We start from the raw sequence: 115,343 nt of genomic DNA, 5'->3' as shown, positions 1-115,343 counted from the left end.
TGTAAGGCCCCGGAACCTTTCAAATACCCTGCGGACCGGAACATCCGCCCTGTAAACAAAAACGACATTCATATAGGAGAAATCATGAACAAAACTACATTCATGGCTAAACCAGGCCAAGTAGAACGCAAATGGTACGTTGTTGACGCAACTGATGTACCTCTTGGACGCCTTTCAGCAGTTGTTGCTAGCGTACTTCGCGGAAAAAACAAACCAACATTCACACCACACACTGATACAGGTGACTTCGTAATCGTTATCAATGCTGAAAAAGTTAAATTAACTGGTAAAAAAGCAACTGATAAGATCTACTACACTCACTCAAACCACCCAGGTGGATTGAAATCAATCTCTGCTGGTGAACTTCGTTCTAAAAATGCAGTTCGTTTGATCGAGAAATCAGTTAAAGGTATGCTTCCACACAATACTCTTGGACGCGCTCAAGGTATGAAATTGAAAGTATTCGTTGGAGCTGAGCACACTCACGCTGCACAACAACCAGAAGTTCTTGATATTTCAGGACTTATCTAAGGAAAGGAACAATAAAGTATGTCACAAGCACAATATGCAGGTACTGGACGTCGTAAAAACGCTGTTGCACGCGTTCGCCTTGTTCCAGGAACTGGTAAAATCACTGTTAACAAAAAAGATGTTGAAGAGTACATCCCACACGCTGACCTTCGTTTGGTCATCAACCAACCATTCGCAGTTACTTCAACTGTAGGTTCATACGACGTTTTCGTTAACGTTGTAGGTGGTGGATACGCTGGTCAAGCAGGAGCTATCCGTCACGGTATCGCTCGTGCCCTTCTTCAAGTAGACCCAGACTTCCGCGATTCATTGAAACGCGCAGGACTTCTTACACGTGACTCACGTAAAGTTGAGCGTAAGAAACCAGGCTTGAAAAAAGCTCGTAAAGCATCACAATTTAGTAAACGTTAAAACTTATTTAAACTTATTGAAAGTATTTCGTATCAAAAATACGGGATGCTTTTTCTGTTCACCCCAAATTTTTGTAACTAGGTGATACTTGAAATTAATACAAATTTGGTTGTTTTTGATAAATCTAAGCAACACTAAATGATGAAGTGAAAGGGGATGAATCTTTGATAGTATTCATTTATTGTGAAATATGATATATTTATTAATTAGATGGATGAATACTTCTAGAGTTAAATATAGCATAATAGGGACAGACTTTTTGGTTTATTTTTGTTTGTAGTCGGATTATGAAAGAATATCCAATATTATGCGATAAGATAGAATGTTACAAAAAAGAAAGGGGATGCAATCCGATGAAGAAAGACAGATTAATTGTATTGACAGATGCTGTTCTAGCAATTATTATGACCATCTTGATTTTAGAGTTAGAAAAACCAACAACACCAAGTCTTGAAGCTTTTTGGGATTTACGGCAAAATTTCTTTGCTTGTTTTCTTTCCTTTTTCTGGTTGGGATCGTTATGGATGGCACTAAACACATTATGGGAAAAGGTTGAGAAAATTTCCTCAGAAATTATTTGGTGGAATTTGTTTCTACTCTTGGAGCGGCAGGAGTTCTCTTTGGAGAATTTCATGCCATCCAAGATACCAGTCTGAATGATGTGGTGGACCGGATCTATATAAATGTCAAGGATTTACCGTTTCAGTCCTTGGGAGCTTTAGCTAATATCCTGTCTGATGTTAAGAAGGGACTGATTCAAGACAGTCATATCTGGTCTTTCTTCCAGTCATTTTTCAAACAATATCAGTTGATAATCAGCTTAAATCAGATCTATCAGTTTGTCTATCTTTCTCTGATGGAGATCATGTCCTATCTTCACTTTGATTATTGGAAAAAACGGCTCGGTCAGGAGCTAGTATGAATAAGGAGAACAAATGAGACGTTTAAAAATGTTATGGCATATTATACAGGTTACGGGTTTTACTCGGTTTGCTCTGAGTTTTGTGACCTTTGTTTTTGGGTCAGGAGGCGTGCTTTTCCTAGTTGAACCTGCTATCACAAATTACGGAGACGGTCTTTGGTATGCTTTTGTGACTTCGACGACTGTCGGCTACGGGGATCTCCTAGCTGTGACCTTGATTGGAAGGATTACCAGTGTCTTCTTGACGATTTATGGGCTCATATTTTTTGGCTGTTTATCAGCTGTTATTATTAATTATTATACCGATTTAAATAAGGAAAGAGGAGAGGACAAATGACTGCCAATTATTCAACACGGGAATACCGTGAGAAATTATACGATGACCTTCATGTTCGATTGAGAGATACAGCGATTTTGATGTGTGCAATTTTTATTGCCTCTATCGGTCTAAATATGAATTCAACAGCTGTTATTATTGGAGCCATGTTAATTTCACCTCTCATGACACCGATTGTTGGACTGGGATTCGGTTTAGCTATTTTTGATACGCGTTTAATCAAGCAATCTCTAGAGGTTTTATTGACTCAAGTGTTGGTCAGTTTGCTTGTCTCGACTCTGTATTTCTGGATTTCTCCCTTGTCTTATGCAAGTAGCGAGTTGATCGCACGAACCTCTCCAACCATTTGGGATGTTCTCATTGCTATTGCTGGTGGGATTGCTGGTGTGATCGGTTCAAGGAAAAAAGAAGCAAACAATATCGTGCCAGGAGTAGCCATTGCTACAGCTTTGATGCCGCCTATCTGTACTGCTGGCTATGGTTTAGCTAATGGGAATGTACGATTTTTATTGGGGGCTCTCTATCTTTTCTTGATCAACTGTGTCTTTATCATGCTAGCCAACATTGTTGGAACAAGAATTTTGATGAGAAAATCTCCTTTAACTTCATTTAAAGAGCTGAGCATTAAAATGAGAATTGGCTTGATTTCTTTGATTGTATTGTTGATTCTTCCAGCTAGCTATTCGGCAGTTACTCTGACAATAGAACAAGCGCGCAAAGAAGGGATCAAACAGTTTGTAGGAAAAGAGTTCGCCAATTATACGGTTATTAATCAAGTCTACAAGTCAAGTAACAATGAATTGGTCTTGACGGTTGTTGGAGATCCGATTTCAGAAGAAGAATTAGAAACACTCCACCAAAAACAAGCCTCTTACGGTATTCAATCTGTTCAATTGAAAGTGAATCAAGTTCAGAACTCGCCAACATTAGATAGTGAAGCGACCAAGGAATTTTATGAAAACATTGACAAGTATATTGATCAAAAACTCTCTGAAAAAGATTCACAAAACGATCTCGTAAAAGAAAATGAAGCAGACAAGGATTGAGGACAATGAACTGAATCGGTTTTTACGCCGTGTTTTTCTTGTATCTTCCTCTTTCTTACTTATAGCAGGTTGTTTTTGCTTGAATAAGAAATAAATTAGAAGTTCTATCATCTAAGAAAAATGATGAACAAAAAATCATTTAACTAATGGTGTGAACGTTTAGTGTTTATCAGCTCCATTCTCTGTAATTTTGGGGGTAAAATCCACACCATTCGGATAAAATTAGTTGAATTTGATTGGAAAAAAGCTTTTATAAAAGCGGAGAAAAGTCTTGATATTACGCTGTTTTTAGTCCAACTGAAATTCATACTTTCCAAACCAGGCTTGAAAAAGGCCCGTAAAGCATCACAATTTAGTAAACGTTAATTCGTTACTGGACAGCAGAATACAAACGAAAACACTTTGCATCTTGCAAGGTGTTTTTTTCTATGAGAACTGGCGGTGCGCAATTAGGATAGCTCTAGCGACTTTAGTCGCATAGAGATATGCTATGCACAGTTGCCTCAAGAAAACAATGCTTCTTGGTCCACCCTGTTAGACAAGCTTCAAAACCAAGGAATCCAACAGATTTCTCTTGTAGTTACAGATGGCTTTAAGGGGCTTGAGCAGATTATCAGTCAGGCTCACCCATTAGCTAAACAACAATGTTGCTTAATTCATATTAGTCGAAATCTAGCTAGTAAAGTGAAACGAGCAGATAGAGCGGTTATTCTGGGGCAATTTATAATGATTTATCGTGCTGAAAATTTAGAAATGGCAGGACAAGCTTTAGAGGACTTTCTCGCCGAATGGAAACCAAAGTATAGGAAAGTCATGGAAAGTCTGGAGAAGACGGATAATCTTTTAACTTTTTATCAGTTTCCCTACCAGATTTGGCACAGCATGTATTCGACAAACCTCATTGAGTCTCTTAACAAAGAAATCAAACATCAAACGAAAAAGAAGGTTCTTTTTCCTAATGAGGAGGCTCTGGAACGTTACTTAGTTACGTTGTTTGAAGATTATAATTTCAAGCAAAGTCAACGAATCCATAAAGGGTTTGGTCAATGTTCTGATACACTTGAAAGCTTATTTAATTAACACTCCGTAACTCTACTTAAGTGTTTACACATAATTATTGACAGTATCAAAAAATAAAGTATATTGTTTTCATCATAATATAATTAAATATCAGTATAGAGAATTTTATCTATATATCAGATATCAGCAATTGCTTTTGCTGTCATTTTTCGCTACAATAGTTACAAGGAGGAAATAAACATGTTAAAAGAAGTATTAAACGTCGCAAAAGTTGCGAAAAAATCATCTCTCTTCTTAGGAGGGGTAGCATTTGGGACGCTTGGCTTGAAAGTCTTAGCAAGTAAAGAAGCTAAGAAAGGCTATTCTAAGGCCTTGGCTAAAGCTTACAAATTGAAAGATGGACTGGATGCATCTGTTTCTGTTGTAAAACAACACGGTGATGATGTTTTACAAGACGCTAAATATTTATACGAACAGGAAAAGAAAGAAGAACAATTAGATAGCCTGACAGGTGAATAATATGTCTTTTAAAGTGCTACACAGAGGATATCAACATATCCGATTATCGTCCTCGTTTTCACTGACCTTGGATATTCAAGATTATCTTCGTTCCTTGGCTAAAGATGAAAAAGGGATCGACTCTATTCAGTTTTATATGGATCAGCAGCACTTTACTCTACGTATGAAAGAAGGCTTCTCTGTATTAGAAAATGCAGAGGCCTTTTTAAAAAAAATTGACAAGGGGAAAGTTTCGGACTTGATGACTCTTCCCATTCGTAGAGAAGAGAGTGCTTATTCAATTGTATCGGGTGCAGCGATTAAGCGTTTGCTGTTTCGAAGTTTTGTACCCTACCCTATTCGTTATATTTGGACTTGTTATCAGGCTTTGGGTTATGTCAAAGAAGCCTATCAAACTTTAGCGCGCAAGGAACTAACCATGGAGGTCTTGGACTGTTCGGCCATTTTGTTGTCCTTGTTTATGAACCAATCCAAGACAGCTAGCAACATCATGTTTATGCTTGATTTGGGTAATCATCTGGATCAGTGGTCTTTAAAAAAAACAGCAACAGATTTGGAACAAAGCCTTCTTGCTAAAGAAAGTGATGTTTTCTTAGTGCGGGGAGACATGGTCATCAGCATCAAGAGTTCTGATGTTCAAGTAGGTGATGTATTAGTTGTCTCCCAAGGGAATGAAATCTTGTTTGACGGCCAAGTGGTTTCAGGATTAGGCATGGTCAATGAGAGTTCCTTGACTGGAGAGAGCTTCCCTGTTGAAAAGAAAGAGGGAGATTCTGTATGTGCGAATACTGTTTTGGAAACAGGAGAGTTAAGAATTCGTGTGACTGATAATCAGATAAACAGTCGTATTTTGCAACTCATCAATCTGATGAAAAAATCTGAAGAGAGTAAGAAGACAAAACAACGTCATTTTATTAGGATGGCAGACAAGGTTGTAAAATATAACTTCTTAGGTGCTGGTTTGACTTATCTGTTAACAGGTTCGTTTTCAAAAGCCATTTCCTTTTTATTGGTGGATTTTTCATGTGCTCTAAAAATATCCACACCTGTAGCCTACCTTACGGCCATAAAGGAAGGTCTAAATCGAGAAATGGTTATTAAAGATGGTGATGTATTAGAAAAATATCTGGAAGTGGATACTTTCTTGTTTGATAAAACGGGTACCATCACGACGAGTTATCCTTTGGTTGAAAAGGTTCTTCCTTTCGGAGATTATACTGAGAAAGATATTTTAAGAATAAGTGCATGTTTGGAGGAACATATCTATCATCCTATTGCCAATGCAATTGTTAAACAAGCTGAAATTGAAGGCATTGAACACGAAGAAATGCATGGCAAGCTTCAGTATGTTGCAAGCAAAGGGATTAAATCGCAAATTGATGGTCAATCGGTTGTCATTGGAAATTATGTACTAATGCAAGACGAACAGGTAAGAATTAGTTCTGAGCAGCTGGCCTTGATTGAGCAATATAAGACTCATTACAATTTATTGTTTTTGGCTTATAAGAAAGAATTAATTGGGATGTTTTGTATCCACACTCCCTTGAGAAGCGAGGCGAAAGTTGCATTGAAAAAGCTAAAGCGCCAAGGGAAAAAACTGATTCTGGCAACTGGTGATACGTTGGCTAGAACAGAAGAGTTGGTTAAAGATCTGCCATTTGACAACGTTTATACTGATTTAAAACCAGATGGTAAGTTTCAGTTGGTTCAGGAATTACAGAAAGCTGGCCGAACTATTTTGATGGTTGGAGACGGGTTAAACGACTCTGCTGCCTTGACGCTTGCAGATATTGGGGTTGTGATGAATGAAAGTGCTGATATTTCTAAGCAGATGAGTGATATTTTATTATTAGATAATCGTTTAGATTTCTTCGAGGAATTGAATTCTTTATCTGAATCGTTGCAGAAATTAATTCAAAGAAATATTCAAGAAACAGTTGTAATAAATGGAAGTTTAATTGGATTTGGGTTGTTAAATTGGTTAAGCCCATCTAATCTTTCGATATTGCACAATCTGACTACTTTAAGAATCGTCCTTCGTAGTCTTTCTATTAAAAGTAGGTAAGAGACCGAGAAGCTGAGGTTATAAAAACTAAAAGGAGTTGTCTCATTTGAGAATAACGGCTCTTTGTCAACTGTAGTGGGTTGATGGAAAATTATACCCTGGAGAGGACCAAATTGGTTCTCTCCTTTTAAATATTGAAAAAACCATTGGCAGTGGACATACTTTAAGACTATATATTTCTGAAACTAGTTTCACAATACAAATATTGACATGCAATTATTAATTGGTGGATTTTAAGTTGACATCTACAAAGTTTAATGTTAGAATACATTCAAAAATATATTTGAATAAGGTGTTTTATGATTCAAAATATTGTTACTTCAATAATCCTGTATTCTGGGACAGCCGTAGACTTACTTATTATCCTAATGTTATTTTTTGCCAAAAGAAAAAGCAGAAAGGACATCATTAACATCTATTTAGGACAATTTCTAGGCTCTGTTAGTCTAATATTCCTAAGTTTGCTTTTTGCATTTGTCTTAAATTATATTCCTAGTAAAGAGATTTTAGGTTTACTCGGTTTGATTCCAATTTTCCTAGGCCTCAAAGTTTTGCTTTTAGGAGATTCTGATGGAGAAGCTATTGCAAAAGATGGTTTGCGAAAAGACAATAAAAACCTGATTTTTCTAGTCGCTATGATTACTTTTGCAAGTTGTGGCGCTGACAATATTGGTGTCTTTGTCCCATATTTTACCACCTTAAATTTAGCGAATTTGATAGTGACTTTACTTACTTTTCTAGTCATGATTTATCTCTTGGTTTTTTCTGCCCAAAAATTAGCACAAGTCCCTTCTGTTGGAGAAACTTTGGAAAAATATAGCAGATGGTTTATTGCCGTTGTCTATTTAGGATTGGGGATGTATATCCTGATTGAAAACAACAGCTTTGACATGCTAAGGACTGTGTTCGGCTAGGAGAAAAAATTATGAAAAAAGATAGTATCTGCCAAGTGGATGTTATTAATCAACAAAATGTTACAACCGCAACGAACTACCTTGAAAAGGAAAAAGTCCAAAAATCACTTCGTATTTTATCAAAGTTTACCGATAATAAACAGATAAATATCATCTTTTATCTCCTTGCTGTTGAAGAACTCTGTGTCTGTGATATAGCCTGTTTACTAAATCTCAGTATGGCATCTGCCTCCCACCATCTTCGTAAACTAGCCAATCAAAACATCTTGGACACTAGAAGAGAGGGGAAAATTATATATTATTTTATAAAGGATGAGGAAATCAGAGATTTTTTTAATCAACTAGGATAACAACTATTTTTACTACTTTTCCATGATTATAGGGAGATTATATATGAAATTTTTTGATGAAAATTACTCACAAGAAATACCTACTCGTATCAAATGTTTAAGAAAAAAGTATAATTTAAAGCAAAGCGACCTAGGTAATGCAGGTCAAGTTAGCCAAGTTGAAAAGGAAGAAATTTGAAAGAATTTGTATCTTTTATTTTTTGTTTCATTTATGCCCTATGCTACTGGAATAGTTAGTAGTCATTTCATGAATCATACGGCACAGCTCTTTTATGGACTGATCGTTATTGTTTCAACGGTAGCAAACTGGTTTTTACATAAAGTAATTGATAAACCCAATATAGATCAGAAAGAATTACTTGAAGCTACCGCACAATATAGGAAGTTATTGATACCTGACCTAATAATTAAAGGAGTGGGATTGATTCTGTCCTTAATTCTCTATCCTCCGATTATGATGTATAGTGTTTTAATTGCGGCATTTTACATCATAACTTTAAAAACACTATCAGAAAAAAGAGTGAATAACTAAAAAACGGTGACCAAAGTTAGGTGTATTATTTTAATGCTTAGAGACCTAAACTATTCCCCTATTTTAAAAATATTGATTCAGATTTTATGAAATTAAAAAGTAGATATTGTTCAGAAAATCCTTGATATTACGCTGTTTTTAGTCCAACTGAAATCCATACTTTCCAAACCAGGTCTTAAGAAAGCTCGTAAAGCATCACAATTTAGTAAACGTTAAAACTTATTTACATTTATTAAAAGCATTTCGTATCAAAAATACGAGATGCTTTTTTTCTAGCTTAATTTTACAAATTGGATTTTGAAGGACACCATGGACCTATTTTCAAGTTGATAACGACTACAAATTTGTTCTGGAGACCATGAAGATCGTAATCGCTCTTTAATTTCCTACTTCAATTCACAGGAGTCTAACTCGATTTTCTTCCCTTCTGCTTCGCCAATTGTTCATTGTGTGTTTGTGCTGCTTTTGCAGAGTAAGTGTCATTACCACACTTAATTCTCTTGAGAAGGTTGATTTGTGAACGCCTAATTTTCTAGCTATTTGGCAGGGTTTGAGACCTAATTCTAGGTAAGTCTCTATCTTAATTCGCTCAATTATGGTAATATGATGGTAGCTTATAGATTTCTCCCGTGTTCTGTTTAGTGTGGTTACTTACAGTTTACACGAGATTGGGCTCTATGAGTTTTTTGTTGCACTATATTTTACCATTTATCAAATATAAAAAAGTAAGCTCAGAAAATCTCTGATCTTATTCTCATATCTCTCCAAACAACTTCCGTAAAATTTTCGGTGTGATACGTTGTCCTGGCCCTACGTAAGTATAGGCGTGCAGGTACATGGCAGGATTGAAGTTGAGTTCGATACAGGTGCAATTTGGTAGCTCCTTACTAGCAGGCTTGGTGTAGTCTGGGATAATCAAATCGACTCCACAGGCCCAAGCCCCCATAGCAGTCGCCATATCGGCAGCTAGTTGTTTGTAACTCTCGCCCATCTGGTCAGTCATGTCAATGGAGTCGCCTCCAGTTGAGATATTAGAATTACCACGCAGAAAGGTTTGGCTACCTTTAGGCAAGACTGTATCAGGTGTGTAACCCTGCTGTTCCAACATGAGTAATTCAATATCACCCAGATTGATGATTTCAAGAGGTGAGCGATGGTCTCGACCACGCAGAGGGTCTTGGTTTTTCTTTTCGACTAATTCTCGGATGCTTGAGCTTCCGTCGCCTACGACATTGGCCGCAACGCGGAGCACGACAGCCTCGCATTTTCCATCCAAGATAAAGAAACGGTACTCGGTCCCTGCCACAAACTCCTCGACTAGCACATGGCTATCTTCCGAAAAGGCGATGTCTAGGGCTTTTTCATAGCCAGAAAGGCTTGTTGACTCTTGGAAGATGGAAATGCCTAGACCGAAGTTGGTGGATTTGGGTTTGACAACAATAGCAGAGTTGGCTATTTGTCCGTAGTACCGCAAGGCATCGTCCTTGTTAGCAAATTCTGCTCCCGCAGGTACTGGATAACCAGCCTTGTCCAAAATCTTTTTGGTCACAACCTTATTAGCCATGGCCAGTGGAATTACGTAGTTATCTTTGGATGTCATGTTGCTATTTTTAATGTACTCCACATGGTCACCATGCCAGAGTTTGAGAAATTGGTCTTCCTCATCTAAAATTTCTACGTTCAAGCCCAGCTGAATGGCGTCAAAGAGAATCATTTGGGTGGAGAGTTCCATGTTTTCATAGCCTTTGAGGGCATAAGGTGCTGTCCAAGCATAGTCATGAAAGGCTTGTCCTTGTTGTTGGCCAAATTTTTCAAGGGACCCTTCTTCAACCTGCTCTGCTATTTTTCCAGAAAGGGTCAAACGTGGATCAAGAAGAGAGGCCTCCACCTTAGTGATAAGCTGGCTATAATAGTCATCCAGTCCAAAGTGAGCGACGATGTCCTTCATGGCTGTCACGATAGGTTTAGGGTCAGCCTCTTTAGGAAGTGGTGTGTGGGGATGGCTGAGAGCGATTTGGTTGTTGAGAGTAGCAGCTACTGCCAATTCTTCGTCGACTTGCTCCATGTCGTCTAGCCACAAGAGTGCGAGTGCAAAGAGGTGGGTGGTGTCTAGTGTTTCTTGGCTGATTGCCAGTGGCTCAAAGGGGTTGAGGTCAAAGTTGCGGAACTCTAGATAGGAGATGCCCTTAGTCAAAAAGTCCCGGCTAGTCTTAGCACCGCGTAAACGGATGGCAGAGTAAAATTCTTTTTCAGAGGACAGTTGCCCAGATCCAACAGCGTTTTCGATGTCGGTCACGTATTGCTCCAGTGAAGAGAAGGAAATGTGAACATCGGGGGCATTGACATAGCCGTAGTTGGAGTTACGAATCGACCGCACGCAACCAATTTCATCTGTCAAAAACCCTTTTTCTGCTAGCGGGCTTGCTCCGTAAAGGTAGGTCAAGAGCCAGCGATAACACAAGAAGTTCTGAGCTAACTTGAGATAGAGGGCATTCTTGAAGGTCAGTAAATCGTCATAGTCACTGACTTCAAAGAGCTGCTGGGTCAGATCTTTGCCGAGTTCAAAATTATAGTGAATTCCAGATATGGACTGGAGCAATTTGCCGTAGCGTTCTGCCAAACCAACTCGGTATTGATACTCGTAGTCACTTTCCAACTGGGCAATCTGAATCTCTTCTTCTACAATCACAGGTGGCATGGATAAAGGCCAAAGATATTCTGACTTATCCATTGAGCGAATAGCCACATCGGTGATGGCCCCGAGGAAGCGACGAGCTTCCGTGGTCGACTGTGCTACCGGTGTAATGAGCTCTAGTTGAGGTTCGCTATAATCTGTCTGGATATAGGGATGGAAACTGCGAGAACCCAATTTTTCAGGGTGTGGCGTTTGAGCGACACGGCTTTCAGTATTGATTCGTAGAGATTCGCGCTCCAGACCAAAGGTAGCTTGTAAGATGGGAGTATTTGGGGATAATTTTTGAAATACGTTTGATAGGTTCATGATTGGGCCTCGAAATAACTAGTTTCTCTATTATTTTATCAGTTTGTTAAATAAACTCAACTTTCTGCTACGGAGATGGAGAAGGAAATGCTCGGACGAATTGACTATTTACTTGCATTAAATATAAGCAAAAGCATTAGTAGAAGTATTGAAACTACACCTAATAGTTTTTTCCCCACACTCAATCTCTCATTTCTGTCTTTTTTTCGTAGACAGTTATAAAGTCGATCAGAATAAACCTTGTAAGTGTATAAGTTAATTCTTACAGACCTAAACTATTCCCCTATTTAAAAAATAATGATTCATATTTTATGAAATTAATTAGTAGATATAGTTCTGAAAAGCCGTTATATTACGCTGTTTTTAGTCCAACTGAAATCCATACTTTCCAAACCAGGTCTTAAGAAAGCTCGTAAAGCATCACAATTCTCAAAACGTTAATCAATACGATTATATCAACGTTTACAGACATTCAAGAATTTACTCTTGGATGTCTTTTTTGTTTCAAAAAATTAAAGTTCACCCCAAAGTTTACCTTATTTTCACCTTATTGTTTTAGAGACTGTAAGGCAAATTCACCGACGGCCATAGGGACTACATTAGAAGTATTGACATAAATCTGTGTTGTACCTGTGTCGCTATGTGTTAGAGCTTCAGAAATGGCTTCTAAGCTCATTCCTGCTTGTTTAGCGAGAGTAGCACCTGGATGTCGTAATTTATGATAGGTTGCATGTTAAAGATTTTTGGATCAAGGTGTTGTGCGAGATACAGAAACTGCCTCCAAATCATTACTTGCAAAAATCGAGTAACTAGGAGCAAGCTTGGTTGAAGTTAGCGGTTCGTTTTAGAGCTTAGATATAGAAAGAAATGTAGAGTATAAGAATCATATTGAGGATGTATTAGAGGCTCGATATCGGGAGAATAAAAACTATTACAAACAAGTGGAAGAAAGAAAAGTCTAAAATAGTTTGTAATAAAATAAGTTGGTTTTTATTGTTTTTAGTTAGAAACAAAAAGTAAGTATGCAAAGAAAAACTGTCGATCGATAGTTTTTTTGTTTGTTCAAAAATAATTAAAATAAAACAGTATAAAAATGAAGTAAGTGGTAAGAGTTTTTAGAAAATCAAATAATTCAATATTTTTAGGAGAACAGAGAAATCTGTTCTCTTTTTTGTTCGCTTAAAATTCTATTTGAAAGGAGTTAAATGATGATAGGATTAGAGATTGTAATGAATTTAGACACGTTAGAAATCTTTGACGTTATCGATCATGATAAGAATGGAAACAGCGAACAAGCGCCTACAGCCATCCAATTAAGCTTATTTGACTCAATGACGTGCATTTGACAGAAGGAGATATATTGGAATGGACAGAGAAGCGCTATACAATGAATTAATTCAAAGCGAACCATTAGGTTTCATTGATCCGTTTTCTGACCTTGGAGAATTCGATCCTCTTCAGCTGAAATTTAAACAACCCGTAAAGGACTTAGTGAATCGATATTCAGGACAACCTTACAGCTTGGTCTGGCAACATAAAATTATGGAAATGCGGAAGTTGTTTATTGCCTATCAGATAGCATTAAATGAAGAAGATAAGCAGATTAACTTTCAGAGAAGAACAAGAAGCGAAGAGTCCAAAGAACATGCTACAACTATTGTAACAACCTATTTGAAGCTGGGATTTAGTTTTAAAGAAATTGAGAAGCGTGTTTCTTTATCTTACAAACAACTTCGTCGAGGATGGAGAAGAAGTGATCACATCATGACATATAGTCCTGAATTTTATAGCAAAAGGGACTTATCTGAAGGTTACTGTTTACCGAGTAAAAAGCTACCTAAAAGTATGAGAATCAATGAGGAGTAATTATTATGAAAGAAGCAGTATTAAAGAGGAGTGTTTGTACTTGGGAACGTCTTCTAGATGAACTATTACAAAACGAAACAAAGGTGGAGAAGGATGAAATTGATCTAATTCCAATTAAAACATCTTGTAGAAAAAAGTATTTCTGGATAGCAGAGGTAAATGTTGAAAATCAGCACAACACAAGTACTACTGAATTTGGGTATTGCCCATTTTGTGGGTTAAAGAAACAAGAGACTCTTATAGTTGATTTGTAGAAATTAAAAAACATGAAAAAGATTGATTTATTAAAATGTTTATCTATCATCACAAAAGATGGATTAAGAACACAAAAATTTAAGAATAGCCATCTACAGCTCATCTCTTCAGCTGAAGAAGGAAGACGAGGATCGGTATTTGCTTATCGTTCAAAAGCGAATATGGTTAAGGCACGTGGTGTTGTTTTAACCTCTGTCGAATCATTGCTGGAGAACCAGGATCAGTTTACGCACTGGACCCCTAACGTATATTGCTACGGAAGCTATAGCGATGCTGGTCGACGGATTACACGTGGGCACTCTGAAGATAATCTTAGACAGATTAACACATTCTACATTGACTTCGATATTACCTCTGCAGCTGAAGAAATGACGACAGGAGATATTTTAACCGCTTCTCTGGAGTTAGGTTTTATGCCAACGTTGATTCTAAAATCTGATAAGGGATTTCAAGCCTATTTTGTCCTCTCAGGATCAGCTTATGTTACAGCTCATTCTCAATTTCGAGTGGTGAAGGTGGCTAAAGCTATCTCTCAAAATTTGAGAAATTACTTTGCTCAAACTTTACCAGTAGATTTGACTTGTAACCATTTTGGGATTGCTCGTATTCCTCGAACTGATAATGTCGAATTCTTTGAACCTGACTATACCTATTCGTTCCAGGAGTGGTTAGATTGGTCAATGAAGCAATCAGAACTTCCTTTCCCAAGTAAAAAGCCCAATTTGACGGTTATTTCAGGCTCTGAAGGGGTGAAACAGATTGATGAACCCTGGTATCAATTGCTGATGAGAGAGGGGAATATCAAAGGTGGAAAAGCCTTGATGGGAAGAAACAACGTTCTTTTCACGCTAGCTTTAGCCAACTTCTCTTCAGGAATTGATCAGGAAGAGTGTGAGGAGGTTCTTTCTAGTTTTAATGCGAATCTAGACGAGCCACTCTCTTCAGCTGAATATCATAAGATTATCACAAGCGCCTACTCAGGAAAATATGAAGCTGCTAGTCGTGATTATGTGATGACTTTATGTAAAGCATGGGTCAATCAGGAACTCAAGGCTTCAGATCTCTTTGTGAAGCAACGTTGGTACAAATTCAAGAAGAAACGTGCTGACAGGAAGAATAGTCATCTCTATGAATGGAAAACAGACGTAATGGCCTATTTAGAAGGTTTCTATCAATCCGAGGATCCATTTATCCAGACGACGAAAAAAGAGATACGAGAGAAGTTGAACATTCCTGAGCGCTCATTAGACAAAGTATTGAAGGTTCTCAAAACAGAACAAAAGATCTTCTTCACAGTCAAACACGGCCGTGGAGGAGGCATCAGATTAGCCTCTATCAAAGCAATCTTGCTTTCCCTTATCAAGGTGAAGAAAGAACGTCAGGAGGCTTATATGGCCAATATTGCTGCTTTCTTTGAAGAAAGTATAGAGTTCACTCAGAGAGTGATAGAATGGGTTAAAGATGGCTTTAAACAAACACAACAACTATCTTTATTTGAGCTTGATATTGGATAATTTTAAAAACCCGCAATCTGCCTTACATTTATATCTACGATTATTGCTCAGATATAAATGTATATAAAATAATCTATGGAGGAATGATATGATTTTGATTTTAGTTGGATTCTTTAGCCTTATATTTGTAGGAGGACTTTTCTTAGTTCTCTCACTTATAGGGATTCGTCAACAAGTTCGTTTTGAAAACGGATATGATTCTGAATTAGAGACAGATCGATTGGCAATGATTGGCCAAAATAGAAAGTGAGAAGAAGAATGAAGTACGTAATTTTCAGTTTTGAATTAGGTGACTATATTTGTAATGGGGAGAATAAAGTTTTAGTTTTTGATACCTTGGGACTAGCTTTTCAGTATCTTCAAAAACATTACCGTAAACCACTTCCTGAACAAAGAAAAAAGAGATTGATTCACTATCCTGACGTGTATCAAGCTCCGTTTAGACTTTTAAAAGTTTGTTAGGAAGGAGAAAGGTCGATGTCAGAGTTATTCAAAATCATTAGAGGATACTACCTAACAGGGGTTGGTCAGGAACCATTGGCTTATTATTTTAAGCTTTCATCGGATAATTTAAAATTTGAGTCTGTTTCTGCAGGGGATGTGGCTTTAACTTTTTATCAAAACGAGGAGAGTATTTCTAGCATTCCAGCGATCATTAGAGTAGATAGTGTTATCTCGAATGATAAAATGATTTCAGATTACCTGCAGGAGGAGTTGAGAGATCATTATCCAATGTTGCCAATTGTCCGTGTATTGGATTCCGAGGAATTTGATCCTTTACTCTTTCAAGAAGTGATGACAACGTTCACTAACTTGAAATTAGAAATAAAAGAATTGGCCAAGATTGATTATGTTCAAGGTTCCATATTTGATTTTATGGATGAGGAGGAGATAGGATGAAAGAGCTTTTTACGCATGTTAAGTTAGCTCTAGGGACTCTTCTTGTCATTTTACTTGTGAGTCTCGCAGTTTTAGGAGGATATAGGCTGTATAAAGATTATTTTATCTTAGATTATGATCCTCACCTTACTCAGAAGGAATACCAGAATACTGTACTTGATCAAAATGTAAATCTAGTATTTTATAAAAAAGATTGTCCTTACTGTCAGGTTGGAAAAAGTGTGGTTGTAGATGCAGCCAATAAAGGTTCCTATCCTACATTTTACATTGACACTCAGACAGAAGAAGGTCAAAAGTTGGTAGAAAAATACCAGGTTGAAAAAGCTGCAACTATCATTAAGATTCGTAAGGGAAAAATAAAGAAATATCTATATGCTTCAAGAGATTCAGAGGAAAAGATTGTAGCAGATGAGAAAAGTATTCAGGAGGCCATAAATGACTAAAAGGGTAAAGCTAAGTAAATGGGCCGAGACAGCCTTTCAAAATGATTGTGAACTATGGCGTACTAGGACAAATGAAGGAATGGTTGTTTTAGGAAAATTATCAGATGGAACGTTTACCCTACATCGTTTTAATGATGAGGGAGGAAGACTAACACATATTTCTCAAGATGAGGCTCTTTGGCTAACATTGGATTTGGCACCTGAAAAGTTAGGTTGTATTTAAGGAGACAGTATGTATCAAATTTTAAATGCTATTGCGCATGGCGTGGTTGGAACTATCTTGATTGCGATCTGGTTTGTACCGCTCTTCAGGATAACTATATGTGATAACTTTGGAAATGAAATTAAAACGAAAAGGCTGCCATTAGCGTTCTTAATGTTACTAAAAAGTGTTTGGCCGAAAAGTAAGGTTTCATTTATTTGGAAAGGATATAAGAAGCATGGGAATCAGAGATAAGCCATTATTATAAAACCATAAATAGATACTATGTAGAATTAGAAAGGTGAAAATAAGAATATGGAACAAAAATATTACGCTGTTCTTATGCAAATCAATGTTGGAAAAAGTGTCTGGTTAGTCCAACAAAAAAATGGTCAATTAGCTTGGTCAGACGAAATCAGCGGTACAAGAGTTTTTAATAGTTTTGAGGAAGCTAGGGAAGCTGTTGAAAATCATTTTCTAGAGAATTTTAGATTTATTGGTTCATACAAAATTATAGAGTTCACTTATCAAGAATTGTTAGATTTTGAAATATTAACTGATGACTAAATAGTCCAAAATATCTTCATAGCTTACGTCGGGATTAATGTATTTCTTAGAACTATGCTTAACAAACTTTCCAAAGTAAAATAGTTTAAGAGGTTGTTTATCTTTTGATGCTTTTTCTAATATTTTCAGCTTTCCTTTAACTCCATGATGGCTAGCGAGGCTTTTGTTAATCGTTATAGTTGGATAATTAGAGTCTTGTTCAATTGTGCATAAACTATGGAATCTAACTAAAAAATAACTTTTTTCAGGGTTCTCTTTGTTGTCAATAGACTTTACTGTTGCAGTATCATAATAGATATGAACATCTTCTAGGTTTATTCCTCTTTGGTTTGCTTCTTTTAGATTGACAAAGTATCTTTCGAGTTGGATTTCTCTTTTATATTTATCATAGAATGTATACTTCTCTCCAGACTGGTATTCTAAAAAATAATTGACTAAGTCTCTGAGTTGTTTCACATGGCTACGGAAAGTCCTCTTGTCCTCATCAGTACGAGAGGAATGAGAGCTCTGACGATGAATTTCATCTTTATTTGACTCAGAAGAAAAATTGGATTCGTCTTTCTGTCTAGGTTTAGTTATAGTAGCCAAGCTCCCTTTAACAAGGTCTAAGTCAATAATCAGTTTATTTTTCTCACGATAAAAAGAGATATGATTTTCAGACGTTACTTCTTGTTCCCTTTGTTGATAATGTTCAATCATACGTTGACAATTATTAGGGTCATGTTTTTGATTTCTTGCCCCAGGAGTAAAATAGGGAGTTTTATTAAAGTCTGGATTATTGAAGTTAGCTAAGGTTAATTTGAAGGAGCATTTTTCTCCACATTGAAATTTTTTGGCATCAGTTAAATGATTAGGAGTTCCGATTAGAGAACAGGAAAAATCAAAGGCTTCTTTTGGAGTTACGTGTTGTTTTAATTCTAAACTATAAGCAGATTGAAAAGACATAAATAATTACCTCACTAATAATTTTTATTTTATTTTATCATTATTTCACATAGAATAGAAAGGATAAATCTATCATGATAGAGACAGCAAAACGATGGATTGAAAAGATAAAATCTAGCCCAATTTTGAAGCCATTTATTAAGACTAAAGTTTGGTTTCAAGAGAATATTATTAAGAGAAAACTAGTCATTTTCTCAATGTTGTTTGTGACCTGGTTAAGTCTTTTGATGGGAGCGATTTTCTCACCACAAAGACAAACATATACCTCAGAACAGCTCAAAACAAAGCAGATTTTTGCGAATGGCAGTGGTGAGATAAAACTTGTTAGCCAGGAATATTCACCAGATACTGGAATTATTGTTTTACAATTTGAGACGAAAGATGCTACGACTTCGATAGATCGGGGCATCGATGCCAAACGATTGAAATGGAAACTCTATGCGCAACATAAAGACTCAAAAATAGAGATGGATGTTGTACCAATCATTGATAATAAAGTATCAGTCATTATTAAAGGAGTTCCAAAAAATTTTGGTGCATTTGCGATTGATGTGACGAATCAGACAGTCTCTTCTAGCTCAATTGATGTGAATATTTCATCGCCATCCAGTGATTCTAAAAAGGTTTCTCAGAAGAAATCTGAAGAAGATGACACTGTACAATTCTTTGTAACTCCTCAAAATCCTCAGCTTGAAATCAAAGCTATTGAGGTTGTCTCCAGAGAAGAATTTACTCTGCAAGAAATCGAAAAAGAGATCAGTTTCCAGAATGAACAGTCTCAAAAATTGACAACATCAATTTCTCAATTGAAGGAATCTATTGAAGATGATAACTCACGAAAAGCGAGTCTTCAAACAGAAGCAAAATATCTAACAGGTGATGATCTCGAAGCCAATCAAAAGAATATTGCTACGCTGGATACAAATATCGAAACGAAGAACAGAACTATTGAAACAGCTTATAAAAACATTGAGAAGTTAAAGGCTAAATTGGAGTCTTTGGACAAGAAAAAACAGGCAGTCAAAGATGGAACATTTGAATTTTCAAACCCTATTGAAACTGTAGAAATGAATTAAAAAAGTGAAACAAAGAGCGCATTTTCGATGATAAGCGAGTTTGTGTTTACCAACAAATAGCAGTCAAAAATCCCCTTAATTTTTGAATTAAGGGGATTTATTTTTTATGATTGTCCCTTTAAAAAATAATTTGAGATTTTCGGTTACAATTGGATTAATTAAATAAAAAGGAGAAGTAATCATGGCTAAAAATGATTTAACAAAAATTGATAATCAACTAGAAGAGGCAAAGAAAAGAGTTGCCCTTTTAGAAAAGGAACGTAAAGATGCAGAAGAGAATCTTCAAAAACAAATTGGTAAAATCTATGTTCAAATTCAATTGAAGAAAGATAAAAATCAGTCGTATGAATCAATTTTAGAAGAGTTAAAAATGGAATTAAACCTCATCAAAGAAGAGGAAAAAGAACAACGTTTAGCAGCGAAGAAAAATCGTGAAGAAGGTTCTCTTCCAGCTGAAAATCAGTCTTAATTTTTGAGTTTTGAATTTCTAAATAAAGTCAAAAATGGTGTATGTAAAAGTATGTAAAGAATAAAAACAGTGTAAGTATAACACCTATAAAGTGTGTAAAGGTAAGTATAGCATGTGTGTGTAAGTAGGCGAAGCCGAGAAAATTACCGGTACTGGAAACGTTGATACTATCAACATATCACGGTACGTGATATCAGTTTCCCTTATGCTCTTTTCTACCACAACACACCTAAAAAGGACCTTAGTCCCTCTGTGTGTGTTAGTGTGTTGAAAAACCGCAAAAATAGAACCGTAACGGTTCGTGATGTTGCGAGGTTGAAGTTTTCTTTTTTGCTTCTTTTTGCTTTTGCTTCGACAAAAGAAAAAAGAAGGGCGCTGTTTTTTAGAAAGGAAAATTTAAAATAATGGCAAATATAAAACAAAATCGAATTGAGATTAGAGGGCTTACTGATGATGAAATTAATTATCTAAAATCTCTTGCTAAGAAAAATAAAGCCAACTCATTTAACGATTTTCTGCTCTCAATTTGTCGTGAAAAAATTGAGTACGGAAAATTTAATCGTGCTCAAGATTTGTATGTTGCTCATTTAGAAAATATGAAATTAGCTTCTGACCATGTTCTGGAACAAATGAAAAAACAGACAAGGATACTATCAGAATTTGAAGAAAAAATGGATCGCTATGGCGATCATATTTCACGTTGGTTAGAGTATGAAGGGGAGGTGGAAAGTGATGACTAAAAATTTTTTAATTAGAAATGTTCCTGATGATATGTTTGAACAACTTCAGGCCATTTCAAAAAAATATAACTATCCAAGTTTTAATGAGTTTATGTTATCGCAAGTTCAAAATATCGTAATGAATGACGGATTGAATTTGTATGATAATCAATTTGCGGAAACATTGTCCGATATCAAAAACCAACAAAGTCAGATTTTAGAATTGATGTTGAAGAATGACATTTCTCTTTCAGCTTTAAATGTTAAACAAGATATTGTAAATGAACTAACGACAAATTGGTTACATTTTATGGATGATGCATCTGCACTTGAAGCTGAGCGACGGTCAGGTGGTGTTTGAAAATGAAGAAGAATAAATCTCTGTTCCTCATTCTAATTTTTCTTGCGATCTTTATCGTACAACCTAACAATTTTAATGCTATCAAATCTGGCTTGACACAAAATGATATCCCAAATCAATTGAACATAGCCGATTCAGCTGAAGAAAAAAATTCCAACTCAAATTTGAATCCTACTCTGAAAAATGATGATTTGAAATCGAAGGAGTATGATGAAAAAAATCAAGTGATTGTCGTCAATGAAAAATCACAATTTACAAAAGACGAATTGAGTTTAGAAAATGGCAGCTGGGAAAAATATTCTGATCTAGATTTTTTAAACCGTGTAGGAATTGCTGAAGCGATGTTGGGAAAAGATTTGATGCCAACTGAAGATAGAGAATCTATTTCGTCTATTACACCAACAGGATGGAAAAATAAAAAAATAATTTTCAACGGAAAAGAAGATTATTTATATAATCGTTCTCACTTAATCGGTTTTCAATTAAGTGGAGAGAATGCGAATGCTAAAAATTTATTTACAGGTACACGTGCTTTAAATGCAAATTTTGAAGATGAACAATCATCAATGGTTTACTATGAAAATAAGATTGCTAACTACATAAAAAATACGAACCACCATGTCCGCTATCGAGTAACACCTATATTTAGAAATGTGGAATTAGTTGCTAGAGGAGTTCGTATGGAAGCACAGAGTATTGAAGATGATGAGATCTCATTTGATGTATATATCTTTAATATTCAACCAGGATACAAAATCAATTATTTGACAGGATCATCTCAGAAAAATTGAGGAGGGAAAAATGAATCCAAGACTTAGCTTATATTTTAGCGAAGAAACACATGAAAAATTTAAGGAAATAAAATCCTACTTGAAAGAATCGTCTGCTTTGCAGAAACAGTATCGAAATAATTCAGCAACGCTTGTCACTTTGATTGAAGTTTTTTATAAACTTTTTATTGAATTAGGAGAAGGAAAAAATTTCTATGAGCGACTGACTCAGCTGGAAAAAAATTTTGGGGATGCCTTTGATTCTGGAAATGATAACAAGGCAATTCATCGTCAACTTGATCAAATTCTCTATCTAACGCTAACCAACTTTCATGCTATTACGAAAGATGATTTTGATGTTCAAGAATTGGAATCTATTCATTCACGATTGGATCCTACACAGCATGAATTGATGGCAAGAATCAACGATGTCATTCAAGAAGATATTGCACGTGGTCAAACTATCAAACATTCTCATTGAGGTACAGTAAATGGTAGATATTGTTGAAATCTATTTAGAAACAGGAGATTTTCATGAAGCGGTGAAACAGTCAGGGCTGCCTACTCATATAGCTCATTTGAAATTAATAAAGAGTGGCTGCCTTAAAATTCAAGATAAAATTCAGTATGGTTCTAGGACAGCTAAGCTCGGGGGAATGGCCGAGGAGCTTTTTCAAAAATATGTTCCAGATGCAACGGATGCGAATAAGTATTTCAAGAAAAATAATCCAGTATATGATTTTTGGCTAGATGGTCTAACGATTGATGTAAAATACAGCTCATTGTATAAAAGGAAAAACGGGAACTCTCATCACTGGCAATTGAGGACAAAAGGAAATCAAGATTTTATTGTCGCCTTTTTAGAACGAGAAAGTGGTTCAGAGTTAGAAGAACCAAATATCTTATTGATTCCCATGCAATTTATTGAAGAGCAAAAAGAATTACACATTTCTCAATCAGGACGGTGGATCAATGATTTTCAAGTTGAACCTGAAGAATTACAACCGTTATTAAAAGACTATGCTCTTTTAAGAAAAAATGGACTATTTTAATTCAAAGAGAGGAAAATAATGAACGTATCTTCTAGTCCAAGTATTACCTTCATGCTGCAATATACAGAAGCAAATAGTGGGTTTGTAGACTACACCAATAGAGACGAAGCTGTCGAGGTTGATAATGAATTAAATTTAGAAACGCACAGACAAAATATTGAGTCTCTAACTGAAGATGAACTACAAAAAATCCAAGCTGAAGTTCCAGAAACAAAACTTAATTTCCAGGAGTACATCGATTATATGAATCGTTCTTATGCTACTGAAAACCAAAATGAAGAGATGACAGCGATTTTTACAAAAGAGGCCAATTACTTGCAGCGTAGCAAAGTAACTGAATTGAAAAGTAAGTTAGAACAGGCTTATCAAAATGGCTCTCTTCTATGGCAGGGTGTTATCTCTTTTGATAATGATTTTTTAGCCAAAGAAGGATTATATGATTTGGAAACTGGGAAAGTCGATCAGCAAGCTATCAAGTCTGTCATACGTGAAGCATTGCCAAGGTTGATTGAAAAAGAAGGCTTATCTGATTCATCATTTTGGTGGGCCAATATTCACTTGAACACGGACAATATTCATGTGCATTTTGGTTTATCTGAAGTTGAATCTGCAAGAGAAAAAATTTTCTATCGACCTCGTGGACGAATGGAATTTAGAGGAAACTTTTCCCAGAAAACTATTGAGCGTTTTAAAAGTGATGTTTTTCATGGTCTGTTGAATGAACAGACTAGAGGAATGATTGTTCGACGAGAACAAATCTTGGCGAATATCAGAAGTGAATTGATTAATTCTGTATTTAGAGATCAGAAGGTTCGTTCTTCGGCTGAAAAAAATTTTTTGGAGCAGGCTTACAACCATTTGCCAATGGATAAAAAATGGCGTTATGGATCAAATGCAAGAGATTTTGCAGTCAGTAAATTCTTCCTTGACCGCTATCTGGACTCCTATTTAGAAAATGATGGGAAAGAGCTCTATCAAGAATTTCTGAAAGAAACGAAGAACTTTCTAGAAACCTATAGAGGAGCTTATTCAGCTGAAAAAAAATCAACCTACGAGAAGATTCGGAAAGTTGATGGTCGTTTTGAGAAAACACAACAGGAGGCTGCAGGCTATCATCTGCAGCAATTAATAGCGAGTCGAGAGAAGGAATTGAGAGAACGACTAGCAAATAAGATCTTGCACCTATTTCGTGAGAATGCTCCTGAAATAGCTGACGTTCGGCTGGAAAAAAATTTGGCCAATTTCTCAGTAAAGAACCAACAAAGGATTTTAGAACAGGATCCAAATGCAAGTGTTATCAAAACACTAGATTCCTGGAAAAAACTGGGTTATGATTTGAAAGATGGGGCAAAACCCATTGAAATTACAAAACCAGTCTATGCTGCTTATGACAAACACGGAACAGGTTTGGGACGTCCTGAATATGTTACGGAATTAGTTTATGATGTGAGTCAGATGAAAGAAGACTTACTGAAGAAGCAACTTGGTTTACGAGACTTATCGCTATTTTCTTCGGCTGATTTGAAAGATCTTGTAGAAGCAGCTAAAAAGAAAAGTGATCGATCATTAAAAGAGCGCCAGGAGTTAGGAACATTTCGCTATGCTTTAAAATTGAGTTTATTGGAGGAAAAACAAAGTAGTTTATTAGTTCGTAAAACTCTTTTTGATCAAATTCAACCACTTGAAACGGATCAGCCATTTGTTGAATTGAAAAAGAAGGAGATTCTTCAAAGACTGAAGCTGACTGAATTGCAACTGACTCCAAATTATAAACTAGGTGAAGCAGACCAATCTTTAAAACAATCTCTTGCTAACCAATTTGAAGATAGTGTTTCTTTTTCAGTAGAAAAGGCTGATTCATTAACAATTCAAGCACCTATTAAACGTCTGAAGGGAGAATTAGCGGCAGTTCAACCTCTTCAAGATGAAGGAGTGCTGACTATTCTAAAGGGCTATCCTGTTACGAAAGATAGCTATATAGAAGAACTACAGACCCATATCTCAATTTTTCAGCTGAAACATCAGATTTACAGTCGAAACAAGGAAATTTCACAAACGACTGATCAAACGACTATTCAAAAATTAAAACGGGAGAATGCGAAAGGATTTTCTGAACTCAAATCACTCTATCAAAAAATATTGCCAGAGGAAGAAAGCAATCAGAAAAGTCAGTTAGCTCAAGCTGTTTCACATAAAATGCAAGAAAGGAAGAACTTGCAAAGAAAAAACGTCCAACAATCCCAAGGCAAAGCAATCATCAATACAGATTTTATGAGAAATTTGACCAATTCTCTTCAAAGGGCCCAACGTGCAAATAAAAAAGCCCTTATGGAACGTGAGAGAAGTGATGAGAGGCAAGAACTTGAGGAAAAAGGACAAAGTATATAAGAGTCATTGTAAAAGCAATGACTTTTTTGTTGAAAATGGAATTATATTGTCCCTTTAACTGTGATTTTTCGATTATTACATAGAATAGAAGGATAAAAAGAGAAAGGAGAAGAAAAATGGAGCTAGTATTTCCAGATGTAGCAGTTGAAGCCTTTGACTTTTCAGCTGAATGGTTAATTACGGCAATGAATGCCGATAATAAGCAAGTGCATTTTGAGGGTCAAGGAAGAAATTCTGATTTAGAAATGGTTCTAGATTTTAAGGAAAATTCTGAGCTATTTGAATCTTTTTCAGTAGGGGAATTGGTTCACTTAGATCCAGAAACGTTTCTACAAGCAGAGAAAGAGCCGTACAAACCACAGTATGAAGGATTTTAAGGAGATTTTATATGACAGAACAAGAATCAAGACGTGGGAAAAGTCGTAGAGAACGTGTTGAATTTGCACGTTCTAGAGATATTTTGGATGTTGCAAACGAGCTCCAGATGGAGCTGGTTCAATCAGGACGAGACTATCGATGGAAAGAACATGATAGCCTAGTTATTTCACCTGATAAGAATTTATGGAAATGGTTTTCTAGAAATACAGGTGGAGATGCGATTTCTTTGGTTGAGACAATAAAGGAAGTAGATTTTAACCAATCGGTAGATTTTTTAAATGATGGAAATTTTAAAGAGTTTCAAATGGTTGAAAGGCCTCAAGAGGATTTTAAATACTATCTTGAGAAATACGAGCAGCCGTTATCAGCTGGACGAGACTACTTACGAAATCAACGTGGGCTATCCGATGAAACGATTGATTATTTTTTGGAACAGGGCGTTTTAGCCCAAGCTAATGCCAAACTTGACTACTTTGCGGAAGGTAATAGCGGAAATTCAACAAATGCGATTGAGCCAGTCATTGTATTCAAGTCCCTTTCTTCTTCAGGTGAAGTTGTTGGAGCCTCTTTACAAGGAATACAGGAAAATTGGGAGAAGTGGCCAAAACATGGATATGCTAAAGTGATTATGAAAAACTCCGATCCTATGACTGGTATTCATGTTGATATTGGCAGTCCAAAACGATTGATTTTCACTGAGAGTCCAATCGATTTAATGTCCTACTATGAATTGCACAAGGATAGTCTTCAGGACGTCAGATTAGTTTCTATGGATGGTTTGAAAGAATCGACTATTGGGCGTCATCTATCTCAAATTCAAGCTGAAATTTCAGGAAAACCACTAAGATGGACACCTGAACAAATGGCAGACGGGCTTCAAGTAGCTATTGATCATCACTTTTTTGAAGATGGGAAAAATGCGGATTTAATTACCCTAGCTTTAGATAATGATAAAGCAGGTAGAACATTCATTCAAGAATTGGAAGCAAAAGGAGCTGTTATCAATTCGGATCTACCAGAACTAAGACCAGGGCAAGATAAAACAGACTGGAATGATGTTCTAAAGAATAAACAGGAAGAAAAATCTGATAGTCGAGAATCAGAATTTGAAGAAAAGGCTGAAGCAACTTTATCAGAATCAAGTCCCTTTCCTGATACCAGCCACCTTTCTCCTGAAGATGCAACATGGTTGAAGGAAAATTGGAATAATATCTCTTTTTCTGTTCAGTCGACTAGATCCTCTGAAACAGATCTGACTATGGAAGACAAACATATTCCAAGCAATCAAGAATCTATTGCCAATACAGAAAAGAATGCTGAAAGATTGATGAGCTACGAAGAGGTAAAGCAGGAAAACGAAGCATTAACTAAGAGATTAAATAATCGGATTCAATCTGGAGAATTATCAATCGAATTTGCACCAGATTTCTATCTGTATGATGTCTTTGCGAAGTTAGGAAATAGCCATCCTACTAAATACCTCAACGCTAAACGAATGGAAGTATTGTCTCCTATTCATTCACTTTTAACCTCTATTGATGATCGAACGGTTGATTTATACAAGAAAAAAGGGACTTCTGAGCAGGATTCTTTGTATCAAGCATTGAAACCTCATCAGAGAACTTTGGGAGTAGATATTTCAACCCAGTTTATTGGTGAACTTGCAATAGCAGCCTACAATAGTAACAAGCAGATAGAAAGCCTTTCAAGTGACAGTTTTGGCGTCTATTTTGGTGAAAGAACCCTTGATAATCTATCACAATCGATTGAGCGAATGCTGGAGTATCCATTGATTGAATCGGGTAAAAGAGATTTTACCTATGGTTTTGTGGTAACTCCAAATACATTGTTCCACTATCTGGAAGGGCAAGAGGGAGAAGTGGTTTTAAATCATGAATTGTTGAATAACTTGATGTCACGTCTTGAGACTCATCCTATTAAGATAATGGAGACTTCAGAAGAAAAAGCCCCTGAGAAATCTCAAGAGCTAGATGTGATTTTGGAGCAACAAAAAAATGAGAGGACCAGTGGTAGTCTGGGGTCTTTACAGCCCGAAGCTGAAGGCAGTCCCACACCCGTACCAAAAGTTGGCACCTTTGAACGCTCTGTTACCAGTCGTCCTACGACATCCTCTCATTTACTTTATTTTACCATAAATGAAGAGTTTCAGTCAAGTAATGATAGCTACTATCACTCTATTTCCTTGGATGAATTAACTAAATTAAATCGTCCAATCCGTAGACTAGCTTTGCAAAATGCAGCACAATATTATTTGGATGAGTTGGCAAACTCAAAGATTTATTATGTTACCCCTGATAAGACTGTACAAGTGCATTTTGAAGAAAAGCACTTCATGCACCTAACAGGAATTAAGCCAATTGCATTAGGGCAGACACCTGAGAAAACTTTACATGATTTTGCAGAAGGAAATGGGCATTTTGACAATATTTTATTGGCTAATAATGATGCGGCTTTTGACAAACTAAAGGTCTTATCAGATCTTTCAGTCGCAACAGAAAGTACTTCGTTCTATTTTGATGATTTAACTAATCTTAGGCGATATGGTGGACGTTTTGATAGTCTTATAAAGTCTGATGATAAAGATATTATCTTGCTATTCAAAGAGTTAGAGGAAGAAAACTATATTCCAATATCAGTTTTTAAGTCTCGGACAAAAATTACCAAGGAACTAGATACGGTAGATAAAACACCTATTCTTGGTGTGTTCCGTGAACGTGATGGCCAGATTGAACAGCTATCGATTAATGATGAATATGTTAAAGATGGTGGCGAGGAAATGTTATCTATCTTAAAAAATAAGAAGTATGAGGAGGTTTCTGATGAACCTGAACTACCAGCTCCAGAGAACACACTGAATAAAACCTCACTTGATTCAGCTACCTTTACTCAAGTCTTAGATACTGTCTATAATTTAGGTGTGCCAGGTGACATTTCAAAAACTCCAGAAGAATTTCATCAAGCCTGGAATCAGTATCTTGACTATGCGAAACAGTACAATGATAAATTTGATCAGATTGTTGCTGCAGCTGGGAAAGATTATCTCCTAGATACAAATTCAGATTTTTATAAAGAATGGACACAAGATCATATTTATAAGGAGAACTACCATGTACGCCTTCAATGGTCTGAGGATCGCCCAGGTGGCCCGAAATTGCCATTTAAAGAGACAGAGCTGATATCTTATCAAGATTTTGCTAGGGAGCTATATAAGGCCAATCAGGACTTTTATCCAATTCATCAAGAAGGAATAAAACAAATAACAGCAGGCAATACTGAAGGCTATATCCCTCCTACCAAAATTAAGTTTGATGTTTATGCTCCAGGTGGTGAATTGATTAAGGAGGGAATTCGTTATGATATTGGAGATGAGACTACACCAATTTCACAAATGCTAGGGTTAGGATATCGTCGACTCAACGGTCAATCTGAACTAGCATCGATGGATGAAGAAATTCTTTCTCAGCTGGAAAATAGAGTGGTGAATAAGGAAATTTCCCTGGAAGCGAATGAATCAGCTCGATTGATAGAAGAAGGAGAGGGTCAAACTCCTGATACAAGAAAAACGGTAGCTTTTCAATCTTCTAAGCAAGAAACTAAAACTAATTTGCTTCAGCGTGTAGAGGAGATTCTGAAAGAGGAATCTATTTCGGATTTGGAAACCCCTGAAGTAAACTCAAGTAGTATTGATTATGCTACTTTAACGCCTCATGAATTGAGTGAAGTTGCTTTTCAAAAAGTGAGGGAGTACACAGAAACACCAGAACGGTTAGAAGAGTATCTGAATTTTATGAGTAAGTTTCCAGAACTTTCTCCTAGAAATGTAGCTTTGATTCAGGAACAGTGGCCAGGAGCGAGTGCAGTCGCAACCTATAATCAATGGCAATCGATGGGGGAAGTTCTTGGGATTACTTCAGATCAGGTATTTGAAACTAGAAATACCTATACCAATAAAAAAACAGGTCGAACAAGAGAAGTTGTCCATAACAATCTTTCGGTTAAGACAGGAGAAAAATCACATATTACCTTGTTTAGACCTATGATGGTTGAAATGATTCCTGTATTGGATGAAAATGGGAACCAGGTAAAAAATGGAAAAGGCAATCCAAAATATAAAAGACTTTCTGAAGCGACACCTGAAGAAAAGGTTTTAAAGAAAGAAGGAAAATTGAAATCTCGCTTCTTCCAAGAAAGAGATTCAAATACAGGCTTAGCTAAATTCGCTACGTATAAAGTATTTGAGTTGTCCCAAACAACCTTGAAGCCTGAATTTTATCCCAAAGCGATGCCAAATCGTCACTATAACTTTAATATGGATCATATTCGTACAAAAGAGGTGCTTGAAGGACTTTCAGACTATGCTAAGAATATTGGGGTAACAATCTATCAAGACGATGCAAAAGAGTTGAGGAGTGCGAAAGGAGCTTTTTATCCAGATGAACAAAAGATACTTTTGAATCCAGATAATACTCCTGGAGAAGTCGTTGCAACCACTATTCACGAGTTGGCGCATGCTAGTCTACATAATCCTAAATTTGCTAACTCGTATAAGGAAGAAGTCTCAAAAGATCGTAGAGAACTTGAAGCTGAGATGACAAGTTATCTCGTTTCTAACCATTTTGGATTAGATACCTCTGAGAAAGCCATTCGCTATATGGCAATTTGGACTGATAATTTGACCTCTCTTGATGATCAACAACTAGCGCAATCTATGAAACGGATTCATGGAACAGTATCTAAGATTGTAAAAAGTGTTGAACAACATACAAAGCCTTATCAGTTGAATAGACAGGTGGGACAAAATCAAAATTTTATCCAAAGCCCAAAAAAGGGGCTTAAAGTATAGAAAGAGTGCTCTTTATGAGCCTCTTTTTTGTATAAAAAGTTATATAACTTTTTGTGTTGTTCTTTGATATGAACTCGTTCTACTCTGTGTCAATGTCCCTTTACAAAATATTTTTTAATTATAGCTTACAATGACAGAAAATGAAGTAGAAGGAGAATGATATGGTTATAGTTATTCTGGCTGAAAAAGAGAAACAGGCAGAAGCTTACGCTACAGCTTTAGGACAATTTAGTAAAAAGAAAGGTGTCTATGTTATCAGGCAACCACTCTATTTTCCAGCTGAAGTTCATGTGGTGGCTGCTGAAGGGCACCTATTTGAATACAGTGAACCAGACAACTGGTCACTTGATAAATTACCTCTGACAAATGTTTCATTTAAGCAACATCTCAAAGAGGACAAAAATTCAAGAGAAAAATTCAAGAGAATTTATGATGAAGTGGTAGCAGCGGATCAAGTGATTATTGGGACGGATGCTGATAGAGAAGGAGAGCGGATTGCGTACTCTATTTTATCGCATATACCAGGAGGCAAGGAGAAAAATTGGAAACGTCTTTGGGCAAGCTCCATGACAAAGAAAACTCTTCAAAAAGCTTTTCAGGAATTGAAGGAACCTTCAGAAACCTATAATTACTATTTAGAAGCTGAAGCACGTGCACAAAGCGATTGGTTGGTAGGCATGAATTTATCACCTCTTGCAACGATTGATCTTCAAGCAAGAGGGCAACTCCCTCGAACAAAAGGTAGCCATCTATCTGTTGGCCGAGTTCAAACACCAGCGGTCAGACTAGTTTGTGAGAATGATTTAGAGATTCGCAACTTTACTCCAGAAAAATATTGGAAGCTTCAGTTGGAGGATAAGAAAAATGGGGTATTTTTCACCACAAAAGACAAAACTAAGGATAGTGAGGCTATTTTAGCCTCTTCAAGGGGATTATCAACCACCTCTGTTATTTCTTCAGTTGAGGTAGAAAATCATCAGAAATCAGCTCCACAATTATTTACCTTGTCTGCATTACAAAGTTTTGCAGCAAGTGCTTGGAAATTTGACTCAGATAAAACAGAGAGCATTGTTGAGGGACTGTATTTGGAAGGATTTCTATCCTATCCACGACCAGATTCAGAATACATCAATCAATTTGAGTTTAACGATTTAAAAGAAAATCTATCTGCCTATCAAAAAGCTATTAATTGTCATTTTCAGCCAGCGTTTTTGGAGCCTAGAGAAGATTATGTCAATGATGAAAAAGTATCTGGTACAAGCCACTCAGCCTTGATTCCGACTGAAAGAATTCCAAACCTTTCAAATTTAAAAACTGACCAACGACTGATTTATGAAGCAGTTGTGAAGCAGGCAATCTTGATGTTTGCGGATGATTGTTATTATTCAACCAAAACAATTGAAGTAGAAAATAATGGTCTTGTTTTTAAAACAAAGGGTAGAACGCTTCATAAATTAGGATGGGCTGAATGGAGTTCACGAAAGGTACGAGGTCCAGTTGAAGTTCCTGATTATCAAGTGGGAGATAAAATTGATACGCAGGTTCAGATTGTAGGGGGTGAAACGAAACCACCTAAAAGACTAACTGAAAGCCAATTGATTGGCCAAATATTTCCTAAATATGGCTTGGGAACACAAGCCACTAGAGGAGAAATCATTAAAAAAATTCAAAGTAAGGGTTATGTTGTTAAAGATAAAAAAACAGGTCAACTAACTCCCACCAATAAGGCCTATCTACTTATCAATTATCTCTATGACAATGAATTCTCTGATCCAGAGACAACAGGAGGCTGGGAAATGTTTCTATCTCAGATTGGAGAAGGGACAATCAATCCACGAGAATTTGTGGATGCGATAAAAGATAAGCTCACTCTTCAAATCAAGGAAGTAAAAGAAAGAGGTGACTAAGTGTGACTACTGAAGAAAAGAAAAAAACACCCTATTTAGATCGTTATACAGATAATTTGACAGAAAAAGTTTCAAAAAAAGCGGAAGATTATCAGGTGTACGGACGTGATAAAGAAGTAGAAGCTGTTCAGACCACTCTTCTCAGGCGAACTAAGAATAATCCTATTTTGGTAGGAGAAGCTGGAGTTGGAAAAACAGCTATTGTTGAAGGATTTGCTTTAGCCATTTTAAGAAACCAGGTATCTCCAAAATTAAAAAATTTGACCGTGCGTTCTCTGGAACTATCTAGCTTAATGTCAGATGAGGATGGAGGATTTATTGTTAAGTTTAAAAAAATTATTGAGGAGATGGTAGAAACCAAAGGAGAGAATCTTCTCTTTATTGATGAATTTCATACTATTGTTGGTGCTGGTGGTTCAGATAAGGGCGCTTTAGATGCTGGAAATATTGTAAAGCCAGTTTTGTCACGTGGTGAGATGCAATTGATTGGCGCAACTACTTTAGATGAATTTCATGAGTATGTCGAACAGGATCGAGCGCTAGAGCGAAGGATGCAGCCAATTATAGTTGAGGAGCCAACAACTACTCAAGCGATTGAAATTCTTGAACAAGCTAAAACTATTTATGAAAAATTTCACCAGGTGTCTATTAGTTCCGATGCTGTAAAACAAGCTGTACTTCTATCTGTTCGCTACATACCTGATCAATTTTTACCTGATAAAGCCTTCGACTTATTAGATGAAGCAGCGACAATTTGTTCTACAAATGGGTTAGGCCATGTAGGTAAGCAAGAAATTGCAGAGGTGCTGAAAAATAAAACAGGTATTCCTGTCACGACGATTTTAAAAGGTGACAAGGAAAGGCTAGATGGTTTAAAAGAAAAGCTGTCACGACGTGTTAAAGGCCAAGATGAGGCTGTAGAAGCTGTTGTGAACGCTATAACTGTTGCACAAGCTGGCTTACAGGATCAAAGAAAGCCCTTGTCTTCCTTCATGTTTTTAGGAACTTCAGGAGTTGGGAAAACAGAGCTTGCCCTGGCATTGGCAGAGGGGATGTTTGATGATGAGGATGCAATCATTCGCTTTGATATGTCTGAGTATAAACAAAAGGGAGATATCACAAAGCTGATTGGCGATCGTCAAACTAGAACGAAAGGTCAATTGACTGAGAAGATTAAACAGAAACCTTATAGCGTTATTCTGATCGACGAGGTGGAGAAAGCACACTCGGAAGTTGTAGATTTATTTTTGCAGGTGCTTGATGCAGGACGTTTGACTGATTCAACTGGAAGGCAAGTGAGCTTTAAGAATACGATTGTCATTATTACTACGAATATTGGTTCTCAAAAAATTATTAAGCAGTACGAATTGAAAGGGAATTTTAAAAAGCTAACCGATAGGGATAAAATTCAGTTTGAAAAGAGCATGACGTTGGAATTGGAGACTAAATTCCGACCAGAATTTCTCAATCGAATTGAATATAAATTGATTTTTAACATGTTAGACGAGGAAGTGAATAAGGAAATTATTGTCAAACAGCTATCAGAAATTCAAGAAAGAATGAAGAATAAAAAGTTGACTCTCTCTTACGAAGAAAGTTTGGTTACTTATTTATTGGATGTAGGAACAAATATAAAGGACGGTGCACGACCACTTGAAAGAGTGATTAAGCATAAAGTACTTCCTTTAATTTCTAAAGAGTTTCTGAACTTATCTGATCCCAACCAAGAGTATCATTTCCATCTTTGGGTAGAAGGTGATGCACCAGATGAGTATCACCGTGAAGACAAAAGAAAAATATTATTCGAGGTCGAAGCTGAAAATACGTCATTTGGTGAAGCTTTATTTTCTTAAAACTCACCTTGAAAAAAATGATTGTCCCTTTAAAAAATTTTTTTCAATTATCTATTATACTAACGTTGTCAAAAAAACAAAGGAGGATTTCTATGAAAAATTATTTGACAAGACAAATTCAGCAAGTAAAAACAAAATCACAGATGTTTTTATTGAGCCTTTCCCTATTCCTAACAGGATCTACAGTGTATGCGGACGATCCATTTGTTAAGTCGGATAACTTGGCAAAACAAGGAATTACAAAAGTTCAGCTAGTCAGTGTTGCGCTATTTGGTCTAGCTGCCGTTGTCACCTCGCTCATTTATGCGTTTGGTGGACGTGAGTTAAAAACCTCAATGAAAAAACATTGGGTATCAATTGCAATTGCAATTATTGGTGTTTCAGCAGGACCAAGTATCATTGAATGGATTTTTGATTTCGTGAAAAGTTAAGGGGTGGTGATTTATGGCTTTTTCACTCTTTAATAAAGGTCGCTGTACGATTACAGATGATCTATTTCTAGAAATTACCTGGGAAGATGGAAGAGGTCCAGAGGATGATAGTGAGTTACTTGCTATCATCGATGTATTGGATCATAGTTCAGGTTATTCTCAGCGGATTTCAAAAAATTTCCCCTACCTAACATTTCAACAGGCAGAGTTGTTATTTAGAGAGTTGAAACAGATGTATGGTCAGTTTCAGCTGAAAAAAGTTGCCATCGCCCATCTGGAAGGGAAAAGCGTGGTAACAGAAGGAGAGGTTTATGCTAGTCCGTTCCTTATTACTGAAGACTATGAAAACCTCTTGCTTCCCCTCATTCAATCGATACTTACTCGCTCTGAATTTGCAAATTACAGCTATCAAGAAAAAAGGGAGTATTTTGAGAACCAGATTTATCCTGTATATAAACAAAGTATGGGATTGTCTGATTCTTCTCTTCCTATTTTCCCAGCTGAAGGTGAGACGATGGCTGTTTCACAACCTAATCGCTTGCCACCTGTTCCAAATGCAAGGAATCAAACAGATGTTACGGCTCCCGTATCTCAAAAGCGGTCAACTTCTCTGAAGAAATTTTATCTATTTTTAGGTGTTTTGGGAGTGTTGTCAGTAATAAATATCATTTGCGTATTTTTTGCTTTCGCTCAACTATCAAACCAGTCCGAAAAAGTAAATTTCTTATATCAGGAACAAAAAAATACTCAACTTATCATTTCAACAAAAAATGAAGTTGATGTATTTAGCCGTTATTTCTTACCTTCTTATTACTCGGGCAAAAAAGAAAACCTAGTAGATTTTCTTTCTGAAGGTGATGCAAAATTTACCAAACCAAAAGAAGGGATTTTACAGTCCGTTATTTTAGAGAAATTGAATTATGATTCAGAAACTCAAAAATATACGGTTTCCTATATCCTGTCTGTCAAAAGAGGGGATAAATCATCTAGCGTTAGATTAACTTTTGATGTAAAAGCTTCTGATTCTTCAAAATATGGATTTGTTGTAGAAACAGAACCAAAAGAATCAAATTATCTTAAAAATTAGAAAAGGAAAAATTAAAATGAACAAGAAAAATGTATTAGCTGCACTAGCACTTTCAACTATCGCACTTGCACAAGCTGGTTATGTATCAGCAGACGAGCTTGCACCAATTGATTCTTCTGCTCCAGCGACAGAAGTTGTTACGCCAACAACACCTAGCGCTTCAACAGAAACAGAGGCACCAGCAACTCAGCCAACAGAGCCTTCAGTTACTCCAGTTGACCCAACAACACCAAGTGTACAAGACAAAGACAACGCAGGAAGTCTTGACGGGGTACCAACAGACAATCCAGCAACTTCTGATAAGCCACAGGACAAGGATAATGCAGGTAGCCTTGATGGTGTACCAACACCATCAGATAAACCACAAGACAAAGACAACGCAGGAAGTCTTGACGGAGTGCCAACTGATAAACCAGCGCCTTCAGATAAGGCGCAAGATAAAGATAACGCAGGAAGCCTCGATGGTGTTCCAGATGAACAGCCAAAAACTACTGATCAAGCGAACCAACAAGGGAAGTCACAAATTGGAACTACTTCAACTTCAACAGGTCAAGTAGTGCATGACGTGACAAAAGAACCAGTTGAAACGAATACAGGAGCTTCAATTGTTAGCACGCAAAACGGAAACGTAGTCCTTTCAAATGGATCTGTAGTAGCTCCTGAAGAGATCGGTGGTACTGTTAACGAAGATAAGACTATCTCTGTTACTGATAAAGAAGGCAAACTTAAAACACTTCCAAACACTGGAACTGCTGAAAGCATTCTAGGTACTATTGGGGCTATGTTGTTGACGGCAGTAGGTTATTTCTACAAGAAGAAACTATTTTAATTAAGTGAAGGAGAAAGAAAAATGACAGAAAAAACACAAGGACACGGATATTTCCGTAAGAAAAAATGGGCTAAAGGCCTAGTATCAGGAATTGCAGTTGCAGGTATTGTAGCCTTCTCTGCAGGTTCAGCATTTGCGGATGAAGCAGTTCAGCCTGAAAGCAAAAACGACAATAACATTTATGCTACACAAGCTGGTAAAGCAACAGGAAGCCAGTCTGTAACGATTGATAATGGAGCAGTTACAAAGGCTGCTGAAAAAGCAAAAGAAGCAGGGGTGAACGTTTCTGAAACTCAGATTGTTGATAAGGGAACAGATACCACTGCTCCAAAACTTGAACAGTCTAAGTCTGAGATTAAACAAGATCAGGACAAGCAAGTCAAGGAACTTGAAGAAGCGACTACAAAACAAGTTGAAAACAATACAGCCTTCAAGGAAGCGCAAAAAACTATTCAAGCTAACAATCAATTTGTAGCTGATGAAAAAGCCAAGCATGAAGGGGAAACAACTGTCACAGTGACGAATGACAGTTCGACTGCTACAGATGGTTCAGCAGACAAAAACAAGAAAGCTACTCAAACAGCTAAACAGGTTTTGTCAGAGAACCAACAAGCCGTAACAAAATACCAAGATGAAAAATCTAAGTATGATGCTACTGTTGAACAAGCTACTGCTCTAAACAAAGCGGTAGAAAGCGCATCTGAACAGCTGAAGAAAGAAAAGGTTGACGTTAAAGTCGTTACACGTACGGTCTCTTCAGTCGCAGAAGTAGAAGCATTGAAGAAACAAAATGACCAGGCTATTGCGACTGCAAAAGGCAAAGTGGAGCTTAACAAAGCCCTCATGGCTGCCTACACAGAGAAGAAGAATGCTAGTGATCAAGTCAACCAAGATGCTGATCGTAAATCAACAGATTTGAAAAACTCTGGTGTACTTTTAACCTCTAAAACTCAAGAAGTTTCTTCAGCTGATGAAGCTAAGCAAATTGGGAAACAAAACCAAGCAGCTTATAACAAGGCTAAGAAAGCACAAGCAGACTGGCAGAAGAAATACAATGAACTTCAATCTAAAACAAGTACGGAAGGCTACACTAAAGAAGTAGTCTTGCAAGCCCTTAGTGTTGCGACAGCAAATCCTGAAGCAACAGTGAAGTCCTCGGCTTCAGGAGCGCATGTAACTACTAAAGATTACATCGCCTCATCAAATGGTACATCAGGCTATACTCGTGTTCTTGACTCAACTAAAGTCTTGAAATACAAGGATGTTGGCACTGGATGGAAAACAGAAGTTGACTACACTAAACTGAAAGGTTTGACCGTTTCAACTGCAGATGGTAAAAAGCATGATATTTCTCGTATCCATCGAAAATTCGAGATTCTTAATCAAGGGAAGACAGGATTGAATGATGTCTATGTCCTGAACGATCCAACAGAAGGATTTGTAGTAGCTCGTAATGATGGAGCTGGTGGAGCAGCAGACTACATGAATTTCTTGGTTACGGATACCTACTACTACAATGTGGATGGGAAAGAAGTAGCCTTCCAAGCAAGTGAAAAGACTCCTGCAACCCTGACCTATTCCTCACTCAACCATAATATTATTGGTTGGGAAGGTGCGAAAGCCATTAACGGAACTCATGTTGAAATTAACGGCTCAACTGTAACCTATAACAAGAATTATGGTTATGTTTACGCTGAAGACTACAACCGCCAAGAAGATGTAGGGCATCTTTGGGATACATCTGACTCACCTTACCAATACAAGGGCGCTGCACTTGGTGTTTTCAAGAAAGGGACAGCCTTCACAACCGAATTTATCCAATGGGATGGACCAGATAATCCAAATGGTCAAACTTACTGGTTCGCTTTGAATACGAAGGTTGTAACGCCAGTTGTTGAAATTCCAGCTACTGCAACCATTACTAAAACAACCGTGAAGCCAGTTAAGCCTGAACCTGTATCAGCTGAGTTGGTTAAAGCGAAGAATCCAGTTAAGCCAACCTTGGCGCTTAAAACTCTTTCTGAAACCAAAAATCAGAAATTATCAGCAAGTTATCACGGCTACAAATTGCAGTATAAGCCAGTTGTCCGCAAATCTGTAGCAGATACAGATAAGACCAATACAAACGGTCAAACAGTAGCTAAAAATGCTACTCAGCTTTATACATTGCATCATGACAATATTTATGCGAACCTTAAAAAAGGGGATAAGATTACCATCATTGATCCGCTTGAAGCTGGAGCAGTTCCTGATGTTGCTGTTACAAAGGCAGCGGCAGAGAAAGCAGGATGGGGCGTTGCCTATGATGCAGGAAAGAATACGTATACCTTTACTGCAACCTACGAAGGGAAGCGTTTAGCAGCTCCTGTGATTACCTGGAAGCCAATCTATGATAAAGGTTTCTATGACAACACTTATAAAGTGTTAGTGAATAAATACGAAGTGTACTCAAACACTGTTACCACCAAAACACCAAAACCGCCAAAACCAGTCAAAGCTGTTCTGGATCGTTCTGGTAAGGATATCAACGGTGCAACAACATTTGACCGCAACGTGACCTTCCGCTTGATGACAGATTACAGCCCTTACGCTAAAACCATTGCTTCAGAGAAAGCACTTGGCAAGAAGTTTGCTATTTTGGATGATGTCCAAGATGGTGCATTCTCAGTTTATCAAGGTAATATCAAAATGACTGCTGCTGGTAAAGACGTAAAAAGCTTGTTTGACATGCATCACGTGCTTTCAGACAAAGGACGTACCGATGCAATCAATAAAATCCTGAAGGAATTGAACCTGCAACCTAGAGGAGAGTTCTATCTCTGGGTAGCGAAGGATTCTAAGAGTTTTTACCAAAACTACGTGAAACAAAATAAAAACGTGACGATTGATCTCCCAGCTAAACTCCTGGTTAAAGCAGGGGAGAAAGTCAAGAATGACTTTAAACAAATTGACTTTGGTAATAGTTATCAGTCAAATCTTGTAACAGTTGAAGTTCCAAATGTTAAGCCAGAAAAACATGTACTTGATAGAACTGGCAAGAAAGTCCTTGATGGCAAAGAAGTCCAGCTAGGTGATTTTGTTCAGTACCTTCTTGATGGAGTAACTGTTCCAGAAAAACATGATACATTGTACCAATATGACGGTGTGGACAAGCTTGATACTAAGCATGACCGATATACTGGTAATTGGAAGGGTATCATCAAGGGCACAGAATACACAGCAGAAAAAGAGCTTGTGTTACCTTATGATGTGACATTGAAAAATGGTAAGGTTATCAAGGCAGGAGATAAGATTTCCAAAGGTAGCTCTTATGCCTTTACATTTGAGTTCAACCAAGGCACTAATTCAGAGTTTATCAAGAAGCTTGTGACTGTTAAGTGGGATGCCAAAGGTGGTCAATGGTCTTACGTTATCAACCAGGACTTCCTAAACTCTTTAGGAGTCAAAGGTAGCTTCGATGCGGACTTCTACATCGAGGCGGAGCGTATTGAAACTGGTGATAAGATTGAGAATACTTTCATCAATATTGTCAATAAACAAGAAATGACTGCCAAGGTTATTACTCGTACACCAGAGCCACCTAAACCAAAACACCCAGAAAAACATGCGCTTGATAAAACAGGTCAGAAAGTTCTTGATGGCAAAGAAGTCCAGCTAGGTGAATTGATTCAGTACCTTCTTGATGGTGCAACTATTCCAGAAAGACACCATACGTTGTACCAATATGACGGTGTGGACAAGCTTGATACTAAGCATGACCGATATACTGGTAATTGGAAGGGTATCGTTAAGGGAACAGAATATACTGCTGAAAAAGATCTAACGTTGCCTTACGATGTTATCCTTAAGGATGGTAAAGTGATTAAGGCAGGAGATAAGATTTCCAAAGGTAGCTCTTATGCCTTTACATTTGAGTTCAACCAAGATACCAATTCAGAGTTCATCAAGAAACTTGTGACTGTTAAGTGGGATGCCAAAGGTGGGCAATGGTCTTACGTTATCAATCAAGATTTCCTAAATTCTCTGGGAGTTAAAGGTACTTTTGATGCAGACTTCTACATCGAAGTTGAGCGTATTGCGGCTGGAGAAGTTGAGAATACTTTTGTCAATATTGTCAATGGACAAGAAATGACTGCCAAGGTAACAACCCACACTCCACCAAAACCTGAAGAACCTGGAAAACCAAATCCCCAACCATCACTTCCAAATACAGGATCAGCAGCAAGCATGCTTCCAGTTGTGGGAATGATTTTGGGATTATTGAGTCTTGCAGGTCTTCGTAAGTCGAAAGAAAACTAATTTGATGAATTAAAATGAAAGAATGACCACAAGCTGGGGTATAACTCTCTTGTGGTCTTTATTGAAAGGAGAAAAAATGCAAGTATTTATTGCTTCTGGACGTGTTGCATTTATTCCAAATGATGCAGTAGGTCAAACTCAAAATGGTCATGCCAGTTTCAAATTTGAGTTTGTTTGTGACTCTAGTATGACTGATGATACAAATAAACCAATTTCTAGTTTCTTCCATGTGCAAGTATACGGAAAACAAGCAGAATTGATGGCTCAGAGTCTATCAAAAGGCTCTCCAATTCTCTTAAAAGGAGAAATTATCCAACGACCATATAACGATGAACAAGGTCAACGTCGGACGTATCAGTTTATTTCACCAAACCAACAAGGAGGAATTACTTTCCTTGAAAATAGGGAAGCATCGAACCGACGTAAGCAGGAACAACAGGGATTTTCTCAGCCGACACCAAGTTCTATTCCTCCATCCTATCCTGAACCAATGGATGCGGATTCCCCATTCTAAAGGTATTGAAAGCATACAAGAACACTTGTGTGCTTTTTTTGTTGCTTATTTATTGTATAAAAAGTTATATAACTTATGGTACAACAATATCTTTTGTCCCTTTAACAAAGAATTTGATATTATCCTTTAGAATAGAGGGGAACTAAGAAATAATCAGAAAGGAGTGCAATGATGACAAGACAAAAATACAATTATCTGTCTGATGAATTGATTGCGGAATCTCTTCAGGTGACCAATTACTTAGAACAAAGTCGATCCAGTCGATTGAATGTTCTTCAGTTGGATGGAGAGAAATGGTTGGAAAACTATTTTAACCGTTATGAGAAAGCCTCTCCAAGGCTACAGTTTCACATATTTCTCTTTTCGAGCTTCTATACTCGAAAAATGGAATGGTTTTTGGAAGGTGTAAGGGGGTAGTAGTTTGTTTGAGTTATTTGAAGTAGTATTTTATACCCTTATCCAATTGATTCGAGCCAGTTGGATCAATACCTTACTTTTTTTAGGAGTCGCAGGTTATTACCTCTTCAGACTCTTTCAACCTTACTTCTTAAGGCAGTATCAGCGGTTACTAAAAAGCAAGAGTTTTCTTCAGCAGATTTTTAAAAGAAGTTGGAAAGGTCGCAATGCGATTGATTGGGAACAGGTATGGAAGCAATCAGCCAGAGGGCTGTTCAAATGGGTAAAGTTATTGATTCCAAAAATCATTGCGCTTGTCTCCCTCATTCTTTGGAATATTCTCTTTCGAATTCTTTATATGATTCCCTTTGTAAAACGGGAACGGAAACGTTTTGATAAAGAAATGAAACCCATTCTTTATTTTAAAAGTTACCGTAGTTTTGTTTATATGGGATTAGGTTTTAGCTTTATTGCTTTTATCTTAACCAATTACCTGGTTACTGTTTTGAGGGCTACAATCCGCTTTCTCTATTTTAGTATTTGGTCGTTTAAAGATGCTAGTAAGGCCGTAAACTTTGACTTAAACAGCCTCTTATTTCAAAGTTTATTGAACGCTAAAGTCTTCTTGATAGCACCGATTTTAGCATTTCCAATCTTTTTACTGGGATTAGTTATCGCCTGGAAATCTGCCTGGGTGAACTTCGAGCAGTTTCGAGACTATAACAACAATGAAGAAGGAGATGACCGTTTTGTGACGATTGATGAAATTCGTCGTCAATACAAAAAGATCCCCAATAAAGATTTAACTTATCCAGGTGAAGGTGGAGCTCCTGTACTTCATGAACTGACTCATGATTTAGCAGGACAAACACTGAGAACTCAAATGTTATGGCAAAATAGAAAAATGAGCCGATACGTGACAAATGCGGAGCGGATTTTAGGCACGTTAGCTTTTCCTTCTGGATATTATTACATTGAAGATAAGCCGACGAATCTGTTAGGAATTGGGATGACTCGTTCAGGTAAGGGTGAAGGTCATATTACTCCAGCAATTGAAATCAACAGTCGTGCTGAATTGCAGCCATCGATGGTACTAGCAGACCCGAAAGGGGAACATTATCAAGCCTCCTACAAACTCATGAGGCAACGTGACTATGATGTCAATGTTCTTTCTTTCCAAAATATGGATTGGTCTATGTCTTTCAATCCGCTAGCTCTAGCCATCGCTGCCGCAAAGAAGGGCTACTATGAGAAGACTCAAACCTATGTCAATGCAGTCGCAGAATCCATTTATCCGAAACAAAAAGGTGGAGAGAAGGGGAATGCTGAATACTTCCGTAAGTCATCTATATCCCTGTTTAATGCTCTTACAATGGCTTTGATGGATCGAGCTAATGAAACCTATCAAAATGGTGAAGACGATGCCTGGGATACCATTACGATCCCTAACGTTGCGAAATTCTTGGCGACAATGGGGTCTGAAGAAGTCTTTGTAGATGGTGCTGGAGAAATCGTCGAGAATCCAAGCAGAGAACAACAAGTGTCGAAAAAGTCAAAAATCACAGTCTATTTTGATAATTTGAGACAAGTCAATCAACAACAATTCTCGAAATTTAGACAAATGGCTGATATCGAATTTCGTGCTTCAGACTTTGGTGGTGATGAGACTAAAGGGAATGTCTACTCTAGCATGATGACAGGAATCAACCTGTTCTTGCAAGACAACGTGGCCAAACTGACTTCTAAAAACTCTATTGATTTAGAGTCTGTTGGCTTCCCACGTCGATTGTCTGTCAAGTTGAGATCAAGCACCAATAGCCAACTTAAAAATGAGTTCAAGCACAAAACTGCTAAAGTAACGATTACAGGATTGAAGAAGTGGGGGAAAGTCGAAAAGAAAGTCGATTATATAAAGCAAGCGACGGCTTTAGTTGACGGGGAAGGCTATCTGACATATGCCATTGAGCCTAAACTTCCAGATCAGTTTACGGTAACGATTGATTTCAATCATAAGAACAATGGGCATTCCCCTGTTCGAGATCAAATCTTTCAATTTTCAGCTGAAAAAGTCTATCGAAGAAACGGAGATAGTCTGGAACTAGATGAGTATAGCAAGAAGCCGATTTTAGATCATATCGATATAACCGTCCTTAAGAATAAAGAAGATACTAAAAATCTTCTTCAGGAGTCGGATATTGAACTGGTCTATTCAGATAAACCGAAAGTCATCTACCTGGTAACACCGCCAAACCGAACAGAGTATAATGGTATTGTTTCGTTATTTTTAGATCAGCTATTCAATGCTAACTATGAGCTTGCTCTCTCAAGTGGTCGTAAATGTATTAATCGGATTCTCCATATCTTAGATGAGTTTACAAATATCCCTGCGATTCCTCACATGGATACAAAAATATCTATTGGATTGGGACAAAACATTCTCTATTACCTATGGATTCAAAATCTGGAGCAATTGGATGATAAATACGGCCAAAATGTTGCTCGAACCATTATGGACAACTGTTCATTGAAGGTTTATGTTAAAACAACATCTTCAGATACCAATAAGAAATTTAGTGCTGACCTGGGTACACGTACCATCACCAGAAGACGGCGCTCCAGCAATATCTTGGACGAAGCCAATCCAAATGTAGCTGTCGAGAATCCAAAACAAGAGTTGTTGACACCAACACAATTGGCCAAGCTCCAGGAAGGAGAAGCGGTTATCTTACGTGGAGTCAAGGGACGGGATAATGCTGGACGTAAGGTCACAACGGATCCAATCTTCGCACATGATAAGAACAGCTTCCCTTACAAGTACATGTTTTTACAAGAGGAGTTTGATACATCGATGACTCTTGCGGATATTCCAGTCGAAAGTGCGCACCGTGAGCTAGAACTTCAGGAGATCGCAGTTGATGCAGGTACAGCCTTCAACAACATCATAGACTGGAGGCAACGTTTGACTATGCCTCTCCTCAGCAACAATGGGGAAACTCCTAAACTATCAGGTCGTCATAGTAAAGGACAAAAGGTACAATCCCAATCATTTACATCTACAGATGAACTATTCCAGGCGGCTGTAGCTAGTGTCATTCACGGTGACTATGATTATTATGATGATGGAGACGACTTCTTTGCGGATGAAGTTATCTAAAAAGATATACAATAAGTTATATAAACACTTGCAAGAAAAAAAGCTGTTTGCTATAATAAAATAAACAATGGTTAGGAGATAAATGATGAAAGCAAAGTACTTTTTAAGAATTGTTTTAGTAGGTTTAGCCTTGATTATACTTGGAGCTTGTGGTCAAAAATCACCTGATTCTATTGCTAAAAATGTGCTAAAGGATAGCTATACAGGCTTCTCACCAGAACATAGTTCTGATAGTTCTGTTTTTAAGGGTGGAGTAGGAACTACCTTGAAATTTGATAAAGCAGAACGAACCATCTCGAATAACGACGGTAGAAGTGTTAAGTACAGTGTCCTATCAGAGGAACAAGTAAAGACTATTCCAGCCACTTTCAGAGGAACGATTGTAAGTTTAGAAAGTCAGCTGAAAGGAAAGGATAACTTTACAATCGCTGTTGGTGATAATGCAGATAAGCCTGAGGATGCAGGTGCCTATTATCAAGTCGTCTTGACTGAGGGTGGTAAAAAAATCCGAATTATTGAACTCCTTCGTGGCTATAAAGAGGACAATGCTTTCTATGATTTCAACGGAACCGCAGATTAATTTACAAAAGTCTCAATTACTTGAGGCTTTTTTTGTTGTCAGAATTTCATTGTCCCTTTAAAAACGATTTTGCCATTATCGAATATGATAGGGGTATCTTAGAAAGAAAGAAGGTACCTTTAGTGCACTATCAAACCTTTTCAGATTTGGTGAATGAGGTCAAGAATCTCAATGGTGAAATCACAGGCGAGAATGCAAAAAAGCTGGCGGAATTTTATTCCTACTGGGGCAACTATTTAGAACCGACTCCTGCATTTATGGCATTTCTCACTTATTTACCAGGAGGGATTGTCAAGGCTCTTTATCAAATCACTTCCAGCCTAGAACATGTTTTTAATAATATGTTCAAGCTCTTTGGTCTCTTCGGTTATCTGGGCGACCAGAAGACGATTATAGGCCAGTTCTTTTACTGGTTTCAGTTATTGGGGACGTCCTTGTTCACCCTGATTTTGGTCGTGTCGGCTGTCGCTGGAGTTTTTACAAAGCCAGTCAAATACAAAGGGGTCATCACGAATTTCCTTTTGGTAACGGCTGTAACTGCCGTATTGCCACTAGCTTTGACCACCATCTCAACAGCAGTGGCACAGGATGCCATGTCTATCCAGACAGTCTCCAGTGAAGCGCCATCTGGTAGCCAACCGATTTCTTCCTTGGCTCTTCAGCCCATGAAAAATAATGTAGTAGACTTAAAAGTCTTGATCTACAAAGATTTTTCTACGGAGCTGTTTCCAATGGATGATTATGGCTTCATCAAGCCTGTTCAGGAAGGCTCTACTCCTGTCAATAATATCACGGATGACCCTGCACAGCGGGATACAACTGATTTTGCGACCAAGATTGATTTTGGGGCAAACTATGGTACAACAAATCCAGAAATGCTAAAGAGGATGCAGGAAGACGACAAAATAGCAGGAATTAAAGGCTTGTTCCTCCATAAGTTGAATTCTAATAATACAGGAGTTGAAAGCATTACAGAACACCGCCTCATTAATCAATTGAGTGCTTTTGAATCAGTTTACATGCGCTATAAAGTCAACTGGATAGGGATGTTTCTCCAGTACATTATCCTGATTGTTCTATTGGTCAGCATGATCATCAAGCTCGTCAAATCAGTTTTTGATATTCTGATTGAAGCAATGATTTCTCCGATTCTCGGCTATAGTTCTCTATCAAACTCAAAGAAATACAAAGAGTTGTTAAGAACGATTGGCGGTGCCTTGGCAGGAATCTTCTTTGAAGTTATCATTATGCGTGTAACCCTTGAGATTTTCAGAGATTTACCAATCCTTTCTGTCTCAGCTGTATCGAAGCTTTCTGGCGGATTCTTTGACGGACTCAACATGTGGGAACAGTGCCTAGCAGCTGCCTTTGTTTATGTTGGAGTATTCTTCGCAGCTATGCAAGGAGTGGCCATGATTGAGCGCTGGCTTGGAGTTTCAACAGGTCATAGTGAAACAGCTCAACAACTGCTCGGAGCTATGATGATGGGCAATGCCTTTGCGGCTGGAGCAGGCGGTCTCTTTAATGGTGGTATGGCACTTGGTCAATTTGGTATGGATATGGCACAAAAAGCTCCAGATGCCTTGTCTAAAGGAAGTCAGATTCTAGGAAATAGCCTAGCCAGAACTGGAGGTGGTATTCAAGGTGCTTTGAACTCTATAAAAGATCAGGGCTTGATGAATGCGGCCAAAGGTGGTGTAAGTAATATGGTTGATTTGGCAGAATGGAAAGCATTTGAAGCCATGCAAAATGGGAAAGGGGCAGTTGGTAACGTTTTAGATAAGCTGGATGATAAGGCTGTCTCTGCTCAAAATGCGACCTATAACGCATTGAAAAACGATGCAGTTCCTGGTATTAATCAGCCTGGACCAGTTGATATTCCTGAGCCTCCAATTGACCCAGGAACAACGGACGCACCTATTGTCGATCCAACTTCTTCAGCTGAAGGAGTGGAGTCCCCAATTCAAGATCCACCACTTCAAACTGAAGGAGCGGAGCCACCAATTAAAGAGTCAACTCATCCAACTGGAGGAACGGAAGCTCCAATTCAAGATTCACCTCATCTAACTGGAGGAACGGAGCCACCAACCCAAGGTTCATCTCAATCAGTTGTAGAATCGACACAAGCACCGAAACAACCAGACTCTTCTCAACAAAAATTTCAACAGAGTATGAGTCAAATGAATTACATGAACCAACAGATGCAACAAGCAGGACAGCGTATGCAAGGAGGACGTCATATCACAGGTGCTGAAAGTCCTGAAGAGGAGGAATAGGATGAATTATGGATTTAACAGGGAAGAATATTGTTATCACAGGAAGCTTACGTCCTCTAACTCGAGAAGAAGCCATACGATTTTTAGAAAGTAAAGGGGCTGTCGTGCAAAACTATGTGTCTTCTAGGACAGATATATTGGTTGTAGGACACAAGCAGTTGAATCTTTTTGATCCAGATAAAAGTTCTAAGAAGCATGATGCAGCGCTTAGAAGACTATCAGAAGGCCAATTGATTACTTTTCTTTCTGAAGAATCATTCTTTGATTTAGTTAAGAAGTCTCAAGATTGAGGCTTCTTTTATTGTGCAAAAAAGTATATAACTTTTTGTGTATTTACTTCCTGAAAGATAATGGCAAAAATGCTATTGTCCCTTTAAAAGATATTTTCGATTATTCATTATAATGTGAGTGTCAAAACAAATATAAAGGAGAAATTCATGTACGGTGAAAAATACGGTGTACCTAGAGATATCTATGCCAAAATCAAGATTATAGGCCTTCTTATTCTAGATATTGCTTTTGTAGGAATTACTGGAGTAATCGCTTTGAGCGTTGGCTTAAAAATCTTTCCTAAAAGCCAGTGGATACAGATGTTCGCATTCATTTTTTTAACACCAGTTTTGAGTTTGTATCTGGTGTTACCAGCTAACGGTGGCAAAAAGAACTGGCACAGCATGTTTCTTTTCTTCAGACGAAGAAGAAAACGTTATATTAGCTTGAATTATATCAGAAGGAGAAAACCATAATGGCGATTAAACAAATTCAACCCTCAAAAAACGAGAAACGCCCTCTGGGACGTATCCAAGAAACAAAGAAACAAACGCAGGAATATTTTGATTTACATTCTTGCGTTGAGTTGTTAGATGTAAAATCAATCATTCCAAACAGCCAGGCTTATATCCAGTTAGTTGATTATGGCTACTTGCAGCTGATGGAGATACCAGGTAAAGATTTAGGATCGATGTCTTATAACGAGGTTATGAGAACTATTGAAAATTTTGAAACCTGGTTGACTCGATTTGGACCGAATATCCAAGTGGAGACGACAACTTTACCAACAAATACAGATACGCAAATTTCTGACTTGCGCCATCATTTGGATTTAGTGCGACAAGAAATGTCTAAGTTATCAGTAAATGATAGACGTTTTTTACAACTCAAGGATCGTGAAATTTGGCTTCAAAGCCAAATTAAAGTTGAAGAAAGCATCCGACAAGAAGTCTATAATACAGAGTTTATACTGTGGTTATTTGCGCCTACAACAACCGAATTGGACGAATTGGTTCGTAAGGCTAAAACTTATGGAAATAATGATTTTGTTCCACAAGATATCAGCTACAGGAAGAAAATTCAGATTATAAAGCAATACAACAATATGAATGAGAAAGTATAGGAGAGATAGCATGCCTGATTTATCAAAACGTAGACAAAGACAACTAAAAAATGAAGGATATGACCTTGCCTTTCTTAGCCAGATTCAACCGCAAGGAAATATTGATTTTCAAAAGGATGACCGCTCCTGGATAAGTGGAGATGGATACCATACGGTCTTACACTATTATGAATATCCAACTGAAGGAATGGATCGTTTTTGGCTTTCTGAATTGTTGTTGATTCCTGGAACACGTTCCTTCCTATCGCTGTACAAGGAGGATAACAGACAGCTTCAAAAAGAGATTGAGGACTCTATTGAAGAGAAGTCAACACGGATTACAAACAATAGCAAACTAACCAATAATCGGAAAGAACTAGATGAAATTGACAATCTTAATAAACTAAGCCGTGAAATTGATAAGCGGAATATAGCTATGTATGGGATGTATATTCGTGTCTTTGTGTTTGCATCAACCAAAGAAGAATTATTCAAGAAGGTTGAAGAGGTCAAAGACAAAACGTCGAAATTCAAATCCACCATTCTATCAGGAGAATTAGATTTTGAATACCATGCCCCATTTATTCCAGCTGAATATCAGATTGATTTACCCAATCATCGAAGAGGGATACCGACTCCAGCTCACTCAATAGCTGGTGGATATTTCTTTAATCATACGAAGCTAGAAGATGAGAAAGGCTTCTATCTTGGATGGACTCCAACGAACGGAGCGGTAAATTTCAATTTTCTAGAACGTGACGAGAAAAGAACACGGTCCTTTATGATCCTATCTGGAAATCCAAAGATGGGACAACGATCTTTTCTTATGAAACACACAGATGGTCTCTATGCGAAGGGTCATTATATTCGCAACTTTGATGCTACTGGCCAGTTTCTTGATCAGACACGAAAACAACATGGATTGATTCTTGATTTATCAGGTGAGGCTAACCGTATCAATATCTTCCAGGTATTTCCAACAGTAACCAACGAAGCAGGAACTGAAATCGATAAGAAGAAATCTTACAACCTTCATATCGAGAAACTGAAGAGTATCTATAAACTCCTGAATAATGAAGTGACAGGAGACGATTTAATAACATTTGGAACTCTCCTGAATGATTTCTATATTGAGGAAGAGTTGTGGGCTCGAAATCCTTCGTTGAATCCAGAAAAACTGAAAGCGACGGATATTGTGAAGGAAGAGTATCCTATTCTGTCTGATTTTATTTTGTTTGTTGATGCCTACAAACGTCGACTGGAACAAACTAGTGCGGATAAAGCTGAACACAAGGCTGTTAAGCGTATTTACAATACGTTTAACGAACTATTGACAACAAACGCAGAAATTTTCGAGGGAACAACCGAATTTCAAGATATCTCTTCAGAGCAAGTTGTAACATTTGACTTCTCAGGGTTGAAGAACGCCCCTCATTTGTTAAATGTTCAGATATTTTCTGTTCTTTCACTTGTCTCAGCTGATATTGTTAATAACGGAAAACGTTGTAAGCAACTACTGAAGAAACGACCTGACTTAACGGAGATGGATATGCAACACTATATTGTTAATATTAGTGGGGCACAGACACTCATTAATCCAAAGCATGAAAGTAGTGTTAATCTCCTAGCCGATATGATCGATACAATGGGGGAAAACTTTGCTGGTGTTGTATTGTCTGTAAATTCACTACGAGGTATTCTGTTTGAGACAGGTATCGGCACTCATAAGGATCCGTATGTGACTGCTGTTCAGAGAATTTTTGGTCTGATGCAATATAGAGTTTTTGCTCAGACGGATGAAACCAGTGTTCCTCTACTAGCTAACGCCTTATCTGGATCAATGAATCAGTCTGAACTAGAGACTTTGCCCCGTCTGGCGAAAGGACAGTTATTCATGAACATTGCAGGAGTTGGAAATCTAGTATTTAACCAACAGTTGTTAGCTCCTGAAGTTGAACGCTATGGCGGTATTGAATAAGAAAGGAAGATAAACCAGGATGGCCAAAAATAAACTAGGAATGATTGCAAGGACTAAGCAGAGATTTGATCAATATGTGTTGATTCGTAAATATCGCATGAAACAAGAAAGAGATTATTTCGCTTCAGAGGGAGAATCTGATCCAAAGCGCCTAGAAGCGCAAAAGGAACGAGATAAGGAGTTTTTGAACGGTCTCAAAAAAATAGGTATAGGGTTTATTGTATTTTTAATTTTTTATGGAATTTTGCGAACAATATTAGGATTGTGGTAGATAAGCGAGGTATCCATGAAAAAAATATTTAAACTGAAGCTCCTCATCCCTCTTGTAGCTCTTCTATTAATTGTCAATGTTGGAATAACCATGTTAGTTGGGATAATGGGAGCTGTAACCAATAATGGAAGAAATGATTGTGGTGCCGTAGAAACAACATCCTCAACTAGCGACTCAACAGTTTCTTCAGCTGATGGTTCCATCGATGACTTTGTAAAAAAGCATAAGGAAGCCTATATCCTATCTTGGAAGGCAGGAGGCTTCCTACCTTCAGCTTCTATCACTCAAACAATGATAGAGAATGGGTTCAATTTTACGAATCCTAATGGTACTTCCTTCTGGAAAGCTCACAATATGGGAGGTGTTAAAACCTCTAGCAAGAGTAATTTTCCAGTTACTCTTGCGACATATGGTGAAGACAGTGTTGACCTAACAGGAACAAAGCCTGGAGCAAATGTTGGAGACGGCACAGGAGGAGCTTATACTTGGTTTTCTAGCTATGATGCAGGTATTGTAGGGAAAGCTGAGTTTATGGCTCACCAGACGCTTTATAAAGGGGCTATAAACAATACAAATGGTATTGCTAGCCTATCCGCTATAGCAGATGGTGGATGGGCCACAGATGGCACTTATAAGAGCAAACTAACTGATATGTATCAAAAACTGGGTACGAAGTATCAGTGGCTTGATAAGGAAGCTATTGCTGCTCATGGTGAGAAGCCATATGAAGGATCCAGTACACAAGATGTCAGTTCTTCAGATAGTGCGGTGTCTTCTTCAGCTGAAAAAAGTGGATGTGGTGAGTCAGGTAGCAGCACCGATGGAACGGGAACTGTCCCTTCAGATGCGACTGCATGGGGGTATAAACCAGAAGACTTACCAGATAGCTTGAAACCATTCATTATTGATCCTAAGAGCTTAGGCATGGATTATGCTAAGTCTACAGGATGGTATAATCCTGGAAGTGACGAGTATGCTGGACAATGTGTGAATCTTACAATTAGTATTGGAAATCACTTATGGGGGCATTCTGGTTCAGTTCAAGGTAATGGGAAAGATCAGGCAGCAGCATGGGCTGCAATATTTGGAAATTCAGTTAAGGCTACACCCAAAAGAGGCGCTATTTTTTCTACACAGGTAGGAGGTGGAGGATATGGTCATACTGGAATTGTATGTCATGTTTTCGAGAATGGCTCTATCTTATTTGTAGAACAAAATACACCTCTGAGTGGCTGGGATCAGTTCAAAACTCCATATACATGGAATTATCGTATTTGGACTAAATCACAACAACAAGAACAGGTAATCTCTTTTGCTTATCCAGATGACAGAGAAGCTAAATTAAGTTCAAATTAAAAGGAGTATATAAAATGATTGATTGGATAAAGGAGAATATGGTTGTATCGATTGTAGTAGGTGTTCTATTGGTTTTGGCAGGAATAGGGATTGTATCGAGTTTCAGGCCATCTCAACAAACTAAAATAGAAGAAGCTGCACAGGTGAGTTCTTCAGGAACCACTCAAAACGAGCTGCCTTCCAAAGAAGAAACAGCAGACGAGAAGAATTATCGGACAGCTAAGTTAAAACTAGAACGCCCCTACGCAGAGGCAAGCTCAGAAGACAAAAAAGAAGTGTTAAAAGCCTTTGAAGAAGCAGTAGCAGATATAAAAAAGACGAATTTTCTGCCAAATGTCAAGGGAACAATCGAGAATCATTTATCTATGACACAGAATGCGATGGTTCAAACCTTTGCGATGGCTCTTCTGACGAATCAGTATGATTTTCAACCTAAACAATTGGAAGTGATGCCAACTGAATCAGATGATGTGATTCAATTTTTGGTTGTTTTAACTAAGAATGGAGAAGAGAACAGCTATTTCGTTGGAAATTTCAATACTACAGTTCAACAAATCCAGCTAAAAGCCTATGTTGGCGGAAATATAGGTGGTACATACGGATAACAAGTTGCACAAAAAGTTATATAACTTTTTGTGCTTTTATATTGACAAATAAAGTTGTTTTAGGTATAATTAAGTATATAAAAAGTTATATAACAAAATATACAATTATCCAAGGAGGGAATCATGAAGATTCAGACTACAAACTTAGGAAAAGGTGGCGGTGGGAAGACTACAGATACCTTTAATGAAGGAGATTGGTTGGCACGTGTTAAGGGACTTAGAACACTACTCATTGATGGCGCTTGGGAATGTAATTTAACAAGAACATTTGATGTAAAATGTGAGAAAACTGTCTATGATATATTTACAACTGGAGAGTATGAAATTGTTCCAATATCGGAAAATCTCAGTTTGATTTGTGGTGATGAGCGTTTGACAGATGAGCAGTTAGATCTTGCTAGTCGAAACAACAAGTATCTCCAGTTGTTTATGTGGTTTAGCGAACATTACGAAGAGTTAGAAGCGCAATTTGATGTCATTCTAATTGATACGCACAATGATGAGAGTTTAGTTACAGCAAATTTTATAGCTGTATCAGATATTGTCTTGGCTGTTTCTGATGCCTCTCTTAATGGTTTTCGTGCCTGGTTATCTTTGAAAAATTTTGTAGACTTCATTAAGAGCGAGGCTATCGAAGTTATTACTAAGAAAAGCTATGTTAAAGCAGAACCTTATCTTATTGGGAATAAGATTAAGTACGTTGGAAACAATGTAACAGACACCTGCAAACAATTTTTAGAAGTTGTTGAAGAAGATCAGGCTTACCTGGGTTCTATCCAGGAGAAAGAGCTCATGGCCAAGAGTCTTGTGATCAGTCAGAGTGTCTTTGAGCAGTATGAAGAGATGACAGCTAACCAAAAAGAGACACATCAAAAGTTTTATGATAATATAAACTACGTATATGAAAATATTTTGAATGTGTTAGAAGGAGAGGTAGCATGACAGAGAATCGATTCGCACAAGTAAAACAAACATTCCAAAGTACACCAAAGAGAGAAAAGACTCTTTCCTCGAGGAAACAAAATCAGGAGGCTAGAAAGTCTCCTGACAGCTATAATAAAAAGCAACGTTTTCCTTTCTCTCTGCATCATAATGTTCGATATGATATGTTAGATGCTTTAGTAGAGTATCACGGTGAAAAATCAGCTTCATCTTATATTGAGAATCTGATTATAAGAGAATGGGAAAAGATGGAGAGAAAGAAAAAATAGCGTTCTATAGGGTATCTTACCAAAAACTATTTAGCCTCCACATATAAGGAGATAATAAATTTTAAAATATTACTGATGAAGTAGGAGGAATCTATGATGATTTTCATTGATATTAAAAGACTTGTTCAGCTGTTCTTTATTTTTATCGGAGCTATAGCAATCTATGTGTTCTATAAAACATTTGGACTTAGTACGGTGTTTATAATTGTTTTAGGTTTGGCCGTTTTGAAATTCGCTCCAGCTTTCCTTCCAGTTGTATTATTACTGTATTTGGGACTTCACTTTACAGGTGGTTTTTCCTTTATTGCAGATGGAATTGTGACGGTTTTATGGAGTATTATTTTGATTCCTATGGGGATAGCTACTATTGAAATGAGCAAATCCTATTTGAGTAAGAAAGAGAAACCCTGGTATGACAAGTAAGAGTTTATCTGAAAAGATAGGCTCTTTTTTTGTCAGAACAAATGATTATTTGAACATTCAGGTCAAAATTTATTAAAATAAGCGTAATTTTAATAAGGGAGGATTCTGAATGGCTTTCTTTGATGAGAGAGAATTAAAAAATCAATTGCTGTTTCAAAATGCAAAAGAATTTTATAACTTTGTTTCTAGGTATGATGAGGAGATGATTCCAGTCATGAAAGCAAAGGGCTATACCTGTATTCATTCAATGGAGCGAACCGTCGCTTTTACATTTGGTGAGTTTACTTTCAGAAGAAGACGTTGGAAAAAGGGAGATCATTGGGTCATTCCAGTAGATGAAAAGTTAGGGCTTCAAAAGAACGTCCGCTTCTCCTGGGAATTTATGTACCAGGTGGCCAAATTATCTACTTTGATGCCATATGATAAAGTAACTCAGGTGATCCAATTGACTTATCACATCTCTATCACAAAGCCAATTGTAGTAAAAGCTGTAAAAATCTGTGAGAAGTTATTGGAGGAAAGAGAAGGCTATCGATATTATGAAGAGAATAAAGAAGTTAGCAAAAGAAAAGCCCAGGTTATTTATATTGAGGGTGACGGTGTGATGGTCAAAGCACGAGACACACAGAAGGATAATAAACATTATGATTTATCCCATTTTGTAGTCCATACGGGAAGCCATAAAGTTGGCAGCAATCGATTTGAACTCCAGGACAAAAAGGAATTTATTGGCCTTGATAACCGCTTAGTGAGGGAGCAGGTGATCGATTATCTGTTCAATAATTACGAAATTACGAATCAGACTTTATTAATTACGAACTCTGATGGAGGTCATGGATATACACCCTATGTTTTCAAAGAGATTGCGAAGGTTTTGCGAATTAAACGCCACGAACATTTCTGGGATGAGTATCATGTAAATAAGGAGTTGAAGAATTATTTAAAATTTTACTCTGAAGATCTATTAGAGAGAGCTTTCCAGGCGATTAAGCAACATGATAAGCAGTTAATGAGAACTGTCCTAGATACGACCGAAAGTTATATCGAGACAGAAGAAGAACAAGAGTTGTTTGAGAAGTTCAAGAGTAAAATATTGAGAAATTTCCAATATACTAAACCAGCCGAACAGAGAGGATTCAGTCATGCAGGAATCGGTATAATGGAGAGTCAGCATCGTAAGGTCACTTATAGAATGAAAAAAAGAGGAATGTATTGGACTCTTGCTGGAGCTGAAACGATGAGTCGGATAATTGTTTTGAATTATGAGGATTCCTTGAGGGAACTATTCTTTGGCAACTGGAGAGAGGATTATGAAAAATTTATTTCTTTAGAGGAAGTTTCTGCTTATACCATTAAAAAGAGAATGAGTAAAACTGATAAAGAAAACACATCTAGATATCAATGTTACCCTGATAGTAAAAGGTTATCCTACTTCCGAAAACAATAGAAGTACATAATAAAGTGTATAAAAAGTTATATAACAATAACCTTTGCAAAAAAAGGTCTTTTTGTGCTACAATCAAACATAAAATGCTTGCGCGGTATGTAAAAATGTGTTATAATCTACTTAAATTAATCGAATAAAAAAAGACGAAAAGTGCGCTAACACTTCTCGCCTTACCGAGTAAGAAACCGACCTTCTTACTCAGTCTTTAATTAATGATACCTGATAAGTGTATCAATGTCAAGACTGAGCAAGAAATTTGTTCAGTCTTTTTTTAAAACTCGGTGATGTTCTCCTAAAAATTGTATGAATTTAGGCGTTCTAAAAAAATCTACCGCATACTTTCGTTGAATGATGTTCAAGCAGTTAGCGCTCCAGTAGATGTGGCAAATGTGCAAAAAGCTGCGGTTTCTTACGGACAAAAGGTTCAGAAAATAGAGTCTACTTATCAAAAAGTGGACTCACTATTAAAAGCATATAATGCTATTAAAGATTTGCGAAACAGTAATGTTTCTACAGCTTTAACAAATATTTGGTACGAAGCGATTACTTCAAATCTGAAGAAATATGAAGATAGTCTATCTGCTCCTGCCAGTGCTACAGATACGGATGGTGCTAAGGACAAAGTGGATAAGGCCTTAACAAAATTGACTGATTTGAAACCTGTATTAGAGAAAAATGTGCAAGATGTTTTGGATACAAACAAGGAATTGGATACCAAAATCAGGGACCAACTTGAGCACTACAAACAGTTAGAAAATGCGCTAAAAGATTTGAAGGATAAACAAGCAGACGGAAATGATGCTTTTGAGACTACTAATACGCAATTGAAAACTCTAAATACTGATTTTGCAGCTCTTTTAACAGAAACAGCAGGTGTGAAGACTTCTTCTCAAAGCAATGTGAAGGCGGCTGAATCAGTGAATGAGACTTTGAGTAATTTTAATCGTGAATTATCAAATGCGCAAACTAGCACTGAAAAACTTTCGCAGGATGCTGATTCGTTGATGACCCAATTTAACGAGGAATTGACAGCCAATGGCAACTTTGTTGAATCTTTCTTGAAAGTTTTAAATAATGCTTATGAAAATGGAGTGCCAAATGAAGTCCTGCTTAATTTCCTATCAAATCCAGTTGCGCAAAATTCATCTTCTGTAAAAGCAACAGTTAATGTATATCGTCCGTTTACATGGATTCTACTTTTGGAAATTGTGAGTCTCTTTACAGCTTATCTCTTTGCGACTCAAAATATTATTCGTAAGGTTAAAGATAAATTTAAGTTGGATAAACTACATGATACAGACCTTGTGACTGTAATTACCTTATCTGCGCTAAGCCTTGTTGTTGGACTAGTCGTTGGTATCGTTTCAAATATTCAGCTACAAGTTGGTCGTGAGTACCAACCATCATGGGTTTTATTAATTGTTTTAGCGGGATTTGTGCTGATTCAAGGACAATATTTCTTACTTAAACATTTTCGTGTAATTGGTATGGGACTCGCCTTCTTTATGATGATTAGCTTTGTGTACCTATCAAATGCTATCGGCACAACAGCTAGTCTAACAGGCTTCCCAGCATTTATCAAAAACCTTAATGTTTTATCAATATTAGAAGGCTTGCTCTCAGGATATTTTGATGGACATCCAGCCACAATTATAGTTTTTGTCGCAACGATTTTTGTGATAGCAATTCTAATTGTTATGAACGTTTTTATCAAAGCAGGAAGTTTGTGGTTTCAAGTAAATCAAACTGAGAAAGTATAGAAATTAAGAATATGAAAAAAATATTTCTTTTGCTTCTTACCTTGGTAGCGTCTGCAGTAGTTTCAACAGCTACTGCAGATGATATAAAGGATAATAGTCTGCAGCTTGATGATTCTCGACTTGAGAAGAAAGAAGGATTGAAGTTTGGTATTCAGTCCGAACAAGTCAAAGACCTTTTTAATGAAGTGACTCAAAAGAAGTTGCAGGAGATGCAACATTATCAAGAAGAACAGTTGATCACAGAAAGGGGACAACTGTTTTCTGCTATACAGGGACCAGTAAAAAATAATTTGCAAGAACAACTATTTCAACCAAATTCCGGCAAATTATCTAAATTTCAAACAAATTTAGATAAGGGTACTGGAGGGGAATTGAATAATTTTATGCCAGAGATGTTCTATGTAGGAGTCGTTCTATTGCTGATGGGTGTCACTGGTTTGATGAGTTACCGAGTGATGGCAGATAATTTGGATTGATGTTTTAACAGTTCGTCCAAGAAACATAGAAAAAGGATAAATCAGACAGGAGATACAAAAAGTAATGGAGCAACATATCAATATTACCCTGCGCTTGAAAGATAGGGATGTGGATGTTCGAATTCCCCGAAAGATTGAAGTACGTCGTCTAATCCGAGAAATTGATACGATTTTTAATCCAGGAATAGAGCGAAAAAAATACCAATTAAGAATAGTCAATAAAGGTTTGTTGATTGATGAAGGAAAACATCTGTCTGATTATCCAATGACGACAGGAGATTTAGTAGAAATTGAGGAAATATAGGTGACTGAAGAAAAATTTGTATTTGGTGGACAACCATTTATCTATGAAAAAAGTGAAACTACCTGGGAATTAAAACTTAAACGTTCAGATGTAGCTAGTCAAGATCTACGAGAGCTTTTGTTGTTGGATTTACACCATCCATTGTTTTTGGAGCAATCCATGGTATCTGATGAGGACAGTGTGACTTTTTCTTACCAAGTAGAGCCTTATGGATTAAGTTATGATGAAGTGAAGAACCGTACAATCTCAGAGAGAATTCGTTTAGCTCTAAACGTTTTTAGTCTAGAGGGAGCTTTAGAGTTACCGGTAACCTTTCTTTTGCATCCATTGAATCTGTTTATTACGAAAGATGCACAAGCTAAAATTGCTTATCGTGGAATTCCAGATTTGATGGTTCCTCAGGCTATATCTCCAGAAGATTTTCTACGTCAAGCCAAGTGTTTTACAGTAACTTTATTTACCGATTTGGACTTTATGGATCTCTACAACGGTTCTCTGGAACTAGAAACTTTACCAGATTTCCTAAATGATTTGTGCCAAGCTAATGATATTGCATCTGCAGTTTCAATTTTGGAAAAATATTATGTCGAGAAATACACGAAAGAACAGGCTGATTTGGTATTGGTTCCAAGTAGAAAACATCGTGTTTTTAAGTTGGCTACAATCTGGTTGTCAGCTAGTGTAGTTTTGTTGGCCATTCCACTTATTTATTTGATTTTTGTACAAAATCCATTCAAAGAAAAGATGCTACAGGCTGATACTGCCTTTATAAAAGTGGATTATAGTGGGGTTATTACGGAACTGGAGGGCGTTACTCCGTCTAGTTTACCAAATACTCAAAAGTATGAACTGGCATACTCTTATATTCAGGGATTGGAATTTTCTGATGACCAAAAGAAAGTCATTTTGAATAATGTGACTCTCAAGTCAGATGAACTTTATTTGACTTACTGGATCCAAATTGGGCGCAATCGTTTTGAAGAAGCTCTCGATATTGCTAAACGGATTAATGATAGTGACTTGATTCTCTATGCGTTGACTCAAGAAATCAAGCAAGTTCGTGAAGATGATAAGTTGTCAGGAAAAGACCGAGAAAGTAAGTTGAATACATTGGAAAGTGAATACAAAAAGTACTGGGATAGTCGAAGTCAGTTATTGACAAATGAAACTAGTGCTAACAAGTCCACTACTACTACAAATCAACAAGATAAGACTTCTGAAAGTAAACCTTCTTCAGAAAAGAAATCTAGTCCTAGCACTTCCTCTAACAATTAAAGGAGACCAAGAGAGAAATTATGAAAAAACAAATCATTTTCTACAGCCAAGGTCTACGTTATGAAGTAGAATTAGGTGCGGATAAAACTGTCTTGATTGGTGCAACTGAAAAGGCTCAAGTGTATCTTTCGCAACAGGAAATGCCAATTCAACTTAAAGTTGACGGTGACGAGGTGTTTTATCAGTATGGTGACGAAGTAGGCCTACTGAAAAATGCTCTAAGCTTGGGTGAAGTCGTCTTCTATCTCCGAGAAGGAGAAACAAAAATTTATGATCTTTTGGATCTGTCGGAAATTCAGATAGGTTCTCATAAGGGTGCTCTTATCACTCTAGATGCAGAGATTGAGCTATTATTGCAGAAAACTCAAAATCAATGGATTTTGACTCGAATGCGAGGGGAGTTCTATAGAAATAATCATTTGGAGCAAAACGACCAACAACCAATTAGTTTTGGGGATGAGTTGAGCTTAGGAGCAGTGACAATAAAACTCTATCCAGATGAGATTTGGATTCAAGGACCAGCTCAAGTTGGGAAACAATTGACATTGAGAGAGCCATCTCGTTATGCCTTTTATGAAGAGTATCCTGATTATCATCGTTCTCCAAGAATCATCTATCGTGGTAGTGAAGATAAAATTTTGATAAACCCTCCAGGTCAGGAACCAGTTAAACCTAGTGATGAACTATTGAAATTGATCATTCCTCCTCTTATGATGATTGGGGTAACAATCCTGATTACGTTGATTCAGCCTCGAGGAATTTATATTCTTGCGACAGTAGGAATGTCAATCACCACAATGATTTTCTCTATCCGAGGCTTTTTCAAAAATCGTAAAAAGTACAAGGCTGATAAAAAAGAGAGAATTGATCTCTATCGCCTTTATCTAAAGGACAAGGCTATGGAATTGACTCGTCTGGAGCGGGAACAAAAAGAGGGGATGAACTACCATTTTCCAACTGTTTTGGAGTTGACTGACCTCGTTGAGAGTTATAATCACAGGATCTATGAAAAGACCCCCTTGCACTTTGACTTCCTTTATTATCGTCTGGGCTTAGGAAAACTCCCAACTAGCTATGAGTTAAATTATGGGCAACGAGAACGAAGTGGGAAGAAAGATGCTTTAGAGGAAGAGGGATACGCCCTCTATAGTCGACATAAAAAAATCCCGGATATGCCGATTCCAGCCAATCTAAGCCATGGGCCGGTGGGGTATATTGGTCCAAGAATTCTAGTTTTAGAACAACTTCAGTTGTTGGTCATGCAGATAGCTACTTTCCACTCTTATCATGATGTGCAATTTATTACCATCTTGCCTGAAGAGGAAAAAGAACAGTGGTCTTGGATGCGTTGGCTTCCACATGCCAAGCTTCAAGAGCTCAATGTGCGAGGATTTGTATACAATCAACGAACACGTGACCAGGTTCTCAATAGCTTGAACCAAATCTTGAAACTACGTCGTAGTCAAAAGGAAGAAACATCACATAAAGAAAGTACACTTTTCCACCCTCATTACGTAGTTTTAGTGACAGATGAAAAGCTAATATTGGACCATGTCATTATGGAATTCTTTACAGAAGATCCAACAGATTTGGGTTGTTCTCTCGTTTTTGTAGAGGATGTGATGAGTTCCTTGTCTGAAAATATCCAGACAGTGATCAACATCAAGGACCGCAATACAGGACAACTTGTCATGGAAGAAGGAGTTTTGAAAGAGACAGACTTCCGCTTGGATCATTTTCCAGTCGATTATGACAAGGAGCGCATAGCTCGAACCTTGGCACCTCTCAATCACCTTCAAAATCTCAAGAGTTCGATTCCGGACTTGGTTACCTTCATGGAAATGTATGGGGCGGAAACATTTGAAGACTTGCAGGTATCTAGCCGCTGGGAAAAGAACGCGCCTTACAAGAGTTTGGCTGTTCCGATTGGTTTACGAGGTCAGGGAGATCTGGTTCAACTCAATCTTCATGAAAAAGCTCATGGTCCTCATGGTTTGATTGCAGGGACGACTGGTTCAGGGAAGTCAGAGACCATCCAATCCTATATCCTGTCTCTAGCTGTCAATTTCCATCCTCATGATGTAGCTTTCTTGCTGATTGACTATAAGGGTGGTGGGATGGCTAATCTCTTTAAAAACCTACCCCATCTCTTGGGAACTATCACTAACTTAGATGGTGCCCAATCCATGCGTGCACTAGCTTCAATCAATGCAGAGATCCATCGTCGTGAGCGACTCTTTAGGGAATTTGAAGTGAATCATATCAATCAATATCAGAAGAAATTTAAAAACGGAGAAGCCAAAGAACCTCTCCCTCATCTCTTCCTCATCTCGGATGAATTTGCGGAGCTCAAGGTCAACCAACCAGACTTTATCAAGGAGTTGGTATCTATCGCTCGGGTCGGACGTTCTCTAGGGGTCCACTTGATCCTAGCAACTCAAAAGCCATCAGGAGTAGTAGATGATCAGATCTGGTCCAACTCTCGCTTTAAGATTGCCCTCAAAGTGGCGGACCGCTCTGACTCGAATGAAATGCTTCATACACCGGATGCGGCCGAGATTACACAGACTGGACGCGCCTATCTGCAGGTCGGAAATAACGAAGTCTATGAACTCTTCCAGTCGGCATGGTCAGGAGCAGATTACCAGCCAGAAAAAGATGATATGGGAATTGAAGACCATACCATCTACCTGATCAATGAATTGGGACAATATGAAATCTTAAACGAAGACTTATCGGGCTTAGAGGATGCGGATGAAATCAAGGAAGTTCCGACAGAGTTAGATGCGATTGTGCATAATATCCAACTCATGTGTGAAGAGCAGCAGATTCCTCCAGTACCGCAACCATGGTTGCCTCCGCTCAAAGAGCGAATTACGCTTGAGGAGTTAGAAGAAGTGCAACCGACAGTAGCCTGGGAACAAGAGAAACCGCTCTCTGTCCTACTTGGAATGGCAGATATTCCACAGGCGCAGAAACAGGAAGCTGTCTCTATCAATCTCGCCAAGGACGGACATGTCCTTCTCTATGGAAGTCCGGGTACTGGGAAAACGACCTTCCTTCAGTCTGCAGGTATGGACTTGGCTCGTAAGTTCAGTCCTAAGGACCTGACTATCTACTTGATGGACTTTGGAACCAATGGTTTGGCTCCACTATCTAAACTTCCGCAGGTGGCTGATACCATGCTTTTGGACCAAACGGAGAAGATCTCTAAATTTGTACGAATCATGGAGAAAGAACTCAATCGTCGGAAGAAACTTCTCTCTGACTATGGCGTTGGGACATTGGAACTCTACCGTCAGGCCAGTGGTCAGAAAGAACCAGCTATTGTCCTTCTTTTAGATAGCTATGAAGCTATCAAAGAAGAGGCCTATGAGGCAGAACTCTTCAAGCTCCTAGTGAGAATTTCTCGTGAAGGTCTCAGCATCGGTGTGCACCTCTTGATGACAGCCGGTCGTCAGACCAACCTTCGTGCTCAACTCTACTCGAACTTCAAGCACCAGTTGAGCCTGCCACAAAATGAGGCAGGTGAAGTGCGAGCCATCGTGGGCTCTACACCACTTGCTATGACTATGGAAGATATCAAGGGACGTGCCCTTATGAAGCGTGAAGAGGTGGATGTCATCCAGCTGGCACTCCCAGTTTATGGAGCCAATGACACCCAAGTCCTCAACAACCTTCGCCAAACAGTCGCTTCTCTCCAAGAGGCTTGGACAGGCCAACGCCCAAGTGCTATCCCGATGGTGCCAGAGGAGTTGACAGAGAGAGACTTCTATAGTCGAGCAAGCGTGCAGACTGCCTATGAACACGGTCTCGTCCCATTAGGACTTGACTTGGAGACAGTTGAGCCCGTTACTTGGAACCTGGCTAAAGGCAATCTTCTTTACCTAACAGATAAAGAAGAGCAGATGACATCCTTGGTGAAACACATTGCCAAAGGGAAACAGAAAGTCATCGTCTTGGCACCACAATTTTCTAAACTAAATCTTGAGGGATTTGGGGAAGAAGTCATTTACGAGAATGAAATACAAAACATCGAAAATAGGCTAGAGCTTCTTGAATCGGAAATTCATAAGCGAAATCAAGAGGGATTAAAGGAACATGTAGTTACCATTGTTCTTTATAATATCACGGAAATAATTGGGAATTTAACACCTGTGGCACAAAAGAGACTAGAGTTTATCTTTAAACAAGGTTTACTAGCAGGCTATGCTTCACTTGTTATTACGAACCAAAGTATTTCTCGTAATATAGAGGCTCCGTTGCGCTTAGCCAAAGGTTTCAAACAAGCTTTGATTAGCATGAGGCTCAATGACCAAAACGTTGTACCCGTCGCAAAGAAACCTCTAAGAGAGACTATGTTAGAAAATCAAGTTCATTATTTTGTTTGTGAGAGTATATACATTAAGATTAAGGCATTGATGCGCTAGATGCTTGATTAAAGGCGCAATCACAAATCAATAGTGAACATTATAATTGCGGAGTAAAGAAAGATGAAAAAAATAAAAATAATTTTATGGTTAATGATAGGAGGAATTATGCTTATGACAGCAGCATTGTTGAATGGATGTAGTTTGGGAGGTGAAACCATTCCAAAAAACAGGACAAAAGAACAGTACGAATTTGAAAAAACGTTTGAGCCCATGTTTAAATTTTTAGAACAAGAAAAAAAAGATTTTACTGGACTAAAGTCATACACTAGTGATGTTTATATAAAAAATCAAGCTGAAGTCAAAAACTACGAAGTGGACTTAGATATTAATCAAGCTGACATTAAAGGTGATTACACAATAACACTTGGCGAGGATAAAGAAACTGTTCCAGTTACTTATTCTAATGGTAAACTAAATTATGAGTCTGAGATAAATCCTTTATTTGATGAGGAAATTTTAAATTTAATGGTTTCAAGAGATTATTTCGCTTCCTTAGATGTGGAAAAAACATTTAAGAGCGCAGAAACTGAATTGAGTGATATTATCTACGAGCCAGAAAATCAATCTGAGTTATATAAAAAAATAGTGGAAAAGTATAACCTTCCTTCTGACACAAAATTTTCAGTTAGTCTTGGATATGCTTACTATGACAGATACGATATCCTACTAAGTTTAGAATCTAAAGAAAAATTGGTTCAAATCAGTGCTGCATTTTATTTAGTGAAAGGAAAGTGAATTTATGAATTCAATCGAGAAAAGTAATAGGCGAGTCGAAGTGTCCGCTAAAATTTCAGATTATGTTTATGAATATGAAAAAGATTATACTTTTCGGAATCCTCAAAAACCACTTAAAACTACTGAAAAGCTCATAAAAGAATCTTATGGAGATTCTGTAAAAATCGTAGACAAAATGTATGATAAAGATTCGGGTGTTGCGGCTATTGCTGTTTACGATGAACTGACAAAGGAGACCTATATCGCCTACGCTGGAACAAACATGGAAGCTGATGGTCATAAGGATCCTATTGTAGACCTTGCGATCGCTTTAAATGATAGTTTATACCTGAAAGAAAAGAATAAACCTGCCCTTGATTTTTATGATAGAGTGGAGGCGAGTGGACACTATATTAGCACAACTACTGGCCATTCTTATGGAGAATTTCAGGCTGGAAGGACAGCCATGGAGAGACAGGTGCCCTATAATTTTGGCTATCAAGGGGCTCCTCAGTCGGTAAACGGTAAGACTGCTAACGAGATGGTGGCAGCTGGTGACGCTGCTTGGTATGCAGAATTTGTTGGTAAGAGTAACAATTTTGAAGAGTTCAAACAAAAATTAGAGGCGAAAGCTAATGAAACGAATGTCATGATAACTAAGATGACTTTGGGTTTTAAGAAAAATACAGTTAAACTTCCAGACGATGCCGTTCTTAGGCAGTATTGGGATTATCTGTCTCATTTAAAAGATACTTCTCCTGAGACTTTGAAAGCTGCTAAAGAAGAAGCAGAACGAATTGAAGCGTTGAGGAAGAATTACAAGGGTTACTCTGTGACATTTTCTTCAACACGAGATTTATTAACGAATATTGCCTGGGCTCAGGATGGGAAAGAGATTTCATTTGGAGGACAGGCGCTGGATAATAGTACTGCAGAGACACTGCTGGATAACAATACTTGGTTAGTGCTAAAATTTTTTGGAATTACAAGGGAAACCAAGTATCCTGGTAATGTTGTTGCGATTGATTTACCGATTCATCATAGTATGACAGACTACAGAGAAAATGCTGAAGCTATGGAATATACAAAGCAAGTAGTTCTGGAACAGTTATTTGCGGTTGATATAGATGGCGATGGTTTATTAGATTTTGCAGTGACTCCAGAGAATACAACAACTAAAGATTTGTTGAAAAAATATGGTGATTCAAAAGAAATTCGCTTAGACACAACCTCTATGATAATTTTGATTACAAATCTGAATGCCAGTTTAGGACATGCGAAAGAATTGTTAGAAGTAGTCAAGCGTACAAGTCAGGCAAATGAAAATGTTATGAATAATTTGTCGAGTCGTACAAACAATCTAAAAGAAGCCGTCTTCCAGCATCTACAATCAATTAGCTTGATTGAAGCTATACAAAAGATAGATAAAGCTTTTAGTAATTATGATGGCATGAAAGAAACGTTTAAAACACTTAATGAATATAATCCCTATGATTTTTCTAGGAATTTTGACTGGTTCGGCTTTAGTGGCCTAAACGACTATTTTTATAGTAATGGAAAAGACTTTGACCATGGAGCAATTGAATCAAAATTATATAGCGCAAAGTTTAATAGTGACTCTGCTCTTCTCGATATTGAAGTACATAACATGACTTCAAAAGGTAAATCCGGAGGTAACGTTTGGGCTAAATCAGCTACCTCTACTTACTTGGGTGTAAGAGGTGCAGAACTAGTCAATTCGTTTGAAGGAATGATAGAAAAAAGCACGACAGGTTTAGACAAACGTTCCCATTTTGGTGATGGAATACCACAAGCTGTGAATGAAATTTTAAAGGTATTGGAGCAAAATATCCAAACAATCATTTATTGTATCTCCTATACTATCTCTGTAGCCGAAGTTATCAAAACTGCTTTAGAAGAAACAGATAGAGGCTTGGCTAGAAATATAGATACACTAGATTTTAGTTCGGTTCCAGATGTTAATACTAGTGTTTCTCAGGATTATAATACCTACTTAGAAGAGAGCGGGATATTTGATGATCGTGATGTTATTAGTGCTTTCGATGATCAGATAGATGTGAGGGCTGAGGATCTAGCAAATCAGATGTCTACGTCTTTTAGCAGTTATCTAGATAGTGCAAAAGGCTATATTCAAAACACGAATAAAGTCATAAATACCTCAAGAGATAATTTAAAAGATCTTATCAATGATTTTCCTACTGAGATTTATTATAAGAACAAATTTGAGGATAAGGACGATAAAAAGTTTTATGGTATTGTGGAGTCCCAGATTTCAGTATCGGGTACAATTCGAACTGCTGCTTCAGAGATTGATGTTTTGGATATAGACTTGACCACAGCAGCTACAACGATAAATCTAGTTGTGTCGATGTTGGGAGGTTTCAAGCCTGCGTTCAGGAATGGGATGGAGGATGCATTTTATGGAGCAGCTGAATTGAAAGGTGTTGTTCGTGCTCAAAAAGCAGTTGGTGCAGTTGTGAAATCTTTGCAGATTCGGTTTACAAATTTCAAGAGTGATTTAGAGAGTCTGGCATCGGGTGCTGCGGTACAGGCGTTGGGTTATAAGCTTGGAGACATGACAAATCTAATGGGTAATGTCAGTCATGTGATTGATGATTGCTTTGGGGATGGTTAATTAGTCAGATATACGAAAAAAGCATTCACTTCTATAATATTTGAATATCCACCTGGATTAGTTTCAGGTGGTTTTCTTTTTATTATTCCATACTGTATTCAGTTTTCTTATAATATATCTCTTATGGTATAATGAATTAAAGCTTTTTCCTCATCTCGGATGAATTTGCGGAGCTCAAGGCCAACCAGCCAGACTTTATCAAGGAGTTGGTATCTATCGCTCGGGTCGGACGTTCTCTAGGGGTCCACTTGATCCTAGCAACTCAAAAGCCATCAGGAGTAGTAGATGATCAGATCTGGTCCAACTCTCGCTTTAAGATTGCCCTCAAAGTGGCGGACCGCTCTGACTCGAATGAAATGCTTCATACACCGGATGCGGCCGAGATTACACAGACTGGACGCGCCTATCTGCAGGTCGGAAATAACGAAGTCTATGAACTCTTCCAGTCGGCATGGTCAGGAGCAGATTACCAGCCAGAAAAAGATGATATGGGAATTGAAGACCATACCATCTACCTGATCAATGAATTGGGACAATATGAAATCTTAAACGAAGACTTATCGGGCTTAGAGGATGCGGATGAAATCAAGGAAGTTCCGACAGAGTTAGATGCGATTGTGCATAATATCCAACTCATGTGTGAAGAGCAGCAGATTCCTCCAGTACCGCAACCATGGTTGCCTCCGCTCAAAGAGCGAATTACGCTTGAGGAGTTAGAAGAAGTGCAACCGACAGTAGCCTGGGAACAAGAGAAACCGCTCTCTGTCCTACTTGGAATGGCAGATATTCCACAGGCGCAGAAACAGGAAGCTGTCTCTATCAATCTCGCCAAGGACGGACATGTCCTTCTCTATGGAAGTCCGGGTACTGGGAAAACGACCTTCCTTCAGTCTGCAGGTATGGACTTGGCTCGTAAGTTCAGTCCTAAGGACCTGACTATCTACTTGATGGACTTTGGAACCAATGGTTTGGCTCCACTATCTAAACTTCCGCAGGTGGCTGATACCATGCTTTTGGACCAAACGGAGAAGATCTCTAAATTTGTACGAATCATGGAGAAAGAACTCAATCGTCGGAAGAAACTTCTCTCTGACTATGGCGTTGGGACATTGGAACTCTACCGTCAGGCCAGTGGTCAGAAAGAACCAGCTATTGTCCTTCTTTTAGATAGCTATGAAGCTATCAAAGAAGAGGCCTATGAGGCAGAACTCTTCAAGCTCCTAGTGAGAATTTCTCGTGAAGGTCTCAGCATCGGTGTTCACCTCTTGATGACAGCTGGTCGTCAGACCAACCTGCGCGCTCAACTCTACTCGAACTTCAAGCATCAATTGAGCCTACCACAGAATGAAGCAGGCGAAGTGAGAGCAATTGTAGGTGCTACACCACTCGCTATGACCATGGAAGATATCAAGGGACGTGCCCTTATGAAACGTGAGGAAGTCGATGTCATCCAGTTGGCGCTTCCAGTTTCTGGAGCCAATGATACTCAAATTCTCAACAACCTTCGCCAAACAGTCGCTTCTCTCCAAGAAGTCTGGACAGGCCAACGCCCAAGTGCCATTCCGATGGTGCCAGAGGAGTTGACGGAGGCTGACTTCTATAGTCGCGCAAGTGTGCAAGTTGCTTATGAGCAAGGTCTCCTACCTCTAGGACTAGATATGGAGACAGTTGAGCCAATTACTTGGAACCTAGCCAAGGGGAATCTCCTCTACCTAACAGATAAGGAAGAACAGATGGCTACGTTGGTGGAACAAATTGCTAAAGGAAAACAAAAAGTTATCGTCTTGGCGCCGAAGTATCATAATTTGCCTGAAATGGAAGGTGTAACGGTTCTTGCAAGTCCAGAGGAATATCTAGAAGGCTTAGATATGATGGAGTTCAAGATTCAGGAACGACTAGAAGGCAAACAGCGAGAACACGTCGCAACAGTAGTTGTTTACAATTTAACCGAATTGGTGGGAGAATTAAACTCAGAAGCGCTTGAGGCTTTGGCTTATGTCCTAGATAAAGGAATTCGAGCTGGATATGGTTCAATTGTAATGAGTTCACCGTTGATTACTAAACACATTGATGTGGTTTCAAAGGCAGTTCGTGCCTATAAGCAGGCTATTTTAGCACTTCGATTAAGTGATCAATCAGTTCTGACAGTCACAAATAGGCCTGTTCGTGAGCCGCAATTAGAAGAGCAAGAACACTACTATGTTTCCGATGGGTTAGCAAGTAGAATGAAAGTATTAATGATATAGAAAAGGAGGATAGCTATGGCTAAAGATATTGAAACTATTATAGCGTTGACCAATGCCTTGTATAGCGCTACGTCAGTAACAAGCCAAGCGGCTAGTAGGAAAGCAGAATTAGAAGCAGAACGTAATAATGTTCAAAAGCAGTCTACAGATATCTGGACAGTCTCGTCATTGTCATCTTATATTGCTGGTGAGAAGTATGATGATGAAGAAAAACAAGAACGACAAGATTTGGACAAATTAGAGAAAATGCTGTCTGAAAAAAAGAATGAGATTTTGTCTTTGCTGGATAGTAAGATTTCGGAAGCAGAATCAAATTTACAAAGTGCTCAGTTGGCAGAATCAAATGCCCGGTATGCCTTAAATATGGCTTTAAATGGCAACTAGAAAGGATAGGTAGATGTCGATACAAGTGAAAAATATAGCTGGTTTAAACAGCTATGGAACTAGTATTCATACTTTTGGCGGTCGTTTTGACGAAGCGGCGAGTGATACAGTCCGAGAGTTTAATACTAGCCTTGAAGGTGAAAAGGCAGAGGCCATTAATGCATTCTTTGAGAAGTTGAATAAGATACAAACAACGGTATTTAAAGATGCTCCCAAAGATATCATGACCTATGGTCAACAAGTTTTCACCTTTACGGGAGAATTGAAAGGTCTGGGTTTTTCTACCTTAGCTTATACAGATGATGAATCAATAACAACTTTAACGAACTCTTTGGAAGGTCAACAACGTGATGAGATTAATGGAGTGAAAAGTAAAGTGATACAAACACTCCAGCAAGCCGTTGATGTAATGGGAGAAGGGGATGCCACAATTTCTAATTTTGATTCCACAGTTGAAAGCTTGATTTTGGAGGAAGTGAAGTCTAGAAAGGAAACACATAAGGGAATTAAGACTGCTCATGAAAAACTAGAGACTGACATTGCAAAGTCAGCCGAGACCTTTGAGTCTTTAACACTTTTGACTCAAAATGCCAAGGCCATAACTTCTATTCCAGCTTTAAATATTTTGGATGCTATCCAACGAGGTGACTTAAGACAGGATAATATCAACTATCTTGATGCGGCTTATACCTCTGATGATGTTGAAATCATAAAGGTTTTAATTTCTGAATCTAGATATAAGACAAAAAAAGACTATTTTGAAAAATTAGCCAGAGCGAAAGTGAATGATGCTAGTCTCCCAACGACGATGCTAGTTGCCAATCGTCTAGAAAAGGCTGCTGATAAAGGTGAAGTTGATGGATTAGGGGCATTCTTTGAGGTTCTTTCTAATCGAGATGTGAAAGAGGTTCAAGTCTATACAGCGAAATTATCATCTAGTATTGATACTATTGTAGATGGCCTTAATGCTAAGGGGCAATCGTTGAGAAAGCCTATGCCAAAAGACTACAATAGTAAAGAGTATGAAGAATGGTTAAAAGGGGAAGAGGAAGCAAAAGAACGCTTAAAAGCATTAAAGGAAACCTCCGTTCGATATGGTCGTCTAAACAATATTTTAACGTATATGAATACTGAAAAATTTGGAAAGGTTACCATAACAGTTAAAGGAGTCGCCCAAGAAAATGGGAAGACGGGTGATTATACAGTGTCGACTAAACGAAATATTAAAGCAGGAAGTTTTGCCTCTTCGAAGACGAATGGTGAATATACCTTTACAATCCAAGATTTAGGAATAGATCGAAAGAACGGCTCTGAAACGATTAGTGTAAGTAGTTATAAGGAGCAGGATCAGCTTAAAAAATTAGATAAAATGGAAGAACTTAGAAAGCAAAAAGACCGCTTATGGATGGAATCGGCTTATAATATAACTAAGAACATTGTATCTATGAACCCGGTTGCAGGTTTCGTTTGGAATATGGTAGAAGCAGCAGCGACAACCAAAGAGGAGAAGAACCTACTTGATGATGTAGCTAAAAATGGTACAAAGGCACTGAGTGAAACTGATTTCAAAAAATATAAGAATCTAAAAAAATCTAGTTCACATATTGCTGCAGGTTTCTTAGAACATTTTGAGAAAGCTCAAAAGATTCAATCAGAGTTGGAAAAAATTGATAACGATCTTTTACAACAAGAAATGGATACAGGTGCTACAGCAATAAAAGAAGGAAAAGATTATAAGCATATTTCTGGTCAATCTCGTTATGACTTTGAGGCCAATCTTCGGATGGCAGACCTCCAGCAGAATGGTTTGCGAGGCTATTATTTCCGTCGGGTTTTAGAGAAAGAAGGAAATAATGTAAAAACAGCAGTTGAGAAATTAGAAACATTAGAAACGCAATTAGAAGCGATTGAACCATCTGGGGACTATACAGAGGAAGTGAAAGCTCTTTTCAGTGGGGATGGCAGCATTTCTCCTGAACATCTGGGTGGAGAAAAGCTCGTAAATGGATTGAAAGAATTCCAAAATGTAACACAGGATATTGAAGATTATAATTTTAATTATGCTGAGTACGGTAAACAAGAGGATCTTTATTTCAATCACTTAGTTGGAATAGGAGGGAACTAATAGTGAACAAACAGGTATTTAGAAATCGGAAAGTTGTCTGGTCTCTCCTTCTTCTTTTTCTAGTCATAACAGGATCTTGTTTCTTACTTTTCTTGAAGCCCAGTCAACCCCCAAAAGAACTAGAGTATAGAATGCGAACTGCCAGGGAAAAATCAGATTTTCAACTATTTGGAGATAAGAACCAATATGTCCTTGCGCCTAGAAATAAAGGTAGTTTCTTTGTCAGTAAAACATATGCGATCACAGATGAGTACAAGACTTTTATAGTGAAGGAAGAAGGGAAGATACATGAAATTCCTCACCTTCAGATGGAGGGAGAGTATTGGAACTTGATTTTGTATAATTTAGACGAGGAGGGCTTGCCTGAACGAAAGATTGACCTTTTTCAGGCAGTGCGAAACTACAATCCGAAAGGCATTCCTACAAGCCTGATTGGTTCCTATTACGTTGAGGACACTCACTACTTTGGGTTGAAAATTATAGATTTAACGGATGAAGAAAATTGGGTAATCAGAACAGTCTATCTCAATGTGGAGACGGAAGAAGTAGTGGATTTTCCAAAAGATACAAAGTTTGGAAGGAACTCTGATATAATCGCTACCGCAAGAATAACAAACTACGATAAGGTTCTAGACTCTAAGGGTTATATTGGTCCTTTGAATGAGATTGTCACAACTAGGTCTGAAGGGCAGGTCCCAGACCCTAACATCAACCTCTACAGTCTTTATCCAGACATCGAAGATAAACTCATCAATCAGAATTGGTCGCTTTATGTCCGTCCAGATAAGGTTACACCGGATGAGTGCTTTGACACCGTGTTACACTGGTTCGCCCCTAAGGGAGAAGACCTTCTAACCGTTTATGGACGTAATGATGATGGGGAAGCCTCAGATGTTCAGATTCATAACAGCCAAGAGGCAAATGCCTGGTTGGAGCAACATCCTGCCCTTCGAAATATAGACTATTATAGACCAGACGGGAGTGATAAAGAGTGAGTAATAAGAAAATTAATCCGGATAATCTCAGCCGAGTGAATGGGGCATTTAAAGATATGAGTGGCGAGTTAGAACATAACGTTTCGGACCTCATTTCTTCAAGTGCGACGGAAAAAATAGGAGCTGCGACAGATGGTATTAAGAAACTCTCTAAGGAAATGGTGGAGACGATTAGTTCCTTAGATGAGTACCTTGGGGCGGTTGGTGAGGCCTTTCGAAGCGCAGATGCGAGTATGGCTCAGTCCATCGGTCAGAATATGTATACGAAAGCTCCTGAGTCACGTGCAGAACGCAAAGAGCGTTATATCCAAGGTGGAAAAGATTCCAAGGAACGCCACCATCGAAGAAAAATGGTTGATATCGCAGAGAGTCAATACAAAGATTTTCCATAATTATAGGAATCCATCTGAATTCATTTCAGGTGGGTTTCTTTTATTAATGGTGTTGACTTTTTGGTAAAATCTAGCTCAATTTATGTATTTTTAGGGTAAAATTCACACCAATAGTCTTTGTCTTATACAAATTCTTCCTAGTATGAATTTAGTATGATATAATTAAATACGAATAATTTAAAGGAGTTATAAATGAAAATAGGAAAAGGCATCAATTGGATTTTGATTCTGTTTAGTTGCTTAAGTGCTATAGTACTGATAAGTTTTGTGTTCTTCTTTAATCATAAGAAGCAAGATGTAGAAGCAGTAAATGCTACAACAGAACAGGTTTCTACTACTAGTACGACAGCGACTAGTACAACAACCACTAGTTCAACGACTACTCAAGATAGTGTTACGACTACTGAGGAAAAACTCTCGACACAAGAAGAGCAAACGAATGCTAAATCACAAAAAATAGATGAGCAAGCCATTCTAAATGGAGATTTCTCGACTCTAGTTGGAACATGGAGAAATGGACTTGGGCAAGAGTTTACATTCGATAAAAATGGACTAGTAAACAGTGGAACTATTGAAAAAAAGAGCATGGGTAGTCATGGAACGATTGAATTCAGCATTAGAGATGGGATCTCAGGGTATGGAATGAGTATTTACCCTGCTGGACTTATTATGCCTGGGTTAGATACTGACTTAAGTAAAAATAGGCTGATTGCTGGTCAAGCTGCTCCAACGAGTTCGGAACAAGTTTTTTATAAAGTAGACTAAAAGATCAACCATCTCATCAAATTTGAGATGGTTTTCTTCTTTATTTGTAGGTTATGATTATTTTATGAAGATGAAGTAAGTAGGGTTTAAAGTTGGATTTTTCCACTAGACATTCGTCTGCTTTTTTTATATAATAAAACTAAACCAAAATGGTTGAATTTCAAAAATAGAGTCAACCTACGATGAAAACATCACACTAGGAGGTAAATCATGTACCAACCAGAAAAACTCAAGGCTCGGAGAAAAGAGTTAAAGCTAACACAGAAAGAGATTGCAGAGCAGCTTGGCATTAGTTTTCAGGCTTATTCCGCTTGGGAGCGTGGAATCAAAGAGCCTTCTGAAGAAAAGGTTGCTCAGCTAGAGAAAATCTTAAAAGTACCAAAAGGCTATTTCACTCAAATTGAAATTGTCCGCCTCTATAATAGCCTCTCTAACCAAGGGAAAGAAAAGGTAGTAGTCTATGCCCGTAATTTGGCTCAAGAAGAACAAGCCAAGAAGGTGACGGCTGTTTCAGAAAAACTCTATGAGTATCATGTCTATGAAAGCATGTCAGCTGGGATTGGTGCTTCAGTTTATGATGATCGAAACTTTGATACGGTTTATTTCAATGAAGAACTGGCTCATGATTTTGCTTCCTGGGTGTCTGGAGATTCTATGGAACCCAAATATCAAAATGGTTCAGTAGCTCTGATTCGGGAGACCGGATTTGATTATGACGGGGCAGTCTATGCAGTGGTTTGCAATAACCAGACCTATATCAAACGGGTCTATCGAGAAGAGGATGGCTTGCGTCTGGTCTCTATCAATCCTAAATACAAGGATATCCTCATCTCTTACGAAGAAGATCCGCGGATTGTGGGCATTATCGTGGGGAATTTTGTACCCATGGAGGGATAGTCTATGGGCTACTTTGATTACTCCAGAGAGCCCAAAAGTGATATTGCCTTTGTCGATATGAAGTCCTTTTATGCCAGTGTTGAGTGCGTGGAAAGAGGACTCCATCCCCTCAAAACCTCCCTTTGTGTCATGAGTCGAGCGGATAATTCTGTTGGGCTTATTCTTGCCTCCTCGCCTATGTTTAAAAAGGTCTTTGGAAAATCAAATGTTGGTCGTGCCTATGACCTCCCCTTTGATATCAAGACGCGCAAATTTTCCTACTACAATGCCAAAAAACAAGGCTTACGGACAGATCCAGACTATGTGAAATTTATCGAAGACTGGGCTCGGGTGACCGTCATTGTTCCTCCTCGGATGGATAAGTATATCGCAGTCAATCTAGAAATCCAAGGAATCTTTCAGAACTATGGTAGTCCAGATGATATTTATCCTTATTCAATTGATGAGGGATTTATTGACCTAACCAGTTCGCTCAATTATTTTGTCCCAGGCCAGCAGATTTCTCACAAAGATAAGCTGGATATGCTTTCGGCTCGTATCCAGAGGGATATCTGGCGCCAGACGGGGATTTACTCGACGGTCGGCATGTCGAATGCCAATCCTCTGCTTGCTAAGCTAGCCTTGGATAATGAAGCCAAGCGAACACCGACCATGCGAGCCAATTGGTCTTACCAGGACGTGGAAGATAAGGTCTGGTCCATTTCAAAGATGACCGACTTTTGGGGGATTGGGCATCGGATGGAGAAGCGCTTGAATAGCTTGGAAATCTATTCGATTAAGGAATTAGCCAATAGCAATCCGGATTTCCTGAAGAAAGAACTTGGGCAAGCTGGACTTCGCTTGTGGTTTCATGCTAATGGAATTGATGAGAGTAATGTTCACAAGCCCTATAAAGCCAAATCTCACGGCTTAGGCAATTCGCAAATTTTACCGAGAGATTATGTCAAGCAGCGAGACATCGAAATTATCCTTCGAGAGATGGCTGAGCAGGTGGCTATCAGGCTTCGACGGGCTGGGAAAAAGACAACGGTCGTTTCTATACATCTTGGGTTTTCTAAGCAGGAACAAAAACGCTCCATCCATACCCAGATGAAGGTGGAGCCGACCAATAATACCAGTCTTTTAGTCAGTTATGTACTGAAATTATTCCATAGCAAATATACTTCTGGAGCTGTCAGGAGTGTAGCCGTTAGTTATTCAGGATTTGTGGACGAATCCTTTGGGTTGATTTCCCTTTTTGATGATGTTGATAAAGTAGAAAAAGAAGAAAGGCTCCAGACCGCCATTGATTCCATTCGAGAGCAATTCGGCTTTACTTCTCTCTTGAAGGCGACTGCCTTAGAGGATGCATCGAGAAGTATTGCCAGAAGTAAGCTGATCGGAGGGCACTCTGCTGGAGGATTAGATGGACTAAAATGATTGATCGCTCTTATTTGCCCTTCCAATCCGCAAGGGACTATCAGGATCCAGGGATGCAGAAGTGGATGGGCTTCTTTTTATCAGAGCATACGAGCTCGCTCAGTGAAGAAAAAAATCGTGTCGATTTCTCGACAGATTTGACTCCTGTTGAGAAGTTGCTCTTGCTCTCTCAACTCTATATAAATCGACTAAAAGGCTCTTTTGTGGTCAAGGAGAATAATCATAAAAGCACGATAATCGGTGAAGTAAGAGAATTGTCTTCCGAAGAAATCTATGTTAGAACTGATGAGGGTTATAGGCTACTAAGGGTTGATGACATCCTAGAAATTCAACTGTGTCAGGAGGAAGTTTATGACTAGAAAAGAGCTTTATGAAAATAAATTGCAGATGGACTATTTCTCAGATGACTATATTCGTTTCGAGGAAGATTTCCAAAAATACTCTGCCATGAATGTGCCTCTGACTTTTCTGATTGACGACATTCTGCGAACCATGGCCATTAACCACAAAGACTACTTTGTCTTGAACAAGGAAAATGCCAAGGACGGCAGGGAGCATTGGTTTTATTTTAGGGTCAGGATGGAAAAAGATTGTCCACGTACTCGGACTTATGCCTATCTTGGACTTGTGCGAAATCATCAGTAAAGATTCTTGTCTTAGATATATGTTATTGCAACAATAACAATGCAAACAACTATCATTCCTAGCCATTCAAGAGCGATTTCTTGAATGGTTTTTTGTTTGTATCGTAAAAGTAATCGAACTATACCAATTTTTATCCTTGACAAGCGAAAGAAACAAGTATATACTGTTTTTGCTGATTCTGTAAAGCGAGAATTAGACTATACCAATTTAAGGGGAAAGCACAGCAGGTCTGTGTCGTATATACTATGTGTGGAATTGTTGGTGTTGTTGGGAACACAAATGCAACTGATATTTTGATTCAAGGACTTGAAAAACTCGAATACCGTGGTTATGATTCGGCTGGAATTTTTGTTCTAGGTGGTGCTGAAAGCCATTTGGTCAAGGCTGTTGGTCGTATTGCAGAATTGTCTGTTAAGACAGCTGACGTTGAGGGAACAACTGGTATCGGACATACTCGTTGGGCCACTCACGGAAAACCAACGGAAGATAACGCTCACCCACATCGCTCTGAGACAGGACGTTTTGTCTTGGTGCACAATGGGGTGATCGAAAACTATCTAGAAATCAAGGAAGAATACCTTGCAGGACACCACTTCAAGGGACAAACAGATACAGAAATCGCTGTTCACTTGATTGGAAAATTTGTGGAAGAAGACGGCTTGTCAGTTCTTGAAGCCTTCAAAAAAGCTCTTCACATCATCCGTGGTTCTTATGCCTTTGCCTTGATCGACTCTGAAAATCCAGATGTCATCTATGTTGCCAAGAACAAATCACCTCTCTTGATTGGTCTTGGAGAAGGCTATAACATGGTCTGCTCAGACGCCATGGCTATGATTCGTGAGACCAACCAATACATGGAAATCCATGACCAAGAATTGGTAATTGTGAAAGCTGATAGCGTCCAAGTACAAGACTATGATGGAAATAGTCGTGAGCGTGCCAGCTATACAGCTGAGCTTGACTTGTCTGATATCGGTAAGGGAACTTACCCTTACTACATGCTCAAGGAAATTGATGAGCAACCGACAGTTATGCGTAAGTTGATCCAAGCTTACACAGATGAGGCTGGTCAAGTAGTGGTAGACCCAGCTATCATCAAGGCTGTTCAAGAGGCAGACCGTATCTACATCCTTGCAGCTGGAACTTCTTACCATGCAGGATTTGCTTCTAAGAAGATGCTAGAGGAATTAACAGATACGCCAGTTGAACTTGGTATCTCATCTGAGTGGGGCTATGGGATGCCACTTCTCAGCCAGAAACCACTCTTCATCTTTATCAGTCAATCTGGTGAAACAGCTGATAGCCGTCAGGTTTTGGTCAAGGCCAATGAAATGGGAATCCCAAGCTTGACAGTGACAAACGTGCCTGGTTCAACTCTGTCACGTGAAGCCAACCATACCATGTTGCTTCATGCAGGTCCTGAAATTGCCGTAGCTTCAACCAAGGCATATACAGCGCAAATCGCAGCCCTTGCCTTCCTTGCAAAAGCAGTTGGTGAAGCAAATGGCAATGAAAAAGCGCAAGCCTTTGACCTGGTTCACGAGTTGTCTATCGTGGCTCAGTCTATCGAATCAACCCTTTCAGAAAAAGAATTAATTGATAGTAAGGTTCGTGAGCTTCTTGAAACAACACGCAATGCCTTTTACATCGGACGTGGTCAAGATTACTATGTAGCCATGGAAGCCAGTCTCAAACTCAAAGAGATTTCTTATATCCAATGTGAAGGTTTTGCGGCTGGAGAACTCAAGCATGGAACCATTGCCTTGATTGAAGAGGGGACACCAGTTTTAGCTCTCTTGTCAGACCCAGTTCTTGCTAACCACACTCGCGGAAATATCCAGGAAGTGGCAGCTCGTGGTGCTAAGGTCCTCACCATCGCAGAAGAAAATGTTGCTAAAGATACAGACGACATCGTTCTTACGACCGTACACCCTTACCTCTCACCAATCTCAATGGTCGTACCAACGCAACTAGTCGCTTACTTTGCAACCCTTCACCGTGGACTTGATGTGGATAAACCACGGAACCTTGCTAAGTCTGTAACGGTAGAATAAGGAAGTCCTGTTACTGAATTCCAACATTTCTTGTCAACCTAGCAAAATCTTGTTATACTATAGAAAAGTAGTTAACAGTGTAGTATAAGGAGATTGGAGCGGAAATGAAAAAGGGGAAAATTTCAACGATTATAGGACTCTTGTTAGCAAGTTCGTTTTTGATTCGGACTGTCATTATTCATCAAATGAGAGCTTCAAAGAAACAAGAGAGTGAAAAGATTGCTGCAGTTCAGGAATTTATCAAATCCCAGGAACAGGCTGATTCAGAAAAACAAAAGAATTCTCTTAAGGATATTGTTGGCGATGGATCAGGACCTAGCTATGACAAAACCATATTTGTGAATAATCAATACAATATTGGTGTTCGAGACGGGGCTTATTATCTAGTGACCATAAGTAGCAAAAAAGAACTCTTGCTAGAGGGGGTCGACAACGCCTATGCTTTGGCTGTTAAGAATGAAGATAAAAACAAACAAGAAGTTGCTATGGTTGTTCACAAAGATGGAGCTTGGCATATTATAAATGAAGAAGGGGAAGTCACAACAACCCTTGACCGACAATATATAACCGCTCATACCAAGCTTGTGATTAAGAATCAGACAGTTGATTTTGAATAATGTAACTGTTGTATGATTTTTAGAAATAAATAGATTTTAAAAACCTCCTAGATTCTTTCTAGGAGGTTTTTAAAGTTATAAATCTTGCATAGAAATCTTATTGAGTTCATTAACAACTTGCAGAATAGATAGTCGACTGATATTGATGACGAGCATGTCTTCGAGGCCTTTGATATCAAAATTAGTGATAATAGCATCGTAGTCACTATCCATGATTTCTTCGATGTTAAGGGTTTCTTTATCCCAAGTTTCATACTGGATGTTATTTGAAGTATGGAATTCGTAGAGAGAAATCAAGAATTCTGGATGGGCAAAGTCATACTCACTCAGAACTAAGACCTTGACTTTCTTTTTATGTTCAAATAATTGATCTGTAAGCCCCTCAGCGTGGGTAAACAGGGTGTAGATCAGGTGAGAAAGGGCAGGAGTCTTCTCCTTTTGTCCCATAATGTTCTTGTATCGCATCATTTCAAAGACGGTTGCTTCATAAAATTTAGGGAAGAATTTTTTAATTTTTCCAAGCGTATAATCCTTGTTTTGTGAAATGATCGATTCGGAGTTGATTTCTCTTCGCTCTAGCAAGGCGGTGTTGTGCAGGTTCCAAATCAAGGTATCCGTATTTGAAAATTGAACACCAAATCTTCGAGTTAAGTTGTCTAGGATATCTCGCGCAGCATGATAGGAACGATCGACTTGTTCGTAAGACTGACGAGCCTCTAGGAAATCTTCGACTGTAAAGAAAAGACCAGGCTCAGCAAAGGGACTGAAAATCTGATTAAGGTTTTCAGGGGTGACTTCAACATTGAGCCCTTGGGCCAAGTCTTGTAACTGATGCTGAAAATCAGAGAGTTGATCGTAGATAGGGCTCAACCAGGAAGTGGTTTGTTTTGGGAAACGAACAAAATAACCTCTCTTCATTCGGTGCAAATCGACTGTAGCCTGAGTTCTGATTTGATAAAGATTTTGATATTTTGCAGGGAATTTCGCCAAATTGATAAAGAAGGAAACAAAGCTATCAATGTCTGCTTCTTTGATTTCTGTGAAGGGCCATTCTAAAAAGCTATATGCCTCATGGAAATATTGGGAGAAGAAAAATCGAATATCTTTTTCATCACCAATAATAGAGATAGGGGTTACCTTGAGCTTGAAGCGGTAGGTTCCGTCAAGAATCTTATTGATGTCCGCAACCTTCTTACGCAAAGAAGGAAGGGAAATATCCAAAGATTCGGCAAGGTGTTCATAGGTAAAGGGGCTGTTCAAGAGGAAGAAAGCTTTTAAAATTTGGAAATAATCAGATGTCTGTAAAAAATATTGGTAGATTCGCTCAATACCATTATTTTTTACATTCACCATCATAATCCCTGCAGTTGAATGTCTGATATCAAAGTCAGGAAAGACTTCGCGTAAATCCTTTATATCACTCTTGATGATGCGAGCATTGTAGCCAATGATCTTAGATAAATCATCTAGGTAAATCCAGTCAGGATTTTCAAACAAATATTCTAAAACCTTTAATTGCCTTTGCTCTTTTTGGCTGAGTAATTCTCTCATTATAAATAAACTCCCGAAGTAATGTTAGAATAATTAGAAAAGAAGATAACCGAAGATTATCAGAATTCTAGCATAAAAGAAAGCCACCCCTTAAGAGAGATTCGAAATCTATCGAGGAGGGGTGATGCTTGATATGAAGTTCTTACGAGTCTTCAATCTACTTACGATATAAACGATCGTATTGGTAGTATGGATCAAAGGTTACGTTAATTCCCAATTTACGGAGAACGTTCTTGTCTTCATCTGTTAAGATAATCGTAGAATGAGCTTCGCTACCTTTGAGATTTCCGAGTTCTTTCATAGCGCGGTCTGCATCAGGATTCTGCATAGCTGTGATTGCAAGAGCGATAAGAATCTCATTAGAATGAAGACGTGGATTGCGACTACCTAAGTGATTGATTTTCAAACCTTGGATTGGTTTCACCACTTCTGGTTCAATTAACTTGGTTTCAGCATCGATATTCGCTGACTTCTTGATAGCGTTGATCACGGCAGCAGCTGTCGGACCAAAGAGTTCTGAATTCTTACCGGTGACGATTTCACCAGAAGGTAACTCAAGTGCTAGAGCAGGTCCATCTGTTTCTTCTGCTTTTTGTCGAGCGGCAACAGCAACCTTACGGTCAGCTGGCGTGATGCCGAGATCATTCATGAGAAGTTCGATTTTCTTGACAGCAGATTCAGCAACTTTTTCAGCCTTGAAGTCGAGAACTGTTTGGTAGTAGCGACGGATAATCTCTTGTTTCGATGCTTCAATTGCAGCATCGTTATCAGTGATTGCAAAACCAACCATATTTACACCCATGTCAGTTGGAGATGCATAAGGAGATTCACCCAAGATACGTTCGAGCATACGCTTGAGAACAGGGAAAATCTCGATATCACGATTATAGTTGACTGTAGTTTCACCGTAAGTTTGGAGATGGAATGGGTCAATCATATTGACATCATCAAGGTCTGCTGTAGCAGCCTCATAAGCCAGGTTAACTGGATGATGGAGAGGTAGATTCCAAACTGGGAAGGTTTCAAACTTAGCATAACCGGATTTGATGCCATTCAGTTGGTCGTGGTACATGTTGGACATACAAGTTGCCAACTTACCTGATCCAGGTCCAGGAGCAGTCACGACAATTAAATTGCGACTCGTTTTGATATAGTCATTTTTCCCCATACCTTCAGGAGAGATGATATGGTCCATATCTGTCGGATAACCCTTGATTGGGTAGTGGAGATAAGAGTCAATCCCATTTTTTGCTAATTGATTACGGAAGGTATCTGCAGCAGGTTGACCGGCGTATTGTGTGATAACGACAGAGCCAACAAAGATACCAAGTTCGTTAAATTTATCAATCAAACGAAGCACTTCTTGGTCGTAAGAAATACCCAAGTCACCACGAGCCTTTGAGTGCTCGATATTGCTAGCGTTAATAGCAATAACAACCTCGACTTGTTCTTTCAACTCTTGCAAGAGTTTGATTTTGTTATCCGGCTCATAGCCAGGAAGGACACGGGCAGCGTGGAAGTCCTCCAACATCTTGCCTCCAAACTCCAAGTATAGCTTGCCGTCAAACTGGTTAATACGCTCCAAAATATGGTCGCGTTGTAAATTTAGATATTTTTCAGAACTAAAAGCTTGTTTTTTCATTTTTTTACCTCTATTTTCTATTATATAAAAAAAATAGAAGATAAGAAACTACAGAGTAATAAAAGTAAGAAAAAAGATAAAGCAAACGCTTGCATAAATCATAAAAAAAGTCTATGATGGAGTAAAGTGAATTTAAAAGAGGTGAAAATATGCAAGAAAAATGGTGGCATAATGCCGTTGTTTATCAGGTCTATCCAAAAAGTTTCAAGGATAGTAATGGAGATGGGATTGGTGATTTGCCTGGTATTACTAGCAAGTTAGACTATCTAGCTAAGCTAGGAATTACGGCAATTTGGCTTTCACCAGTTTATGACAGTCCAATGGATGATAATGGCTATGATATTGCCAACTACCAAGATATCGCTTCTATCTTTGGAACTATGGAAGATATGGATGAGCTCATTGCCGAAGCCAAAAAAAGAGATATTCGAATCATCATGGACTTGGTTGTCAATCATACATCCGATGAGCATGCTTGGTTTATCGAAGCTTGTGAAAATCCTGATAGTCCTGAGCGAGACTACTATATCTGGCGTGATGAACCTAACGAATTGGAGTCAATTTTCAGTGGTTCTGCCTGGCAATATGATGAAAAATCTGGTCAATACTATCTACACTTTTTCAGTAAGAAACAACCAGACCTCAATTGGGAAAACGAAGAGCTCCGTCATAAAATCTATGAGATGATGAATTTCTGGATTGACAAAGGGATTGGTGGATTCCGTATGGACGTTATTGACATGATTGGGAAGATACCTGACCAGAAGATTGTCAACAATGGTCCCATGCTTCATCCCTACCTCAAGGAAATGAATCAGGCTACTTTCGGCGACAAAGAGCTCTTGACAGTAGGGGAGACATGGGGAGCAAATCCAGAAGAGGCCAAGAAATATTCGAATCCAGAAGGTCAAGAGTTGTCTATGGTCTTCCAGTTTGAACATATCTGTCTTCAGTATCAGGAAGGACAACCTAAGTGGCACTACCAAAAAGAGCTAAATGTAGGGAAATTAAAAGAGATTTTCAACAAATGGCAGACAGAATTAGGAGTTGAGGATGGCTGGAATTCCCTCTTCTGGAACAACCATGACCTTCCACGAATCGTCTCTATCTGGGGAAATGACCGAGAATACCGTGAAAAATCCGCCAAAGCCTTTGCAATCTTGCTTCATCTCATGAGAGGGACTCCTTATATTTACCAAGGGGAGGAGATTGGGATGACCAATTTCCCATTTGAAAGTTTGGAGCAAGTAGAGGATATTGAATCCCTCAACTATGCCAAAGAAGCGCTAGAACAAGGTGTACCGCTAGAGCAAATTATGGATAGCATTCGTGTGATTGGACGCGATAATGCGCGTACGCCAATGCAGTGGGATACTACAGACTTCGCTGGCTTTTCAAGCGCGAAACCATGGTTAGGAGTCAATCCAAACTATGCGAAGATTAATGTAGAAGAGGCTTTAGCAAACCCAGATTCCATCTTCTATACTTATCAAAAATTAGTTCAGATTCGAAAAGAAAACAGCTGGCTGGTTCAAGCTGACTTTGAATTATTAGAAACGGCTGAGAAAGTCTTTGCCTATATTCGCAAGGACGGGGAGCGCCGTTTCCTAGTAGTAGCTAACCTCTCAAATCAAGAACAAGAATTTCACTTTAATGGAGTTCTCAAATCAATCTTAGTTGCTAACACCGAGGTTCAAGAAAATCTCGAGCAACTAACACTAGCTCCTTGGGATGCATTCTGTGTCGAATTGACCAATTAAACCTAAAAAACTCAAGTATCCAAGATGCTTGAGTTTTTTCTAAAATAAGTGTAGAAATTTCTTAAAAAAATATTATTTTGAATTTTCTAAAAAATTGCATGAAAACCCTTGCTTTTATAAAAAAATAGGGTATAATGGTGAAAAATAGTATTTTAAAGGAGAATACCGATGAAATCGAAAAAGTTGCTCGCAGTAGCAGGGATAACGATGAGTGCAGCTCTTCTTTTAGCAGCTTGTGGAAAGACAGAGAAAAAAGCAGATGCTCCTACAACATTTTCATACGTATATGCCATCGATCCGTCAACATTGGACTATAGCGTTACTAGTAAAAGTTCAACATCGGACGTCATCGCTAACTTGGTCGACGGACTCTTGGAAAATGACAAATACGGAAACTTGATTCCATCTCTTGCTGAAGACTGGTCGGTTTCACAAGACGGTTTGACCTATACTTACAAACTACGTAAAGGTGTCAAATGGTATACTTCTGAAGGTGAAGAGTACGCTGAGGTCAAGGCTCAAGACTTTGTGACTGGTTTGAAACATGCTGCTGATGGTAAGTCAGATGGCTTAAGTCTGATCCAAGATTCTATCAAAGGTTTGGCAGAATATGTCAGTGGTGAAAGCAATGACTTCTCAACAGTTGGAGTTAAAGCAATTGACGACTACACTGTTCAATACACCTTGAACCAGCCAGAAAGCTTCTGGAATTCCAAGGTGACAACAGCGACTATGCTCCCTGTTAATGAAGAATTCCTAAATTCTCAAGGTAAAGATTATGGTGCAGCAACACCTTCAGGTATTCTCTATAATGGACCATATATTTTGAAGAACTTCACTTCGAAATCAGTGATCGAGTACGAAAAAAATCCAAATTATTGGGATAAAGACAATGTTAAGATTGACCACGTCAAACTTACTTTCTACGATGGTTCTGACCAAGAATCATTGATTCGTAGTTTCTCATCAGGAGCTTATACAACAGCTCGTCTCTTCCCAACAAGTTCAAACTTTGATTCAACTAAGCAAGAATACGGGGATAAGATTGTCTATAGTCCGCAAGAAGCGACCAGCTATTACTTTACTTTCAACGTGAATCGTCAGTCTTACAATAAAACAGCAAAGACAGATGAAGCACAAAAGACTTCTACAAAAGAAGCGCTTCTCAACAAAAACTTCCGCCAGGCAATCAACTTTGCTCTTGACCGTCATTCTTACTCTGCTCAGATGAATGGTGAAGAAGGAGCGGACAAGATTATCCGTACCAGTCTTGTACCTTATGACTATGTTCAGGTTGGTGAAAAGACCTTCGGTGAATTGGCTCAAGAACAATTAGTAACATACGGAGACCAGTGGAAAGATGTAGCTTTGACAGATGGTAAAGACACTATTTACAATCCAACAAAAGCAAAAGCTGCCTTTGAAAAAGCAAAATCAGAATTGCAAGCTAAAGGTGTAACCTTCCCAATTCATTTGGATATTCCAGTTGAACAAACAGATGTCATTGCTGTTCAACAAACCAACTCCCTCAAACAATCTGTCGAAGCAGCACTTGGGACTGAAAATGTTGTCATCGATGTGCTTCAAATGACAGATAATGAGAAAATGAGTATTACTTCTCAAGCTAAGGTTCCTTCTCAAAAAGACTATGACTTGAATGGAACTGGTTGGGGACCAGACTATCAAGATCCAGCTACTTATCTTAATATCCTGGATGCTAAGAAGGGTTCTGCCCTTAAACACTTGGGTATTACAAAAGGTAAAGATACAGAAGTCATGGCTCAAGTTGGTCTTGATGAGTACAAGAAACTCTTGGATGATGCAGCATCAGAAACAACCGACCTTAACAAACGCTATGAAAAATATGCCAAAGCACAGGCTTGGGTATCTGATAGCTCACTCCTCATCCCTGTAGCGTCTTCAGGAGGTTCTCCTACAGTTAGTCGTACAGTACCATTTTCGAAAGCCTACTCTCAAGTTGGTATCAAGGGAGATCCGTTTGTATTTAAAGGTTTAGAGTTGCAAAATGATATTGTGACCACTAAAGAATACGAAGAAGCTCTCAAAAAATGGCAAAAAGAAAAACTTGAAACAAACGCTAAATATCAAAAAGAGTTAGCAAACCACGTTAAATAGCCTTTGCCAATGAGTAAAGAAATCCAGTTTTTAAGCTGGATTTCTTTTTTTTGTTTTATTGCCGATGAGAGATCGATTAGTATATAACTTTACTTTTAGGGTGAAATTTGATAAAATAGACTTATGTCATAAAACCTAACATTTAAGGAGAAATGAATCATGAAACTCAAAAAACGACTGATTGGAGCGGGGCTGACGCTTGCCGCGGCGGTCTTATTGACAGCGTGTGGGAAGTCGGCATCAGATGTTAAAACCTACTCGTCAACATTTGGTGCCGATCCAACAACCTTCAACTACATTTTGGATTATTCTGGTGACAATACTAATGTTATTACCAACTTGGTAGATGGGTTGCTTGAAAATGACAATTATGGAAATCTCATTCCTGCTCTTGCAGAAGATTGGAGTGTTTCAAAGGATGGTTTGACTTACACTTATAAACTTCGTCAAGATGCAAAATGGTTCACTGCTGACGGGGAAGAATACGCCCCAATTAAAGCACAAGATTTCGTCACAGGTATCAAGTATGCAGCTGATAACAAGAGTCAAGCTCTCGATTTGATTCAGAACTCAATCAAGGGATTAGATGATTATGTGACAGGCGCAAATACTGACTTTTCAAATGTTGGTGTGAAAGCTGTAGATGATTACACTGTCCAATATACTTTGACACGTCCAGAACCATTCTGGAACTCTAAGACTACCAATAGTATCTTGTTCCCAGTCAATGAAGAGTTCTTGACTTCTAAAGGTAAAGAATTTGGAGAATTGAAACCAGATAGCATTCTCTACAGTGGTCCTTATTTGTTAAAAGATTTCACATCAAAATCATCACTCGAGTACATGAAGAACCCTCATTACTATGACCAAGAAAAAGTGACGATTGAAAGAGTTAAACTGGCTTATGTTGATGGTTCTGACCAAGACATGACAATCCGTAACTTTGAAAGTGGTGCTTATTCATCTGCAGGTGTTTATCCAAACAGCTCAAACTTTGCTAAGACAAAGGAAAAATACAAGGACAACATCGTCTATAGCTTGCAGGATGCGACTTCTTGGTACTATAATTTTAACGTTAATCGCCAAACATACAATCATACAGCTAAGACTAGCGATGAGCAAAAACAAGCTACCCAAGCTGCGATTTTAAATAAAAATTTCCGTCAAGCAATCAACTTTGCCATTGACCGTACAGCTTATTCAGCTCAGTCTAATGGAGAAGAAGCAGCTAAAAACACTCTTCGTAACACACTTGTGCCACCAACTTTCGTGCAAGTAGGTGACAAGACTTTTGGTGAGACAGTTTCATCTAAGTTGGGAAACTACGGTACGCAGTGGTCAAATATGAATCTTGAAGACGCCCAGGACGGCTACTTCAATAAAGAAAAAGCACAAGCTCAGTTTGCAGAGGCTAAAAAAGAGCTAGAAGCACAAGGTGTGACATTCCCGATTCATTTGGACTTGCCTGTAGACCAAGTTAATAAAACCTTGCTTCCGAAGATTCATTCGCTGAAACAATCTGTCGAATCAACTCTTGGGGCAGAAAATGTAGTGATTGATGTTGTTCAAATTTCAACAGAAGACTATGCCAATGCGACATTCCAAGCGCCAACCACAGCTGATCATGACTATGATTTAAACTTGGATGGTTGGTCTGCAGACTACCAAGATCCATCGACTTATCTCAATCCTTTCAATGCTGAGGATGGATTCTATCTCAAGATTTTAGGACTTGATCCAAGCAAGGATACTGATAAGATTACAAGTATCGGATTGGACCAATATACTCAAAAATTGAAAGCGGCAGATGCAGAAAATACAGACGTAGCCAAACGCTATGAAAACTATGCAGACGCACAAGCATGGTTGATTGATAGTTCGCTATTGCTCCCTGTAAATTCAAATGGTGGCGGGGCTTCAGTAACACGTGTTACTCCATTCACACGAGCATACTCACTTGTCGGTATCAAAGGAACTGGAAGTAACTACAAGTACATGAGATTGCAGACAGATGTCGTTACAAGCTCTCAATTTGCTGAAGCGAAGGCTAAATGGGAACAAGAACGTAAAAATTCTGTCGAAAAGAGTCAAAAAGAATTTGAAAGCCACGTTAAATAATAAAAAAATAGAGCTTTTTAAGAGCTCTATTTTTATTTTAGTTGTTTTTTGAAAACATAAAATGTAGTAAAGGCGCTAATAAATATACACTCACTAAATACATTTTTAAAATAAAACGTTTCCTTGACTAATGTAGATAGCCTTTAGAGATACTTTGTGATATAATTAAATTAAAATGTTTTGAAGAGGTGTTCCATGAAAAGTAGACGCATAAAAAAAAGTAAATCTAGTAAATTTCAGCTGAGTTTAAACATAGGTTTGTTGCTAATCTATGCTGTTCTAGCTTCTTTTTTATTGTTTTTGATTTTTAAATACCAGATTTTAGCGGTCAGCTATCTTAATATTATCTTGGCAGTAGTTTTAGTGCTCATAGCATTATTATCCCTCTTGTTGATCGTTAAGCGCAAAGCCAAGGTGTTCACTTTGATAGTCCTATTGCTCTCAGTTTTATTTAGCTCTGTAGCTTTGGTAGCTGTAAATCGATTTGTTGGACTCGCTAATCAATTTAATGCAACTTCAAATTATTCAAGCTACTCTATGAGTGTGGCAGTGCTAGCAGATAGTGAGATCGATAGCGTTTCTCAACTTTCTAGTGTAACTGCTCCAACAGGAACAGATGCTGAGAATATTCAAAAATTGATAGATGACATTAAAACAACTCAAAGCAAGGAATTGACAGTTGAGGAAGCTTCTTCTTACCTAGCAGCCTATAAGAGTTTGTTAGATGGAGAAACCAAAGCAATCGTCTTAAACGGTGTTTTTGAAAATCTGATTGAGCAGGAATATCCCGACCACGCTAAGAAGATCAAGAAAATCTATACCAAGGACTTGACTAAGAAAGTGGAAGCGCCTAAGGTGGCTACAGGAAATTCTTTCAATGTCTACATCAGCGGGATTGATACCTATGGTCCTATCAGTTCTGTTTCGCGCTCAGATGTCAATATCATCATGACAGTGAATCAAGATACTAAGAAGATTCTCTTGACGACAACTCCTCGAGATGCCTATGTCCCTATTGCAGATGGTGGAAACAACCAAAACGATAAGTTGACGCATGCGGGTATCTATGGCGTAGATGCTTCTATCCATACCTTAGAAAATCTTTATGGTATCGACTTGAACTATTATGCCCGTCTCAATTTCACTTCTTTCTTGAAGTTGATTGACCTTCTTGGAGGCGTTGACGTATATAATGACCAAGAGTTTACTGCTCATACAAACGGCAAACACTACCCGGTTGGAAATATTCACCTTGATTCAGAAATGGCTTTAGGTTTTGTCCGTGAACGTTACTCTTTGACAAATGGTGATGGAGATCGCGGTCGTAACCAACAAAAAGTCATTACAGCCATCATTCAGAAGATGACTTCGGCAGAAGCCTTGAAAAACTACGATGGCATTATTCAAGGTTTACAGGAATCAGTTCAGACCAATATGCCACCAGAAACAATGGTAAGTCTTGTCAATGCTCAGTTGGCAAGTGGAGGGAAATATACAGTAACCAATCAAGATCTGAAAGGAACTGGTCGTATGGGTCTCCCGTCTTACGCTATGCCAGATAGCAATCTTTACATGTTAGAAATTGACCCAACAAGCTTGGAAGCTGTTAAAACGGCTATTAAAGATACCATGGAAGGAAAATAAGATGATTGATATTCATTCACATATTGTTTTCGATGTTGACGATGGACCTAAAAATAAAGCTGAGAGCAAGGCTCTCCTAGAGGAAGCTTACGCACAAGGTGTTCGTACCATTGTTTCAACCTCTCATCGTAGAAAAGGGATGTTTGAAACACCAGAAGACAAAATTGCAGCTAATTTTAGCGAAGTTAAACAGTTGGCTCAAGAAATTGCACCGGATTTGAACATCGTGTACGGAGCTGAGATTTACTTTTCTAGTGATGTTTTAGAAAAACTTGAACAAAACATCATTCCAAAACTCAATGGCACTCGTTATGCTTTGATCGAGTTTAGCATGAATACACCCTACAGAGATATTCATAGCGCCTTGACCAAAGTTCTCATGTTAGGGATTACACCTGTGGTTGCTCATATTGAGCGCTATCACACCTTGGAAAACGATGAGAAAAAAGTAAGAGAACTCATCAATATGGGCTGCTATATGCAGATTAATAGTTCGAGCGTCTTAAAGCCACGGCTTTTCGGAGATACCTACAAGTTTATGAAAAAGCGTGCTAGGTATTTCTTGGACAAGGACTTAGTCCATGTAGTAGCTAGCGATATGCACAATTTGGATAATCGTCCACCGTATATGAGAGAAGCTTATGAACTAATCGCTAAAAAATACGGAGCAGGAAAAGCTCGTGAACTTTTTGAAACTAACCCATCAAACATTATAAATGACCAAATAATTTAGGAGAAATGATGAAAGAACAAGAAAAATTTGAAATTGATGTATTTCAATTGGTAAAAGTGCTATGGAAACGAAAATTCCTCATTGTCTTAGCTGCACTAGTAGCAGGTCTAGCAGCTTTTGCATATAGCTCATTTGTGATCCAGCCACAGTATACTAGTACCACTCGTATCTACGTAGTCAATCGTAACCAAGCAGATAAGCCAGGTTTGACCAACCAAGACTTGCAGGCAGGTTCATACTTGGTAAAAGACTACCGTGAGATCATTCTTTCTCAGGATGTTCTTGAAAAAGTGGTGGCTGATCAAAACTTGACTATGGATGCCAAAACTCTTGGAAGAAAAGTTTCAGTAACAGTACCTGCAGATACGCGTATCGTATCAATCTCAGTTCGAGATGGGAAACCTGAGGAAGCGAGTCGTATCGCCAATGCACTTAGAGAAGTAGCTGCTCAGAAAATCATTTCTGTAACAAGAGTGTCGGATGTAACCACACTTGAGGAAGCAAGACCAGCGACATCGCCATCTTCACCAAACATTCGTCGCAATACAATGATGGCCACTATAGCAGGTGTAGGATTCGTCACGGTTATCGTGCTTTTAGTTGAATTGTTGGATGATCGAGTGAAGCGTCCAGAAGATATCGAAGAAGTGATGCACATCTCACTTTTAGGTGTTATTCCAAATCTTGAGAAATTAAAGTAAAGAGGGAAATATGGCAAAGTTAGAATTATCAGAACAACGATTACACTCTGTAAAAAAAGCTGAGGAGTATTATAACGCACTACGGACCAATATCCAGTTGAGTGGAGATGGTCTCAAAGTGATTGCTCTTTCTTCAGTTAGACCTGGAGAAGGGAAGTCGACTACTTCAACCAACATAGCTTGGGCATTCGCACGTGCAGGCTATAAGACACTCCTTATCGATGCCGATATTCGTAATTCGGTCATGTCAGGTGTCTTTAAATCTAGAGAAAAAATTACAGGTTTGACAGACTACTTATCAGGAACCAAAGATTTATCTCATGGTTTGTGTGAAACAAACGTAGAAAACTTGTTTGTCATTCAATCAGGAGCTGTTTCACCAAACCCGACTGCTCTTCTTCAAAGTGACAAATTTGAAGCAATGATTGAGACCTTACGCAAATACTTTGACTATATCATTGTGGATACAGCCCCTATCGGTGTTGTCATTGATGCGGCTATTATCGTACAAAAATGTGATGCCTCTATCCTGGTGACTGAAGCTTCTGCAACAAAACGGAGAGAAGTTCAAAAAGCTAAAGACCAGTTAGAACAAACAGGAACACCATTCTTAGGAGTTATTCTGAATAAATTTAATATTCAGCTTGAAAAATATGGTTCTTACGGATCATATGGGAACTATGGTTCCTATGGGAAAAAATAAGAAAAAGTAAATATTAAAAAGAAGATTATATGAAAAGTAGGTGAAGTTTAAGTGGAGATTAGTGAAGTCTTATACAAAAGTTTTAAGCAACTTGCAGACTTTTTTATTGGATTGGTTGGAACTGTTGTATTAGCCTTTCCAGCTTCCTTGATTATTTTCATCATATATAAAGCTAAAGGATATAAGGGTAGCATTTTCTTTACTCAGTATCGAGTAGGTTTGAATGGGAAAAAATTTAAAATTATTAAGTTTCGTTCAATGGTTGAAAATGCTGAAGAAATTCTCTTGGCCAATAAAGAGTTACATCAAAAATATATTGACAATAGCTACAAATTGCCTCCTAACGAAGATCCACGCTTAACGATTATTGGGAATTTCATTAGAAAAACGAGTATTGATGAATTTCCTCAGTTTATAAATGTTTTGCGAGGTGAGATGAGCTTTATAGGACCTAGGCCAATCCTTGATAAGGAGTTAGAAGAATATTCCGAAGAGGAACAGAAACTTCTGCTTTCAGTGAAGCCAGGGATAACAGGTATGTGGCAAGTTTCTGGGAGAAGTGAAGTCTATTATCCTGAACGTTGCGAGATGGAATTATATTATCCTAGAAATCAATCTTTCAAATTGGATGTAAAGATATTTTTATTAACCATTAAGCAAGTTTTGCTAGGAAAAGGGGCTCATTAAAGAACAGATAAGTTTTTTAGGATTTTATAATCTGTTGATGAGTTCAAAATGAAAATGATACGAAATCAAATACTGGTAGTCATGTTTTAGAATTTGGAAAGGGTGTTTTACCATTTTAAAATGGTGAAATATGCTTCCAGAGTTATATGATCTGAGTAGTCTAATAGAGGCATGGCAAAAGAGTCAACTAGTTTCTTAGGTGAACTCTGTGAAACTAGGATGCTAGTGTTTGGTTTCTTTTTTAGCGCAAACAGTTCAATCTAAATGAAGGGGGTTAAAATGACAAAGAATTATAAAATTATCGTGGCAACACACAAGCAATTTACCATGCCTGCTGATACTGATCTTTACCTACCTATCCATGTTGGTAGTGAAGGAAAAGAAAAGTTAGGATACCAATGTGATAATGAAGGAGACAATATTTCAAGTTTGAACCCCTATTATTGCGAATTAACTGGACTTTATTGGGCGTGGAAAAATTTAGAATGTGACTATCTTGGTTTGGTACACTATCGTCGCTATTTCACGGCAAAACGTCACTCATATAGTGAAACGATTGATATGAATGATATTATCCTGTCTAAATCAGAACTGCAAGATTTGTTGGCTGAAAGTGATGTAATCGTTCCAAAAAAACGGAAATACTACATTGAAACGCTATACTCACACTATGCACATACGCATGATGCCAATCATTTAGACGTAACACGCCAGATTGTTAGCGAGTTGAGACCGGACTATATCGATGCTTTTGATCAGGTCATGAAACAACGCAGTGGCTATATGTTCAATATGTTTATCATGTCCAAAGAAAATGTAGCAGCCTACTGTGAATGGTTGTTCCCGATTATTGATGAGCTCTATAAGAGATTGGATATTACAGACTATTCTGCTTTTGATGCTAGATTGTTTGGTCGTATCAGTGAACGCTTGTTCAATGTTTGGTTGGCAAAACAAGATTTGCGGGTAAAAGAGATACCGTTTATCTATATGGAGAAAATTGACTTGATTCAAAAAGGAAAATCCTTCCTACAAGCAAAATTCTTCGGGAAAAAATATGGACAGAGTTTTTAGATAGGGATAAAAGAATAAGGATGAAATTAGTAGTAAAAATAAAATCTTTGCCAGAGCTTCTAGCTCTTGTTGCTTTAGGAATATTTTTAACGGTTTCGATATTAAATGTAACTTTTTATGCTCGATATCTGCCTGGAACAGTTTATAAATTAGCGATAGCTTTTTCAATCTTTCTTTTGCTCCTAAAAGAGTCTTTCAAGAGAAAATATGATTATAGAGCTCTCATTGGATTGTTTGCAACAATTTTAATTTATTTTATCGTAGGGAAAATGACAGCTCTCAGTTCAGAACTTTCTGTAAGTATATTATTTATTTACGCTTTACGAGATGTTCCTTTTAAGAAGGTAGCACAAACTTCTTTAGTCGTTAGTATGTGCTTGTTGTTGTTTGTTATCATCAGCGCAAAATTAGGAATAATAACGAATTATCTTGAAATTTCTGGTTCTCGAGTACGGAGCTACCTAGGTTTTAGATATGCTCTCTACCCTTCTATTTTACTAATGAATATAGTCGCTATTGTGTTTTATTTGAAGCAAAATAAAATCCAATATTGGCAATGGCTGCTGTTAGCTCTTTCTGTTTATTGGGTATATGGTAAAACGGATTCTCGTTTAACATTTTATAGTTCCTGTGTACTTTTGGCATGCAGTTTATTAACAAAATGGTTTCCAGAACTATTTTCAAAATTAGGACATGTGTTTAAAGTTTTTAAACTGACCTTTATCGTTAATGCAGTTATAAGTTTTTGGGTCTCTGTTATCTATCTCAATTCAAGTCATCCTTTTATCAATGACCTTCTTTTTAAAGTAAACCGTATGTTAGGTGGTCGTATATACTTGGCAAACAAATCTTTAAACCTGTATGGTTATGGATTCTTTAGACGACAGGTTGAATGGAATGGAAATGGTCTGACTGTTGAAGGAGTTAGGGACTATCAGACCTATTATCTGTATGTAGACAATTTGTATGTCCAAGTTTTACAAAGATTTGGCTTACTCATCCTGGGATTGATGCTCTCAGTCCTAACTTTGACTTTGTCTAAAGTAATTAAGAAACGCCAGTGGGTTCTTGCTCTGATTTTGATATTAATGAGTTTTCATTCCATGATTGATGATTTGAATTTCTATCTTCATAACAATATTTTTTGGATCTTGGTAGGTGCTTTAATCTACCCGGATTATCAGTTTTCTGATGAAAGCAACGAAGAACTCGGGGAACATTCATTTGAAAAAATCGTATAGTAAAATGGTAAGAAGTATTTAACAAGAACTTAAAAGAGCATAGACTGGGAAGACGGTTTTATTTCGATTTATATAGGAGGAAAGTATGTCGGATATCAAAATCATTCAAGATAAGATTTTATCTATTTTGAAAGAGTTTATTAATATTTGCGAAGAAAATAACCTAACCTACTATGCTCTGGGTGGGACCTTGCTAGGAGCGGTACGTCATAATGGTTTCATACCTTGGGATGATGACATTGATATCGGTATGCCGAGAGAGGATTACGAAAAGTTTAAAAAAATAGCTTCAAATGTCTTGCCAGAAAACTACAAGTTTTTAAGCGAAGATACATTAAACTATAAAAAAGCTTTCTCTGTGATTCGAGATGATTCTACAAAAATCATCATGAATTATAGTAAAGAAGAATTGGTAGAAAGTTTGTGGATAGACATTTTTCCGCTAGATGGTATGCCATCTAATGCTTTAAAGAAAAAAATTCATTCTTTGAGATACTTGTGCGCAAGGATGATGGTTCAACTCTCGCAATTCAATAGTTTGGTGAATCAGAAAAAAGAAAATCGACCATTCATTGAAAAGATAATTATTGCTTTTGCGAATGCTGTTAGTATTGAGAAGATTATTTCCTTTACCAGGGCACGGAAAAAATATTTGCAAACGATAAAAAAATATTCGTTTGATGAAGCTTACGCAGGAAATTTTACGGGAGCTTACAAATTAAGAGAGATAGTACCGAGTGATTACTTTGGAGAACCAGTCCTATTACAGTTTGAAGATCTTAAACTTTGTTGTCCTTGCAAATACAGAGAATATCTAACAGCCATTTACGGAGCGGATTATATGCAATTGCCACCAGAAGATAAAAGGGCTCTTCACCACTACGAGATTATCTCACTGGGTGAAAATGAAGGGGAAGTGTAGTTTAAAGATGAAAAAAATCGCTTTAGTGAAATGGAGTATTGATAGAACAGATGGAGGACTGAAAGTAGCAACCAGTCTTGCAAATGAGTTATCAACTATGTATGAAGTTCATCTTCTCTCGATGATTTCTACAGAAAACAATTTCTTCTCGCTGAAACAATCGGTTCGATATCAAAATTTATCATCAAAGAAAATATCAATGAGTAAAAATTTTCTCGAAGCGGTCAAGTTATTGAGAAACTATCTGAAAGAAGAGAACATTGATATTGTTTTTGGAATCGGAATGAGTATGAATACAGTTGGTGTAGCAAGCACAATTGGTTTGAGAACAAAATTTGTTTCCTGCGACCATACAAATTCTATAGTAGATATTGATACTAAAGTTAAGAAGATACAAAGATATATTGGAGCGAAATTTGCTGATAAACTCGTGACCCTTACTCAAGAAGACCGTGAAAATTATATAAAAAAATACGGTGTTTCTGATGAAAGAATTTGCTACATCTATAATTGGAAAGAGGCTGCTCTTTCAGAAGTATCCTATAATAAAAAATCAACTAAAATTGTGACGGTTGGCCGTTTTGACTATCAAAAAGGATATGATTATCTTGTTCAAGTCGCGAAAAAAGTGTTAGCGAAAAGGTTTGACTGGACTTGGGAAATCTACGGTTCCGGAAATCAAGACGAAGTGGATAAAATCAGAAATTTAATCAACGAAAATGATTTACAGGATAAGTTAGTCATAAAAGGACTCGAAAAAAATCAGGATTTGATTTATGGAGATAAAGGGATTTATGTCATGACTTCTCGCTATGAAGGTTTACCTCTAGTTCTGCTGGAAGCACAACAATACAATCTTCCTATAGTTAGCTTTAGTTGTCCGACAGGACCGAACGAAATTGTTGAAGATGGAGTTAATGGCTATCTGGTTGAGTGCTATGATACGGACAAGTTGAGCCAAAAATTGCTTGAACTGATGGGAGATGAAGTTTTGAGACAGTCTTTCTCAGAACACGCAAAAGAAAATATGGATAAATTCGATAAAGATAAAATTCTCAAGCAGTGGATTGAACTAATTGAGACGATTTAGGAGATAAGATGAAGGATTGTTTGTTAACAATTGTAATGCCTAGTTATAATATTCAGGACTACGTTTCAAAAGGGCTGGAGTCTTTCCAACAAGTGCAATCAGATTATAAAAATAAATTTGAAGTACTGGTTGTTAACGATGGAAGTACAGACGATACTGCTAAAGTAGCAGAAGAAATATTAGCCCAAGATTCGTTGCTGGATGGCCGTGTAATTACAAAAGAAAACGGTGGTCATGGTTCAACTATCAATCGCGGTATTCAAGAAGCAAAGGGAAAATTTTTTAAAGTAATTGATGGGGATGACTGGGTTATTCCATCAGAATTTGAAAAGTTTTTAGATACTCTTGAAACTGTTGATGTGGATATGGTGATTACAGACTTTACAGAGCAACATGTCTACAATAATACTACAGTACGAAATGACTTCGTAGACAAGTATGAAATTGGCAAAAAATACATGGGAATTCCGGATGTTCGCATCCCGATGCACTCGGTTACTTATAAGACATCAATCTTGTCGGAAAACAAGATTCGTTTAAGTGAAAAAACATTTTATGTTGATATTCAATACACACTTTTTCCTTTGGAGTATGTTCATAGTTTCAGTTATTGGAATTATGATATTTATCAATACTACATAGGTAGACCAGAGCAAAGTATGAATATCGAGAGTATGAAGCGTAATGTTCGTCACCATTTGACTGTTACAAATTCAGTTCTAGATTATTTTACAAAAATTGAAAGTGACCCCGTTTTAAACCGAGTAGTTTCTGAAACCTTAGATTATCTCATCAGTTTGCAGGTTGATTTGTCTTGGATGGTTAATGATTCCGAAGCACTCTTGAAAGAACTATATAGCAAAATTGAGAAAAGTGCATATGACTATATTCCTAGGAAAAAGTTTGACAGATTGTCTTATTTGAACTATAAGACCAAGTTTGCAATTGCCTTAATACTTAATCCAATTTTGAAGAAATACTCTAAAAAGAAAGAAAAAGAGAGAGGGGTTTAGGATGTTTATTAGCATCGTTGTTCCGGTATATAACATTGCCGACTATTTGCACTATGCGATAGATAGCCTGCTGAAACAAACCTATCAAAATTTTGAAGTGATCCTCGTCAATGACGGTTCAACAGATGATTCTCCTCGATTGTGTGAAGATTACGCCCGAGAATATGAAAATATCCATGTTTTTCATAAGGAAAATGGAGGCTTATCTGATGCGCGTAACTTTGGAGTTACAAAAGCCAACTCAGATTGGATTTTCTTTTTAGATCCAGATGATTACCTTGAAGACTACACGCTTGAATTAATAGTAAAAATACAAGAAATACATCAAGCAGACTTGATTTCAACAAAGGTCAAAGCAACTTCAAAGTATGATGATTATAGTTCTTATCATCTTAAACAGTCAGACTATGAAAGCTTGAGTGTGGTTACAAAGGAGAAGGCCTTGGAACTAATGTTGGACGACAAAGTTGCAACGGTTTCTGCCTGTGCTAAGCTTTATAAAAAAAGCATATTGGAACGCGTCCCTTTTCCAGTTGGGAAAATCTATGAGGATTTTTATGTTGTAGGAGAACACCTTGCCTTGGCTGAAAGAATCGTGATAAGCCCGCTTGAAACCTACAATTACTATCGTAGAGAAGGAAGTATAGTTCGTTCAACATTTACTGAAAAAAGATATGATTTCTTTAAAGCTGTTGCAAAAAATGAGGAAGTTGTTAAAAGAGAGTACATTCAGAGCCCAGAATTAAAGCAAGCTTTGCAAGCTAAAAAATTATTAGGTGGCTTTGTAGTGATTGGTGCAAAAGCTGACTCAGGCTTAAAAGATTTTTCAAAAGATAAAGAGTTGTTGAAAGTCGAAATGAGTGAGTTGCTAAAAAATAGTAAGCTATCATGGAAAGTAAAACTAAAATACCTTGTTTTTATGTTTAGCCCTAAATTGTATTTGTTGCTACGATAGTATCGTGCATAAAACCAATTTAATTTGCAACAAATATCAAAAAATTGTAGGAAAGAGGAAGTATGATAGAAGCTTTTAGAATAATTGCCCATTATAAGTCTGTTCGGTCACAATTTCTAATTTCACGGATTGATTATAAATAGGACGGATTGACATGAAAGTATTAAAAAACTACGCCTACAATCTTTCTTATCAATTGTTGGTGATTATACTCCCGATTATTACGACTCCCTATGTGACACGGGTCTTTTCTTCGGATGATTTAGGAACTTATGGTTATTTTAATTCCATTGTCACCTACTTTATTCTATTAGCGACACTAGGAGTTGCTAACTATGGAACAAAGGTCATTTCAGGGCATCGCAAGGAAATCGAAAAAAACTTTTGGGGAATCTACTCCCTGCAATTAGGTGCAACACTTCTTTCTCTAACCTTGTATGGCCTTCTTTGTATGGCTCTTCCCTTTATGCAAAATCCGGTAGCCTACATTCTAGGCTTGAGTTTAGTTTCTAAAGGTTTAGACATCTCTTGGCTCTTTCAAGGGTTGGAGGATTTTCGAAAGATTACTGTTCGAAACATCACGGTTAAAATCGTTGGAGTTACCTCTATCTTTCTCTTTGTCAAATCTGCAAACGACCTATATCTCTATGTTTTTTTACTAACCATATTTGAGCTTTTGGGGCAACTAAGTATGTGGTTGCCTGCTCGAGAGTTTATCGGTAGACCTCATTTTGACATAGAATATGCTAGGCATCATTTGAAACCCGTCATCTTATTGTTCCTTCCACAAGTGGCGATTTCCTTGTATGTAACGCTAGATCGTACCATGCTTGGAGCCTTAGCCTCTACAAAGGATGTAGGGATTTATGACCAGGCTCTAAAGTTGGTAAATATCCTTCTGACCTTGGTAACTTCCTTGGGGAGTGTTATGCTACCTCGTGTTGCGCATTTATTAGCCACAGGTGATCATAAAGCAGTCAATAAGATGCATGAAATGTCCTTCCTTATTTATAATTTAGTCATTTTTCCAATGATGGCAGGAATCTTGATTGTCAATGATGATTTTGTTCAATTTTTCCTTGGTCAAGATTTTCAGGATGCACGCTATGCAATTGCTATTATGATCTTCCGTATGTTCTTCATCGGTTGGACCAATATTATGGGAATTCAGATATTGATCCCTCATAACCGAAATAAAGAATTCATGATTTCAACAACGGCTCCTGCAATTATCAGTGTAGGATTAAACTTATTATTCCTTCCTAAACTTGGTTATATCGGAGCAGCCATTGTTTCTGTCTTAACAGAGGCGCTAGTGTGGGCGATTCAATTGTACTTTACCCGCAGATACCTAAAAGAAGTTCCTATTATTGGATCTATGACAAAAATTATTCTAGCATCAGCTATCATGTATGGCATTTTGCTAGGTTCAAAAACAGTTATACATTTTTCGCCAACCCTAAATGTTCTAGTTTTTGCAGTGCTTGGCGGAATCATTTATCTTTTTGCAATTCTATCTCTGAAAGTGGTAGATGTAAAAGAATTAAAACAAATCATTAAGAAATAATGGAGTTAACTATGTACGACTATCTTATCGTTGGTGCAGGTTTGTCTGGGGCAATCTTTGCACATGAAGCTACAAAACGTGGAAAAAAAGTAAAAGTGATTGACAAACGTGATCACATCGGTGGAAATATCTACTGTGAAAATGTTGAAGACATCAATGTCCACAAGTATGGTGCCCACATTTTCCATACTTCTAACAAAAAAGTGTGGGACTATGTGAACCAGTTTGCTGAATTCAATAACTATATCAACTCACCAGTGGCTAACTACAAGGGCAGCCTCTACAATCTTCCTTTCAACATGAATACCTTCTACGCTATGTGGGGAACTAAGACACCACAAGAAGTCAAGGATAAGATTGCAGAGCAAACAGCTGATATGAAAGATGTTGAGCCTAAAAACCTTGAAGAACAAGCCATCAAGTTGATTGGTCCGGATATCTATGAAAAATTGATCAAGGGCTATACAGAAAAGCAATGGGGACGTTCTGCAACAGACCTTCCTCCATTTATCATCAAGCGTCTTCCGGTGCGTTTGACCTTTGATAACAACTACTTTAACGACCGTTACCAAGGGATTCCAATCGGTGGCTACAACGTCATCATCGAAAACATGTTAGGCGATGTAGAAGTAGAACTTGGGGTTGATTTCTTTGCTAATCGTGAAGAGCTAGAAAGCTCAGCGGAAAAAGTTGTCTTTACAGGGATGATTGACCAGTACTTTGATTACAAACATGGGGAGTTAGAATACCGCAGCCTTCGATTCGAGCACGAAGTCTTGGATGAGGAAAACCATCAAGGGAATGCTGTGGTCAACTATACAGAACGTGAGATTCCTTATACTCGTATCATCGAGCACAAGCATTTCGAGTATGGTACTCAACCGAAGACGGTTATCACTCGTGAGTACCCTGCTGATTGGAAACGTGGAGACGAACCATATTACCCAATCAACGATGAAAAGAACAACGCTATGTTTGCCAAGTATCAAGAAGAAGCAACCAAAAATGACAAGGTTATCTTCTGTGGCCGCCTGGCAGACTATAAATACTACGACATGCATGTGGTCATTGAACGTGCTCTTGAGGTAGTAGAGAAAGAATTTTCATAAAAAGAAGCTAGTTTCTAGCTTCTTTTTTCTTTTTTAGGAAGATAAAAATGAACGATAATATCATGCAAAAAGGGGAGCGTATAGCCTAGTGTATTTTGATATCACCCCTTGCCTTGAAAATGAATAGGAAAATAATTGCAAATGGATATATCGGTTTTGGAAAAGATAGGGATTTTCATAGCCATTTTTCAGCTTTTCTGACATTTTTACACTGTTTTTCATAGAAAAAATAAAAAAGAGGGACTTGTAATGGAATATTAAAATAAATTTAATGAAAAACCTTCGATAAAATCACAAAAAATTAGGCACGAATCGGATTTTTGTGATATAATATTCTGTGAATAGCTATGCCTTCTTGTAGCTGTTAAAAAATCAAAGTGTGAAACTTGGAAGATAGAGAGGACGCAATGTAATGACTAGAAATGGTTTCTTTACAGGCTTAGATATTGGGACAAGCTCAATTAAAGTGTTAGTTGCTGAGCTTGTAGATGGTGAAGTAAATGTAATCGGTGTTAGTAACGCCAAAAGTAAAGGTGTCAAGGATGGGATTATCGTTGACATCGAAGCCGCAGCAACGGCTATCAAATCTGCTATTTCTCAAGCAGAAGAAAAAGCAGGAATTTCAATCAAATCAGTAAATGTTGGACTTCCAGCAAACTTGTTGCAAGTGGAACCAACTCAAGGAATGATTCCTGTAACATCAGATACAAAAGAAATTACAGATCAAGATGTTGAGAATGTTGTCAAGTCAGCTTTGACTAAGAGCATGACACCTGATCGTGAAGTGATTACGTTTGTGCCAGAAGAATTTGTAGTAGATGGTTTCCAAGGTATTCGTGACCCTCGTGGTATGATGGGTGTTCGTTTGGAAATGCGTGGGCTTCTCTATACAGGTCCAAGAACCATTCTTCACAACCTTCGTAAAACTGTAGAACGTGTTGGAGTTCAAGTCGATAACGTGATTATTTCACCACTTGCAATTGTAAACTCTGTTCTTAACGAAGGCGAACGTGAGTTTGGAGCGACTGTTATTGATATGGGTGGTGGCCAAACAAGTGTTGCTACTATCCGTAATCAAGAGCTACAATACACAAATGTTTACCAAGAAGGTGGCGATTACGTCACTAAAGACATTTCAAAAGTTCTTAAAACTTCTAAGAAGATTGCAGAAGGTTTGAAACTTAACTACGGTGAAGCTTATCCGCAACTTGCAAGCAAAGAAACTTTCCAAGTTGAAGTGATTGGTGAAGTAGAACCTGTTGAAGTTACAGAAGAATACTTGGCTCAAATTATTTCAGCTAGATTGAAACACATCTTTGAACAAATCAAACAAGATTTGGAAAGAAGACATTTGTTGGACTTGCCAGGTGGTATTGCTCTGATTGGTGGGAATGCTATTCTACCAGGAATCGTTGAGCTTGCCCAAGAAGTACTTGGAGTTCGTGTGAAACTTTACGTTCCAAACCAAGTAGGTATCCGTAATCCTGCATTTGCTCATGTGATTAGTTTGTCAGAATTTGCTGGAAGTCTTACAGAAGTGAATGTTTTGGCTCAAAGAGCTATCAGAGGAGATCAAGTTCTACGTCAACAACCAATTGATTTCAGAACTTCAAATCAGGAAAAACCTGCAGCTTCTCAACGTTCTGTGTTTGGTACAACTTCAACTGAATCAGCAGAACCAACTTATACTGCTGAATCAGCAACTCCAAATCAATCAGAAGAAAAACCAAAATTGACTGAACGATTCCGTAGCTTAATCGGAAGCATGTTTGATGAATAGGATAGAGGAATAAAATATGACATTTTCATTTGATACAGCAGCAGCACAAGGTGCAGTAATTAAAGTAATTGGTGTCGGTGGTGGCGGTGGAAACGCCATTAACCGCATGGTTGACGAAGGCGTTTCAGGTGTTGAGTTCATCGCAGCCAACACAGATGTACAAGCCTTGAGCAGTACAAAAGCTGAAACAGTTATCCAACTTGGTCCAAAATTAACTCGCGGACTTGGTGCTGGAGGACAGCCTGAAGTTGGTCGTAAGGCTGCTGAAGAAAGCGAAGAAGCGATTACTGAAGCTATCAGTGGTGCAGATATGGTCTTCATCACTGCTGGTATGGGTGGTGGTTCTGGTACAGGTGCTGCACCAGTTATCGCTCGTATCGCTAAAGGTTTAGGTGCTTTGACTGTCGGTGTTGTGACACGTCCATTCGGTTTCGAAGGAAGCAAACGTGGTCAATTCGCAGTCCAAGGGATCAACGAACTTCGTGAACATGTTGATACTCTCTTGATTATCTCAAACAACAACTTATTAGAAATTGTTGACAAGAAAACTCCACTTCTTGAAGCTTTGTCTGAAGCAGATAATGTTCTTCGTCAAGGTGTTCAAGGGATTACAGATTTGATTACAAATCCTGGTTTGATCAACTTGGACTTCGCAGACGTGAAGACAGTAATGGCAAACAAAGGAAATGCCCTTATGGGTATCGGTATCGGTAGCGGAGAAGAGCGTGTTATCGAAGCAGCTCGTAAAGCTATCTACTCACCACTTCTTGAAACAACTATTGATGGAGCAGAAGATGTTATCGTTAACGTAACTGGTGGTTTGGATATGACTTTGATTGAAGCAGAAGAAGCTTCTGAAATCGTCAATCAAGCTGCTGGACATGGCGTAAATATCTGGCTCGGTACTTCTATTGATGAATCAATGAAAGATGAAATCCGTGTGACTGTTGTTGCAACTGGAGTTCGTCAAGATGCAGTCGAAAAAGTTGTAGCGCCACAACCAAGACAAGCGTCATTCCGTGAACCAGTAAAATCTGGACATACACACACTTATGACCGTCATTTTGATTTGGCAGAAACAGCTGAACTTCCAACTCCTTCACAACGTCACACTGAAGCGCCTAAAGCATCAGCTTTTGGTGACTGGGACTTGAGACGTGATTCAATTGTTCGTCAAGGTGAATCAGTCGTATCACCAGTTGAGCGTTTTGAAGCACCGGCTTCTGACGAAGACGAGTTGGAAACACCACCATTCTTTAAAAACCGTTAATAGAGATGGATTTAAAAGAAAATACAAATCAGGTATTTCAACAGGTTACAAAAGCAATTCAAGAAACCGGCCGTGAAGACGGTTCGGTTTCTGTAATTGCCGTAACAAAATATGTTGATATTGTAACTGCAGCAAATTTGATTGATCAAGGAGTCAAACACATCGGTGAAAATCGTGTTGACAAATTTCTTGAAAAGTATCATGCCTTAAGTGATAAAGGTGTTACTTGGCACTTGATTGGTAGCTTACAAAGAAGAAAAGTCAAGGATGTTATTCCTTTTGTTGATTATTTTCACGCTTTAGATTCTTTGAAATTAGCCCAAGAGATTCAAAAACGTGCCGATCGAACCGTTAAATGTTTTTTGCAGGTCAATATTTCTGGAGAGGAAAGCAAGCATGGTTTTTCAAAAGAGGATCTATTGACAGTCTTGCCAGACTTGTCTAGCTTGGATCAAATCGAGTATGTTGGTCTCATGACCATGGCTCCCTTTGAGGCCCAAACAGAAGAGTTGCAAAAAATCTTTAAAGAAACGCAAGAGTTGCAACAATACATTCGTGAACAACAATTCCCCAATATGCCAATGACAGAACTAAGTATGGGAATGAGTCGTGACTACAAAGAAGCGATTCAGTGTGGCTCAACTTTTGTTCGAATTGGTACAGCATTTTTTAAATAGGAAATAATCATGTCATTAAAAGATAAATTTGATAAATTTATAGATTACTTTACAGAAGATGGAGATGAAGTTGCTTCAGAAGTTGTAGCTGCACAACCTGAACGTTCACTAGCTTCGGTTCCTCAAAAAAGAGAATTACCACAGCAAACTGCTGCTCAAGAATCTTCTTCAGCCGAAGCAAAAGAGAAAAATATTACAAAACTTCATGCCCGTCAGCAACAACTAGCAATTGAAAGCCATCGCTCTACTGAAAAAGTAACCATCGATGTTCGTTACCCACGCCGTTACGAAGATGCAACAGATATTGTTGATTTGTTGGCTGGAAATGAAAGTATCTTGATTGACTTCCAATATATGACAGAAGTTCAAGCTCGTCGTTGTTTGGATTACTTGGATGGGGCACGTCATGTCCTTGCTGGTGAGTTAAGAAAAGTAGCGAACACAATGTATCTTTTGACACCTGTTGGTGTTGTGGTAAACATTGAAGATATTCGTTTACCTGAAGAAGCTCAAAGCGAAGAATACGACTTTGACATGAAGAGAAATAGAGTACGTTAATGTTTCTAATAATTCGTTTTATCCAAAATGCTACAGATATCTATTCACTGATACTTGTAGCTTTTGCTCTATTATCATGGTTTCCAAATGCCTATAACACACAGTTGGGGAAATTTTTAGAGACTTTGTGTAAACCAATTCTTGAGCCTCTAAAACGTCTACCTCTTCAAATCGCAGGTTTGGATTTCTCTGTTTGGATAGCCCTAATTCTCTTACGCATGATTAGTCGCTATCTCATCAATTTGCTGGTCGTGTTATGAGCAAAGAACTTTACCAACATTTCGCAACGGAGGATATTCCATTCATCGATAAGGGCTTGGAATGGTTGAGTCAAGTCGAGGAGCACTATGCACCGATTTTATCTCCTTTTATAAATCCTCACCAAGTATTTATCTTGGAAACTTTGGGAAATAACAGAGGGATAAAAGTCTTCTCTAGTACGAGTTATATCTCTTCGGAGTACGCTAGGGTTGTTTTAGCGCCCGATTACTTCACGCCAAGTTTGGAAGATTTTGAAATGACCTTGCTTGAGATCGTGTATCCCAGCAAATTTCAGCAACTGACCCATTCAAAGATATTGGGTACAGTTCTCAATCGACTAGGTATTGACCGTAAGTTATTCGGAGACATTCTGGTGACAGAAGATAAAGCCCAAATTATTGTCGATCGAAGATTTACCACTCTTTTCCAAGATGGAATTCAAAAGATTTCCAAGTTGCCTGTAAGTTTAGTAGAACGTCCTTTTTTAGATATGATAGAATCCAAAGATGACTATCAAGAAAAAGAAGTCTTGGTTTCAAGTCTTCGTCTGGATGCCTTCTTATCTAGCATATTGAAATTATCTCGTTCCCAAACTTCTGCTCTGGTTGAAAAAAAGTTGGTTCAAGTCAACTATCATATAGTTGAAAAATCGGACTATCCGGTAAAAATTGGTGATTTAATCAGCGTCAGACGCTTTGGTCGAATTATCTTACTCAAAGAAAATGGTCAAACCAAGAAGGATAAGAAAAAATTAACAGTCCAGCTACTATTAAGCAAGTGAGAAAAATATGTCAATTACACCACAAGAAATTAGTGATAAAGCTTTCTCAAGATCATTCAGAGGCTACAATCAGGAAGAAGTTGATTTATTTCTAGATAAGATTTATTTTGAATTAGAGGAATTAATCCGAAACAAAGAGGAAACGGAACTCTATATCAAAAAACTAGAAGAACGTCTTTCCGACTATACGACTGATATTCCTAAGAGAACAGTAACAAACGAGCAAGAACCAGAAGCAATTAATGATTCTATTTTTTATTAAATAAGTGAGGAAAAATATGCCAATTACATCGTTAGAAATTAAGGATAAAACCTTTGGTGTTCAGTTTAGAGGTTTTAACCGTGAAGAAGTTGATGAATTTTTAGATATTGTTGTTCGAGACTATGAAGATTTGGTTCGTAGTAATCATGAAAAAGATCAGCACATTAAAAATTTAGAAGACCGTCTATCTTATTTTGATGAAATCAAAGATTCATTGAGTCAGTCAGTATTGATTGCTCAAGACACAGCTGAACGTGTAAAACAAGCTGCGAATGACCGTTCTAACAACATCATTAAGCAGGCTGAGCAAGATGCTCAACGCTTGCTTGATGAAGCAAAATACAAAGCCAATGAAATTTTGCGACAAGCAACAGATAATGCTAAAAAAGTTGCTGTAGAAACTGAAGAGTTAAAGAACAAGAGTCGCGTCTTCCACCAACGTTTGAAATCAACAATCGAAAGTCAGTTGGCTATTGTTGATTCATCAGATTGGGAAGAAATTTTGCGTCCTACTGCAACTTATCTTCAAACGAGCGACGAAGCATTCAAGGAAGTCGTCCAAGAGGTTCTAGGTGAAGATGTATCTTCATATCATGATGAAGAACCAATTGACATGACTCGTCAATTTTCTCCAGAAGAAGTTGCAGAACTTCAAGCGCGTATTGAAGCAGCTAACAAGGAATTGTTAGAAGCAGAACAAGCTGCTGAAGAATCAACTGAAACTGAAGTTGAAGTTCAGCCAGTTACTGAAACTCCTGTTGAACCAGCACATGAGGAAGGACCTCAAGATGATGCTGACACCCAACAAGAGTCAGTTCTAATTTTATAAGAATCTCATTAGAGAACAAGAATTTATCAAACACATTTCAAGCGAGTAGGAGATGGTGGAAGTCCTACAATCCCTGTTGGTAAATTTATCCTCTCTTAGTATCAAATCTGAAAATAGTAAGATTTGACGTTGCCCACGTTACGGGAAAAGAGGGAAAGAGACTAGGTCTTTTTCCGAACAAAGGTGGTACCACGATTTTCGTCCTTTTTGCGAGTCGTGGTTTTTATATTGTCAATTTACATTAAAGGAGTACTAATGAAACTTAAAGAAACCCTCAATCTTGGAAAAACAGAATTTCCAATGCGTGCCGGTCTTCCGACCAAAGAGCCAGTTTGGCAAAAGGAATGGGATGAAGCTAAACTTTATCAACGTCGTCAAGAATTAAATGAAGGAAAACCGCATTTCACGCTTCATGATGGCCCTCCGTATGCCAACGGGAACATCCACGTAGGACATGCCATGAACAAGATCTCTAAAGATATCATTGTTCGTTCTAAGTCTATGTCAGGCTTTTATGCACCTTACATCCCAGGTTGGGATACTCATGGTTTGCCAATTGAGCAAGTTTTGGCAAAACAAGGTGTTAAACGCAAAGAGATGGACTTAGTTGAGTACTTGAAACTTTGCCGTGAATACGCTCTGTCTCAAGTAGATAAACAACGCGAAGACTTTAAACGTTTGGGTGTTTCTGGTGACTGGGAAAATCCATATGTAACACTAACTCCTGACTATGAAGCAGCGCAAATCCGTGTCTTCGGTGAAATGGCTAATAAAGGCTATATCTACCGTGGAGCGAAGCCTGTTTACTGGTCATGGTCATCTGAGTCAGCCCTTGCAGAAGCGGAAATTGAATACCATGACTTGGTTTCTACGTCCCTTTACTATGCCAACAAAGTCAAAGATGGCAAAGGTGTTCTAGATACTGATACTTATATCGTCGTTTGGACAACAACTCCATTCACCATCACGGCTTCTCGTGGTTTGACTGTTGGTGCGGATATTGATTACGTCTTGGTGCAACCAGCTGGCGAATCTCGTAAGTTTGTGGTTGCTTCAGAATTGTTGAACAGTTTGTCTGAGAAATTCGGTTGGTCTGATGTTCAGGTTTTAGCTACTTACCGTGGTTCAGAATTGAACCAAATTGTGACAGAGCACCCATGGGATACAGCAGTAGATGAACTCGTTATCCTTGGTGACCACGTTACAACTGATTCTGGTACTGGTATCGTCCATACAGCTCCTGGTTTTGGTGAGGATGACTACAATGTCGGTGTTGCCAATGGGCTTGAAGTTGCTGTGACTGTTAACGAACGCGGCATCATGATGGCCAATGCTGGTGCAGAGTTCGAAGGTCAATTCTACGACAAGGTTGTGCCAACGGTTATTGAAAAACTTGGTGATTTACTTCTTGCTCAAGAAGAAATCTCTCACTCTTACCCATTTGACTGGCGTACGAAAAAACCAATTATCTGGCGTGCAGTGCCTCAATGGTTTGCTTCTGTATCTAAATTCCGCCAAGAAATCTTGGACGAAATTGAAAAAGTGAAGTTCCACTCAGAGTGGGGTAAGGTCCGTCTTTACAACATGATCCGTGACCGTGGTGATTGGGTTATCTCTCGTCAACGTGCTTGGGGAGTTCCTCTTCCAATCTTCTACGCAGAAGATGGAACACCAATCATGACAGCTGAAACCATCGAGCATGTAGCTCAACTCTTTGAAGAACATGGTTCAATCATCTGGTGGGAACGTGATGCTAAAGACCTCTTGCCAGAAGGATTTACCCATCCAGGTTCACCAAATGGCGAGTTCAAGAAAGAAACAGACATCATGGACGTTTGGTTTGACTCAGGTTCATCATGGAATGGTGTAGTGGTTAACCGTCCAGAACTCAAATATCCAGCAGATCTTTATCTTGAAGGTTCAGACCAATACCGTGGTTGGTTCAACTCATCACTCATCACCTCTGTAGCTAACCATGGCGTTGCACCGTACAAACAAATCTTGTCACAAGGTTTTGCCCTTGACGGTAAAGGTGAGAAGATGTCTAAATCACTTGGAAATACCATTGCCCCAAGCGACGTTGAGAAACAATTTGGTGCGGAAATCTTGCGTCTCTGGGTAACAAGTGTTGATTCAAGCAACGACGTACGTATCTCTATGGATATCTTGAGTCAAGTTTCTGAAACTTACCGTAAGATCCGTAACACCCTTCGTTTCTTGATTGCTAACACTTCTGATTTTAACCCAGCTGAGGATGCAGTAGCTTACGAAGAACTTCGTTCTGTTGATAAGTACATGACTATCCGCTTTAACCAACTTGTTAAGACTATTCGTGACGCTTATGCAAACTTCGAATTCTTGACAATCTATAAAGCACTAGTGAACTTTATCAACGTTGATTTGTCTGCTTTCTACCTTGACTTCGCAAAAGATGTTGTCTACATTGAAGGGGCTAAGTCACTTGAACGCCGTCAAATGCAAACAGTCTTCTATGATATTCTTGTGAAAATTACCAAACTCTTGACACCAATTCTTCCTCACACTGCGGAAGAAATCTGGTCATATCTCGAGTTTGAAACAGAAGACTTTGTTCAATTATCAGAATTACCTGAAGCTCAAACTTTTGCCAACCAAGAGGAAATCTTGGATACATGGGTAGCCTTTATGGACTTCCGTGGGCAAGCTCAAAAAGCCTTGGAAGAAGCTCGTAATGAAAAAGTGATTGGTAAATCACTTGAAGCTCACTTGACAGTTTATCCAAATGAAGTGGTGAAAACTCTTCTTGGAGCTGTTGATAGCAATGTAGCCCAACTCTTGATCGTCTCTAAATTGACCATCGCTGAAGGTCCAGCTCCAGAAGGTGCAGTTAACTTTGAAGATGTAGCCTTCACGGTTGAGCGTGCGACTGGTGAAGTTTGTGATCGTTGCCGTCGTATCGATCCAAGTACAGCAGAACGTAGCTATAATGCAACCATCTGTGATCACTGTGCAAGCATCGTTGAAGAAAACTTTGCGGATGCAGTAGCAGAAGGATTTGAAGCTAAATAGTCTAACAAAAATACAGGGTCTTCCTGTATTTTTTTAAAAAATAAAAACTTTAATAAAAATATGGTATAATATACCTTATTAGAATAAAAGGAGATATTTATGAAGACAAAAACACTAGCACAAGTAGATGGCTTTATTGGTATTATTGCAGGGGCAATTTTAGCTTTCTTACCAATTTTTATGGTATTTCTTGCAGCCATTTCTGAAGACGAAGATGCTGCAGGGCTAATTTTGGGCATTATTTTCATTGTTTTCTCTTTAGTGAAAATTGCAACCCTCATTCTTGGAATTCTCTCACTTGTCTACTATAAGGATGACAATCGTATTTCACTAGCACCATCGATTCTATTTATCGTAGGATCTGTAGTTGCCTTGATTCCTTTCCTTGGGTGGATTGGTGGAATCGTCCTTGTCATCGGTGGAGCTTTGTACCTAGCAAGCTTGAAACAATTTAGAATTGAAGAATAAATTATTTTTTAGGGAAGAGTCCATGAGCTCTTCTCTTTTTAGTTGATTTTAACTAGCTTTTTTGTGAAAAATTGTGTAAAATAGAATAGATAAACGAGGGCAACCTCGAAAAATAAAAGGAGAATCCAACTAATGGTAAAATTGGTTTTCGCTCGCCACGGTGAGTCTGAATGGAACAAAGCTAACCTTTTCACAGGATGGGCTGACGTAGATCTTTCTGAAAAAGGTACTCAACAAGCTATCGATGCTGGTAAATTGATCAAAGAAGCTGGTATTGAATTTGACCAAGCTTACACTTCAGTATTGAAACGTGCAATCAAAACAACTAACCTTGCACTTGAAGCATCTGACCAACTTTGGGTTCCAGTTGAAAAATCATGGCGCTTGAACGAACGTCACTACGGTGGTTTGACTGGTAAAAACAAAGCTGAAGCTGCTGAACAATTTGGTGATGAGCAAGTTCACATCTGGCGTCGTTCATACGATGTATTGCCTCCAGCAATGCCTCGTGATGATGAGCACTCAGCTCACACTGACCGTCGTTACGCTTCACTTGATGACTCAGTAATTCCAGATGCTGAAAACTTGAAAGTGACTTTGGAACGTGCCCTTCCATTCTGGGAAGATAAAATCGCTCCAGCACTTAAAGATGGTAAAAACGTATTCGTAGGTGCACACGGTAACTCAATCCGCGCCCTTGTAAAACACATCAAACAATTGTCAGACGACGAAATCATGGATGTGGAAATCCCTAACTTCCCACCATTGGTATTCGAATTTGACGAAAAATTGAACGTAGTTTCTGAATACTATCTTGGTAAATAATGTAAAATAGAGTCTAGGATTATTCCTAGGCTTTTTTTATTTTGAAAATAGGAAAATGCAGAGTGCAATTTAACTTGTCAAAGACAGGGATTCTTGTTATAATAGATAGGATGGAGGCGCTATGGCACTTAAAAAAGCAAGTTTAGCCTGTGCGGTTTGTGGTTCAAGAAACTACTCAATTAAAATTAGTGGGAATCCAAAACCGACTCGCTTAGAAGTAAATAAATTTTGTAAACATTGTGGTAAATACACAACACATCGAGAAACGAGATAGGAGATAAGAATGGGTTTTATTAAAGATATCTTTACACTTCTTAAAGATACAACTTGGCCAACTCGAAAACAAAGTTGGGTAGATTTCAAATCTATCATGGAATACACTGCCTTCTTTGTTGTCATCATTTATATTTTTGATCAGTTAATCGTTAGCGGATTAATCCGATTCATTAACATTTTTTAAGATAGTATAAATAGGCTGAAAGAAGTTTACCATTAAGAAAGGAAAAAAGATGGATAGTTTTGATAAAGGATGGTTTGTCCTACAAACATATTCTGGTTATGAAAATAAAGTAAAAGAAAATCTCTTGCAACGTGCACAAACATACAATATGTTGGATAATATCCTACGCGTGGAAATTCCAACTCAAACTGTGCAAGTTGAAAAAAATGGGAAGAAAAAAGAAGTTGAAGAAAATCGCTTCCCAGGATATGTCCTTGTGGAAATGGTTATGACTGATGAAGCTTGGTTTGTAGTTCGTAATACACCAAACGTTACGGGATTTGTCGGCTCACACGGGAACAGATCTAAACCAACTCCGCTTTTGGAACAAGAAATCAGAGATATCTTGGTATCAATGGGACAAACGGTTCAAGAATTCGATATCAATGTTGAAGTTGGTCAAACAGTTCGAATCATAGATGGTGCCTTTGCTGATTACACAGGAAAAATTACTGAAATTGATAATAACAAAGTGAAAATGATTATTTCAATGTTTGGTAATGATACAGTAGCAGAAGTAAACTTGAATCAAATTGCTGAATTGTAATCTCAGTTACTCATCTACTTGTGAAACTAGAATTCTGTCAACTAATTTTTTAAAAAACTAGTTGACAAGATTCTAAAAGTGGGTATAATAGAAAGAGTTGAAAAAGCTCACGGTCCGTTGGTCAAGGGGTTAAGACACCGCCTTTTCACGGCGGTAACACGGGTTCGAATCCCGTACGGACTATGGGTGTATCGCGGTTGAAGGAAATAGGAATTAAAAAAAGTTAAAAAAACCTGTTGACAGAGAAAAGTGACTGTGATATACTAATATAGTTGTCGTAAGCGCGACAAAGACCTTTGAAAACTGAACAAGACGAACCAATGTGCAGG

The 115,343-nt window shown here is 38.1% G+C and carries 106 protein-coding genes, 1 tRNA gene and 4 pseudogenes; 105 read left to right on the top strand and 6 right to left on the bottom strand.

All coding sequences use genetic code 11. The annotated features are described in order from the left end of the window. Positions 1-84 precede the first annotated feature (84 nt). The 13 genes from rplM (at position 85) to KBU52_RS06225 (ending at position 8,647) form a co-directional block, all read left to right on the top strand. Positions 85-531 carry a 50S ribosomal protein L13 gene (gene rplM, locus KBU52_RS06285; protein ID WP_002876943.1) on the top strand — a complete coding sequence of 149 codons (447 nt, stop codon included), beginning with the start codon at positions 85-87 and terminating at the stop codon, positions 529-531. Positions 532-549: 18 nt separating this feature from the next. Further along, positions 550-942 (top strand): 30S ribosomal protein S9, encoded by a 393-nt coding sequence (gene rpsI / locus KBU52_RS06280; protein WP_000075969.1) that lies wholly within the window; start codon positions 550-552, stop codon positions 940-942. Between the two features lie 353 nt (positions 943-1,295). Beyond that, a complete protein-coding gene (locus tag KBU52_RS06275; RefSeq protein WP_004240734.1) occupies positions 1,296-1,598 on the top strand; it encodes a TMEM175 family protein in 303 nt (100 codons plus the stop codon). Then, complete coding sequence (locus KBU52_RS06270) at positions 1,523-1,864, top strand: hypothetical protein (RefSeq protein ID WP_000397556.1); 342 nt, start codon at positions 1,523-1,525, stop codon at positions 1,862-1,864. Before KBU52_RS06275 ends, KBU52_RS06270 begins: the two co-directional genes overlap by 76 nt. A 13-nt stretch (positions 1,865-1,877) precedes the next feature. Next, complete coding sequence (locus KBU52_RS06265; protein WP_001253404.1) at positions 1,878-2,201, top strand: potassium channel family protein; 324 nt, start codon at positions 1,878-1,880, stop codon at positions 2,199-2,201. Beyond that, positions 2,198-3,247, top strand: a complete 1,050-nt coding sequence (locus KBU52_RS06260) for a DUF389 domain-containing protein (protein ID WP_000126416.1) — start codon at positions 2,198-2,200, stop codon at positions 3,245-3,247. Before KBU52_RS06265 ends, KBU52_RS06260 begins: the two co-directional genes overlap by 4 nt. A gap of 477 nt (positions 3,248-3,724) precedes the next feature. Beyond that, the gene (locus tag KBU52_RS06255; protein ID WP_255260894.1) at positions 3,725-4,327 is read left to right on the top strand and encodes a transposase; all 603 of its coding nucleotides are present in this window, start codon (positions 3,725-3,727) and stop codon (positions 4,325-4,327) included. Positions 4,328-4,507: 180 nt separating this feature from the next. After that, positions 4,508-4,786: a DUF6110 family protein gene (locus KBU52_RS06250; protein WP_002893755.1), complete on the top strand. Its 279-nt coding sequence runs from the start codon at positions 4,508-4,510 to the stop codon at positions 4,784-4,786. 1 nt (position 4,787) lies between these two features. Beyond that, positions 4,788-6,851 carry a heavy metal translocating P-type ATPase gene (locus tag KBU52_RS06245; RefSeq protein WP_002893754.1) on the top strand — a complete coding sequence of 688 codons (2,064 nt, stop codon included), beginning with the start codon at positions 4,788-4,790 and terminating at the stop codon, positions 6,849-6,851. A gap of 299 nt (positions 6,852-7,150) precedes the next feature. After that, positions 7,151-7,765, top strand: coding sequence for a CadD family cadmium resistance transporter (locus tag KBU52_RS06240; protein WP_021154423.1), 615 nt, complete (start codon positions 7,151-7,153; stop codon positions 7,763-7,765). Positions 7,766-7,776: 11 nt separating this feature from the next. Beyond that, positions 7,777-8,115, top strand: a complete 339-nt coding sequence (cadX, locus tag KBU52_RS06235; protein WP_000711078.1) for a Cd(II)/Zn(II)-sensing metalloregulatory transcriptional regulator CadX — start codon at positions 7,777-7,779, stop codon at positions 8,113-8,115. A gap of 43 nt (positions 8,116-8,158) precedes the next feature. Then, positions 8,159-8,293, top strand: a complete 135-nt coding sequence (locus tag KBU52_RS06230; RefSeq protein WP_000667627.1) for a hypothetical protein — start codon at positions 8,159-8,161, stop codon at positions 8,291-8,293. A gap of 69 nt (positions 8,294-8,362) precedes the next feature. Further along, positions 8,363-8,647, top strand: a complete 285-nt coding sequence (locus tag KBU52_RS06225; protein WP_014334291.1) for a hypothetical protein — start codon at positions 8,363-8,365, stop codon at positions 8,645-8,647. A gap of 299 nt (positions 8,648-8,946) precedes the next feature. Here KBU52_RS06225 and KBU52_RS08870 read toward each other — a convergent pair. The 3 genes and pseudogenes from KBU52_RS08870 to KBU52_RS06210 form a co-directional block, all read right to left on the bottom strand. After that, positions 8,947-9,265, bottom strand: a pseudogene (locus KBU52_RS08870) (transposase); the annotation flags it as partial. Between the two features lie 136 nt (positions 9,266-9,401). After that, positions 9,402-11,648: a bifunctional glutamate--cysteine ligase GshA/glutathione synthetase GshB gene (gene gshAB, locus KBU52_RS06215; protein WP_254724879.1), complete on the bottom strand. Its 2,247-nt coding sequence runs from the start codon at positions 11,646-11,648 to the stop codon at positions 9,402-9,404. A 547-nt stretch (positions 11,649-12,195) separates the two neighbouring features. Further along, positions 12,196-12,381 (bottom strand): annotated as a pseudogene (locus tag KBU52_RS06210) (tyrosine-type recombinase/integrase); the annotation flags it as partial. Positions 12,382-13,013: 632 nt separating this feature from the next. Here KBU52_RS06210 and KBU52_RS06205 point away from each other — a divergent pair. From KBU52_RS06205 to KBU52_RS06160, 10 genes are all read left to right on the top strand, one after another. After that, a complete protein-coding gene (locus KBU52_RS06205) occupies positions 13,014-13,514 on the top strand; it encodes a hypothetical protein (protein ID WP_006151489.1) in 501 nt (166 codons plus the stop codon). 5 nt (positions 13,515-13,519) lie between these two features. Next, positions 13,520-13,768: a hypothetical protein gene (locus tag KBU52_RS06200; protein WP_254724880.1), complete on the top strand. Its 249-nt coding sequence runs from the start codon at positions 13,520-13,522 to the stop codon at positions 13,766-13,768. A gap of 12 nt (positions 13,769-13,780) precedes the next feature. Further along, a complete protein-coding gene (locus KBU52_RS06195) occupies positions 13,781-15,283 on the top strand; it encodes a primase C-terminal domain-containing protein (protein ID WP_254724881.1) in 1,503 nt (500 codons plus the stop codon). An 88-nt stretch (positions 15,284-15,371) separates the two neighbouring features. After that, positions 15,372-15,533: a hypothetical protein gene (locus KBU52_RS06190; protein ID WP_000600806.1), complete on the top strand. Its 162-nt coding sequence runs from the start codon at positions 15,372-15,374 to the stop codon at positions 15,531-15,533. An 8-nt stretch (positions 15,534-15,541) separates the two neighbouring features. Then, positions 15,542-15,745 carry a hypothetical protein gene (locus tag KBU52_RS06185; RefSeq protein WP_000878299.1) on the top strand — a complete coding sequence of 68 codons (204 nt, stop codon included), beginning with the start codon at positions 15,542-15,544 and terminating at the stop codon, positions 15,743-15,745. Positions 15,746-15,760: 15 nt separating this feature from the next. After that, complete coding sequence (locus KBU52_RS06180; protein WP_001292117.1) at positions 15,761-16,183, top strand: hypothetical protein; 423 nt, start codon at positions 15,761-15,763, stop codon at positions 16,181-16,183. Then, complete coding sequence (locus KBU52_RS06175) at positions 16,180-16,626, top strand: thioredoxin domain-containing protein (RefSeq protein ID WP_000661092.1); 447 nt, start codon at positions 16,180-16,182, stop codon at positions 16,624-16,626. The genes KBU52_RS06180 and KBU52_RS06175 overlap by 4 nt, the downstream gene beginning before the upstream one ends. Then, a complete protein-coding gene (locus tag KBU52_RS06170) occupies positions 16,619-16,849 on the top strand; it encodes a hypothetical protein (RefSeq protein WP_000167063.1) in 231 nt (76 codons plus the stop codon). Before KBU52_RS06175 ends, KBU52_RS06170 begins: the two co-directional genes overlap by 8 nt. Positions 16,850-16,858: 9 nt before the next feature. Next, a complete protein-coding gene (locus KBU52_RS06165) occupies positions 16,859-17,083 on the top strand; it encodes a hypothetical protein (RefSeq protein WP_000284341.1) in 225 nt (74 codons plus the stop codon). Between the two features lie 60 nt (positions 17,084-17,143). After that, entirely contained in the window at positions 17,144-17,395 is a 252-nt protein-coding gene (locus tag KBU52_RS06160; protein WP_000436118.1) for a hypothetical protein, read from the top strand. Here KBU52_RS06160 and KBU52_RS06155 read toward each other — a convergent pair. Next, a complete protein-coding gene (locus tag KBU52_RS06155; RefSeq protein ID WP_000009937.1) occupies positions 17,381-18,340 on the bottom strand; it encodes a hypothetical protein in 960 nt (319 codons plus the stop codon). The genes KBU52_RS06160 and KBU52_RS06155 overlap by 15 nt on opposite strands. 74 nt (positions 18,341-18,414) lie before the next feature. On the opposite strand from KBU52_RS06155, the gene KBU52_RS06150 reads away from it, so the two are divergent. The 51 genes and pseudogenes from KBU52_RS06150 to KBU52_RS05900 all read left to right on the top strand — a co-directional run bounded on the left by KBU52_RS06150 (position 18,415) and on the right by KBU52_RS05900 (position 80,563). After that, the gene (locus tag KBU52_RS06150) at positions 18,415-19,416 is read left to right on the top strand and encodes a hypothetical protein (protein WP_254724882.1); all 1,002 of its coding nucleotides are present in this window, start codon (positions 18,415-18,417) and stop codon (positions 19,414-19,416) included. 181 nt (positions 19,417-19,597) lie between these two features. Beyond that, the gene (locus KBU52_RS06145; RefSeq protein ID WP_070459287.1) at positions 19,598-19,885 is read left to right on the top strand and encodes a hypothetical protein; all 288 of its coding nucleotides are present in this window, start codon (positions 19,598-19,600) and stop codon (positions 19,883-19,885) included. A 404-nt stretch (positions 19,886-20,289) separates the two neighbouring features. Further along, positions 20,290-20,625 carry a hypothetical protein gene (locus tag KBU52_RS06140; RefSeq protein WP_203179767.1) on the top strand — a complete coding sequence of 112 codons (336 nt, stop codon included), beginning with the start codon at positions 20,290-20,292 and terminating at the stop codon, positions 20,623-20,625. Then, the gene (locus KBU52_RS06135; protein ID WP_203179766.1) at positions 20,618-20,965 is read left to right on the top strand and encodes a hypothetical protein; all 348 of its coding nucleotides are present in this window, start codon (positions 20,618-20,620) and stop codon (positions 20,963-20,965) included. The genes KBU52_RS06140 and KBU52_RS06135 overlap by 8 nt, the downstream gene beginning before the upstream one ends. 2 nt (positions 20,966-20,967) lie before the next feature. Then, positions 20,968-21,756 carry a DNA/RNA non-specific endonuclease gene (locus KBU52_RS06130; protein WP_254724883.1) on the top strand — a complete coding sequence of 263 codons (789 nt, stop codon included), beginning with the start codon at positions 20,968-20,970 and terminating at the stop codon, positions 21,754-21,756. Between the two features lie 10 nt (positions 21,757-21,766). Next, complete coding sequence (locus KBU52_RS06125; RefSeq protein WP_001069604.1) at positions 21,767-22,216, top strand: hypothetical protein; 450 nt, start codon at positions 21,767-21,769, stop codon at positions 22,214-22,216. Between the two features lie 10 nt (positions 22,217-22,226). Continuing rightward, entirely contained in the window at positions 22,227-22,787 is a 561-nt protein-coding gene (locus KBU52_RS06120) for a hypothetical protein (RefSeq protein ID WP_000227716.1), read from the top strand. Positions 22,788-22,805: 18 nt separating this feature from the next. Then, positions 22,806-25,175: a MobP2 family relaxase gene (gene mobP2, locus KBU52_RS06115; protein WP_001103206.1), complete on the top strand. Its 2,370-nt coding sequence runs from the start codon at positions 22,806-22,808 to the stop codon at positions 25,173-25,175. A gap of 116 nt (positions 25,176-25,291) precedes the next feature. Next, positions 25,292-25,552 carry a hypothetical protein gene (locus KBU52_RS06110; RefSeq protein WP_000424244.1) on the top strand — a complete coding sequence of 87 codons (261 nt, stop codon included), beginning with the start codon at positions 25,292-25,294 and terminating at the stop codon, positions 25,550-25,552. Positions 25,553-25,563: 11 nt separating this feature from the next. Next, a complete protein-coding gene (locus KBU52_RS06105; RefSeq protein ID WP_254724884.1) occupies positions 25,564-30,417 on the top strand; it encodes a PBECR4 domain-containing protein in 4,854 nt (1,617 codons plus the stop codon). A gap of 161 nt (positions 30,418-30,578) precedes the next feature. Then, on the top strand, positions 30,579-32,324 hold the full coding sequence (locus KBU52_RS06100; RefSeq protein ID WP_254724885.1) for a type IA DNA topoisomerase: 1,746 nt from the start codon (positions 30,579-30,581) through the stop codon (positions 32,322-32,324). 2 nt (positions 32,325-32,326) lie between these two features. Next, the gene (locus KBU52_RS06095) at positions 32,327-34,177 is read left to right on the top strand and encodes an AAA family ATPase (protein ID WP_254724886.1); all 1,851 of its coding nucleotides are present in this window, start codon (positions 32,327-32,329) and stop codon (positions 34,175-34,177) included. 92 nt (positions 34,178-34,269) lie between these two features. After that, positions 34,270-34,608 (top strand): conjugal transfer protein TrbC, encoded by a 339-nt coding sequence (locus tag KBU52_RS06090; RefSeq protein ID WP_254724887.1) that lies wholly within the window; start codon positions 34,270-34,272, stop codon positions 34,606-34,608. Between the two features lie 13 nt (positions 34,609-34,621). Continuing rightward, positions 34,622-35,695, top strand: coding sequence for a hypothetical protein (locus KBU52_RS06085; RefSeq protein ID WP_254724888.1), 1,074 nt, complete (start codon positions 34,622-34,624; stop codon positions 35,693-35,695). A 16-nt stretch (positions 35,696-35,711) separates the two neighbouring features. Continuing rightward, the gene (locus KBU52_RS06080; RefSeq protein ID WP_254724889.1) at positions 35,712-36,524 is read left to right on the top strand and encodes an LPXTG cell wall anchor domain-containing protein; all 813 of its coding nucleotides are present in this window, start codon (positions 35,712-35,714) and stop codon (positions 36,522-36,524) included. A gap of 21 nt (positions 36,525-36,545) precedes the next feature. Continuing rightward, a complete protein-coding gene (locus tag KBU52_RS06075) occupies positions 36,546-40,823 on the top strand; it encodes an SspB-related isopeptide-forming adhesin (protein ID WP_254724890.1) in 4,278 nt (1,425 codons plus the stop codon). 76 nt (positions 40,824-40,899) lie between these two features. Next, a complete protein-coding gene (locus KBU52_RS06070) occupies positions 40,900-41,337 on the top strand; it encodes a single-stranded DNA-binding protein (RefSeq protein WP_254724891.1) in 438 nt (145 codons plus the stop codon). Between the two features lie 171 nt (positions 41,338-41,508). Continuing rightward, positions 41,509-41,754, top strand: coding sequence for a hypothetical protein (locus tag KBU52_RS06065; RefSeq protein ID WP_254724892.1), 246 nt, complete (start codon positions 41,509-41,511; stop codon positions 41,752-41,754). 4 nt (positions 41,755-41,758) lie between these two features. Further along, positions 41,759-44,887 (top strand): VirD4-like conjugal transfer protein, CD1115 family, encoded by a 3,129-nt coding sequence (locus tag KBU52_RS06060; RefSeq protein ID WP_033584665.1) that lies wholly within the window; start codon positions 41,759-41,761, stop codon positions 44,885-44,887. A gap of 82 nt (positions 44,888-44,969) precedes the next feature. Continuing rightward, a complete protein-coding gene (locus KBU52_RS06055) occupies positions 44,970-45,467 on the top strand; it encodes a hypothetical protein (RefSeq protein WP_080561297.1) in 498 nt (165 codons plus the stop codon). Positions 45,468-45,589: 122 nt separating this feature from the next. Beyond that, positions 45,590-47,743 (top strand): pLS20_p028 family conjugation system transmembrane protein, encoded by a 2,154-nt coding sequence (locus KBU52_RS06050; protein WP_254724893.1) that lies wholly within the window; start codon positions 45,590-45,592, stop codon positions 47,741-47,743. Between the two features lie 8 nt (positions 47,744-47,751). Then, entirely contained in the window at positions 47,752-48,033 is a 282-nt protein-coding gene (locus KBU52_RS06045) for a BRCT domain-containing protein (protein ID WP_006151897.1), read from the top strand. Positions 48,034-48,180: 147 nt separating this feature from the next. Next, positions 48,181-48,489: a DUF5592 family protein gene (locus KBU52_RS06040; protein ID WP_000274176.1), complete on the top strand. Its 309-nt coding sequence runs from the start codon at positions 48,181-48,183 to the stop codon at positions 48,487-48,489. Then, on the top strand, positions 48,489-49,136 hold the full coding sequence (locus tag KBU52_RS06035; protein ID WP_033584669.1) for a hypothetical protein: 648 nt from the start codon (positions 48,489-48,491) through the stop codon (positions 49,134-49,136). Before KBU52_RS06040 ends, KBU52_RS06035 begins: the two co-directional genes overlap by 1 nt. A 10-nt stretch (positions 49,137-49,146) precedes the next feature. Beyond that, positions 49,147-51,093, top strand: a complete 1,947-nt coding sequence (locus KBU52_RS06030) for a hypothetical protein (protein ID WP_006152118.1) — start codon at positions 49,147-49,149, stop codon at positions 51,091-51,093. Between the two features lie 19 nt (positions 51,094-51,112). Beyond that, positions 51,113-51,364 (top strand): hypothetical protein, encoded by a 252-nt coding sequence (locus tag KBU52_RS06025; protein WP_006152015.1) that lies wholly within the window; start codon positions 51,113-51,115, stop codon positions 51,362-51,364. A gap of 15 nt (positions 51,365-51,379) precedes the next feature. Continuing rightward, positions 51,380-52,720: a CHAP domain-containing protein gene (locus KBU52_RS06020; RefSeq protein ID WP_254724894.1), complete on the top strand. Its 1,341-nt coding sequence runs from the start codon at positions 51,380-51,382 to the stop codon at positions 52,718-52,720. Between the two features lie 14 nt (positions 52,721-52,734). Beyond that, the gene (locus KBU52_RS06015) at positions 52,735-53,325 is read left to right on the top strand and encodes a hypothetical protein (RefSeq protein WP_006151840.1); all 591 of its coding nucleotides are present in this window, start codon (positions 52,735-52,737) and stop codon (positions 53,323-53,325) included. A gap of 123 nt (positions 53,326-53,448) precedes the next feature. Continuing rightward, entirely contained in the window at positions 53,449-54,267 is an 819-nt protein-coding gene (locus KBU52_RS06010) for a ParA family protein (protein WP_000701738.1), read from the top strand. After that, positions 54,264-54,536, top strand: a complete 273-nt coding sequence (locus KBU52_RS06005) for a hypothetical protein (RefSeq protein WP_000138497.1) — start codon at positions 54,264-54,266, stop codon at positions 54,534-54,536. The genes KBU52_RS06010 and KBU52_RS06005 overlap by 4 nt, the downstream gene beginning before the upstream one ends. Before the next feature lie 93 nt (positions 54,537-54,629). Further along, positions 54,630-54,959, top strand: a complete 330-nt coding sequence (locus KBU52_RS06000; RefSeq protein WP_006152272.1) for a hypothetical protein — start codon at positions 54,630-54,632, stop codon at positions 54,957-54,959. Between the two features lie 109 nt (positions 54,960-55,068). Continuing rightward, positions 55,069-56,406: an ISLre2 family transposase gene (locus tag KBU52_RS05995; protein ID WP_254724895.1), complete on the top strand. Its 1,338-nt coding sequence runs from the start codon at positions 55,069-55,071 to the stop codon at positions 56,404-56,406. Between the two features lie 338 nt (positions 56,407-56,744). After that, a pseudogene (locus KBU52_RS05990) lies at positions 56,745-58,166 on the top strand (type VII secretion protein EsaA); the annotation flags it as partial. Positions 58,167-58,177: 11 nt separating this feature from the next. Further along, the gene (essA, locus tag KBU52_RS05985) at positions 58,178-58,642 is read left to right on the top strand and encodes a type VII secretion protein EssA (RefSeq protein WP_254724896.1); all 465 of its coding nucleotides are present in this window, start codon (positions 58,178-58,180) and stop codon (positions 58,640-58,642) included. Between the two features lie 64 nt (positions 58,643-58,706). Continuing rightward, positions 58,707-58,946 carry an EsaB/YukD family protein gene (locus tag KBU52_RS05980; RefSeq protein ID WP_254724897.1) on the top strand — a complete coding sequence of 80 codons (240 nt, stop codon included), beginning with the start codon at positions 58,707-58,709 and terminating at the stop codon, positions 58,944-58,946. Then, positions 58,947-60,221, top strand: a complete 1,275-nt coding sequence (gene essB / locus KBU52_RS05975) for a type VII secretion protein EssB (protein WP_254724898.1) — start codon at positions 58,947-58,949, stop codon at positions 60,219-60,221. It begins immediately after the preceding gene. Between the two features lie 20 nt (positions 60,222-60,241). Next, on the top strand, positions 60,242-64,651 hold the full coding sequence (gene essC, locus KBU52_RS05970) for a type VII secretion protein EssC (RefSeq protein WP_301796818.1): 4,410 nt from the start codon (positions 60,242-60,244) through the stop codon (positions 64,649-64,651). A gap of 63 nt (positions 64,652-64,714) precedes the next feature. Then, on the top strand, positions 64,715-65,389 hold the full coding sequence (locus KBU52_RS05965) for a hypothetical protein (protein ID WP_254724928.1): 675 nt from the start codon (positions 64,715-64,717) through the stop codon (positions 65,387-65,389). 4 nt (positions 65,390-65,393) lie between these two features. Then, a complete protein-coding gene (locus KBU52_RS05960; RefSeq protein WP_254724929.1) occupies positions 65,394-68,024 on the top strand; it encodes a hypothetical protein in 2,631 nt (876 codons plus the stop codon). 146 nt (positions 68,025-68,170) lie between these two features. Continuing rightward, positions 68,171-70,270: pseudogene (essC, locus tag KBU52_RS05955) on the top strand (type VII secretion protein EssC); the annotation flags it as partial. 15 nt (positions 70,271-70,285) lie between these two features. After that, positions 70,286-70,654 carry a chemotaxis protein gene (locus KBU52_RS05950; RefSeq protein WP_254724900.1) on the top strand — a complete coding sequence of 123 codons (369 nt, stop codon included), beginning with the start codon at positions 70,286-70,288 and terminating at the stop codon, positions 70,652-70,654. A 13-nt stretch (positions 70,655-70,667) separates the two neighbouring features. After that, positions 70,668-72,779, top strand: coding sequence for a hypothetical protein (locus tag KBU52_RS05945; RefSeq protein ID WP_254724901.1), 2,112 nt, complete (start codon positions 70,668-70,670; stop codon positions 72,777-72,779). A gap of 2 nt (positions 72,780-72,781) precedes the next feature. Further along, positions 72,782-73,774: a hypothetical protein gene (locus tag KBU52_RS05940; RefSeq protein ID WP_254724902.1), complete on the top strand. Its 993-nt coding sequence runs from the start codon at positions 72,782-72,784 to the stop codon at positions 73,772-73,774. Next, a complete protein-coding gene (locus KBU52_RS05935; protein WP_254724903.1) occupies positions 73,771-74,166 on the top strand; it encodes a hypothetical protein in 396 nt (131 codons plus the stop codon). The genes KBU52_RS05940 and KBU52_RS05935 overlap by 4 nt, the downstream gene beginning before the upstream one ends. 267 nt (positions 74,167-74,433) lie before the next feature. After that, positions 74,434-74,931, top strand: coding sequence for a DUF6287 domain-containing protein (locus KBU52_RS05930; RefSeq protein WP_254724904.1), 498 nt, complete (start codon positions 74,434-74,436; stop codon positions 74,929-74,931). A gap of 210 nt (positions 74,932-75,141) precedes the next feature. Then, a complete protein-coding gene (locus tag KBU52_RS05925; protein WP_254724905.1) occupies positions 75,142-75,828 on the top strand; it encodes an XRE family transcriptional regulator in 687 nt (228 codons plus the stop codon). Positions 75,829-75,831: 3 nt separating this feature from the next. Continuing rightward, positions 75,832-77,247 carry a Y-family DNA polymerase gene (locus KBU52_RS05920; protein WP_254724906.1) on the top strand — a complete coding sequence of 472 codons (1,416 nt, stop codon included), beginning with the start codon at positions 75,832-75,834 and terminating at the stop codon, positions 77,245-77,247. After that, the gene (locus tag KBU52_RS05915) at positions 77,244-77,606 is read left to right on the top strand and encodes a hypothetical protein (RefSeq protein ID WP_254724907.1); all 363 of its coding nucleotides are present in this window, start codon (positions 77,244-77,246) and stop codon (positions 77,604-77,606) included. The genes KBU52_RS05920 and KBU52_RS05915 overlap by 4 nt, the downstream gene beginning before the upstream one ends. Beyond that, the gene (locus KBU52_RS05910; protein WP_254724908.1) at positions 77,599-77,892 is read left to right on the top strand and encodes a DUF5960 family protein; all 294 of its coding nucleotides are present in this window, start codon (positions 77,599-77,601) and stop codon (positions 77,890-77,892) included. Before KBU52_RS05915 ends, KBU52_RS05910 begins: the two co-directional genes overlap by 8 nt. Before the next feature lie 245 nt (positions 77,893-78,137). Further along, positions 78,138-79,946 (top strand): glutamine--fructose-6-phosphate transaminase (isomerizing), encoded by a 1,809-nt coding sequence (glmS, locus tag KBU52_RS05905; protein ID WP_254724909.1) that lies wholly within the window; start codon positions 78,138-78,140, stop codon positions 79,944-79,946. A 104-nt stretch (positions 79,947-80,050) separates the two neighbouring features. After that, positions 80,051-80,563, top strand: coding sequence for a hypothetical protein (locus KBU52_RS05900; RefSeq protein ID WP_254724910.1), 513 nt, complete (start codon positions 80,051-80,053; stop codon positions 80,561-80,563). A gap of 75 nt (positions 80,564-80,638) precedes the next feature. On the opposite strand, the gene KBU52_RS05895 is transcribed toward KBU52_RS05900, so the two are convergent. Both KBU52_RS05895 and KBU52_RS05890 read right to left on the bottom strand, forming a co-directional pair. After that, positions 80,639-82,114 carry a M protein trans-acting positive regulator PRD domain-containing protein gene (locus tag KBU52_RS05895; RefSeq protein WP_254724911.1) on the bottom strand — a complete coding sequence of 492 codons (1,476 nt, stop codon included), beginning with the start codon at positions 82,112-82,114 and terminating at the stop codon, positions 80,639-80,641. A gap of 157 nt (positions 82,115-82,271) precedes the next feature. Continuing rightward, positions 82,272-83,756: a DUF1846 domain-containing protein gene (locus KBU52_RS05890; RefSeq protein ID WP_006149519.1), complete on the bottom strand. Its 1,485-nt coding sequence runs from the start codon at positions 83,754-83,756 to the stop codon at positions 82,272-82,274. Positions 83,757-83,905: 149 nt separating this feature from the next. Here KBU52_RS05890 and KBU52_RS05885 point away from each other — a divergent pair, with 149 nt between their 5' ends. The 31 genes from KBU52_RS05885 to KBU52_RS05735 all read left to right on the top strand — a co-directional run bounded on the left by KBU52_RS05885 (position 83,906) and on the right by KBU52_RS05735 (position 115,197). Beyond that, entirely contained in the window at positions 83,906-85,516 is a 1,611-nt protein-coding gene (locus KBU52_RS05885) for an alpha-glucosidase (RefSeq protein WP_254724912.1), read from the top strand. Between the two features lie 168 nt (positions 85,517-85,684). After that, positions 85,685-87,652 carry a peptide ABC transporter substrate-binding protein gene (locus KBU52_RS05880; protein WP_254724913.1) on the top strand — a complete coding sequence of 656 codons (1,968 nt, stop codon included), beginning with the start codon at positions 85,685-85,687 and terminating at the stop codon, positions 87,650-87,652. Between the two features lie 159 nt (positions 87,653-87,811). Next, positions 87,812-89,770, top strand: a complete 1,959-nt coding sequence (locus KBU52_RS05875) for a peptide ABC transporter substrate-binding protein (protein ID WP_254724914.1) — start codon at positions 87,812-87,814, stop codon at positions 89,768-89,770. A 195-nt stretch (positions 89,771-89,965) separates the two neighbouring features. Continuing rightward, complete coding sequence (locus tag KBU52_RS05870; RefSeq protein WP_254724915.1) at positions 89,966-91,414, top strand: LCP family protein; 1,449 nt, start codon at positions 89,966-89,968, stop codon at positions 91,412-91,414. Between the two features lies 1 nt (position 91,415). Beyond that, on the top strand, positions 91,416-92,147 hold the full coding sequence (cps4B, locus tag KBU52_RS05865) for a capsular polysaccharide biosynthesis protein Cps4B (protein WP_036756074.1): 732 nt from the start codon (positions 91,416-91,418) through the stop codon (positions 92,145-92,147). Positions 92,148-92,155: 8 nt separating this feature from the next. Then, a complete protein-coding gene (locus KBU52_RS05860) occupies positions 92,156-92,848 on the top strand; it encodes a Wzz/FepE/Etk N-terminal domain-containing protein (RefSeq protein WP_024056817.1) in 693 nt (230 codons plus the stop codon). A 10-nt stretch (positions 92,849-92,858) separates the two neighbouring features. Continuing rightward, complete coding sequence (locus KBU52_RS05855) at positions 92,859-93,551, top strand: tyrosine-protein kinase (protein WP_006149526.1); 693 nt, start codon at positions 92,859-92,861, stop codon at positions 93,549-93,551. A gap of 51 nt (positions 93,552-93,602) precedes the next feature. Further along, positions 93,603-94,238, top strand: a complete 636-nt coding sequence (locus KBU52_RS05850; protein ID WP_036756069.1) for a sugar transferase — start codon at positions 93,603-93,605, stop codon at positions 94,236-94,238. A gap of 279 nt (positions 94,239-94,517) precedes the next feature. Then, positions 94,518-95,312 carry a DUF4422 domain-containing protein gene (locus tag KBU52_RS05845; protein ID WP_254724916.1) on the top strand — a complete coding sequence of 265 codons (795 nt, stop codon included), beginning with the start codon at positions 94,518-94,520 and terminating at the stop codon, positions 95,310-95,312. Between the two features lie 20 nt (positions 95,313-95,332). Then, positions 95,333-96,553, top strand: coding sequence for a polymerase (locus KBU52_RS05840; protein WP_254724917.1), 1,221 nt, complete (start codon positions 95,333-95,335; stop codon positions 96,551-96,553). Positions 96,554-96,638: 85 nt separating this feature from the next. After that, complete coding sequence (locus tag KBU52_RS05835; protein WP_254724918.1) at positions 96,639-97,475, top strand: phosphorylcholine transferase LicD; 837 nt, start codon at positions 96,639-96,641, stop codon at positions 97,473-97,475. 7 nt (positions 97,476-97,482) lie between these two features. After that, positions 97,483-98,565, top strand: a complete 1,083-nt coding sequence (locus KBU52_RS05830) for a glycosyltransferase family 4 protein (protein ID WP_084864811.1) — start codon at positions 97,483-97,485, stop codon at positions 98,563-98,565. Positions 98,566-98,573: 8 nt separating this feature from the next. Next, entirely contained in the window at positions 98,574-99,578 is a 1,005-nt protein-coding gene (locus tag KBU52_RS05825; RefSeq protein ID WP_254724919.1) for a glycosyltransferase family A protein, read from the top strand. Between the two features lies 1 nt (position 99,579). After that, positions 99,580-100,533, top strand: coding sequence for a glycosyltransferase family 2 protein (locus KBU52_RS05820; protein ID WP_254724920.1), 954 nt, complete (start codon positions 99,580-99,582; stop codon positions 100,531-100,533). A 154-nt stretch (positions 100,534-100,687) separates the two neighbouring features. Further along, positions 100,688-102,100 (top strand): flippase, encoded by a 1,413-nt coding sequence (locus KBU52_RS05815; RefSeq protein ID WP_254724921.1) that lies wholly within the window; start codon positions 100,688-100,690, stop codon positions 102,098-102,100. Between the two features lie 11 nt (positions 102,101-102,111). Beyond that, on the top strand, positions 102,112-103,209 hold the full coding sequence (gene glf / locus KBU52_RS05810) for a UDP-galactopyranose mutase (RefSeq protein ID WP_254724922.1): 1,098 nt from the start codon (positions 102,112-102,114) through the stop codon (positions 103,207-103,209). Positions 103,210-103,621: 412 nt separating this feature from the next. Continuing rightward, positions 103,622-104,989 carry a cell division protein FtsA gene (gene ftsA, locus KBU52_RS05805; protein ID WP_254724923.1) on the top strand — a complete coding sequence of 456 codons (1,368 nt, stop codon included), beginning with the start codon at positions 103,622-103,624 and terminating at the stop codon, positions 104,987-104,989. 16 nt (positions 104,990-105,005) lie between these two features. Further along, the gene (ftsZ, locus tag KBU52_RS05800) at positions 105,006-106,259 is read left to right on the top strand and encodes a cell division protein FtsZ (protein WP_006149538.1); all 1,254 of its coding nucleotides are present in this window, start codon (positions 105,006-105,008) and stop codon (positions 106,257-106,259) included. Positions 106,260-106,264: 5 nt separating this feature from the next. Beyond that, positions 106,265-106,936, top strand: coding sequence for a YggS family pyridoxal phosphate-dependent enzyme (locus KBU52_RS05795; RefSeq protein WP_254724924.1), 672 nt, complete (start codon positions 106,265-106,267; stop codon positions 106,934-106,936). A gap of 9 nt (positions 106,937-106,945) precedes the next feature. Further along, positions 106,946-107,494, top strand: a complete 549-nt coding sequence (locus KBU52_RS05790; protein WP_175859639.1) for a cell division protein SepF — start codon at positions 106,946-106,948, stop codon at positions 107,492-107,494. Next, positions 107,494-107,754: a YggT family protein gene (locus KBU52_RS05785; RefSeq protein ID WP_006153053.1), complete on the top strand. Its 261-nt coding sequence runs from the start codon at positions 107,494-107,496 to the stop codon at positions 107,752-107,754. Before KBU52_RS05790 ends, KBU52_RS05785 begins: the two co-directional genes overlap by 1 nt. Then, positions 107,751-108,536 (top strand): RNA-binding protein, encoded by a 786-nt coding sequence (locus KBU52_RS05780; RefSeq protein ID WP_254724925.1) that lies wholly within the window; start codon positions 107,751-107,753, stop codon positions 108,534-108,536. The genes KBU52_RS05785 and KBU52_RS05780 overlap by 4 nt, the downstream gene beginning before the upstream one ends. A gap of 7 nt (positions 108,537-108,543) precedes the next feature. Continuing rightward, positions 108,544-108,798 (top strand): DivIVA domain-containing protein, encoded by a 255-nt coding sequence (locus KBU52_RS05775; RefSeq protein WP_006152946.1) that lies wholly within the window; start codon positions 108,544-108,546, stop codon positions 108,796-108,798. Positions 108,799-108,814: 16 nt separating this feature from the next. Continuing rightward, complete coding sequence (locus KBU52_RS05770; protein WP_254724926.1) at positions 108,815-109,627, top strand: DivIVA domain-containing protein; 813 nt, start codon at positions 108,815-108,817, stop codon at positions 109,625-109,627. Positions 109,628-109,882: 255 nt separating this feature from the next. Beyond that, on the top strand, positions 109,883-112,675 hold the full coding sequence (ileS, locus tag KBU52_RS05765) for an isoleucine--tRNA ligase (protein WP_254724927.1): 2,793 nt from the start codon (positions 109,883-109,885) through the stop codon (positions 112,673-112,675). Positions 112,676-112,774: 99 nt separating this feature from the next. Further along, a complete protein-coding gene (locus tag KBU52_RS05760) occupies positions 112,775-113,143 on the top strand; it encodes a hypothetical protein (protein ID WP_004254107.1) in 369 nt (122 codons plus the stop codon). Between the two features lie 132 nt (positions 113,144-113,275). Then, positions 113,276-113,968 (top strand): phosphoglycerate mutase, encoded by a 693-nt coding sequence (locus KBU52_RS05755; RefSeq protein ID WP_004254105.1) that lies wholly within the window; start codon positions 113,276-113,278, stop codon positions 113,966-113,968. A 121-nt stretch (positions 113,969-114,089) separates the two neighbouring features. Next, the gene (gene rpmG / locus KBU52_RS05750; RefSeq protein ID WP_001809375.1) at positions 114,090-114,242 is read left to right on the top strand and encodes a 50S ribosomal protein L33; all 153 of its coding nucleotides are present in this window, start codon (positions 114,090-114,092) and stop codon (positions 114,240-114,242) included. 9 nt (positions 114,243-114,251) lie between these two features. Continuing rightward, positions 114,252-114,428 carry a preprotein translocase subunit SecE gene (secE, locus tag KBU52_RS05745; RefSeq protein ID WP_004254104.1) on the top strand — a complete coding sequence of 59 codons (177 nt, stop codon included), beginning with the start codon at positions 114,252-114,254 and terminating at the stop codon, positions 114,426-114,428. A 49-nt stretch (positions 114,429-114,477) separates the two neighbouring features. Further along, positions 114,478-115,014, top strand: coding sequence for a transcription termination/antitermination protein NusG (gene nusG, locus KBU52_RS05740; protein ID WP_004254102.1), 537 nt, complete (start codon positions 114,478-114,480; stop codon positions 115,012-115,014). 111 nt (positions 115,015-115,125) lie between these two features. Then, a tRNA-Glu gene (locus KBU52_RS05735) sits at positions 115,126-115,197 on the top strand. Positions 115,198-115,343: the final 146 nt, after the last annotated feature.

It is taken from the genome of Streptococcus sp. 9.1(2021), assembly GCF_030466425.1.
GTDB classification, from domain to species: Bacteria; Bacillota; Bacilli; order Lactobacillales; family Streptococcaceae; genus Streptococcus; species Streptococcus wuxiensis.
The sequence above is the reverse complement of the archived record's forward strand: the minus strand, read 5'-3'. Positions and strand labels throughout refer to the sequence as shown.

Coding starts and splice junctions, on each gene's coding strand:
- rplM (WP_002876943.1), top strand. CDS start 85: ATGAACAAAACTACATTCATGGCTAAACCAGGCCAAGTAGAACGCAAA.
- rpsI (WP_000075969.1), top strand. CDS start 550: ATGTCACAAGCACAATATGCAGGTACTGGACGTCGTAAAAACGCTGTT.
- KBU52_RS06275 (WP_004240734.1), top strand. CDS start 1,296: ATGAAGAAAGACAGATTAATTGTATTGACAGATGCTGTTCTAGCAATT.
- KBU52_RS06265 (WP_001253404.1), top strand. CDS start 1,878: ATGAGACGTTTAAAAATGTTATGGCATATTATACAGGTTACGGGTTTT.
- KBU52_RS06260 (WP_000126416.1), top strand. CDS start 2,198: ATGACTGCCAATTATTCAACACGGGAATACCGTGAGAAATTATACGAT.
- KBU52_RS06250 (WP_002893755.1), top strand. CDS start 4,508: ATGTTAAAAGAAGTATTAAACGTCGCAAAAGTTGCGAAAAAATCATCT.
- KBU52_RS06245 (WP_002893754.1), top strand. CDS start 4,788: ATGTCTTTTAAAGTGCTACACAGAGGATATCAACATATCCGATTATCG.
- KBU52_RS06240 (WP_021154423.1), top strand. CDS start 7,151: ATGATTCAAAATATTGTTACTTCAATAATCCTGTATTCTGGGACAGCC.
- cadX (WP_000711078.1), top strand. CDS start 7,777: ATGAAAAAAGATAGTATCTGCCAAGTGGATGTTATTAATCAACAAAAT.
- KBU52_RS06230 (WP_000667627.1), top strand. CDS start 8,159: ATGAAATTTTTTGATGAAAATTACTCACAAGAAATACCTACTCGTATC.
- KBU52_RS06225 (WP_014334291.1), top strand. CDS start 8,363: ATGAATCATACGGCACAGCTCTTTTATGGACTGATCGTTATTGTTTCA.
- gshAB (WP_254724879.1), bottom strand. CDS start 11,648: ATGAACCTATCAAACGTATTTCAAAAATTATCCCCAAATACTCCCATC.
- KBU52_RS06205 (WP_006151489.1), top strand. CDS start 13,014: ATGGACAGAGAAGCGCTATACAATGAATTAATTCAAAGCGAACCATTA.
- KBU52_RS06200 (WP_254724880.1), top strand. CDS start 13,520: ATGAAAGAAGCAGTATTAAAGAGGAGTGTTTGTACTTGGGAACGTCTT.
- KBU52_RS06195 (WP_254724881.1), top strand. CDS start 13,781: ATGAAAAAGATTGATTTATTAAAATGTTTATCTATCATCACAAAAGAT.
- KBU52_RS06190 (WP_000600806.1), top strand. CDS start 15,372: ATGATTTTGATTTTAGTTGGATTCTTTAGCCTTATATTTGTAGGAGGA.
- KBU52_RS06185 (WP_000878299.1), top strand. CDS start 15,542: ATGAAGTACGTAATTTTCAGTTTTGAATTAGGTGACTATATTTGTAAT.
- KBU52_RS06180 (WP_001292117.1), top strand. CDS start 15,761: ATGTCAGAGTTATTCAAAATCATTAGAGGATACTACCTAACAGGGGTT.
- KBU52_RS06175 (WP_000661092.1), top strand. CDS start 16,180: ATGAAAGAGCTTTTTACGCATGTTAAGTTAGCTCTAGGGACTCTTCTT.
- KBU52_RS06170 (WP_000167063.1), top strand. CDS start 16,619: ATGACTAAAAGGGTAAAGCTAAGTAAATGGGCCGAGACAGCCTTTCAA.
- KBU52_RS06165 (WP_000284341.1), top strand. CDS start 16,859: ATGTATCAAATTTTAAATGCTATTGCGCATGGCGTGGTTGGAACTATC.
- KBU52_RS06160 (WP_000436118.1), top strand. CDS start 17,144: ATGGAACAAAAATATTACGCTGTTCTTATGCAAATCAATGTTGGAAAA.
- KBU52_RS06155 (WP_000009937.1), bottom strand. CDS start 18,340: ATGTCTTTTCAATCTGCTTATAGTTTAGAATTAAAACAACACGTAACT.
- KBU52_RS06150 (WP_254724882.1), top strand. CDS start 18,415: ATGATAGAGACAGCAAAACGATGGATTGAAAAGATAAAATCTAGCCCA.
- KBU52_RS06145 (WP_070459287.1), top strand. CDS start 19,598: ATGGCTAAAAATGATTTAACAAAAATTGATAATCAACTAGAAGAGGCA.
- KBU52_RS06140 (WP_203179767.1), top strand. CDS start 20,290: ATGGCAAATATAAAACAAAATCGAATTGAGATTAGAGGGCTTACTGAT.
- KBU52_RS06135 (WP_203179766.1), top strand. CDS start 20,618: ATGACTAAAAATTTTTTAATTAGAAATGTTCCTGATGATATGTTTGAA.
- KBU52_RS06130 (WP_254724883.1), top strand. CDS start 20,968: ATGAAGAAGAATAAATCTCTGTTCCTCATTCTAATTTTTCTTGCGATC.
- KBU52_RS06125 (WP_001069604.1), top strand. CDS start 21,767: ATGAATCCAAGACTTAGCTTATATTTTAGCGAAGAAACACATGAAAAA.
- KBU52_RS06120 (WP_000227716.1), top strand. CDS start 22,227: ATGGTAGATATTGTTGAAATCTATTTAGAAACAGGAGATTTTCATGAA.
- mobP2 (WP_001103206.1), top strand. CDS start 22,806: ATGAACGTATCTTCTAGTCCAAGTATTACCTTCATGCTGCAATATACA.
- KBU52_RS06110 (WP_000424244.1), top strand. CDS start 25,292: ATGGAGCTAGTATTTCCAGATGTAGCAGTTGAAGCCTTTGACTTTTCA.
- KBU52_RS06105 (WP_254724884.1), top strand. CDS start 25,564: ATGACAGAACAAGAATCAAGACGTGGGAAAAGTCGTAGAGAACGTGTT.
- KBU52_RS06100 (WP_254724885.1), top strand. CDS start 30,579: ATGGTTATAGTTATTCTGGCTGAAAAAGAGAAACAGGCAGAAGCTTAC.
- KBU52_RS06090 (WP_254724887.1), top strand. CDS start 34,270: ATGAAAAATTATTTGACAAGACAAATTCAGCAAGTAAAAACAAAATCA.
- KBU52_RS06085 (WP_254724888.1), top strand. CDS start 34,622: ATGGCTTTTTCACTCTTTAATAAAGGTCGCTGTACGATTACAGATGAT.
- KBU52_RS06080 (WP_254724889.1), top strand. CDS start 35,712: ATGAACAAGAAAAATGTATTAGCTGCACTAGCACTTTCAACTATCGCA.
- KBU52_RS06075 (WP_254724890.1), top strand. CDS start 36,546: ATGACAGAAAAAACACAAGGACACGGATATTTCCGTAAGAAAAAATGG.
- KBU52_RS06070 (WP_254724891.1), top strand. CDS start 40,900: ATGCAAGTATTTATTGCTTCTGGACGTGTTGCATTTATTCCAAATGAT.
- KBU52_RS06065 (WP_254724892.1), top strand. CDS start 41,509: ATGACAAGACAAAAATACAATTATCTGTCTGATGAATTGATTGCGGAA.
- KBU52_RS06055 (WP_080561297.1), top strand. CDS start 44,970: ATGATGAAAGCAAAGTACTTTTTAAGAATTGTTTTAGTAGGTTTAGCC.
- KBU52_RS06045 (WP_006151897.1), top strand. CDS start 47,752: ATGGATTTAACAGGGAAGAATATTGTTATCACAGGAAGCTTACGTCCT.
- KBU52_RS06040 (WP_000274176.1), top strand. CDS start 48,181: ATGTACGGTGAAAAATACGGTGTACCTAGAGATATCTATGCCAAAATC.
- KBU52_RS06035 (WP_033584669.1), top strand. CDS start 48,489: ATGGCGATTAAACAAATTCAACCCTCAAAAAACGAGAAACGCCCTCTG.
- KBU52_RS06030 (WP_006152118.1), top strand. CDS start 49,147: ATGCCTGATTTATCAAAACGTAGACAAAGACAACTAAAAAATGAAGGA.
- KBU52_RS06025 (WP_006152015.1), top strand. CDS start 51,113: ATGGCCAAAAATAAACTAGGAATGATTGCAAGGACTAAGCAGAGATTT.
- KBU52_RS06020 (WP_254724894.1), top strand. CDS start 51,380: ATGAAAAAAATATTTAAACTGAAGCTCCTCATCCCTCTTGTAGCTCTT.
- KBU52_RS06015 (WP_006151840.1), top strand. CDS start 52,735: ATGATTGATTGGATAAAGGAGAATATGGTTGTATCGATTGTAGTAGGT.
- KBU52_RS06010 (WP_000701738.1), top strand. CDS start 53,449: ATGAAGATTCAGACTACAAACTTAGGAAAAGGTGGCGGTGGGAAGACT.
- KBU52_RS06005 (WP_000138497.1), top strand. CDS start 54,264: ATGACAGAGAATCGATTCGCACAAGTAAAACAAACATTCCAAAGTACA.
- KBU52_RS06000 (WP_006152272.1), top strand. CDS start 54,630: ATGATGATTTTCATTGATATTAAAAGACTTGTTCAGCTGTTCTTTATT.
- KBU52_RS05995 (WP_254724895.1), top strand. CDS start 55,069: ATGGCTTTCTTTGATGAGAGAGAATTAAAAAATCAATTGCTGTTTCAA.
- essA (WP_254724896.1), top strand. CDS start 58,178: ATGAAAAAAATATTTCTTTTGCTTCTTACCTTGGTAGCGTCTGCAGTA.
- KBU52_RS05980 (WP_254724897.1), top strand. CDS start 58,707: ATGGAGCAACATATCAATATTACCCTGCGCTTGAAAGATAGGGATGTG.
- essC (WP_301796818.1), top strand. CDS start 60,242: ATGAAAAAACAAATCATTTTCTACAGCCAAGGTCTACGTTATGAAGTA.
- KBU52_RS05965 (WP_254724928.1), top strand. CDS start 64,715: ATGAAAAAAATAAAAATAATTTTATGGTTAATGATAGGAGGAATTATG.
- KBU52_RS05960 (WP_254724929.1), top strand. CDS start 65,394: ATGAATTCAATCGAGAAAAGTAATAGGCGAGTCGAAGTGTCCGCTAAA.
- KBU52_RS05950 (WP_254724900.1), top strand. CDS start 70,286: ATGGCTAAAGATATTGAAACTATTATAGCGTTGACCAATGCCTTGTAT.
- KBU52_RS05945 (WP_254724901.1), top strand. CDS start 70,668: ATGTCGATACAAGTGAAAAATATAGCTGGTTTAAACAGCTATGGAACT.
- KBU52_RS05925 (WP_254724905.1), top strand. CDS start 75,142: ATGTACCAACCAGAAAAACTCAAGGCTCGGAGAAAAGAGTTAAAGCTA.
- KBU52_RS05920 (WP_254724906.1), top strand. CDS start 75,832: ATGGGCTACTTTGATTACTCCAGAGAGCCCAAAAGTGATATTGCCTTT.
- KBU52_RS05915 (WP_254724907.1), top strand. CDS start 77,244: ATGATTGATCGCTCTTATTTGCCCTTCCAATCCGCAAGGGACTATCAG.
- KBU52_RS05910 (WP_254724908.1), top strand. CDS start 77,599: ATGACTAGAAAAGAGCTTTATGAAAATAAATTGCAGATGGACTATTTC.
- glmS (WP_254724909.1), top strand. CDS start 78,138: ATGTGTGGAATTGTTGGTGTTGTTGGGAACACAAATGCAACTGATATT.
- KBU52_RS05900 (WP_254724910.1), top strand. CDS start 80,051: ATGAAAAAGGGGAAAATTTCAACGATTATAGGACTCTTGTTAGCAAGT.
- KBU52_RS05895 (WP_254724911.1), bottom strand. CDS start 82,114: ATGAGAGAATTACTCAGCCAAAAAGAGCAAAGGCAATTAAAGGTTTTA.
- KBU52_RS05890 (WP_006149519.1), bottom strand. CDS start 83,756: ATGAAAAAACAAGCTTTTAGTTCTGAAAAATATCTAAATTTACAACGC.
- KBU52_RS05885 (WP_254724912.1), top strand. CDS start 83,906: ATGCAAGAAAAATGGTGGCATAATGCCGTTGTTTATCAGGTCTATCCA.
- KBU52_RS05880 (WP_254724913.1), top strand. CDS start 85,685: ATGAAATCGAAAAAGTTGCTCGCAGTAGCAGGGATAACGATGAGTGCA.
- KBU52_RS05875 (WP_254724914.1), top strand. CDS start 87,812: ATGAAACTCAAAAAACGACTGATTGGAGCGGGGCTGACGCTTGCCGCG.
- KBU52_RS05870 (WP_254724915.1), top strand. CDS start 89,966: ATGAAAAGTAGACGCATAAAAAAAAGTAAATCTAGTAAATTTCAGCTG.
- cps4B (WP_036756074.1), top strand. CDS start 91,416: ATGATTGATATTCATTCACATATTGTTTTCGATGTTGACGATGGACCT.
- KBU52_RS05860 (WP_024056817.1), top strand. CDS start 92,156: ATGAAAGAACAAGAAAAATTTGAAATTGATGTATTTCAATTGGTAAAA.
- KBU52_RS05855 (WP_006149526.1), top strand. CDS start 92,859: ATGGCAAAGTTAGAATTATCAGAACAACGATTACACTCTGTAAAAAAA.
- KBU52_RS05845 (WP_254724916.1), top strand. CDS start 94,518: ATGACAAAGAATTATAAAATTATCGTGGCAACACACAAGCAATTTACC.
- KBU52_RS05840 (WP_254724917.1), top strand. CDS start 95,333: ATGAAATTAGTAGTAAAAATAAAATCTTTGCCAGAGCTTCTAGCTCTT.
- KBU52_RS05835 (WP_254724918.1), top strand. CDS start 96,639: ATGTCGGATATCAAAATCATTCAAGATAAGATTTTATCTATTTTGAAA.
- KBU52_RS05830 (WP_084864811.1), top strand. CDS start 97,483: ATGAAAAAAATCGCTTTAGTGAAATGGAGTATTGATAGAACAGATGGA.
- KBU52_RS05825 (WP_254724919.1), top strand. CDS start 98,574: ATGAAGGATTGTTTGTTAACAATTGTAATGCCTAGTTATAATATTCAG.
- KBU52_RS05820 (WP_254724920.1), top strand. CDS start 99,580: ATGTTTATTAGCATCGTTGTTCCGGTATATAACATTGCCGACTATTTG.
- KBU52_RS05815 (WP_254724921.1), top strand. CDS start 100,688: ATGAAAGTATTAAAAAACTACGCCTACAATCTTTCTTATCAATTGTTG.
- glf (WP_254724922.1), top strand. CDS start 102,112: ATGTACGACTATCTTATCGTTGGTGCAGGTTTGTCTGGGGCAATCTTT.
- ftsA (WP_254724923.1), top strand. CDS start 103,622: ATGACTAGAAATGGTTTCTTTACAGGCTTAGATATTGGGACAAGCTCA.
- ftsZ (WP_006149538.1), top strand. CDS start 105,006: ATGACATTTTCATTTGATACAGCAGCAGCACAAGGTGCAGTAATTAAA.
- KBU52_RS05795 (WP_254724924.1), top strand. CDS start 106,265: ATGGATTTAAAAGAAAATACAAATCAGGTATTTCAACAGGTTACAAAA.
- KBU52_RS05790 (WP_175859639.1), top strand. CDS start 106,946: ATGTCATTAAAAGATAAATTTGATAAATTTATAGATTACTTTACAGAA.
- KBU52_RS05785 (WP_006153053.1), top strand. CDS start 107,494: ATGTTTCTAATAATTCGTTTTATCCAAAATGCTACAGATATCTATTCA.
- KBU52_RS05780 (WP_254724925.1), top strand. CDS start 107,751: ATGAGCAAAGAACTTTACCAACATTTCGCAACGGAGGATATTCCATTC.
- KBU52_RS05775 (WP_006152946.1), top strand. CDS start 108,544: ATGTCAATTACACCACAAGAAATTAGTGATAAAGCTTTCTCAAGATCA.
- KBU52_RS05770 (WP_254724926.1), top strand. CDS start 108,815: ATGCCAATTACATCGTTAGAAATTAAGGATAAAACCTTTGGTGTTCAG.
- ileS (WP_254724927.1), top strand. CDS start 109,883: ATGAAACTTAAAGAAACCCTCAATCTTGGAAAAACAGAATTTCCAATG.
- KBU52_RS05760 (WP_004254107.1), top strand. CDS start 112,775: ATGAAGACAAAAACACTAGCACAAGTAGATGGCTTTATTGGTATTATT.
- KBU52_RS05755 (WP_004254105.1), top strand. CDS start 113,276: ATGGTAAAATTGGTTTTCGCTCGCCACGGTGAGTCTGAATGGAACAAA.
- rpmG (WP_001809375.1), top strand. CDS start 114,090: ATGGCACTTAAAAAAGCAAGTTTAGCCTGTGCGGTTTGTGGTTCAAGA.
- secE (WP_004254104.1), top strand. CDS start 114,252: ATGGGTTTTATTAAAGATATCTTTACACTTCTTAAAGATACAACTTGG.
- nusG (WP_004254102.1), top strand. CDS start 114,478: ATGGATAGTTTTGATAAAGGATGGTTTGTCCTACAAACATATTCTGGT.